The organism is Microbacterium sp. NPDC055599 (assembly GCF_053618975.1).
The window spans coordinates 154,322-263,713 of sequence record NZ_JBSHIM010000001.1 but is presented as its reverse complement, the minus strand read 5'-3'; the positions used below and the strand labels follow the sequence as shown (position 1 = coordinate 263,713).

Here is a 109,392-nt window from a genome sequence, read left to right as displayed (position 1 = left end):
GGTCGGCCGCCGCCACCAGTCGCCCCCGCGCGGTGCCGATGCCGACCGCCTGGGCCACGAGCTTCGTGGTCCACTTGTCCATGCCGATCGCGCCCGCCCGCAGCCCGGAGCCGACCACGCGCACCCCGGCGAGTGCGCACAGGGCCGCGAGCGCACCGTCCTCCCCGAGCACCCCGTGCACGGCGGGGAACACGACGTCGACCGTGGCCAGGAGCCCGAGCGCCTGCTGCAGCGACTCCGCCGCGCTGCCGGCCGTGGGCAGCGCGTCGGACCGCCACACGCCGTCGCGGCCGATGGTCGCGCACACCACCTCGTGGTCGCCGAGTCGCAGCGCTGCGGCGACCGCGGCCGCCGACGCCAGCGACACGTCGTGCTCGGAGTTCTGCCCCCCGCCGATCACCAGCACCCTGGTCGTCATGCGATCCCCCTCTCCACGCGCGGGCCGATGCCGGTGACGATGGTGTGCGGGATGGTGCCCGCCCACCTCGCCCAGTCCTGCACCGACGGCACCGCGCCGCCCTCCGGTCCGAACACGGTCGCGACGGCCCCGCGCGGCACCGCGGTCGCTCCCGTGTCGATCACGATCTGGTCCATCGACACCCGCCCGACGACGGGGTGCCTGCCGCCGTCGAGCTCCACGCCAGCACCGGGCGCGAGCTCGCGCGGGATGCCGTCGGCGTATCCGACGCCCACGACCGCGAGGTGGGTCGCCCGATCCGTCACGTGCGCGCCGCCGTACCCGACCGCGGTGCCCGCCGGCACGAACGCGCTGTGCACCACCGCGGCGGTGAACCGCGCCGCGCCGGTCAGCACGGTGGTGAGCGATGGATCGATGCCGACGAGCCCGGCCCCCACGCGCACCAGGTCGAAGTGCGTCGCCGGATCGGTCAGCGCGCCGGAGGTCGCGGCGAGGTGCACGAGCACCGGACCGAAGCCGGCGCGGAGCACCGCGTCGCGGCCGTGCCGCATCCGCAGCACCGCCGCGGCGTTGGCGGCCGGATCGGCCTCATCCGCGCGCGGCAGATGCCCCATCACCCCGACCACCTCGACGCGGCCGCGCGCCGCCCTGGCCAGCCGCAGCAGCTCCGGCCAGTCGGCGAGCGGGCAGCCCCCTCGCGCCATCCCGGTGTCGAGGTGCAGGTGCACCCGCACCGGGGCGACCGCGTCCGCGATCAGCGCCCGCAGCTCGTCGACGGAGCCCACCGCCACGTCGATCCGGTCGAGCGCGGCCGCGACCGCGTCGATCCCGCCCGGGTTCAGCCACGACAGGATCGGGACGGCCAGGCCGGCCGCTCGCAGCGCACGGCCCTCGGCGACGTCGGTCACCCCGAGCCACGTCGCACCCGCGGCGACGGCAGCCTCGGCGACCGCGACCGCCCCGTGCCCGTAGCCGTCGGCCTTGACCACGGCCATGATCTGCGCGGACGTCGACTGCCGCACGCGCGACACGTTCTGCGCCACGGCCTCCGGGAGCGTACACAACCGCGGGCGCGAGAGGCGGGACGGCGGCGTGGAACGGACACCGGAGGGGACGGAGACGGGCGCGGCATCGCGCCTGGGCCGGGCAGGCGCAGGGCGGACGGGCGCGGGATGGGCGAGCGCAGGAACGGCCGGCGCGACTGCGACAGACGCGGACGCGACAGACGCGGGCGCGACGGACGCGGGCGCGACAGACGCGGGCGCGACAGACGCGGACGCGACAGACGCGGATGCGACGGACGCGGGCGCGACAGACGCGGGCGCGGAAGCAGGGGCGACGGCGGAGTCGCGCAGGCCCCGGGCCGTCACCCGCGTCACGAGCGCATCCTCGGGTCTTCGGTGGGATCGGCATACATCTGCGGGCAGCCGTCCGCCGCAGCGTCGGGGCGCAGCTCGTAGTGCCAGGACTCGTTCGCATAGGTCTGGCACAGGCCGTAGCGCCAGCCGCGCTGCGCCAGCCAGTCGAGCGCGGGCAGTGGCCCCAGGTCGACCGCGTCACCGGACACGTGCGCGGAGGTCTGCGGCGTCGCGACCCAGCGGCGCGCCTCCGCCTCCGAGCCGTACTCGGCGATCGCGTCCTGCAGCATCCGCTCCTGCAGCTCGGCGGAACGCCAGCCGCTGTTCACGCGGAACCCGACGCCGTCGACCTCGGCATCGCTCGCGGCCCGCTGCAGGGCGGCGAGCAGGTCGGGGTCGAGGTTGCCGACGCTCGGCCGCTCCACGTCGAACACGGTCGGCTGGTCACCGTCGGCGATCGTGCCGTCCGCATCGCCGTGGTCGGTCCCCGCGCCGCCGGAAGACAGATCGGGGAACGGGGTCGGCGCCGGAGACGGGACGGTCCGTCCGGCGTCGGCGGAGGCGGCGGCCAGCGACTGCTGCACCGCGAGCGCGCCGAGGACGACGAGGGCCAGCGCCAGCAGCGCCGCACCGAGACGACGGCGACGCGACCGCGGTGGTCGGGGGTTCGTGCGGGTGTTCATGGTTCCAGTGAAGGAAGCGCGCGGTTGCGAGGGCGTATGCGCTTTTGCATACGTTCGCGATATACCGCGGTGCGTAGGATCACAGCCATGCGTGTGCTGATCGTCGAGGACGAGCCCTACCTCGCCGAGGCCGTCCGCGACGGGCTGCGCCTGGAGGCCATCGCGGCCGACATCGCGGGCGACGGCGACACCGCTCTGGAACTGTTGAGCATCAACTCGTACGACATCGCCGTGCTCGACCGCGACGTGCCCGGCCCCTCCGGCGACGACATCGCGCGGTGGATCGTCGCGTCCGGCAGCGGCATCCCGATCCTCATGCTCACCGCCGCCGACCGGCTCGACGACAAGGCCACCGGATTCGAGATCGGCGCGGACGACTACCTCACCAAGCCGTTCGAGCTGCGGGAGCTGGTGCTGCGCCTGCGGGCCCTCGACCGGCGCCGCCAGCGCTCCCGGCCGCCCGTGCTCGAGGTCGCTGGCCTCCGGCTCGACCCGTTCCGCCGCGAGGTGTACCGCGACGACCGGTACGTGGCCCTCACCCGCAAGCAGTTCGCGGTGCTCGAGGTGCTCGTCGACGCACAGGGCGGCGTGGTCAGCGCCGAGGAGCTGCTGGAGCGCGCGTGGGACGAGAACGCGGACCCGTTCACGAACGCCGTGCGCATCACGGTGTCGTCGCTGCGCAAGCGTCTGGGCGAGCCCGGCATCATCCGCACCGTTCCCGGCGTGGGGTACCGGATCGAGGCGGACGCTGATGCCTAGGCGCCGGGGGATGAGCGCCCGGCTGAAGCTGACCCTCAGCTACGCCGGGATCGTCGTGGTGTCCGGGGTGCTGCTGCTCGCGGCCGTCGCGCTGTACCTGCTGCGGTACATCCCCGACGTGCAGATCATCGCCGACATCCGCGTGCCCAACCGCTCCGACCTCATCCGCGCGTTCGTGCCGGTGGCGATCGCGGTCATGGTCGCCCTGCTCGCGATCGGGCTCGGCGGCGGCTGGCTGCTCGCCGGACGCATGCTGGCGCCCCTCGAACGCATCAGCGACGCCGCCCGCCTCGCCGCCCAGGGGTCGCTGTCGCATCGGGTGCGCCTGGAGGGGCCGCGCGACGAGTTCCGCGACCTCGCCGACGTGTTCGACGGCATGCTCGAGCAGCTCGAGGCGCACGTGGCCGAGCAGCAGCGGTTCGCGGCGAACGCCTCGCACGAACTGCGCACGCCCCTCGCGATCTCGCAGACGCTGCTCGAGGTCGCCCGCGACGACCCCGACCGCGACGCGGAGGAGCTGATCGCCCGCCTGCGCGAGGTGAACACGCGCGCGATCGCGCTGACCGAGGCGCTGCTGCTGCTCAGCCGTGCGGAGCAGCGCACGTTCCCGCGGCAGCTGGTCGACCTGTCGCTGCTGGCCGAGGAGGCGGTGGAGGCGCTGCTGCCCCTGGCCGACCGCCGCGGGGTCGCGGTCGAGGTGGGTGGGGCCGCCGCGCCGATGCTCGGGTCGTCCGCCCTGCTGCCCCAGCTCGTCACGAACCTGGTGCTCAACGCGATCGTGCACAACCTGCCCAGCGGCGGGGCGGTGGCCGTGCGCACGCACATGATGCCGCAGGCCGTCGCGCTCGTCGTGGAGAACACGGGCGAGCGCCTGTCGGAGCACCGGATCGCGACGCTGGTGGAGCCGTTCCAGCGCGGGTCCGAGCGTACTCGCGACGACCACGCCGGTGCGGGGCTCGGGCTGGCGATCGTGCAGCGCATCACCGAGACGCACGGCGGCACCCTGGTGCTGACGCCGCGCGCGGAGGGCGGCCTCGTCGTGACGGTGTGGTTCCCCCTCCCGTACCCGCGCTGACCGCCGGGCCGCGGCGATCTCGCTGCACCGCGTCTGCACGATAGTGTTTCGCCATGATGCCCGAAAAGCCGCGCGAACGCGGTGCTCTCTCCCGCCGCACGATCGTCCACGCGGCGTGGGTCGCACCGGTCATCGCGTTCTCTGCCGCTGCTCCCGCCGCAGCCGCCTCGCTCGGCACCCCGGAGCTGACGCTCAGCGCCTTCGCCCTCGACCCGAGCTACGCCTGGGGCACGGTCACCCTCTCCCGCCCCGGCACCGCCGATCTGACGCAGACGTTCGACTTCCAGGGCGACGGAGCCTCCGGCTGGGAGACGATCTACACGGGACAGTCGACGAACTCGTCCGGCTACTACGCCAGCACGCTCCCGCGGTCCGTGATCGGCGCGTACACGCAGCTCCGCGCGGTCGCCAGCGTCACCGGGTACGGCCCGGTCTCGAGCGCCCCCGTCGCCCTCTCCGACATCTGGGCCTGAGCCGTCCGGAGGGTCACCAGGGGCTGGGCTCGTAGTCCTTCAGGAAGACGCCGTGGATGTCCTCGCCCGCCTCGCCGCGCACGATCGGGTCGTACACGCGGGCGGCGCCGTCGACCAGGTCGAGCGGCGCGTGGAAGCCCTCTTCGGCCAGCCGGACCTTCGTGTAATGCGGACGCTCGTCGGTGATCCAGCCGGTGTCGACGGCGGTCATGAGGATGCCGTCCTTCTCGAGCATCTCCCCCGCGCTGGTGCGGGTGAGCATGTTCAGCGCGGCCTTCGCCATGTTCGTGTGCGGATGGCCCGGTCCCTTGTAGCGGCGGGAGAACTGCCCCTCCATCGCCGACACGTTCACCACGTACTTCCGGTGCGCGGATGACGCGGCCATCGAGGCGCGCAGACGGCTGATCAGCAGGAACGGCGCCGTCGTGTTGGCGAGCTGCACCTCCAGCATCTCGAGCGGATCGACCTGGTCGACCGACTGCACCCAGCTGTTGACGCGGTTCACGTCGGGCACGAGCCCGCCCGCGTCGATCGCCGTGCCGTCCGCGTGCTTCTCCAGCGACGACGAGCCGGGGGCCATCGCGAGCCGGGCGAGGTCTTCGGCCGTGAGCGCCTGCCCGCCCTGCTCCGCGACCGTGCCGCCGAGCGCCGCGACCGACAGCAGCGGGTGCGCATCCACCGATGCCTGCAGCGCCTGCGGATGCGGATCGGCGGTGTGGCCGAAGGTCTCCATCTCCGGCAGCGGCCCGTCGGGCAGGGGCTGCAGCTCCGCGTCGGCGAGCAGCGAGTACGCGCCCGGTGAGCGGCGCACGGTCTGCGCGGCGTTGTTGATGAGGATGTCGAGCGGGCCCTGAGCGGCGACCGAGTCGGCGAGCCCGATCACCTGGGCGGGGTCGCGCAGGTCGATGCCGACCACGCGCAGGCGGTGCAGCCAGTCGCTCGCGTCGGGCAGGGCCGAGAAGCGGCGCACGGCATCGCGCGGGAACCGGGTCGTGATGGTCGTGTGCGCCCCGTCGCGCAGCAGCCGCAGCGCGATATGCATGCCGATCTTGGCGCGACCGCCCGTGAGCAGGGCGCGCTTGCCGGTGAGGTCGGTGCGGGCGTTGCGCTTGCCGTGGCTGAAGCGCGCGCAGTCCGGGCACAGCTGGTGGTAGAACGCGTCGACCAGCGTGTACGGCTGCTTGCAGATGTAGCAGTTGCGCGGCTTGAGCAGCTCCCCCGCGATCGGGGCGTCGACCACGCTCGACGCGAGGTCGTTGCCGCGGGTCTCGTCGTCGATGCGGTCGGGAGCGCCCGTGGCGGTGCGGGCGACCACGGCCTTGTCGGCCTCGGCGATCGCATCGCGGATCTGCTTGCGGCGCACGCGCTTGACGTCTTTGAACATCGCGGCGGTCGCCTGGCGCACGGCGATGAAGTCGGGGTGCTCGTTGTCGATCGTGTGCAGCTCGCGGAGCACCCGCAGCGTCGTGGCGAGGTCGTCGGGGTCGATGCCGGGGCCCAGGTCGGGGGTGGCGTCGGGGGCATCGGTCATTGTGCCGATTTTACGCGAGTCGCCTGGGTGCCGACCCCGCGCCTCCGACGCCGTCCCGGCGCTCAGGCGATGCCGCCGCCGTCGACCACGAGGGCTGCGCCCGTGACGTAGGAGGAGTCGTCGCTCGCGAGCCACACCACGGCCTGCGCGACCTCCTCTGGCTCGCCCATGCGGCGCAGCGGGCGGTCGGCGGCCTCGGCCAGGAAGGAGTCCGCGTCCTGCGCGAGCTGGCGCGCCTCGTCCCGCAGCATGCCCGTGTTCACGTCGCCCGGGTTGACCGAGTTCACGCGGATGCCGGCGGGCCCGTGGTCGATCGCGAGCGCACGGGTCATGTTCACCACGGCGCCCTTGGACGCGCAGTACGACAGGGCGCGGCCGCCGCCCTTCAGACCCCAGCCCGAACCGGTGTTGACGATCGAGCCACCGCCCGCGGCCTCCATGATCGGCACGACGTGCTTGCACATGAGGAAGATGGCGCGCACGTTCACGCCGAACACAAGGTCCCACTCGTCGACCTCGATCTCGACCGCGGTCTGGCGGCGGATGATGCCGGCGTTGTTGAACACCACGTCGACCCCGCCGAACTCCTGCACGGCGGTCGCGACGACCCGCTCGATGTCGGGCTCGCGGGACACGTCGGCGGCGACCGCGACCGCCGTGCCACCGGCATCGCGGATCTCGGCGGCCACGGCCTCGGCCGCCTCGGCGTTCAGGTCGACCACGGCGACGGCGGCACCCTCCGCCGCGAGCGCGAGGCAGGTGGCACGGCCGATGCCGCCCGCGCCGCCGGTGACGATGGCCTTCTTGTTCTGGAGTCGCATGGGGGTCCTTTCGGGGGTCAGACGGGGGAGAGTTCGGGTGCGGTCACAGGGTAGAGACTGCTCGTGCCGACGCCGGTGACGACGCGGATGTGCCCGGCGAGCCGGGCGTCGAGCACGGGATCGCCCGTATCGACGAGCAGGGGCCGGCCGTGCAGGTCGACGAGCTTCTGCTCGGGCGCGACGACCAGCAGGGGGTCGTCGCCGAGCGCACGGAGCACGGCCGCGGAGAGCTGCTGGTTGCCTCGGCCGAGCAGGAACCCTTGTCCGCCGATCACGGTCACCACGGCCTGCGCGGCGCCGAGCGCGAGTTCGTCCCGCAGCTGCCGTTCGCTCGCGCCGCGGACGAGGAGCCGCCCGTCGAGCACGACGTCGACCCCGAGGGGCGTGCCGTCGAGGCCGAGCTGCCGCGCGATCTCGGCCGTGGTGCCGCCGGGGCCGAGCAGGTAGCGCACGCCGGGCTGCATCCGGGCGACCGCGCCGCGCGCTGCGGCCTCGACGGCGGCGGCCTCGGTCGCGGGGGTCGGGGCCTTGCGCGCCTGCGTGCGACCGGCGTGCACGGGCACCCGCACGAGTCCGTACAGCGTCGGCTCGACCCTGGCCCGGCGCATCGCGGCCTCGTCGATGTCGAGCACCTCGCGCTCCGCCGTCGGGAGCCCTCCGTGGTCGATCCAGTCGGCCGCGAGGGCTCCGGCCGCGCGCGGGCTCACCGCGAACACGGGCGAGTACATCTTCACGCCCGCGGGCACCCCGAGCACGGCCGGGGTGCCCGCGCGACTGCGGAGTTCGGTCGAGGTCCGGCCGGGAGCGGGAGCCACGGTCGCGCGACCGTCAGTTTTCTCCGGAGTTGTGAGCGCCGCAGCGAGGTCGAGCGCCGCGACCGCATCGCGCAATGTGCCGTCACCCCCGACGACGAGGATCAGCTCGACCCCGTCCGCCGCGAGGGCCGCGACCGCCCGGGACGTGTCGGCGGCCTCGGTCCGGACAGCCTCCGCGGGGGTGGAGAGCACGCGGGGCCGGAGCCCGGCGGCGCGCACCGCGTCGGCACCCAGGACTCCTGCGGCCGTGGCCACCTCGAGCCCCGGGTGCCGCGCGGCCAGGGTCGTCAACGCCGAGGCCGCGCGCTCCTGCACACGCGAGCGCGCTCCGCGCTCGACGGCGAGGCGCTGCACCTCCGGGCCGTCGGAGCCCGCGAGACCCGCGGGTCCGCCGACGCCGGCGACGGGGTTGACGACGAGACCGATCACGACGCGGCGGCCTCCGCGGCGAAGTACTTGCGGCGGTACGCGCGCCACGTGACGGCCCAGCGCTCCGGGTCGTCGAGGTCGTCGTGGTGCGTGTGGTGCACGGTCTGGTTGTGCGGGGCGGTGCGCACGACCTCGGGGTTCTCCCTGGCCTCGCGCGCGACCTCGGCCAGCGTCGCGGCGTACTCGTCGAGCTCGCTCATGGAGTACGACTCGGTGGGCTCGAGCGTGAACGGCTGCGGCACCACGTAGGGGTGGTGGCTCGTCCAGTAGTGCATGCCGAAGTCGGTCATGCGCACGCCGATCTCCTCCGACGACACACCGGTCTCCTGGTACAACTCCTCCCACGAGTACCGCACCTGCTCGATGCGGCGACGGCCGGTCGCGTACGGCGCCGAGGCCCCGGGGATCGCGAGCACCTTCGCCATCAGGTAGTTGTTGTTGAGCACCGCGGTCTCGGCGGCGGCGAGCAGCCCGTCCGCGCCGAGCGCCATGATCCACGAGTAGGCCTTCACGAGCGCGGGGATCACGCCGAAGAACGGCCCGACCGCGCCGATGGACCGCTCGCCCGCCTCGGCGACCGCGAACGTCCCGTCATCCTCGCGCACCACGCGGGGGCCCGGGAGGAACGGGGCGAGGGCCGCGCTCACGGCGTTGGCGCCCGAGCCGGGGCCGCCGCAGCCGTGCGGGGTGCCGAACGTCTTGTGCAGGTTGAAGTGGCACACGTCGAACCCGGCGTCGCGGGCCCGGGTGATGCCGAGGATGCCGTTCGCGTTCGCCTGGTCGTACGAGGCGAGGGCGCCCACGGCGTGCGCGGCGTCGACCCACTCGCGGATCGCGGGGTTGTAGATGCCCGTGTCCTCGGGGTTCGTGACCATGATGGCCGCCGTGCGCGGGGACAGCGCCGCCGTGAGCGCGTCGAGCGACGGGTAGCCGTCGGCGTCGGGATACACCGTGATGACCTCGTAGCCCGCGGCCTTCGCGGCTGCCGCGTTCGAGGGGTGGCTGAAGATCGTGGTGATGACCTCCCGGCGCTGCTCCGCCTCGCCGTTCGCCTCGTGGTAGGCGCGGATCATCGAGATGTTCGACCAGATCGCCGCGGAGCCGCCCTGCGTGTGCAGCGAGACCTCGTCCATGCCGGAGATCTCGGCGAGCATCCGCTCCAGCCGCCACACGATCTCCAGCACGCCCTGCGCGTCGGCCGGGTCCTGGTGCGGGTGCATCGCGGTCAGCTGCGGGGTGCCGGCGAGCTGGTCGTTGATCTTGGGCGCGTACTTCATGGTGCAGGTGCCCTGACCGATGTCGACGTTGAAGTCGGCGCCGAGGTTCTCCTGCGACAGGCGCAGGTAGTGCTTGAGCACGCGCATCTGCCCCATCTCGGGCAGCGCGGGAGCGGCGGGGCGGCGCAGGGCGGGCGGCAGGTCGGCGACCACGTCGCCCACGGCGCTGCGCACCTCGGGCTCCACGGCCGAGAGGAGCACGCCGCGCTCGCCCGGGGTGGAGAGCTCGAAGACGATCGGCTCGTCCCATCGGGCCTGCTGGAAGCGGCGGAGTGCCGGCTTGGGGGCGACGGGGAGGCTCATCGGTTCTGCTCCTCTGCGAGCTCGGGGGCGACGACCGCGGCGAGCGCGGACGCGAGACGGTCGATGTCGGACTGGGACGTGAGCTCGGTCACGCAGACGAGAAGGCGGTGCTCGTCCACGACCACGCCGGGCTCGATGCCCTGGGCGCGGAGGGCGGACACGACCTCGGCGGCCGGCACGGGCAGCGTGACGGTGAACTCACGCAGGTGCACGGCGTCGTCGTCGAGCGTGACCCCGGGCAGCGCGGCCAGAGACTGCTGCGCGTAGCGGGTGCGGGCGAGCAGCACCTCCCCCAGCTCGGCCATCCCGGCGGGTCCCATCAGCGACAGGTACACCCCGGCGGCGATGCCCCAGAGCGCGGCGGCCGTGCCGACCCACTCCTTCCCCTCCTCGCGGTGCGCGAACGAGGTGCGGTCGTAGGCGACGTCGCCGAACCCGTACTCTCCTGGCACGTCGGTGGTGGCGAGACCGAACAGGCGCGACGGCATCTCCATCACGAACCGGGGGTCGTCGTGCACCGCGATGAAGCCGCCGTGGGCTCCGCCGAACCACTGGTGCAGGCCGAGCGACTGGATGTCGCCCGTGACGATGTCGGCTCCGGCGAGCGCGGGCGGCGCGAGCACGCCGTAGCCGATGGGGTCGGTGCCCACCACGAGCACGGCGCCCGCAGCGTGCGCGGCGTCGGCGATCTCGCGGAGCGCGGCCTCGACCGCGCCCGTGGCGCTGGGCGTCTCGACCCAGACCGCGGCCACGTCGTCGCCGAGGGCCGCGCGGACGGCGGCCACGTCGGCGGTGCCGTTCACGGTGGGGAGGTGGTCGAGGGTCAGGTGCGCCCGGATGTAGTCGTGCACCTTCGAGGTCTTCGCGGGCAGCACGTCGCTGGCGACCAGCACGCGCGGGCGTCCCGTGAGGCGTCCGGCCATGGCGAGCCCGGTCGCGGTGGCCTGGTAGCCGTCGTAGGTCGGCACGTTCACGACGTCCATCTCCAGCAGCTCCGCCATGAGCGACTGGTACTGGAACAGCGCCTGGAAGCGGCCGTGGTCCTCGTACGGCTCTCCGGCGTAGGCGGTCAGGAACTCGCTGCGGCCGATCACCTCGTCCACGACCGCGGGCACGTAGTGGTTGTAGGTGCCCGCGCCGAGGAAGCTCAGGCGCTCCTGCGTGGAGCGGTTCTTCGCCAGGAGCCCCCGCACGTGCCGCGCGAGGTCCTGCTCGGCGACGAACGGCGCCGGCAGGTCGAGCGGGCGGCCGAGCCGCAGCGCCTCCGGCACGTCGGCGTAGAACTCGTCGACGGTCTCGGCGCCGACGGCCGCGAGCATCGCGGCGCGCGACTCGGGTGCGGTGTTGGGGATGTACGGATGCACGAACGGGGCGGTCATGCGTCCTCCTTCACGGGGATGGGGGTGGCGGTCGGGATGGTGTCGGCGCGGGGCGAGGCGAGCACGGCGACGCCGTAGCGGTCGAGGTCGAGCCGGTCGCTGTGCCGGGCGCCGGTGAGCAGGTCGACCCCGGGGCCGGGCAGCTCGACGGCGACGGGCGCGCGTCCGTGGTTGAGGTAGAAGGTGTAGTCGGTGGTGTCGTCCGCGCGGGTGACGACCTCCACGTCGAGGTCGACGTGGTCGCGCGCCGGAAGACCCGCGGTGCGCAGCACGTCACGGAACAGCGGCAGCATGCCGTCGTGGTCGATCATGGCGCTGACGTACCAGGCGGAGCCGCGTCCGACCGGGCGACGGGTCACGGCGGGGAGCCCCGCGAGCTCTCCGCTCGCGTACGTGCCCCGGACCTGCACGTCGTCGTCGGCCTCGATCCACTCGCTCCAGCTCGGGACGGTCAGGGTCTCGCCCGCGTAGGCGATCTGCTCCGTCTCACCGTCCGCGAGCGGCCACTGCTCGTCCACCTCGATGCCGAGCAGCGTCCGCAGTGGGCCGGGCGCACCGCCGTCGTGCACCTTCTCGGTCGCGTCGACTACCCCGGAGAAGGGCCCGACGACGAGGTGGCCGCCGCGCTCCACGAAGGCCGCGAGTGCGTCGGCGTGCTCCTGCTCCGCGATGTACAGGTTCGGCACCACGACCACGTCGTAGCGGTCGAACGGACCGGCGGCACGCACCGCGTCGACGGGCTGTCCGAGGGCGTACAGGGCCCGGTGCCAGGCGCGGGCCTGCTGCGCCCACTGCAGCCGCTGCGAGGGGAGCGACTCCGCGGCGCTCGATCCCCACCAGGAGTCCCAGTCGACGACGAGGCCGACGCGGGAGCGCACCCGGGTGCCGCGCACGGCCTCCAGCTTCTGCAGTTCGAGGCCGAGGGCCTTGGTCTCGCGGAAGCTGCGCGACCTCTCGCCGCGGTGGCCGAGCATCGAGGAGTGGAACTTCTCCTGGCCGTACTTGGCCTGCCGCCACTGGAAGAACATCACGGCGTCGGAGCCGTGGGCCACGGCCTGCAGGCTCTCCACGCGGATCTTGCCGGGGGCCTTGGGCACGTTCACGTCGCGCCAGCTGGTGGCGCTCGCCGACGACTCCAGCAGCAGCCACGGCTGCCCGTCCTTGAGCGCCCGCATGAGGCCGTAGTTGAGGGCCGCACCCACGTGCGAGGTGGGGTCGGCGGGGTCGGGGTAGGCGTCGTCGGTCACGACGTCTTCCACCGCGGCGAAGTCCCAGTAGTCGAGGTCGCGGAACATGCTCATGAAGTTCGTGGTCACGGCGATGTCGGGGGTGACCTCGCGCAGCACGTCGATCTCGATCTGGAACAGCTCCAGCAGCGCGTCGGAGGAGAACCGTTCGAAGTCGAGCAGCTTGGTGGGGTTCACCGGCCCCGGCGCGCGCTTGGGGGTCTCGATGTGCTCCCACGACGTGTAGCGCTGGCCCCACACGTTCACGCCCCACGCCTCGTTGAGGCCGTCGAGGTCTCCGTAGCGCTCCTGCAGCCAGCGCCGGAAGTGGCGGGCCGACTCGGGGCACCAGCACCGCGAGGTGTGGTCGCCGTATTCGTTGGAGATGTGCCACATCGCCAGGCCGGGGTGCTCGCCGTAGCGTTCGGCCATGGCACGGGCCATGCGGGCGACGTTCTCGCGCCAGATGGGCGACGAGGGGCAGTAGGTCTGGCGGGACCCGAACTCGAGGCGGTGTCCGTCGGCGTCCCACGGCGCCATCTCCGGGTGGGCACGCAGCAGCCACGAGGGCGGGGTGGCGGTCGCGGTGGCGAGGTCGATCGCGATGCCCGCGTCCCACAGCAGGTCGATGATGCGGTCGAGCCACGCCCAGTCGTACACGCCGGGCTCGGGCTCGAGCTGCGGCCAGCTGAAGATCGGGAGGCTCACCATGTTCACGCCCGCTTCGCGCATCAGGCGGATGTCCTCGTGCCAGGTCTCCTCCGACCACTGGTCGGGGTTGTAGTCGCCGCCGAACGCGAGCGCATCCAGGTGCACGCGGCGGAGCGGCTGGTCGGCGCGGGGTCCGGACACGGAGGCTCCTCTCTGAGTCACGGGCCGCCGTGTCGGCGCTCTGGCGCATTCCGACGTCCCGCTGTATTCTGTATACAACACACTAGGTCGCCGTCCGGCCGGGCGTCAACCCATAGGCTGACGGGCAGGCGGCAGAAGGGGAAGGTCATGGCGATCGAACGCAAGAACCTGCGCTCGCAGGTGCGCGAGGAGCTGCTGACCCGCATGCGCGCCGGACTCGTGCAGCCGGGCGAGGGCATCAACGAGGTGCAGCTCGCGACCGAGCTCGGAGTCAGCCGCACACCGCTGCGCGAAGCTCTCATCGCCCTCGAGTCCGAGGGGCAGATCGAGAGCGAGAACGGCAAGGGCTTCCGGTTCGTGCCGCTCAGCGCGTCGGAGTTCCGCGACCTCGCACCCGTCATGGCCGCCCTCGAGAGCCTCGCGCTCGAGCTGAGCCCGCCCGACGAGCTGCGGACGATCGGCGCCCGGCTCAAGGAGATGGCCGACGCCTTCGCCGACGAGCTCGTGGAGCACCAGCTCGTCATCACGAAGGACGACGAGTGGCACAGCCTGATGCTCTCGGCGTGCCCCAACACCCGGCTCCTCGCGGTGATCGACAGCGTGCGCAGCTCGTTCCACCGCTACGAGTCGCTGCTCGTGCCGGAGGACGTGAAGGTCGAGCGCGTCGCCGCCGAGCACGCCGAGATCGCCCGGCACCTCGCGGCGGGAGACGTGCCCGCCGCCGTCCAGGCCCTCAAGCTGAACTGGACGAACGGCATGCAGCGCATCCTCGACAACGCCACCAGCAGCTACTTCACCGCCTGACCCGGCCACGGCTCACCGCGACAGCGTCACGGCGAGGTCGATGAACAGCGCCGCCGACCAGCCGAACGCGGTCGTGGCCGTGCGTGCCTTCTGACCCGTGCGCGGGTGGAAGTACTCGTGCGGGCCGCCGCCGTGGATCACGAGCGCCACGGTCTGCTCCCGCAGCTGCCGTGCGCGCTCGGCGAAGCCGGACGCCTCCAGGCCTTCCGCCACGAGAGCGGCCGTGTTGACCCACACCGGGCCGCGCCACATCCGCTCCTCCGAGAAGTCGGGGTCGGACGCGGCGACCGTCGGCAGGCCCCACGGCAGCGCGAACCGCTCCGGGTCGTCCACCGCGGCACGCAGCGCACCGGCGATCTGCTCCGGCAGGGTTCCGGTGAGCAGCGGCATCAGGCCCACGACGGTGTCGCTCGTGAGCGTCTCGCCGCCGCCGAACGCGAGGAAGCGCTCGCGCTCGGGGTCCCACATGCGCAGCAGCAGCTCCTGCGTCGCCTCGGCGCGCTCGCGGAACCGGCTCACGTCGGCGCCGGGCTCGTATCGGGAGAGCAGGTCGGCGAGCTCGCGGTCCTGCCGCACGAGGTAGGCGCCCAGGTCGGGGGCGGCCGTGGGAAGCGGGCCGTCGAAGATCGGGCTGTCGTCGAGACCTGAGGAATAGGGGTGTCCGTACTCGGGCATGCCGTCGTGGTCGAGATCGCTGCCCGCGAACCACCAGTCCTGCGAGCGCACGACCGTGGCGAGCTGGCGCCGTGCCCAGTCCGGGGCGTCTTCCACCTCCAGCACCGCGCGCAGGGCCCATGCGGCGAGCGGCGGCTTGGTCAGCGGCACGGGCGCCGTGGGGTCGGCGATCTGCGAGCCCGCGCGGCGCAGGTTCGCCCGGTCGCTCTCTGGCAGGTCGTTGCTCGTGGCGAGCACGCCCTCCTCGTGCACGACGTCGGGGAGCTGTCCGTCGGGCTGCGGGAACCGGAACGCGATGTCGAGCTGCTCGCGCGCGAGCGCGGGGTCGCCGTGGCGGAGGCCGACGGCGATGAAGTACGCGTCCCACTGCCACAGCCCCACGTAGCCGATCTTCGACGGCACGATCGCTCTGGCGTCGCCGAGGGAGGGCAGCTCGACGATGTTCGCGCCGAGCACCCACCAGCAGAAGGCGGTCATCTCCTGCAGGTCGTCGCGCACGCGCGGGCACCGGGCGAACCAGTCGTCCCAGACGTGGACCGTGGCGGCGAGGGCGGCCCGGTGATCGCCGGACTCGACCGTGACCGAGCGGTCGGGAGCGACGCGGAGGCGCAGTCCCTCCCCGAGCGCGTGCTCCTCGCTCCGGCCGTCCGGGCGCGTGAGCCGCACGCGCAGGCCGGCATCGCCGCCGATGCTCAGCGTCGCCGGGTCGGCGAAGGTGAGCGTGGCACGCTCTGTCTCCGCATCCGCCCCCACCCCCGGTTCCTGAGCGGGCGCAGCGAGACGAGGGGCCCCGAACGCGATCCTCTCGGGTCGCACGTCGGCCACCGGCAGCACGGCGCCGTCCGCGTCGAGCACCTCCACGAGGTCGAGCACGCGGCACTCCGACAGCCGCCGCTCGTACTCCGAGGTGTGCACGCGCACGCCGTCGCCCTCGCCGAACACGAGCACCCGCGACCGGGGCAGCGTGAACGGCGCGGTGATCAGGTCGAGGTGCCGGCCGGCGAGCCCGGCGAGGTCGAGGTCGTCGGCCATCATCGCCCGCCCAGGCCCGACGCGGCCATGCTGTTGAGGATCTTCCGCTGCCCGATCACGAACACGATCAGCATCGGCACGGTCGCGATGGCCGAGGCCGCCATGACCAGCCCGTAGTTGATCGAGCCGAACTGCCCCTGGAACGAGGTGAGCAGCAGCGGCACCGTGAACAGGTCGGGGGTGTTGAGCAGCACGAGCGGGAACAGGAACGCGTTCCACACGCCGAGCGCCGTGATGATGCTGAGCGCGGCGAGCCCCGGCTTGAGGTTGGGCAGCACGATGCTCCAGAAGATGCGCCACCGGCCCGCGCCGTCGACCAGCGCCGCCTCCTCCAGCTCGCGCGGCAGGGCAAGCACGAACTGCCGCATCAGGAACACCGCGAACGGGTTCGCGATCATGCCGGGCACGATCAGCGCCAGGTGCGAGTCCACCCACCCGATCTGCGACATCAGCAGGTAGAAGGGGATGAGCGTGACCTGCGCGGGGATCATCTGTGTCGCCAGGAACACGATGAACAGCACCTTGCTGCCGCGGAAGCGGATGCGCGCGAACGCGTAGCCCGCCATCGATGCGGTCAGCAGCGTGCCCACCACGACCAGCACCGCGATGTAGGCGCTGTTCAGATACGCCTGCCCGAACGGCACCGCGTTCCAGGCGTCGGCGTAGTTCTCCACCGTCCACGGGTTCGGGAGGAACTCGAGCGGGTTCTTCAGCAGCTGCGGCAGCGTCTTGAACGACGTCAGCAGCATCCACACGAACGGGAACACCATCGAGATGCCGGCGATCGTGAGCACCACGTGGAGCGCGGTGGCTCCGAGGCGACGGCGGGCGCGGTCGGCGCCGGGCCCGCCGCGACCGCGGCGACGGTAGCCGGGGGCCGTGAGGGCGACGGTCGAGTCGGTCGCGGGGGCGGCCGGCTCGATGAGCGAGGGCGTCTGGAGGGTCATGCCGGGTCATCCTCGTAGTGGACGAACTTCTTCTGCGCGCCGAACTGGATCGCGGTGATGACGAGGGTCAGCACGAGCAGGATCACGCTCGCGGCGCTCGACGGACCGAACTCGAACCGCCCGAAGCCCAGATCGAAGATGTGGTAGACGATCGTGCGGGTGGCGTTGTCCGGGCCGCCGCCGGAGACGAGCACGTAGACCGTGTCGAACGTCTGCAGCGACGAGATGAAGGCGATCACCGACGAGAAGAACACGATCGGGGAGAGCAGCGGCAGGCGGATGCCGGTGAACAGTCGCCAGGCGCCGGCGCCGTCGATGCGGGCGGCCTCGATGACCGAGGGCGAGATGTTCTGGAGCCCGGCGAGGAAGATCACCACGTTCAAGCCCATCGACGACCAGATCGTGACGATGCAGACCGCGAGGAGCGCGAGCTTGGGGTCCTGCAGCCAGTCGGGCGGGGTGATGCCGAACACGTTGGCGATGGTGGTGGACAGCAGGCCGTCCGCGCGGAACATCTGCTGCCAGATCATGGCGACCGCGACCGTCGACGTCACGACGGGCGCGAAGAACAGGATGAGGTAGAGCGTGCGGGTCTTGAGCCGTTCGAGCGCGACCGCGACGATCACGGCGAGCGTGAGGCCGATCGGCACGGTGATGACCGCGATCAGCAGGGTGTTGAGGATGGCGCGGCCGAGGAGCGGGTCGGTGAGCTGCTCGGCGAAGTTCGCGAAGCCCACCCACTCCAGGTCGCTCAGCCCGTCCCACTCCGCGAAGGCCAGCACCAGGCTGGCCCCGAACGGCAGGATGACGAACAGGGCCATGCCGAGCAGCTGCGGGGCGACGAACACGTAGCCCCAGCGGCGGTCGCGGCGGCGCCACGCGGCCTCGGGGCGCAGGGGCGGGGCGGATGCCGCAGGCTCGGCCTGCGGCATCCGTCCGTTCTCGGTGAGAGTGGTCACCGGTCTACTTCTCCGACCGTTCCGCGACCACGTCGGCGATCGTGTCGAGCGTGGTCTGCGCGTCGACCTTGCCCTCGTAGAGCTTCTGGAACTCCTCCGCGATGGCGACGGGCAGCCCGGGGATGCGCGCCTCGGCGGGGTAGTCCTCGAAGCCGATGTCGCGCATGTCGAGGAAGGTCTGCGCGTGCGCGGGGTAGTCACCCTCCAGCACGACCTCGTCGGCGCCCTTGATGGACGGGACCGCGTTGCCGCCGCCCTCGAGGCGGAAGGTCTGTCCCTCTGCGGAGAGGAACTCGGTCCAGAACGTGAACGCGGCGTCCTTCACCTTGGTCTTGCCGTTGATCGCGAGGAACGACGTGGCGACGCCGGTCGGGGCTTCCGCTCCATCGGGGGTGGGCCAGCGCACGATGTCGTAGCTGTCCTGCTCGCCCGCCGCGCTCACGGTGCCGATCGTGTAGCGCCCCTGCACGAAGAACCCGGCCTTGTGCGTCACGAACACGCTGTCGGCACCGGCGCCGTCGGGGAGGGTGTCGGCGACCACGAAGGTGCCGTCCTGGAAGAGGTCGCCGAACTGCTGCATGGCCTCGACCGTGTCGGCGTCCTCGTTGGCGACGAACGTCCCCTTGTCGTCGTACGGGGCGTCCAGGCCCTGCGACGACAGCCAGCTCCAGTGGGTGGCCCAGTAGTTCCAGTACATGGTGCCGGTGAGGCCCGCGTCGTGCAGGGCCGCGTTCATCTCGAGGAACTTGTCGGTGGTCCACTCGCCGTTCTCGGCCAGGGTCGCGGGGTCTTCGGTGATGCCGGCCGCGGCGAGCGCCTGCTTGTCGTACCAGAACACGTCGGGGTTGGAGTCGTTGGGCGCCGCGTAGACCTCGTCGTCCTTCTCGGCCGCACCGAACAGGCCGGGGAAGAAGTCGTCGTAGGCGGTCTTGCTGTCCTTCGAGTCCATCAGCTCGCGCAGCGGCATGAGCCGGTTCGAGTCGACGAACTGCCCGATCATGTCGTCGCCCACGTAGAACACGTCGGGCGCGGTGTTGCTGGTCAGCTGGGCGAGCAGCTTGGAGTGGTAGTCGCCGTAGCCGGCCACGGGCTGCAGCTTGACGGTGATGTCGGGGTGGCGCTCCATGAAGTCCTTGTTGAACTCCTCGTAGCGGGTGAGCTCCTCCGGAGTGCCCCAGGTGGACCACACGACGGTGGCCTTGCCGTCGGCGTCGACGCTGCCGCCCCCGCCGCCACCGCTGCACGCGGCGAGTCCGAGTGCGAGCGCTCCGGCGGCGCCCAGGGCCAGATACCGTGTCGCAGCACGTGCCATCTCGCTACCTCTTTCATCGTTGAAGTTCGGGTCGGATCACCCCGCGGGGCTCTCCAGTATTCTGTATACAGAACGCAATCGTGTCAAGGGTGAGCCATCGCCGCACGACGAAGGGGCGGACCCCACCCGGATCCGCCCCTCCTGTCCCGTGGCGCTCAGTGCCCGGCGGCACCCACCACCACGAACTCGTTCGGGATCACGTCGAGCGTGGCCTCGGCCGCCACCTCGCCCGTGTGCAGGTCGACCGCGACGATGCGCTTCTTCGCCGGCTCGGTCACATAGGCGATGTCGCCCACCACCCGCAGGCCCGGGTGCGGGTCCTGCCACTCGGCCGGGCTCTCCCACGCGTCGATGACCGACCAGGAGTCCTGCACCGCACCGGACTCGTCGAGCACGGTGAGGCTGCCGTCGGCGCCCAGCACCACGATGTCGTCGTGGGCGCTGCGCCCCACACCGCGCCACGTGTACTCGGCCGGGGCATCGACCACCGAGAGGCTCGCGGCCGCGGTGTCGACCAGCACCAGCTGCGACAGGAAGTAGCCCTCCTGGTCGGGATCCGTCTTGTAATCGCCGACCGCGACGGCGCTGGTGTCGGTCACGTAGGCGTTGCCGGTGCGCCCGAACTCGTCCGGGGCGTCGAGCTTGGTGAAGGCGCCGTCCGCGAAGAGCAGCACACCGTCCTCGCAGCCGAACATCACGACCTCCCCCTTCAGCGCGCCCTCCCCGTGCACGCTGGGGCACCGCTCGTCGCGCGCGAGCTCGGTGCCGTCCGCCGCCAGGTGCCGCACGCCGCTGCGGGCCTCGGCCGTGCCGATCGAGGACAGGACGGTGCCGTCGGACAGCTCGATGGCCACCCCGTGGTGCGCCGCCTCCGACGTGATGGTGTCGAACTCCGGCAGGGTGCCCGTGCCGACCGCGTCGGTGTCGAACACGCGCACCTCTCCGGTGCCGTCGTCGAACAGCGCGGTGCGGCCGGCGTGCGGGGTCGCGTGTCCGGCGGCCACCGCCTCGAACACCTCCCCGGTGAACTCGACGGCTCCGGAGGCGAGACCGGTGTCGAGCACGTGGAAGCCGTCCTCGGCCGTGACGAACACATGGCCGTCGTGGTCGCCCGCGCCGTTCACGCGCAGGAATCCGTCGAGCTCGGCCTCGCCGACGGTCTCGAGGGTGTCGCCGTCGAGCACGACCACGCCACCGTCGTAGGTGAGGGCGACGTGGGTGTCCGCCTCGTGATGGTCGTGCTGCTCCGGCGCTGCACCGGTGGTGTTCTGGGACGCGGGGGAGGCTCCGGCGCATCCAGCGAGGGCCACGGCGGCGATCGCGCCGAGGGCGCCGAGCGCGAGGCGGCTGCGGGGTCGGGACATGGGTTCGTCTCTCTTTCTTCTCAGGGTGCGCGGATGCGCGGCGGCGCGGGGCGCCGAGGACTCTGGGTCAGCCGACCAGCTGGAGGAACACGGCCTCGAGGTCGCTGAAGGTACGGGTGATGCGCGCGTCACCGTGGTCGATCTCGTAGACCGTTCCCGCGGCGGGATCGGCGACGTAGACGCGTCGTGCGGACACCCGCAGCTCCACGCGGTCTCGCAACGCCGGGTCTGCGATGGTCGCCGCGAGCAGGGGCTCGGTGCGGGCCAGCACGGATCCGTCCGGCGCCAGCACGCGGAGCCGTCCCTCCGCGTCGACCGCGACCGTGCGACCGGCGTCGTCTCCGACGGCGACGGCGCGGATGAGCGGGACGTCGGAGGGGAGCAGCGTCCAGGTGCGCTGACGCACGTCGAGCAGCCACGCACCGTCGTCACCGGCGACACCGGCGAGGTCCGGCCGGTCGGCGCGACCGTCGAGCCGCGTCGCCGCGGGTGCTCCGGCCGGATACGGGATCGCCTCGCCGACGATCTCACCGCCCACCTGCCGGGTGAAGAGCACCGCCCCTTCCGCGCACGCGAAGACCGCGCCGACGCGGGTGAGGTCGGCGTCGGAGACCGCGCCGCACGGTATCTCGGCCGCGGCGGCAGGGGCGCCCTCGCCGTCGACGATCCGGATGGTGCCGGAGGCGGTGGGCACGAGGAGCCGGTCGGCGAACGGGAGGACCGGGCCTGCGTGCGCCAGGTCGAGCCGGGCGGTGCCGAGTCCGCCGGCGAGGTCGTCGTGCGGGAGCACGACGACCTCCGCGCCGCCGAAGCCGATCGCCGTGCTCTGACCGGCCCCGCTCACCCGCACCTCTCCGTGGCCGTCCAGCGAGCCGAGCTGCCGCGGCTCGCCCTGGAACGAGTGCGTGTGGTCGCCGTGCGGCACGGTCCAGCGCCCGGTATCCACCACGTCCACGGTCGCGTCGTCGCCCTCGGTGCGGGCGAGGAACACGAGGCGCCCATCGCCCGACACCGCGGCCCTCCCGGCCCCGGCGTCAGTGAGGACGACGCGCTCCTCGGTGTCGAGATCGAGGAGGGTGAGGGCGCCCCGCTCGTCCGCGACGGCGAGGGCGAGGGCGGGCGCAGCGACCTCCGCGGCGCCGCCCGAGTCGATGCCGTGCGCACCGGGATCCGCCGTCGCAGCGGGCGCGACCGGGGAGGCGCACCCGGCGGCGGCGAGGAGGACGAGGAGGGCGGAGGGGGCGAGGGCTGCCCGCCGGAGGAGTGCGAGGTTCATGACTCTGTCACCCTATTGAGAACGATTCTCAATCTCAAGTCAGGGAGTGAGGGAGCCGAACGGTGGCCTGTCCGGTGCGACGAGCGAGCGGACGAACGTCCGAGGCGGGGCGTAGGGTCGCACCATGAGCAGCGCAGAACCCCTCCCGCGGCACGGCGTCATCCCCTCCTACCTGCTCGCGCGCCTCGCCGAGTCCGGCCGCTTCCCCAGGGCGGCAGCCGCCGCCCGCCAGACCCTCACGGCCGGGCGTCCACCGTTCCGCGCCCGCATCGACCTCTCGATCGACGAGAACGGCGACCTCGTCGCCCAGCTGTCCGACGCGCCGAACCGCACGATCAGCGACGCCGGCAACACGCAGCAGCTGCCGGGCGCCGTGGTGCGCGGCGAAGACGACGCGCCGGTTGACGACCCCGCCGTGAACGAGGCCTTCGACGGCCTCGGCGCCACGTTCGAGATGCTGCTCGCCGCCTTCCAGCGCAACTCGCTCGACGACGCGGGGGCGCCGCTCGACGCGACCGTGCACTACGGCGTCGACTACGACAACGCGTTCTGGGACGGCGAGCGCATGGTGTTCGGCGACGGCGACGGCGAGGTGTTCCGCGGCTTCACCGGCTCGCTCACCGTGATCGGGCACGAGCTCGCACACGGGGTCGTGCAGCACACCGCGAACCTGGAGTACCAGGGCCAGCCCGGCGCCCTGAACGAATCGATCGCCGACGTCTTCGGCGCGCTCACCGAGCAGTACGCGCAGGGCCAGACCGCGGCGCAGGCGAGCTGGCTCATCGGCGCCGAGATCTTCACCGAGGCCGTGCAGGGCGCGGCGCTGCGGTCGATGATCGCCCCCGGCACGGCCTACGACGACGATGAGCTCGGCAAAGACCCGCAGCCCGACCACATGAGCGGCTTCGTCCGCACGACCGAGGACAACGGCGGCGTGCACATCAACTCGGGCATCCCCAACCGCGCGTTCGCCCTGTTCGCGCGCGACCTCGGCGGCAACGCCGGGGAGCGCGCGGGAACCGTCTGGTACCGGGCGCTCACGGGGGGGCTGTCGAGCACGGCCACGTTCACGGAGTTCGCCGACGCCACGGTGGCCGCGGCCGTCGCGGTCGACGAGGAGACGGCGGCCGCGGCTCGACGGGCGTGGAGCGCCGTGGGAGTCTATGAGCATGAGCGAGGACCCGGCACCTCCGAGTGACGCCCCCGTCGTGATCGCCGTCGTGCGATCGGGCGGCATCGCGGGCATCCGTCGCCAGTGGCGTGTGGAGGCGGAGCCGTCCGACGCGGACGAGTGGATCACGCTCATCGACCTCTGCCCGTGGGACCAGGACGCCGACGCGTCACCCGGGGCCGACCGCTTCATGTGGAGCATCCGCGCGCACACGCCCTCCGAGCGCCGGGAGCGCGAGCTGCCCGACTCCGCGCTCGAGGGCCCCTGGCGGACGCTCGTCGAGGCCGTGCGCGCCGCCTCGACCCGCGACCCCGCCTGAGCCCGGCCCGCGGGCAAGCGATCAATCCCGTGTGAATGCGACCGCGGGTCGTGCGGCCGGGGTCATGATGGACTCCATGGGACTCTTCCAGCAGCGACCCGAAGAAGAAGAGCAGCAGTGGGCTCTGCCGTCCGAGCCGCTCGAACGCTCCGACGCCGACCTCCTCGACACGGCCCCCGCGGTGGACCCCCTCACGCTCGGCCTCGGCGCCCCGGCCTCCGTGAGCTCGATCGTGTTCCCGGTCGCACCGCCCGCGCCCGAGGCGGCGACGATCGAGAATAGCGACCCCGAGGACTGACCGCGCTGCCCTCTCGCGCGGCCGCGTCGGCCCCCACCGATACGGTGGAAGGATGACCATCACCGCCGCCGCAGACGGCTCCGCCCTGGGCAACCCCGGCCCGAACGGCTGGGCCTGGTACATCGACGACGCCAACTGGGCGGCCGGTGGTTCCCCGCACGGCACCAACAACCAGGGCGAGCTGCGGGCCGTGCTCGAGCTCCTCCGCGCGACCGCCGGCACCGACGAGAAGCTGCTGATCGAGTGCGACAGCCGCTACGTGATCGACTCCGTGACGAAGTGGATGCCGGGGTGGAAGCGCCGCGGATGGCGCAAGTCCGACGGGGGCCCCGTGCTCAACCGCGACCTGCTGGAGGGCATCGACGAGGCGATCCGCGGACGGGACGTGGAGTTCTCGTGGGTCAAGGGCCACGCGGGACACCCCTTGAACGAGGCAGCGGACGAGCGCGCGAACGCGGCGGCGAAGGCGTACCAGCAGGGGCAGGAACCGCGCCGGGGCCCGGGCTTCACCCTCGCGACCGACGCCGGTGCCGCGGTCGCCGCCTCCGCCCCCGTCGCCGCGCACGCCGCGACCACCAGCTCTCCCGAGAGGACCGCCCCGGCCGCGAAGACCACCTCCGTCGCGACGGCGACCTCCGCTCCGGCCGCGGGTTCCGACCGCATCACCGGGGTGCCCACCGCGACCGGCCCCGCCGCCACCCCCGTCTCCGGGTCGTACGCGGAACCGCTGTGGGCGGAGCCCTCCGACCTGCTCGACGGCCTCGACCGCCCCGACGACGACCCGATCGAACTGCGGATCCCGCTGTCGTCCGATGAGCACGCGCGCCTCCGCGACCGCGCCGAGGCGCAGGGCGTCTCGCTCGAAGAGGCCCTGCGTCGGCTGATCTGAGCGCACGGCGCAGCCACCCGCGACGCGGCGAGCGCTCGGGTGGACTCCGTAGACTCGGCGGATGATGGTGGGGACGGTGACGCGGCGGTGAGGACCCGTACGGTCTTCGGCCTGCTCCGTCTGAGCGCAGCCGCCATCTGCCTCGTCGCCCTCATCCACCGCATGGCCTGGGGCCTGGCGTCGCACACCATCGCGAGCCAGAACTTCTTCGCCTACCTGACGAACCAGTCCAACCTCGCGTTCGTGGTGCTGCTGTCGATCGCGGGGGTGCTCGCCCTGCGGCGTGCGCGAGACCCGCGGTGGCTCACGGTGGCGCTGGCGCTCGTGCTGACGTGGACGATCACGGCCGGCCTGGTGTTCGCGATCCTGGTGTGGCAGGCGGGTGTGCGCGGCATCCGCATCGACGTGCCGTGGTCGGATCAGGTGCTGCACTTCTACCTGCCGGCGGTCACGGTCGCGGCCTGGGCGCTGGCTCCGGGGCATCGAGCCGTGCCGTGGCGTGTGGTTCCGATCACCCTCGTGTATCCGGTGCTGTGGGGTGTCGCGACGCTCATCCGGGGCCCGCTGATCGGCTGGTATCCGTACTACTTCCTCGACCCGCGGCAGGTGAGCGGTCCGCCCGAGTTCGTGATCTCGTGCGCGGTGGCCCTGGCATCGTTCAGCATCGTCGCGACCGCCCTGGTGCTGATCAGCCGGATGCCGTTGCCGCGGCGGTTGCGCACCGACGCGGATCCCGGGCCCGACGATCCCCCGGACGACGACCGCGGTAGCCCGGCCGGTGCGGTCGATGCGCGCGAGCGGGTCGGCGCGTCGGCTCAGACGTAGACGGTCAGCGACGCCAGCGCCGCGTCGAACGCGTCGTCGTCGCTGAGTTCCGCGAACTCCGCGGCGGCCGCACCGCCGACGATGCCCACCAGCACGTTCTCGCCCGTGACGGGGCGCAGATTGATCCAGGTGGGGATGACCGCGTCGGTGCCGACCGCGTGCCACACGGCCTCGTCGTTCTCCCAGAACGCCTCGTCCCACCGCAGCCACACGGTCTCGATGGACCCCATGCCGAGCGCCGAGATCGCGCCGCGGTTGGCGAAGGGCAACGGCGGGTCGAACTCGATGCTGCGGTCCTGCAGCACCCCGAGCGGCACCGTCACCACCACCCGGTCGAACGACAGGGCCTCCCCGGTGCCGAGGCGCACGCTCACCCCGGTGTCGTCGTAGGCCAGGCGGGCGACCGGGGAGTTCAGGCCGACCTGCACTCCGTCGAGCGCGTGCTCCACGAACGGCACGAGGCTGTCGCGGGTGGCGGCCGGGTCGCCCGTGGGCAGCGGCGGCGCGAACCAGCTGGAGAGCTCGCCGGCTGCGGCACCCGTGCGCGCGGCGAGGATGTCGAGCAGGGCGGCGGTCGAGGGATCCGCGGGGTCGATGCCCGCGGCGGTCAGCGCGTCGGTGACCGAGACGTCTTCCGGGGCGGCCTGGGCGGCGGCGATGGCCGTGGTGACGGGCACGGGATCGACGGGTTCGATGTCGCCGTCGGGGGTGCGCCACAGCGAGCCGGTGAGGTCGACGGTTCCCACGTCGCCGCTGCGCAGCCGGTCGAGCACCTCGGCGTCGTCCTCGCCGAACAGCCAGGCGCCGAGCTGCACCGGCACCGGCCAGGAGTCGTCGCTGCGGGTGAAGACGCGCCCGCCGACGCGGTCGCGCGCCTCGAACACGGTCACCTGCAGGCCCCGGTCGGCGAGGAGGGCGGCGGCGGTGGCTCCCGCGAGGCCCGCGCCGATCACGGCGACGCGCTCCCCCGATCCCGCGGCATCCATCAGCTCGTCGACCACGCGCTCACCCGAGGCGATGGCTCCGCGCACAGTGCCGGGGGCGTCTTCGTCGGTGGCCTCACCCGCGAAGAAGAGGCGGTCGTCGACCGGGCGGCCGAGGGCGGCGCGGGCGTCGGCGAGTACTCCGACGGGGGTGAAGCTGGCGGCTCCCAGGGCGAACGGGTCGGTGGTCCAGGTGCTGCGGATGCTGCCGGCAGGGGCCGGGACGCCGGGCGGCGGCTCGGGCTCACGCGTGCGGGTGGGCGTCGGCGTGGGCTTCGGCTCCGGCGTGCAGGAGGCGAGAAGCACCGAGACGGCACCGGCTCCGGCGCCGAGGAGCAGGGTGCGGCGCGTGATCCTCATCGTGCCGCCACTTTATCCCGCTCCACCCCGGTCCGCCGCCGCGCCTCCGCGACGGGCGGTCCACAACTCCCCGGAAACGGCGAGCAGGGACGCGGAATCGGCCGGATCCACGAGGGACCCGGCCGATTCCGAGGAGTCGTGGACGACGCGGCGGTCAGACCGCCAGCAGTTCGCGTTCCAGGCGGGCGAACGAGGCCTCCATGCCGTCGGCCATGCCGGTGGCGAGGATCATGTCGCGCGTCTCCTTGTCGGGGTACTCGATGAGCACCGTGACGAGCGTGGCGCCGTCCTCCTCGTAGAGGCTCAGGTCGTTGACGGTCTCGGTGGGCATGCCCCGCATGCGTTCGGTGGTGACGGCGCGGCGCGGGGCGTCGATCAGCAGCGCCTCGCCCTCGAACCCGAACGGCTCGCCCTCGGTGTCACCGACCGGCGCCCAGGAGTTGCGGTACGACTGGCCGACCTCGGTCGCTGCGATGCATTCGGTCATCTCCCACCCGTCCGGGCCGAGCATCCACTGGCGGATGAGGTCGGGCTCGAAGTGCGCGCGCCACACCAGCTCGCGCGGACCCTCGACGAGCCGGGTGATGCGCACGTGGGTGTCGTCGAGCAGCTCCACCCGGGTGCCCTTGCCCTGCGCGTAGTCGCGGAGGTCCTGCAGCACGGCGTCGAGCTGGCCCATCGCCATCTTGATGCCCTCGACCTGACCCATCTCGACGACCTGTTCGAGCGCGTCGACCGAGTCGAAGTGGCTCGTGGTGACCATGCGGGTGCCCTCGGGCGTGGAATCGAACGTGAAGCTCATGCGCTGCGCGGGGAAGCCGTCGAGGGGCTTTCCGTGCTCGTCGGCGAAGGAGTCGAGCACCTCGAAGCGGTGCGGTTCCTCGATGGCGAGGAACTCCCAGACGCCCGTCGACTTCTCGCCGCGAGGTCCGTTCATCGTGTAGACCGCGCGGCCGCCGACCGTGTGGTCCCACGCGGTGAAGGTGGCGGGCCAGCCGGGAGGACCCCAGAAGCGCTCGAGCTGGCGCGGATCGCTGTACGCGTTCCAGACCCGCTCAATGGGGGCGGCGAAGTCGGCCGTGACGGTCATCGTGAGGTCGTCGGCATCGGTGGTGACGTCGGTGACGGGCATGTCAGTCTCCTGGGTTCTCTCGTGCGTTGTCGGTGGTGTCGCTGTCGGGGCGACCGGCGGGCGTCTCGGCCAGCAGGTCGTCGAGCCGGGCGATGCGCGACCGCCACAGCTCTTCGTAACGGGCGAGGAGCGCCCTGGCGCGGGCGATCATCTCGGGGTTCGCGCGGACGAGCCGCTCGCGTCCCTCGGCGCGCTTGACGATGAGGTTCGCGGCCTCGAGCACGGCCACGTGCTTCTGGACAGCCGCGAACGACATCTCGTATTCGGCGGCGAGGGTCGAGACGGACTGCTCCCGCTCGATCGTCCGGCGCAGGATGTCGCGCCGGGTCGACGTCGCCAGTGCGTGGAACACACGGTCGACCTCCGCTTCGCTCAGTTCTGTTCGTGCAACCATTTGGTTGTACGTTATGCCTGGCGTGCGGGCGTGTCAAGAGGTACTTGATTGACTGGCTGGTCGCACCGTCTCGGCGGAGTTGTCGAAATGCGCGGGTGCCGTTCGTGGTGTCAGTATCCGGAGTCCTCGGGCTCCCCTCACCCCGGAAGGCGGCACCCGTGCATACTGATCCGATGATGGCGCTGCTGCTCCACGACACGGCAACGCACCAGGGGTCCGTCGCGTGGCAAAGGCGAGCGGCCCTCGCCGATCGCCGGATCGCCGTCCCGCCCGCGCCTCGCGGGAGCGGTGCACGACTCGCTCCGCTCCGGCGCGTCTTCGCGGCCCTGTCGACGCGGAGGGCGTCATGACACCGACCCCCTCCCGCGCGGGGGATGCCATCACGCGGACGCATCGGGAGGAATGGACCCGGATCGTCGCCGGACTGGCGCGCCGCTTCGGCGACCTCGATCTGGCCGAGGAGATGGCCGCGGAGGCGTTCGCGGCAGCCGTGGAGCACTGGCCGGCGCACGGCATCCCGCCGAACCCGGCCGGCTGGGTGACGACCACCGCGAACCGCCGTGCGATCGATCGGCTCCGTCGCGAGGCTCGTCGCGACGAGAAGCACCGGGAGGCGATGATGCTGCACGACACAGACCCGCCGGCATCCGCGGGCGTGGTGGAGGACGATCGACTGCGCCTGCTGTTCATCTGCTGCCACCCGACGCTGCCGCTGGAGGCCCGCGTCGCCCTAACACTGCGCATGGTGGGCGGCCTCAGCGTCGCGGAGATCGCCCACGCGTTCCTCGTGCAGGACACCACGATGGGCCAGCGCATCTCCCGGGCGAAGGCGAAGATCAAGGCCGCCCGGATCCCGTTCACGATCCCGCGCGCGGAGGACCTCCCCGCCCGCACCGACGCCGTCCTGACCGTGCTGTATCTCGTGTTCAACGAGGGGTATCTCGCATCCGGCCCGGACTCGCCCCCGCTCCGGCGAGACCTGACCGCCGAGGCGATCCGCCTCGCGAGACTCGCCCACGACCTCCTCCCCGACGACCCGGAGGTGACCGGGCTCCTCGCCCTGATGCTCCTCACCGAGGCGCGAGCCACCGCGCGCCTGTCCCCCGACGGCGAGCTGGTGCGGCTGGACGAACAGGACAGGACAGCGTGGGACCGGTCCGCCATCGCGGAGGGTCTGCAGCTCCTGCGCTCCCGCGCCGACGAGCGGGACGCCGGGCGTCCGGGACGGTATCTGCTGATGGCCGCGATCAACGCGGTGCACGTCACCGCCGCCGCCGCGCGGGACACCGATTGGGATCGGATCGTGTCGCTGTACACGCGGCTCGAGCAGATCGATCCGAGCCCCGTCATCACCCTCAACAAGGCGATCGCGGTCTCCGAGTTCGACTCCCCGCAGGTCGCCCTCGCGATGATCGAGCCGCTCGCCGAGACCCTCGACGGCCACCACGCCTTCCACGTCGCGCGTGCCGAGCTGCTGCGTGCGCTCGACCGACCGGCCGAGGCCCGCTCCGCCTACGACCGCGCGATCGCCCTCGGCGGCAACACCGCCGAGACCGCGCACCTCATCCGCCGCCGCACTCACCTCACAAGAAACGGAGACACCCCATGAGCAGCACCTACCTCGTCATCCACATGTCCGATTCCACCGGGACCCCGCTGGCCCGCGCGGAGGATCAGGAGATCCTCGAACGCTGGGCGACCGAGGGCGACGCGGCGGGGCGCCTCGGAGACGGCGGCCCTGTCGCCGGACCCGAACAGGCGAAATCCGTCGCGGTCCGCGACGGGAAGACGATCATCACCGACGGGCCGTTCCCGGAGTTCAAGGAGTGGTTCGCTGGTTACGACCTCGTCACCGCCGACTCGATCGACGAGGCCGCCGCCTTCATGGCGAAGCATCCCGTCGCGATCGCGGGCCGGATCTACATCCTGCCGCTGGTGAAGCTCCCCTGGGACGAGTCCTGACGTGCCCCGGTTCGCGGTCCTGATCTACGCCGGCGACTCCCGACACGCCCCCACGGCGACCCCGGAGGAGCTGCAGGAGTGCGACGAGCACTTCGACTCCCTGGTCGCGTCCGGCCGCATGCGGGCCGCGTACGCGCTGACCCCTCGGTCGATGGCGCGCACGCTGCGGGCGGACGGCCCGACCGACGGGCCCTACGGGTCGGGGGACGTCATCGCCGGGTTCTACATCCTGGATGCCGCCGACATCGACGAGGCCATCCATCTCGCTCGGAAGGACCCGTCGTTGCTGTCCGGCGGGGGCGTCGAGGTGCGTCCGGTGCACAGCGGCGGTCCCGTCACGCCCCCGGCGTGATCTCCGTTCACGGGGGTCCCCCTCCCTTCCCGAGCGACGCCAGGGCGACCGGGGCGAGGAGCGGGGCGATCACTCAGCCGCCGCGGGCCGCGCCGCGTGGCGCGCGGCGATCGTACGCGCGGCCTCCTCGACGACCCGTCGCTGCTCGGCGCCCGTGATCGACCAGGTGCCGTGCACGAGGCGCGGCCAGAAGACCTCGGAGGCGATCATCCCGAGGAACTGCGCCGAGGTGCGGTCCGGTTCGGGGATGTCCGCTGTGCCCGCCGCGTGCGATGCCCGAAGGAAGCGCCCCAGCGCCTCCAGCACGGGGAGCGTGCCGAAGTCGAACGTCCGCTCCCGCACCTCGGGGAACTTCGGCGACTCGGCGATGACGGTCCGCATCAGGTCGACCATCTGCGCACGGGTCACCAGTTCCGCGTAGGCGTGCCCGAGCGCCACGAGCCCCTCCTCGAAGTCGTCCGTCGACACCTCCACGGGGTCTGGGTCGCGCGCTCCTCCGGCCGCGAGCACCGCCGTCTCGAACAGCGCCGCCTTGGTCGGGAACTGCTTGAACAGCGTGGCGGTGGAGACCCCTGCTCGCTCGGCGACGCGAGCCAGCGACGTGCGGTCATATCCGGATTCGAGGAACAGCGGTGTCGCGGCGGCGAGGATCGCCTCCCGGTTCGTCGCCGCCAGCGCTCGGTGATAGGAGGAGTCGCCGCGAGTCATGCCTCCAGTATCCCATAGTGGTGAGCGCATTGACTTCCCTCTCCACTCCACGTACGGTTTGAGGCAAGTCACTCAACTCATCTCTTCGAAGGAGCACTCATGGCCACGGTGATCGTCCATGCCACCGTCACACTCGACGGATTCCTCGCCGATGCGGACGGCGGTGTCGACTGGATGTTCGGTCGACCATCCGCCCCCGAAGACGACACCGTCGTCGAGCGCGTCACGAGCCGCATCGGAGCCATCGTCGGCGGCGCGAACAGGACGCAGACGATCGACGACGGAGAGATCCCCTACGGCGGCATGCTCCGAGTGCCGGTCTTCCTCATGACGCACCACCCCCACGAGCCGATCGAGCGCGACGGCATCACCTACACGTTCGTCGTGGACGACATCGCCGAGGCCGTCGAGCGCGCCTCGCAGGCCGCCGGCGACGGGTGGGTGAGCCTGCTCGGCGGAAGCATCTCGCGCCAGTGCCTTCGCCTCGGGCTGGTCGACGAGCTCCATCTCGACGTGGCACCGGTACTGCTCGGCGACGGCATCTCCCTGTTCGCGGGCCTCGGGCAGCGCATCGAGCTGGAGAGGCTGGAGACGTCGGCGTTCGCGAGCGAGGCTCATCTGCGCTACCGCATCCTCCGCTGACTTCCATTCAGGTGAATCCACCTCCGATATTCCGGCGTAGGCTGGAGGGAAGGACGGACCGTCCGAGAAGATCTCCCGGCACCGCGCCCGCCCGGAAGAGGAGTCTCTCGTGGCTCAGTACGACGTCTCGAACCGCTCGGCGATCGTGACGGGAGCAGGCAGCGGCATCGGCCGCTCGGTCGCGCTGCTGCTGGCGCAGAACGGCGCGTCGGTGGTCGTGAACGACCTGAACGCGGAGCACGCGCAGGCCGTGGTCGACGAGATCCGCGCCGCGGGCGGCACCGCCGAGGCCTCGGTCGGCGACGCGACCGACCCCGCCTGGATCGCCTCGTCGGTCGAGCTCGCGAACTCCCTCGCGCCCCTGCGCATCGGCGTCAACAACGCCGGCATCGGCGGCGCCACCGCCCCGACGGCCGACTACGAGGAGGACGCGTGGGACAAGGTCATCGCGATCAACCTCAACGCCGTGTTCCGCAACATGAAGGCGCAGATCCCGTCGATCCTCGCGAACGGCGGCGGCTCGGTCGTGAACATCGCCTCGATCCTCGGCAGCGTCGGCTTCGCGGGATCGCCCGCCTACGTCACGGCCAAGCACGGCGTGGTCGGCATGACCAAGACGGCCGCACTGGAGTACTCGGCGCAGGGCGTGCGCGTGAACTCGGTCGGCCCCGGCTTCATCGACACCCCGCTGCTGGCGAACATGGGAGACGAAGCGAAGGAGTTCCTCGTGTCGAAGCACCCGATCGGTCGGCTCGGGCAGGCCGACGAGGTCGCGAACCTCGTGGTGTTCCTCGCGAGCGACGCCGCGAGCTTCATCACCGGCAGCTACCACCTGGTCGACGGCGGCTACACCGCCCTGTGACAGACGGAGCGGCATCCGGCGGCCGGGAACCCGAATCCCAGGCGGCCGGATGCCGCTCGATGGCGAGGCGGAGCCCCCGCTCCGTTCTCGCCGAGGCCATCACCGCACGTGGTCCGAGAGCCCTTCGAGAGGACCACGACGGCGGTGAGGCTGGCTTGCATCCTCCGTTTTCAGGCGGTCATCGCGTGCAGCTCACGCGACGCCAGCTCGAGCGACAGCTCGGAGTCGGTGAGGTCGAGGCCTCCGGTGGAGCTCGCGGCCTGCATCAGGCGCGCCAGGAGCGGTCGGTGCAGCTCGACCGTGGAGTCGAGGGCGAAGCGCACCGGGATGGACGCGTGCATCCACAGCGTCTCCGACTGTCCGTCTCCCGTGGGCACGGTGAGAGCGAACGGCTCGTTGCGGCGGAGCTTGGTGACGGTTGCGGCTCGGAGATGCGCGAGCACCTCGTCGTCGATCTCGATCGGAGCGGTGGCATTCGCGTACGTCAGGGTTCCCATGATCTCTCCTCGTGCAGAAAGCTGGACGAGGATAGTTTACTAGTTTAACTAGTTAAATCAAGTCGGGTCAGGGGAGGTCGCCGAGCTCGTCGGTCAGGCGCCGCAGGAACCGCGAGATCGCAGCCGCCTCCTGCTCGGTGAACTCGTCGGCGAGCGCCGCCACCCGCACCGACAGCTCGTCGCCCTGCGAATGGAGGTCGCGCAGGGAGGGACGCAGCACCTTGGACCGGGCATCCAGCGGATGCGGCGCGACCACGATCTGCCCGCGCTCCGACAGGCGGCGGATCACGCTCGTCACCGCCGCGGTGCTGATGCCGAGGAAGCCGGCGAGGTCGCGGGGGGTGAGGGGACGCTCGGCCGGCGCGGTGCCGATGAAGTGCATCGCGGCCCGGTCGGTGTCGTTGGGCTCGCGGCGGGCGGCGAGGCGGCGGTTGAGCTGGGCGTCGGCGCGACGGAAGTCGTCCACATCGCGCGCGAGCGACGACGTCGCCACATCCGTGCTGGTCTTCCCCATGCCGAGTACTCCTTCCCCGCAGCCCATGGTACCTCGACAGTCTGACAACGAGGCAGACTAGCGATTATTCCGCGCGATCGGGCACTTCCGGGATGCGATGATGGAGACATCGCCCCCGAAAGGATGCCATGCCCGAGCGATTCAGTCTCGAGGAGGCGTCGTACATCAGCTACGCCGATCTGCTCGAACGCCTGGAGGAGCGCTTCCCCTCCGTCACGCGACGCCGGATCGAGCAGATCATCGGCGCCGAGACCGACGCCATCACGGGTGGCCTCCTGCGCATCGTCCCGGCCGAGGTCGAGACGGGCGCGATGGAGATGCTCGAGCGGGAGGCCGGGTCGAGCGACGAGGGGGAGGTCGCGTGACCGACAGCAGAGGCGAGTTCCACGCCTCCGGATACTGGTACCCCGAGAGCGACACCGCCTCCACCGTCGACGTGCTGAACATGCTGCGCCGCTACCGCAGCGCCGAGACCGCCATGCGCGCCCGCACCCGCGCCTCGATGGGCATGAACGAGACCGACCTCGTGGCCCTGCGCTTCCTGCTCCGCGAACAGCAGGCCGGGCGCATCGTGCGACCGATCGACATCGCCCGGATGCTCGACATCTCCACGGCATCGACCACCACGCTGATCGACCGCCTGGAGCGCGGAGGTCACGCGCGCCGCGAGCCGCATCCGACCGACCGTCGCGCGGGCATCGTCGTCCCCACCGTCAGCAGCGATGAAGAGGTGCGCGCGACGCTCGGCGCCATGCACCGCCGGATGCTGAGCCTCGTCGATGAGCTGTCCGACGCCGAACGCGGCACCGTGATGCGCTTCCTGGTCGGCATGACGGCCGCGATCGAAGAGGCTGCGGAGGCCGACGGGGAGCATGGCGACGCCGAGGCCGCGAAGGAGATGGCCTAGAGCCCTTCCGCGATCTGCTTGATCGCGGCGAGGCGTCGGTCCCACTCGCGGCCGATCGCGTCCAGCGCGGTGGCGGTGGCCGACAGCTCGGCGCCGATCACGCGGAACCGCACCTCGCGGCCCACGCGCACCGGCTCGACCAGCCCGACTTCCTGCAGCACGCCGAGGTGCTTCGCGATGGCCTGCCGCGAGACGGGCAGCCGCCCGGCGAGGGCGGACGCGGAGGCGTCGCCCTCACCGAGCGCGGTCAGGATGCTCCACCGCGTCTCGTCGGCGAGGGCCGAGAGCACGGGCAGAAGGGTCGGCGCCGTCACGTGCGGTCCTCGACCAGTGCGACGAGCTTGTCGAGCTCGAGCTCCCAGCCGGTGCGGTGCGACTCCAGGTTCGCGCGCGGGTCGGACGTGCGGTCGAACCCGCTCTCCACGACCGTGAGCTGCGTGCCGCCGTCGACCTCGTCGAGCGTGAAGGTGAAGACGGTGGAGGTCGCCTCGTCGATCCGCTCGGGCAGGCTGCCGAGCGCGTCGTCGTTGTTCCACCGGTAGGTGATGCGGCGCGGGGCGTCGAACTCCTCCACGCGCAGCGGGATCACGTCGTAGTCGGGGAACGTCATCGTCCCGGTCGCGCCCACCCCGGAGCCCGCGAGCTCCGTGCGACCGAACCAGCGCGACACGTGCTCCGGCTCGGCCACCGCCTGCCAGACCTTGCCGATGGGGGCGTCGATGCGGATGGTCCGACGGACGGAGAAGGCTTCCTCGTCGACCACCGCTGCGTCACTGCGAGTCATGTCCACCATGATGGTTCCTTTCTCGGGTCGGCGTCGGAATGACGACGACTGCAACTCTAGCGTTGCACAGCGCTCTCTCTCTTGCAACCCTTGTATTGCAGATCAGTCGCGCGGTCGCCGCCCGTCGAGGAAGCCCGACAGCAGCACCGCGACCAGGGCCGCCGCCGGGGCGACGATCAGACCGGCCGCCAGGCTCTGCGTCTCCGCGAGATATCCCACGAACGGCGGCGACAGCAGGAAGCCCAGGCGCAGCAGCCATGACACGAGCGTCAGCCCCACCCCCGGACGCAGTCCCGGCAGCTCGTCGGCCGCGTGCATGGCGGCCGGGATGAGCGTGGCGATCCCGAACCCCACGGCGGCGAACCCCAGGATCGTGCCGGGAACGCTCGGGAAGGCGAGCGCGAGCGTCATCCCGACCGCCGCGATCAGGCCACCGACCGCCGCCACCGCGCGCTGCCCGAACCGATCGGTCAGGGGGTCGCCCAGCAGCCGCCCGATGAACTGCGCACCGACGAGGGCGATGAAGCCGAGCGGGGCGATCGCGGCGGCAGCCCCCAGCGAGTCGCCCAGGTACAGCGTGGCCCACGAGTTGCCCGCATCCTCCGCGACCGCACCCGCCATCGCGATGAGGGTCAGCGCCACGATCGCGACGATCGTCCGCGGCGGCACACCTCGGCGCACCTGCCCCGCCAGCTCGCCCGGCTCGGCCGCGGCCTCCTCCGCGTCGTCGTCGCGACCAGGGAGGCAGAAGCCCAGCGCCACGAGCGCGACCGCGGCGAACAGCGCCGTCGAGATCCCCAGGTGCACGGCGAGCGGCAGGTGCAGCGCGATCGCCCCGGCGGCCATGACCCCGCCCAGCACGGCACCGATCGACCAGATCGCGTGGAAGCCGTTGATGATCGAGCGGCCGTAGCGCTTCTGCACGCGGAGGCCGTGCGCGTTCTGGGCGACATCGGTGATCGCGTCGGAGGCTCCGCCCAGCAGCAGCGCCAGGGCGAACAGCACTCCCGACGGCGCGAGGGCGGCCGACAGCAGCCCGAGGCTCGTGAGCACCGTGCCGATCACGGCGACGCGGGCCGAGCCGAACCGCCGGATCAGGACGGCCGCGAGCAGCCCTGCCGCGATGGCTCCCGCGGGGAAGGCCGCGATCGCGACGCCGTAGCCGAGGTTGTCCAGGCCGAGGGCCGACTTGATCTCCGGGTAGCGCGGGAGGATGTTCGCGAACAGGGCGCCGTTGGTGAGGAACAGCGCCGAGACGGCGATCCTGGCGCGGCGCGTCTGCCGGTCGGGCCGCGTGCGTCGAATCGATTCGATAGAAGTCACGAGTACGACCGTACCCCGTCGGGCGCCCCCTCGGCGACTGCCCCCGATCGAGGCCGCGAGCGAGGCCGCGAGCCGGACGGCTATCCGCGCACCGCGACCGCCGCAAGCCCGTTCCGATCGTCCGCTCCCCCGCCTACGCTCGGACCATGAGCGAGCTCACCCAGCCCACCGGGCGCGAAGAGATGCTGCGCGCCGTCCCCCGCGCCGACGGTTCCGCTCCCCGCGCCCTCGTCCTCGGCGCCACCGGCTACATCGGCGGCCGCCTCACACCCCGCCTGCTCAACGCCGGCTACCGCGTGCGGGTGCTCGCCCGAGACGCCGCGCGCGCCGCGTCGTTCACCTGGGGGGACGACTGCGAGATCGTCGAGGGATCCGCCGACGACGCCGACGCCGTCGCCCGCGCGATGGACGACGTGGACGTCGTGTACTACCTGATCCACTCGATGTCCGCGGGCAAGGGCTTCGAGGAGAGCGACGAGCGGGCCGCGCACACGGTCGCCCGCGCCGCCGCCGCGGCGGGAGTGCGGCGCATCGTCTACCTCGGCGGACTGCACCCCGACGACGTGACGCTCTCCCCCCACCTGCGCTCCCGGGTGCGCGTCGGCGAGACCCTGCTCGACTCCGGCGTACCGACCCTCGTGCTCCAGGCCGGGGTCGTGATCGGCTCCGGCTCCGCATCCTTCGAGATGATCCGCCACCTCACCGACGTGCTGCCCTACATGCCCGCGCCGAAGTGGGTGCGCAACCGCATCCAGCCGATCTCCGTGCGCGACGTGCTGCACTACCTGCTCGGTGCCGCCCGCCTCGACCCCGATGTGAACCGCGCGGTCGACATCGGCGGCCCCGACGTGCTGCGCTACGGACAGATGATGAACGGCTACGCGGTCGAGGCGGGGCTCCGTCAGCGTGCGATCGCCGCGCTGCCCGTGCTCACGCCCGAGCTGGCCTCGCACTGGGTGAACCTCGTGACGCCGGTGCCGCGATCGATCGCCCGACCGCTCGTGGCATCCCTGCAGAACGAGTGCATCATGAAGGACCACGCGATCGACGAGCTGATCCCTCGGCCGGACGGCGGCCTCACCCCGTACCGCCGCGCCGTCGCGCTCGCCCTCGGCCGCGTCGACGCCGACGCCATCGAGACCAGCTGGCAGGATGCGGAGGTGTCCGGCGCGCCCAGCGACCCGCTGCCGAGCGACCCCGACTGGGCCGGACGCACCGTGTTCACCGACGCCCGCTCGGTGCGCACGCATGCCTCCGTCGCGGAGCTGTGGCGCGTGATCCTGGGCATCGGCGGCGAGAACGGCTGGTACTCCTCGCCGCTGCTGTGGGCCGTGCGTGGCTGGATGGACCGCGTGGTGGGCGGCGTCGGTCTGCGCCGCGGCCGCCGCAGCCGCACCGCCGCTCGGGTGGGCGATGCGATCGACTTCTGGCGCGTCGAGGCCGTGGAGCAGACCGACGCCGGGCACCTGCTGCGGCTGCGCGCCGAGATGAAGGTGCCGGGGGAGGCGTGGCTCGAGCTGCGGGCGGTGCCAGACGGCGCGGGTGCGCGGTATGAGCAGCGGGCGATCTTCTTCCCGCGCGGCCTCACCGGACGGCTGTACTGGCTGGCCGTGCTGCCGTTCCACGGCCTGATCTTCTCGGGCATGGCCGCCCGCATCACCGCCGCCGCAGAGACCCCGGCGGACGCAGAGACCCCGGCGGACGCGGAGACCCCGGCGGACGCGCCGCATCAGGCGTCCTGAGCCACGGCCGCCTTCACCCGCGCGGTCGCCTGAGCCGAGGGACCCGGGTGCCGTCGCGCGCCCGGGCCCTCCGCGGCGTCAGCGGACGGGCGGACCCTCGGCCCCGGGCTGCGCGGCCTCGTCGGGCTGATCCAGGGTCTCGTCCATCGCGGCGTCCACTGCGGCTTCGACGTCGGCCGGCGGGACGATATCGATCGCCTCGGTCGCCGCCTCGTACACCTCGGCGAGGGTGTCGTCGACCGTGTCCTCGTCGATCCACGCCAGGTCGTCCTCCGAGTGGTCGTACTCGACGGGCACGAGCGCGAAGTCGTCGCCGTACTCCTCCAGTCCGGCCATCACGCTGTGCCGCACGGCGGCGCGGGCGTAGCGGTCGCGCAGGATCATCGGGTCGCGCCGCAGATCCTTCATGAACGCGATCATCATGAACGCCATGATGATGGCGAACGGCAGGGCCGCGATGATCGTCGCGTTCTGCAGCGACTGCAGGCCGCTGCCCTCCGCGCCGCTCACGAGCAGCACCGCGGCGATCACGCCGACCAGCACACCCCAGACCACCGCGACCCAGCGCGACGGCTCTGGGCGCCCCTGCTGGGAGAGCGTGCCCATCACGAGCGAGGCGGAGTCGGCGCCGGTGATGAAGAAGATCGCGATGAGCAGGATGAGCACGATGCTCGTGACGAGGGGGAACGGCAGGTTCTCCAGCACGCCGAACAGCACCTCCTCGGGCGGGTCGACCACGAGCCCGGCGCCGTTCATCTGCTGCTGGATCGCGGTAGTGCCGAAGATCGCGAACCACACGAGCGAGATCGCCGACGGCACGACGATGACCACCGACACGAACTGGCGCAGCGTGCGCCCGCGCGAGATCTTCGCGATGAACATGCCGACGAAGGGCGACCACGAGATCCACCACGCCCAGTAGAAGATCGTCCAGCTCGACAGGAACGCCTCCGCGGCCTCACCCTGCGAGGCCGAGCGGCCGATCATGGTCGGCAGGTCGCCGAGGAACTGCACCGCGACCGACGGGATGACGTTCAGGATGAGCAGCGTCGGCCCGACGAAGAACACGAAGAACGCCAGCAGGATCGCGACGACCGCGTTGATGTTCGACAGCGCGCGGATGCCCTTCGAGACCCCGGAGACGGCCGACGCGATGAAGCACGCCGTCAGCACGGCGATGACGGCGATCAGGATGCCGTTGCCGAGCGGGCCGATGCCGCTCACCAGCTCGACGCCGTGGCCGATCTGGAGCGCACCGAGCCCGAGAGACGCGGCCGTGCCGAACAGCGTCACGATGATGGAGAAGATGTCGATCGTGCGGCCGACCGGGCCCGTGGTGCGGTGCTCGCCGAGCAGCGGCGCGAAGATCGACGAGATCAGCGGGGTGCGACCGCGGCGGTAGGCGCCGTAGGCGATGGCCCCGCCGACGAGCGCATAGAACGCCCAGGCCTGCGGGCCCCAGTGGTAGAGCACCTGCGTCTGCGCGGTGTGCATGGCCTCGAGCGTGTTCGCCTCGACCGTTCCGGGTGGCGGGTTCTCGAAGAACGTCAGCGGCTCCGCGGCGCCCCAGAACACCAGCCCGATGCCCATGCCGGCCGCAAAGAGCATCGAGATCCACGAGAACATCGAGAACTCGGGCTCCTCGTCGTCACGACCCAGCGGGATGCGCCCGTAGCGGCTGAAGCCGACGAACAGCATGAACACGAGGATGATCGTCGCGATCGTGGTGAAGAAGAAGCCGAAGTACTCCACGACCCACGCGAGCACGGTGCTGGTCGTGCCGGCGAGGTTGTCGCCCGCGAACACGCCCCACGCGATGAACCCGAGGGCGAACGCCGCCGCCACACCGAACACGAGCGGGTCGGTGCGGTAGGTGCGACCGGTCTCCTCGACCGAGACGCCCGGCACGAGCGCGGGGTGCACGCTGCGCGGCGGAACCGTGGTGATGTCGCGCACGATCTTGCGCGCGGCCTCTCCCGCGGTGCGGTGGGTGCCGGTGGGGGTCTGCGGACCGTCGGAGGGGGAATGCTTCTCGACCGGGTTGTCCATGAGAACCCATCCTCCCATGCGGGCCGCCTCGGCCCGGGCTGCCTCCGCCGGAGCCGCCGCGTTCTCCTGCGGCCGGGCGGGTCTAGCGGCCGCGGCGCCCCGCGAAGAGCGCCCCGAGCAGAGGCAGCACGGAGACGCACAGCAGCGTGATCCCGAGCGGGGGCACCGGGGCGACCAGCAGCGCGCCGCCCACGAGCATCGCGGCGAACAGCACCCCGGAGGCGATGCGGCGCGCGATGCCCTCCAGCCGATCGAGGCGCCGCTCCAGTCGCGAGGTGTCGAACGACACGGTGCCGTCGTCGATGCGGGTGATGATGCGGTCGATGCGCCCAGGGAGGCGCCACGTGGTCGCGGCGTTCTCCATCGCCTGCTGGGCCATGTCCTGCATCAGGTTGCCGGACTCGTCGCGCAGCAGCCGAGCGGCGTAGGGCTCCGCCGCGTCCCACACGTTGAACGCGGGGTCGAGGCCGCTGCACATGCCCGAGGTGAGCGACACCGCCCGGATCAGCAGCAGCAGGTCTTCCGGCAGCTGGAGCGGGAGGCGGCGCACCATGTCGCCGAACTCGTCTGCGAAGTCGGTGAACTCGCGCGGGTCGACGCGGCTCAGCTCCGCGAAGCCCATGCCGCCGAAGCGGGCGAACAGTGCCGTCAGGGCGCGCTCGAGCTCGGCGGTGTCGGCGGTGGGCAGCAGCACGCCGATCTCCTTCGCGGCGGCCACGAGTCCGCGACTGTCGCGCGCGGTGACCGCGATCAGGAGCATCCGCAGCCCCTCGCGGAGGTTGTCGGGGACCTCGGCCATCATGCCGAAGTCGATGAACGTCAGACGGAAGCCCCCGTCCGTGGGAACCGGGGTGACGAAGATGTTGCCGGGATGCGGGTCGGCGTGCACGAAGCGATGCGTGAACACCTGGTCGAACATGACCTCGGCGAACGCGTCGGCGACGGCCCGCGGTTCGATGCCGGCCGCCCGCAGCGCCTCGGTGTCGTTGATCTTGATGGCGGTCACGTCAGACAGCGTCAGCACGCGGCGGGTCGTGCGCTCCCACACGATCTCGGGCGCCGCGACCCGCGGGTCGTCGGCGAAGTTCTCGCGGAACCGCTCGGCGCTGCGGGCCTCGTGCAGGTAGTCGATCTCCTCCAGGCTCGTGACGGCGAACTCCTCCACGAGGGCGGGCGCGTCCACCCGGTCGGCGACGATCCGCACCCGCGTGAGCCAGCGGGCGACCCGGCGGAGGGCGGCGAGGTCGACCGCGACGATCTCGTCGATGCCGGGGCGTTGCACCTTGACCACGACCTCGTCGAGCCCGGTGTCCTCCGCGTCGAGGGCCGAGAGCCGCGCGCGATGCACCTGACCGAGCGAGGCCGCGGCGACCGGGGTGTCGTCGAACCAGGCGTAGGCGCGCTCCAGGGGGATGCCGAGCTCGGCCTCCGCGAGCGCCCGGATCTGCGGGGTGGGCACCGCGGGCACCTCGTCCTGCAGTCCCTCCAGCTCCTTCGTGATCTCGGGCGGGAGCACGTCGAGGCGCGACGACATGAACTGCCCGACCTTGATCATGAGTCCGCCGAGCTCGACCGCGAGGGTGTGGAAACGCCGGGCGAAGCGCTGCATCCGGCGCGGGCGGGTGCGCTCCGCGACTGAGCCGAGCCCGAAGCGCGGAAGCACCAGCTCGAACCACCAGATCTTCACGAACTCGCGGCTCGCGAACGACAGGATGCGGCGGTACCTGGCGCGATGGACGCCCTGGGCTACCGCTTCCGTCATCGCGTCATCCTTCCGCCGTTCCGCGCCGGATGCCGCACGACGCGGTCAGTCCTGGGCAAGGATCGTGTACAGCCTACGGCGGGCGTCGTCGAGCACCTCGATCGCCTGCTGCACCTGCTCCGCCGAACCGCTGCGACCAACCTGCGCGGCCGCGGCGGCCAGGTCGACGCCGGCCTTGGGCAGCGCGCTGTAGCGGGGGTCGCGTCCGCGGTCCTTGTCGGAGGTGGACACCCACGGCGCCGGGGTCTCGGTGGTCTCGTCGGCGACGGCACGACCGGCCTCGGTGAGCGCATAGGTCTTGCGGCCGTTCTGCTCCTCCGCCTCGATCAGCCCTTCGTCGGCGAGCAGCTGGAGCGTGGGGTACACGGAACCGGCGCTGGGCTTCCAGGTGCCGCCGCTGCGCTCGGCGATCTCGTTGATGATCTGGTAGCCGTGCATGGGGCGCTCGGCGAGGAGCGTGAGCACGGCGGTGCGGACGTCGCCGCGCGCCATGCGGGAGCCGCCGGACGGGCGCGAGTCGAACGACTTGCGGAGCTGGTCCATCGCCTCGAAGAGCGCGCCGGCCGGACCGTGGGGTCCGCCGAAGAGGTTGCCGAGGCCGGACGCGAAGTCACCGCCACCGCTGCCGCCGGTGTTCCCGGTTCCGCCGAACGGGTTGGAGGGGAATGCGTTGCTCATGATGACCTCCCAGTCGTGAACGATAGTTAACGATATATCGCTCACGCTGGGCGTGGGGTGGGAGTTTCGACCGGCGCGAGCAGGGCCGCGCCGGTCGCCGTCGCGTCCACCCCGAACTCGGCCGGAAGGACCCGGGCCCGCGCCGGGCCCGGCATCGCCACGGCCCGATAGGCCCGCGCCACCTCGTCCAGATACCGCTCACCGATGCCCGCGACACCCCCGCCCACCGCCACCACCTCGACGTCGAGCACCGCGTTGGCCGCGGCGAGAGCGCGCCCGAGGAACTGCGCCCCCTGCGCGATCACCTCCGCCGCCGTCCGGTCGCCCGCACGGGCCAGGGCATCCACCTCGCGCAACGGGAGCGGTGTCCCGGTGCGCTCCCGGTACGTCCGTTCGAGTCCGGGCCCCGACGCCACGGCCTCGACGTGCCCGGGCGCCCCGCAGCCGCAGCGCCTCCCGGCGAGCTCAGCCGGCAGCGCCAGCTCGGTGTGCCCGACCGATCCCGCGGTGCCGGTCGCCCCGGCGCGGAGCCCGTCCGGGAGCACCACGGCCCCGCCGATGCCCGTGCCCACCGCGACCATCAGCAGCCCGCCCGCTCCGCGACCCGCCCCCTGGGCGGCCTCCGCGACCGCCGCCGCGTGCACGTCGTTCACGACCGCGACCGCAACCCCCGTGGCGCGCTCGAGTGCCGAGCGCAGCGGGAACCCCGCCCACCCCCGGATCGCGTCCGTGGCCGAGGTGATGGATCCGTCGGGGGCGACCACGCCGGCCGTGCCGACACCGACCGCCGTCACGGGTTCGCCGTCGGCGACCGCGCGGACCGCCTCGACGACCGCCCGCACGATCGCGTCCCCGCCCTCGCGCGCCGGCGTCGCACAGCTGCGCACGGGCGTCACCCGGCGACGGCCGCCCGCGGGATCGGGCTCGAATCCGGCGACCGCGATCTTGGTGCCGCCGATGTCGACCCCGACGATCACACCCGCTCCCCGGCTTTCGGGGTCGCCGCGACGAACCGGCGCGTGAGCGCGATCGGGTCGGTGATCGCCCCGCCGACGACCACGGCGAAGGCCCCCGCGTCGAAGGCCGCGCGCACCTGCTCCGGTGTCTGGTAGCGGCCCTCCGCGATGGTCGGGATGCCGGCCGCGGCGAGCGCGGCGACGAGATCGAGGTCGGGTCCGTCCTGCCGCGGCGAGTGCGGCGTGTAGCCGGAGAGGGTGGTGCCGACCACGGCGGCACCCGCCTCCCACGCCCTCCTGCCCTCCTCCGCGGTGGAGACGTCGGCCATCACCGGGAGCCCGGTGGCCTGCGCGATCCGGCCGAGCAGGCCGAAGTCCGTGCCGAGCTGCTCGGTCGTGGCGTCCACCGCGATCACGTCGGCCCCCGCCGCGGCGAGGCCCTCCGCAAGCGCGACGTCGGGCGTGATCACGTTGCGCACGCCGTTCCACACCTTGTGCAGTCCGATCAGCGGCACCGCCGTCGCCGACCGCACCCGGCGGAGGTCCTCCGGTCCGTTCAACCGCAGCCCGCTGGCGCCGCCGAGCAGCGCCGACTCCGCGAGCGCACCGATCACGTGGGTGTCGCGGGCCGGGGTGCCCGCTGACGCCTGGACCGAGGCGACGAGGCTGTCACGGAGCAGTTCGAGGGTGTCGTGTGTCACTTGATCGCTCCTGCGCTGACGCCGCCGATGAAGAACTTCTGGCCGATGAGGAAGATCACCACGGCCGGCAGCGTGAACATCACGCATGCCGCCATGAGCGGTCCCCATGCCACGTCGTTCTCCCCGAAGAAGGCGTACAGACCGATCGACAGCGTGTACGTCGACTGGTCGTTGAGATAGATGAGGGGATTGAGGAAGTCGGTCCACGCCCACACGAACTGGAAGATCGCCGCGGTGACGATGGCCGGGCGGGCCAGGGGCAGCACGATCGTCGCGTAGGTGCGGAACTCGGAGGCGCCGTCGAGGCGCGCGGCCTCGATCAGCTCGTCGGGCACCGCGAGCAGGAACTGCCGGATCATGAAGATGAAGAACGGCGTGCCCAGGAAGGCCGGCACGATCAGCGGCAGATAGGTGTTCGTCGCCTCGAGCCCGTTCCACACCAGGAACAGCGGGATGAGGGTCACCTGGGGCGGCAGCATCATCGTGGCCAGCACGAGGATGAGCAGCGGGCGGGCGCCGCGCCACTTCACCTTCGCCAGCGCATAGGCCACCAGCGGGCACGAGATGACCGTGCCCAGGATGCTCATGCCCGACACGAACAGCGTGTTGCCGAGGTAACGCCACACGGGGATCTGCGCGAACGCCTCGGCGAAGTTGTCCATGGTCCACTCGGCCGGAAGCAGCGTGGGCGGCGAGGAGAACACGTCGCCCGGCGTCTTGAACGCGGTCGACAGCATCACCAGCAGCGGGAAGAGGAACAGCAGCGCGAGCAGCACCACCGACACCTGCTGCCGGACGCGGCGCAGCGTGCGGCGCGTGCGGCGGGGCCGACGGGCGGGGGTAGAGGTCTCAGCGTGTGCCATCGTGCACCCACTTCTTCGACGACGCGAGCACGATGAGGCTCACGATGAGCGTGACGATGAACAGCGTCCAGGCCATGGCCGAGGCGTAGCCCATCTTCAGGAACACGAACGCGTTCTGGTACAGGTACATCGCGTAGGAGAGCATCGACTGCCCGGGCCCGGAGCCGGCCTGATTGAGCCGCTCCTGCGACAGGATGTAGGGCTGCGTGAAGATCTGCAGGAAACCGATGATGCTCACGATCACCTGGAACAGGGTCACCGGAGACACCGTCGGCCAGGTGACGCTCGTGAACCGGCGCCAGACTCCCGCACCGTCGAGCTCGGCCGCCTCGTACAGCTCCTTCGGCACCTCCTGGAGGGCCGCGAGGTAGATGATCATGGTGCCGCCGACGGTCCACAGCGACATCATGATGATCGCGGGCTTGGTCCATTCCGGCTGCTGCAGCCACGCCGGCCCTTCGATGCCGAACCACGACAGGAAGTGGTTGATGAAGCCGTACTGGGCGTTGAGCAGCCAGCGCCACAGGTAGCCGCCGACCACCACGGGCACGATCGAGGGCAGGTACACCAGCGCGCGGTACAGCGGCTGGCCGCGGACGGGGGTGTTGAGCAGGTGGGCTCCGGCGAGCGCGATGCCGATCGCGAGCGGCACCCCGAACACGGTGAGCACGGCGGTGTTGGCGAGCGACTTCCAGAACACCCCGTCCGCGAACATCTGGGTGTAGTTGTCCAGGCCCACCCACTCGGGCGCCTGGAAGAGGTTGAAGTCGGTGAAGCTGTAGTACGCCGAGGCCACGATCGGGTAGGCGAACAGGAACAGGAAGCCGACGATGAACGGCGCGGCGAAGGCGAGACCGATCAGCGTCGTGCGGCGGCTGCGGCGCCGCCGGACGGGGGCGCCGGGCCCGGCGGGAGTCGTCTCCCGCCGGACCCGGGGTGTGGTGGCTGTGGTCACGGAGCGCCGCTCACTTCGAGGAGTAGGAGGACATCCGCTCCTCGACGGTCGCGATCGCCTCCTCCGGGGTGGCCGTCAGCCGCACGACCTCGTCGAACGCGGTGGCCAGGTCGGTCGCGTACTCCGCGCTGTACGGGCGGCTCGCGAGGGACTTGGCGTTCGGCGAGGAGGCCGCCTCGGCCCAGACGCCGAAGTCCTGCAGCTCGTCGAAGGCCGCGCTGCCGGCGAGGGAGGAGCGGCCGGGGAGGTTGCCCAGCGCGACGGCGAACTTCTCCATCGGCTCGTCGCTGACGAGGTAGGCGAGGAACGTCGCCGCCTCTTCTTTGTGCTTCGAGTTGGCGGGGATGAACAGGGTGCTCGCGGTCACCTGCGTGCTGTTCTCCAGCTCGGGGGTGGCGGCGGGGATGGCGGTGACGCCCCATTCGAAGTCGGGGGCGATCTTGGCCGCGCTGGCCGAACGCCATTCGCCGTCGATGATCATGGCGACCTGGCCGCTGAAGAACGGGTCCTGCGCCGAGAGGTACTCGCCCTGACCGGAGACGAACGTGGCCATGGCGTCGGCGCCCACCGGCTCGATCACGTTGTCCTGGTACCACTGCAGCGCTTCGAGGTTGCCGTCCTCCGCCGGGGTCGGGCCGTCCTCTCCGTCCCAGCTGCCGCCGAACGCGTAGCCGAGAGTGGTGAGCGTGGTGCTGTCGTTGGCGGAGCCGAGGCCGAGCTGGGTGATCTTGCCCGAGGCGTCCTTCTTGGTGAGCTTGGGGATGGCGGCGGCGAGCTCGTCCATGGTGGTGGGCGGGGTCACGCCCGCCTCCGCGAGCAGCTGGGGGTTGTAGAGCAGCTGGAAGCTGTGGATGGCGATGGGCAGCGAGTAGATCTTGCCGTCGTAGGTCATCTGCTCCATCGCGCTGGGCACGAAGTCGTCGACGTCGATGTCCTCCGCGGCGATCGCGTCGTCGAGCGGGGCGAGGATGCCCTTCGAGGCCCAGGCGCCGACGGTGTTCCCGAAGTTGTCGGAGATGTCGAACGAGCCGTTGGACGACGACATCGAGGTCAGCTGCTTCTGAGTGTCGGGGCTGGAGACGCCCTTGACGACGATGTCGTCCTGGCTGGCGTTGAAGTCGGCGATGATCGCCTCCAGGGCCTTGGCCTCCTCCCCTCCCCACAGGTACGAGAACGTGATCTCGGTGGGGCCGTCGGCGTCGCTGCCGCCTCCCGCGCATCCGCTGAGGGCCACGACCGTCGCTGTGGTCAGTCCGGCGGCGACCAGGGCGCGCCGGCGCATGTGCTGCTTCATGTGCATGGGGAGTTCTCCGCTCATCGTTGACCTTGCAAAAGGATTGGAATAGACCAATTCGGAACCGCTGAGAACAGACATTGACACACCTGGGGGCGGTCGTCAAGATTGGGTTAGTCCAAATGAGGGGGAAGCCATGACGATCGAGGGTGTGACGAAGCACGAGCGGGTGCGCCGGCATCTCGAGGAGGTCATCCAGCAGGGCCTGGCCCCGCACGAGAAGCTGCCGACCGAACGCGATCTCGCCGAGTCGCTCGAGGTCAACCGGCAGACGGTGCGCCGGGCACTCGACGAGCTGGAGCGCGACGGGCTGGTCTACCGGCTTCAGGGCGCCGGCACCTTCGTCAGCGCCTCGCGCATCAGCAAGGCCTTCGAGCTCACGTCGTTCTCCGAGGACATGCTCGCCCGCAACATGCGGCCAGGATCGCTGTCGGTCGACGTGTCCACCGCCGCGGCGGGGCAGACCACCGGCTACGCCTTGAACCTCAGCCCGCAGTCGCCGGTGGTGCGGATCCGCCGCGTGCGCACGGCCGACGACATCCCCATCTGCCTGGAGGTGTGCTCGATCGCGGCCGACGCCGTGCCGGGGCTGGAGGAGGGCATCGTGGGCGACTCGCTCTACGAGGATCTGCGCACCCGGTTCGGCATCTCGGCCGTGCGTGCCGACCAGGAGATCCACGCGGTCGTGCTCGACGAGGAGCAGGCCGCGGCCCTGCAGACACCCCCGTTCTCGCCCGCGTTCCTCGTCAAGCGCACCACCTACGACGCCCGCAGCCGGCCGCTGGAGTACGCCGAGTCGGTGTACCGGGGCGACCGCTACTCCTACCTCCTCTCGATCTCCCGCCCCTGAGCGTTCGCGCTCCCGACCGGCAATCCCTTCACCGACGAAAGGCTCCTCGTGTCCGACCCGACCCTCCGCCCGCGCATCGCCCTGCTCCCCCTCGACGACCGGCCGGTGAACGTGAAGCTGCCCGGCGACGTCGCCGCGGTCGCGGGCGTGACGCTCGACGTGCCGCCCGCCGAGATCCTCCCCGCATACCGGACGGCGGGCGACGCGGACGCGCTCGGCGCCTGGCTGCGGGAGCGCGCGGCCGACCCGGCGACCGTGCACCTCGTGGTGTCGGTCGACATGCTGCTCTACGGCGGACTCATCGCGAGCCGGACGAGCCACGACACGACGCGTGACGTGCTGGCGCGTCTCGACGTGCTGCGCGAGGTGCGGCGGATGCGCCCCGAGCTGCCGATCTCGGCCGTCTCCCTGGTCACGCGCGCCAGCAACTCGTACTCCGCGGCCGAGGAGCCGGAGTACTGGACGGCGCACGGCAAGGAGATCCACGCCCTCGGGGGCGACGCCCACCGGCTGCTCGGCGAGACCGACGTGCTGCCGCTGGAGGAGCTGACACCCGTGCCGGCCGATGTCGTGTCGGACTACGCGACGCGGCGCCTGCGCAACCACATCGTCAACCTCTCGACCCTCGGGCTGGTCGAGGACGAGACGCTCGACTTCCTCGCCATCACCGCCGACGACACCGCGCCGTTCGCGGCGGGAAGCGCCGAGCAGGTGTGGCTGCGGCACTGGATGCGGATGCTGCCGTCGGGCCGTCGCGTGCTCATGTACCCGGGCGCCGACGAGGTGGGGGCAGCGCTCGTCGCCCGAGCTCTCGCGGGGAACGCCGGGGTGACGGTGTCGTTCGCGGTGGCGTGCGCCGACGCCGCGGGGATGGAGCGGATCCCGCCGTACGAGAACATGTCGCTGGCGGCCTCGGCGAGCCGGCAGATCCGCGCGGCCGGTGCCGTCGAGGTGGCGGCGGACGCCGACGTGACCCTGGTGCTGCACGCCCCCGACCCCGATCGGCACGACATGTTCCGCGGGCGGCCCGAGGTGGTCGACACCGCGGCCGTCGCCGGCACCGTCGCCCTGGTGCGGGAGCGGCTGGAGGCGGGCGAGCGGGTCGCGCTGGCCGACGTGCGGTATCCGAACGGGGCGGACGAGGCGCTGGTGCGCGCGCTCGCCGACGCCGACCTGCTCGGGCGGCTGGAGGCGTTCGGCGGCTGGAACACGGCGGGGAACACGCTCGGCAGTGTGGTCGCGGTCGCGGCCGCCGCAGTGGTCGGCCGGGCCACGGGGTCGTTCGACGAGCGGGCGGCGCGGATCGCCCTGCTGACCCGGCTGCTGGACGACTTCGCGTATCAGGCCGTCGTGCGCACGGACTCCGGGCCGTCGCTGTTCCCCGACATCTACCCGATGGCGGACGACGCGCGGGTGGCCGAGGCGTCGCGGGTGATCCATGCGGAGCTGACGGCGCTGCTGGAGTCGATGCTCCCCGCCGACGGCGTGCGCATCGACGAGCTGACGCTGCCGTGGCGGCGGTCGTTCGAGATCGGCCTCGTGCTGCGGTAGCTCCGGGCGGCCGGCGTTCGCGCTTGCCTCATCGAACGATTAACGATAGATTCCTGTTGTTTCTCGACGAGAGGTGTCGCATGGCCAAGGGAACGACGATTGCGCTGCAGGTGGTGATCGCCCTCGCGCTGCTCGGGTCGCTGGTGGTGCAGACGGTGATCGCGCCGCTCGTGTACGCCGACCTGGAGGGGGAGGCGACGTGGGCGCGCATCACGCTGGTCGCGATCCTGGTGCTGGGCGTCGCGACGATGCAGGTGTTCGGGGTGTGCGTGTGGATCCTGCTCCGGAAGGTGCGGCGGGGATCCCTCTTCTCGACATCCTCGTTCCGCTTCGTCGACACGATCATCGGGGCGATCCTGGCGGCGGCGGTGCTCGCGTGGGTGCTCGGGGCCCTGCTCGCCCCGGGCGAGATGGCACCCGGCGTCGTCGCGCTGATCGGCGGTGCGGGAGTGGTGCTCGCCGGGATGGCCCTGCTCGTCGTGGTGATGAAGGCGCTGCTGCGGCAGGCGATCGACCGCGACGCGGAGGCGCGGGCCCTGCGGTCCGAGCTCGACGACGAGGTGATCTGATGCCGGTGGTCGTCGACATCGACGTGATGATGGCGCGCCGGAAGATCGCTGTCGGCGAGCTGGCGGAGCGCATCGGGATCACCCCCACCAACCTCGCCGTGCTGAAGAACGGCCGCGCGAAGGCGGTGCGGTTCACGACGCTCGATGCGCTGTGCGCGGCGCTGGACTGCCAGCCGGGCGACCTGCTGCGGTGGGTGCCGGACGACGGGGTGCCCGCGGACTAGTCCTGCAGTACGGAGTCGAGCAGTCCGGGGAAGCGGGCGTCGAGGTCGTCGCGGCGGAGGGTGAGGATGCGGCGCCGCCCGTTGGGCTCGTTGCGGATGACACCGGCCTCGCGCAGCACCTTCATGAAATGCGACTTGGTGGACTTCGGCAGGTTCGGGTCGGTCGCGTGGCAGGAGGCCATGTCGAGGGGACCGTCGGCGAGCTGGCGCGCGATGGCCAGTCGCTCGGGGTCGCTGAGCGCGAAGAGCACCTCGGTCAGCTGGATCTCGGAGCGCTCCGGGTGGGGCAGGTCGCCAGGCATGGTTCGAGAATAGTTGAACAATGGCACGAGGGCGAGTACGCTCCGAGAGTTCGATGATTCTCGAACTGTCAAGGAGCCGCGCATGACCACCACCGAGCCCATCGTCACCGCCCCGCCCGCCGCGCCCCGGCACCCCCGCCCGACCGCGACGCGCACCCGGCTCGGGTTCGTGCTCGTCGTGGTCGCGCAGATCCTGATGATGGCGGGAGCGAGCGCACCCTCGCCGTTCTACCCCGTGCTCGCGCACGACATCGGGTTCGCGCCGGTCGTGATCAGCGCGGTGTTCGCGGTGTACGCGGTCGCACTGCTCCTGACGCTCCTCACCGCCGGGTCGCTGTCGGACCACGTGGGGCGGCGACCGGTCGCGGTCGTGGGGTTCCTGCTGCTCGCGGGGAGCATGTTCCTGTTCTGGCACGCCGACGCCGTGTGGGTGCTGTTCGTGGCGCGGATCCTCCAGGGCGTCGCGAGCGGGGCACTGATCTCGGCGCTGTCGGCGACGGTGCTCGACTTCGCCCCCGGGGGTCGAGCGAAGACGGCCGCGCTGTGGAACGCGCTGAGCCCCGGCATCGGACTCGCGCTCGGCGCGCTCGTGTCGGCGGTCATGCTCGACCTCACCCGGGAGGCGCTGCTCGACGTGTTCGCCCCGCTCACCACGGTGTACGTGCTGCTCGCAGCGCTGTTCCTCGTCGTTCCGGAGACAGCTCCGCGGCGGCCGGGCGCGTGGGCGTCGCTGAGCTTCCGCCTGTCGATCCCCGCCGCGATCCGGGGCGACTTCTGGCGTGGAGCCCCGGCCGTCGTGGCGGGGTGGGCCACGGGCGGGCTGTTCCTGTCGCTCGGCGCGAACATCGTGGCGCGTGAGCTCGGCGGCGTCGCGCACCTGTGGCAGGGCCTCGGCGTGGTGCTGCTCGCCGGGGTCGGGGCGGTCACGGCGTTCGCGATGCGCGGGCGCTCGGCGCACACGAGCGTGCTGTTCGGCACCGCGGCGCTCGGCCTCGGCACGCTGCTGTCGCTCCTCGCGCTCGGGGTCGGCTCCCTCCCCTTCTACCTGGGCGCGGCCGCGGTCACGGGCATGGGCTTCGGCACGGCGTTCTCCGGTGTGGTCGCGTCGCTCGCACCGCGCATTCCCCCGACCGAACGCGCCGACACCTTCGCGGTGCTGTACGTGCTCGCCTATCTCGCGTTCGGCGTGCCCGCCGTGGTCGCCGGGTCACTCGTCGGCGTGGTCGGGCTGGAGGCGGTGTGCGTCGGGTACGGGGTGGTGGTGATCGGGCTCGCCGCGGTGGCGTTCACCCTCCGGGCGCGAGCGGGGCGGTAGCTCCGGGGGTCAGGGGGTCGTCATCGGGGTGGTCGACACGTCGATGATCCCGAGCGGGAAGGGGCTCACGACGGACCAGGACCCCGAGGTGAACTGCTCGAGATCGATCGACTGGAACCACACCTGCGACACCACGACGGCGATCACGACGAGCACGCCGGCTCCGTACATCGCGCGCTCCAGCGTCCGCAGTGCCGCACGCTCGTCAGCAGCCTTCGTCACGCGACCGAGCGCGATCAGGAAGATCGCTGCGAGGGCGACGTAGACCAGCACGTTGGACTGAAGCGCCATTGAGACGCAGACAGGCGCCTGGTCCACCGACCGACCCTCGGAATCGACGAAGCCGCCGCTGCCGTCGTAACCGCCCGGGCAGTAGCTCTTGCTGCCCGTCATGAACGCGGAGTAGACGACGCCCGCGACCACCATCCAGATCAGAGTTCGTCGAATGCCCGCGATCACCACGGCGCCCGGGAGTGCAGAGGCGGCGGTCTCGATGTGCTGCGACGGTGGCGGCGTGAGCGACACGGGGTCTCCTTCGCGGTCGGTCCCCTTCATCATGGCGGAGGTGCCGGCGGAGAGGAAGGGTGCAGGTGCGCACGCAGCGGCCCCGCGCGCGCCCGGAGGCGACGCGCGGGGCCGACTGCCGCACCTCAGCGGCGGCGCCACACCGCGACGGTTCCCGCGCCGATCACGGCGAGCGCGGCGGCGCCGAGGAAGAGCCAGGAGAAGCCGCCCGTCATCGCCTCGGCGGCAGGGACACCGGCGGCATCGAGCGCCGAGGTGCGCAGTCCCGCGATCGTTCCGAGGACCGCGAGCCCGACCGCTCCTCCGATCTGCTGGCTGGTGTTGATGAGTCCGCCCGCGAGTCCCGCCTCTCCCCCGTCGACCCCGTCGACCGCGAGCTGGGTCGTGGCGACGAACGCGCCCCCGAGTCCGATGCCGATCAGCAGCGTCGGGCCGAGCAGGTGGACGAGGAAGACCGCGTCAGACGGAGCGAGCGCGAGCCACACGAGCCCACCGGCGAGCACGAGGAGCGAGGCGGCCAGCACGCGTCGAGCGCCGGCACGACCGATCAGCGCCGGGACGACGCCCGCCACGACGACCAGGGCACCGGCGAGCGGCAGCTGGGTGAGGCCGGTCGCGAGCGCGTCGTACCCGAGCACGGCCTGCATGAACACGGAGAGCGCGAAGAACAGCGCGACCATGGCGGCGCCGCCGAGCAGCATCACGACGTTGCCGAGGGCGAGGTCGCGGTTGCGGAACACCGCCAGCGGGAGGAGCGGCTCCGGCGCGCGACGCTCGATCAGGAGGAACACGGCGCCGAGCACGAGCGCGACGGCGAAGAGCCCGAGGGGCAGCGGGTGGACGAAGCCGAGCTGCTCGACCGCGCTGAACGCCCCCACGAGGGCGACGAGCGCCGCGGTCACGCTGATCGCACCGGCCGCGTCGAGGCGACCGGAGGCGCGGACCGTGTCGCGGGTGATGAGGAGCGGGACGGCGATGAGCACGACCGCCCCGACCGGGACGTTCACGAAGAACACCGACTGCCACCCGAGGGTCGCGGTGAGCACGCCGCCGAGGAGTACGCCGGCCGCGGAGCCGATGCCCGCGACGGCACCCCAGACGCCGAGCGCTCTGGTGCGTTCGGCGTCGTCGGGGAAGAGGTGCGTGAGCAGGGCGAGGGCCGCGGGGGCGAGCAGCGCGGCGGATGCCCCCTGGAGTGCGCGCGCGGCGAGGAGCATCTCGGGCACGATCGAGAGCCCCGCGAGGGCCGAGGCGACGACGAACCCCGCGGTGCCGAGCAGGAACACGCGGCGGTGGCCGTAGCGGTCGGCGAGCCGCCCGCCGAGGAGCAGGAGGCCGCCGAAGGCGAGCACGTAGGCGGTGATGACCCATGCGAGCGCGGCCGTGTCCATGCCGAGCTGCTGCCCGAGCACCGGAAGGGCGATGTTGACGATGGAGGCGTCGAGCACCACGAGGAACTGCGCGAGCGCGAGCACGCTCAGGGCGAGCCAGCGACGGCTTCTGCGCGGAGGAGCCGCAGCGGGGGCGGGTGGGGTGAGGGCGGTCATGGTTCTCTCTTCTCTGTCGTGGCGGTCGGTGTGGATTCAGGGAGAGTGATTACTCACTCACTCTCGCAGGCACACGAAGGGGTGCGACCGCGGGGGGTTCATTCGGGGTGGGTGATGCCCGCGGTCAGGAGGGCGACCCAGTCCTCGGGCCGTCCGTCGAGCTGCGTGGTGACGATGAGGTGGCAGAGCTGCCCGTAGGCGATGAAGCGCTGCACGTCCTCGTCGCTGCCGCCGGAGCGGGACTGGACGTACGTGGTGATGCGCCCCAGCCCCGCGCGCAGCGCTTCACCGATCACCTCGATGTCGGCCACGGACTGCGCGTGCACCTGGAGCATGAGCAACGTGCGGTCGGAGATGAGGCGCGCGTAGGCATCGCCCATCGCCTCGAGCACGGTCGCGGGCTTCTGGTCCTCCGCGGCGTCGGCACCCTCCTCGAGGGCGACCAGGATCGCGTCGAAGCACGCGTCGAGCGCGGCGACGAAGAGCGCCTCCTTGCCGGAGTACAGCTTGAACACGTAGGCCGGGGAGATCTTCGCCTCGCCCGCGACATCGGCCACGGTCGTGCCGTGGAAGCCCCGGCGCGCGAACGCACGCAGAGCCGCAGCAGCCACGAGCGGACGGCGGGCGTCGGCCGTGGAGAGGACGGAGCTTCGGGTGGCGGGCATGAGAGTGACTGTACACTCACTCTTGTGGGCGGGGCAAGAGGTGTGGTGATTGTGGGGGCTGAAGCGGCAGGGCGATGGGACTTCCGGGTCGGTGTGTCCGCATAGGCTGGATCGTCTGCCTCTTCCTCTGAGGCACCTTCCCCCTGGAGCCCCCATTGTCTGCAACGACGGCCATCGACCGCGCCCGCTATCGCGACCACCCGTCGGTGCTCACGGCGCTGAAGAACCCGCGGATGCTGACGCGCGAGGTGCTCGCCGGGCTCGTCGTGGGGCTCGCGCTGATCCCGGAGGCGATCGCGTTCTCGGTGATCGCGGGGGTGGACCCGAAGGTGGGACTGTTCTCGTCGTTCATCATGGCCGTGTCGATCGCGTTCCTCGGCGGGCGCCCGGCGATGGTGACCGCGGCGACCGGGGCCGTGGCGCTCGTGATCGCGCCGGTCGCGCCGACGTACGGGCTGGACTACTTCATCGCGACGGTCATCCTCGCCGGGATCTTCCAGGTCGTGCTCGGAGTGCTTGGGGTCGCGAAGCTCATGCGATTCATCCCCCGCAGCGTGATGGTCGGGTTCGTGAACGCGCTGGCGATCTTCGTGTTCAGCTCGCAGTTCCCCCAGCTGATCGACGTGCCATGGCTCGTGTATCCGCTCGTGGCGCTCGGGATCGTCGTGATGCTGGTCATGCCGAAGCTCACGAAGGTCGTGCCTGCACCTCTCGTGTCGGTGATCATCGTCACCGGGGTGGTGCTCGCGTTCGGCATCACGGTGCCCACGGTCGGCGATCAGGGCGAACTGCCGCGCAGCCTGCCGGAGCTCTTCATCCCGAACGTGCCGCTCACGTGGGAGACGTTCACGATCATCGCGCCGTTCGCCCTCGGGGTGGCGCTGGTCGGACTGATGGAGTCGCTGCTCACCGCGAAGCTCGTCGACGAGATCACCGACACCCACTCGAACAAGACGCGCGAGTCGTGGGCGCAGGGCGTCGCGAACGTGCTGTCGGGGATCTTCGGCGGCATGGGCGGCTGCGCCGTGATCGGGCAGACCATGATCAACGTGAAGGCCTCGGGCGCCAGGACCCGCATCTCCACGTTCTGCGCCGGGGTGTTCCTGTTCCTGCTGGTGGTGGTGTTCGGCGACTTCGTCGGGACCATTCCGATGGCGGCACTCGTGGCCGTGATGGTGATGGTGGCGATCGGCGCGTTCGACTGGCACTCGATCAAGCCGTCGACGCTGAAGCGGATGCCGAAGAGCGAGACGTTCGTGATGCTCGCGACCGTTCTGTTGGTCTTGGTGACGCACAACCTCGCGGTCGGGGTTGTGGGTGGCGTGCTGGTCGCGTCGGTGCTGTTCGTCCGGCGGGTGGCGCACTTCGTATCGGTGACGCGTTCGGTTGCGGGCGACGTGGTGACGTATGTCGTGGATGGGGAGCTGTTCTTCGCGTCGAGCAACGACTTGACGACGCTGTTCTCCTACACGGACGACCCATCCCGCGTTGTTGTTGATCTGTCGGGATCGCACGTGTGGGATGCGTCGACCGTCGCCGCGTTGGACGCGATCGAGACGAAGTACGCCGCGTTGGGGAAGACGGTGGAGATCGTCGGGATGAACGACTCGAGCGGGACGATGCACGGGCGGCTGACGGGCAGGTTCGAGTAGAGGCCCCGCTCAATACCGGGAGGTAGGCGGGGCACTCGCATCGCGTTGCTCCTTCGCATCATGTACGGCCAGGTCGCCTCCGGCGCTGTACAACGGGAGCCGATAGCCCTGCCGTTGATACGTCAGAATCAACTGCTCTTCCCGCGCGCACGACTCCCCGAAATATCGGTACTGTTCGGAATGAAATCCGAGCGTAAGGACGGCAATGATGCCCGAGACAACACCGCAAGGCTGGTACCCCGATCCCCACCAGCCCGAGCAGCAGCGCTGGTGGAACGGCACGGAGTGGACGACGCATACTGCCCCACTCAACCTCGCCCCTGCTGCGGCATCTCCCACCGCACCAGGCGAAACGAAGTCGTCGGGTCTCAAGATCGTCATCATCACGGCGGCCGTCGTCTTGGCTGTGGCGCTGCTCACGCGGAGTCTCGGTGTGATCTTGATGCTCGCAGGAGTCGTTCTGTTCTTCGTGGCGGTTTACGCAATCGCACGAGGGTCAGCCAGGTTCTTCCGTGTTCGCTCCCGCGGGGCCGGCTGGGCCGCGCTGGGCATCGCTTTCGTGCTGATGTTCGTCGGCACGGGAGCCAACGCCGCCCTCGGAGGCCCTGGATCCAATTCGACGAACGCAGATTCGACAAGCTCGGCTGCTAAGCCACTCGCCTCGTCCGCAACGGACGAGCCCACGCCCTCGGCGGTGCCCACAACCTTCGAAGAGGTCGATGTGTCAACCGTGATCCCGTTCGATCGCGCGACGGTCAATGACCCGCAGATCGATGTCGGCCAGACGGTCGTCACAACGGCAGGAGTTGCGGGAACGAAAGTCACCACTTTTCGCGTGAAGTACATCGACGGTGCAGAGGTCTCGCGCGAAGTCGTGAGCGAGACCATCACCGTGGCTCCCGTTTCGGAGATCACCTCGATCGGTACCCGTCAACCGGCACCTGCACCCGTGCCCCTGGTGCAGCCGGCCGCAGAGTGCCACTCCAGCTACGCAGGCGTGTGCGTGCCGATCGCCTCAGACGTGGACTGCGACGGCGGGGGCGGAAACGGTCCCGCCTATGTCCGGGGACCGCTGCAGGTTGTCGGACCCGATGTGTACGAACTCGACCGCGACGGCGATGGGATCGCCTGCGACTGAGTCGGCGTTGAGGAGGCTCGGCCCTTCGCTGCTCGCGCCGTCCCTCACGGCCGCCAGTTCGGGACGACTCATCGGTGATCATGGCGCGGAGGCGGCGAACCGCTCGTTCGCGCCCAGTCGCCCGAGTCCCTAACTGCTAGCGTCGCTCCCATGCCGAGCCAGGAGACCCTTGCCGCCCTTCGCGCCTTCGTCGCCGAGCGAGATTGGGATCAGTTCCACTCTCCGGAGAACCTGGCGAAGAGCATCTCGATCGAAGCGGGCGAGCTTCTCGAGTGCTTCCAGTGGTCTGCGGACTTCGACCGGGAGCAGGTGGAGGCCGAACTGGCAGACGTCATCACGTACTGCATCCACCTTGCGAACAAGCTTGGTGCCGACCTTGATGACATCGTCATGAAGAAGCTGGAGTCGACGAAGGCGAAGTACCCCGTGGAACTCGCGAAAGGGCGCATGACGAAGTACACCCAGCTGTCCGAGGCGCCCGAGTGACAGAGTTCAGCATCCAGCGGCTCCCATTTCAACGCGACGCCGTCGATGCGTGGGCCCGTGACGACACCCGGCACACCAATTGGCCTGTCGTCTATGTGATCGAGGGGAGCACTCAGCGCACGTCGCCCGGGCTCTATGTCGGAGAAACGGTGAACGCCGCGAGCCGGATGCGTCAGCACCTCGCGGGATCAAAGCGGCACGAGGCTCTCGAGTCGATCCGGGTCGTCGTTGACCACACCTTCAACAAATCCGTGTGCCTCGACCTCGAGTCGCACCTTATTCGGTGGTTCTCCGGTGACGGCCGATATCGCATCCTCAACGGCAACGACGGCCTCACGGACGCGCAATACTACGATCGCGACCTCTACCGTGAGTCCTTCCGGGACGTGTTCGAGGCTCTCCGCGCCGAGGGGCTTTTCTCCCGAACCATCCCGCAGATCGAGAACTCCGATCTCTTCAAGCTGTCGCCCTTTAAGGCCCTCACGGACGACCAGGGCGTCGCGATCATGGACATTCTCGAGGGCCTACTCGACGATCTTCACGATCCCTCCGCCCGGTCGACGCTCGTCGTTCAGGGCAACCCGGGAACGGGCAAGACGATCATCGCGATCTTCCTCATGAAGCTGCTCGCCGACATCCGCGACTACCAGGATCACGACGGCGTCGAGCCGGACTCGATGTTCTCCGAGTTCTTTGTTCCGGAAAATCGTGAGCTACTCAAGAGCCTTCGCATGGCTCTTGTGATTCCTCAGCAGTCGCTCAGGGAGTCCGTGAAGAAGGTGTTCAAGAAGACGCCGAAGCTCAACGCGGGAATGGTGATGTCACCGTTCCAACTGGGCGAATCGGATGACGAGTTCGACCTCGTACTCGTCGACGAGACTCATCGGTTGGGCCAGCGCGCGAACCAAGCATCGGGCGTGCAGAACAAGAAGTTCCGAGACATCAATGCGGCTCTGTTCGGCGAAGACGACCCCACTTACACACAGCTCGACTGGATCAAAGCTCGAAGCAGACATCAACTCCTGCTGGTGGATGGCGAGCAAAGCGTGCGGCCACATGATCTCGCGCCATCTGCACTCGATGCCGAGGTGAGAGCGGCGAAGGACGCGCACCGCTTTTTCCGTCTGACCACCCAGATGCGCGTACGGGCGGGAGTCGATTACGTCGAGTTCATCCGCGCGCTGCTGCGGGAGGAAGCGCCAGTGCTCCCCGACCTCGGCGAGTATGAACTCCACCTCTTCGATGACCTCGGCGAGATGCGCGAAGCGATCCGATATAAGGACGCCGAAGTCGGTCTTTCGCGACTCGTCGCAGGCTACGCGTGGGACTGGGTGTCCAAGAAGAACCCCGACGAGTTCGACATAGAGCTCGACGGCGAGCGCCTGCGGTGGAACGGAACAGATAAGGACTGGATCAATTCACCGGGAGCGCTCGAGGAGGTCGGGTCGATCCACACCGTCCAGGGATACGACCTCAACTACGCGGGCGTCATCATCGGGCCGGACCTCCGCGTAGACGCCACAACCGGCCGGATCGTTGCGGACCGCGAGAGTTATCGCGACAAGAAAGGCAAGGAGAACACCGGCCATCTCAAGAACTCGTTCGGCGACGACGACCTGCTGACCTTCATCCGCAACATCTATGGGGTGCTGCTCACGCGGGGGATGCGCGGGACGTACGTATATGTGTGTGACCCCGCGCTTCGCAAGCGCCTCGCCGCTGCATTCAGGAGCTAGCCCCGAACCGCTCCCCCGAGCTCACCTGCTGCGCCACCCGCCGTAGCGCCAACAGCAGCGGCTCCACCAGCACCGACCCCAACACCACGTACTGCACCGCCGCCTCCGCGGACTCCCCCGGGACCCCTGCGATCTCGGCATCCGCGATGCGTCGCGCGGACCGCAGGTATTCGCGCATCACGGCCTTCGGCACGACGAAGCCCGCGCGCTCCAGGCCGTCCAACGCCCGGGCGACCGCGTGCAGCACTGCCTCGTCGCACATCCCCGGCTTCCACCCGAGCCCCTCGACCAGGGCTTCAGCATCCGCCAGATCCACGGACTCCTCCACTGGCGGGGTGATCGCGGCGTGCGCGGTCCCCAGTAGCTCGTGCGGATTCGCGGGCGGGTCGTCCAGCGCGCCGAGCACCCGGCGCGTCTCGGCGATGCTCACGCCGGCGTCGAGCAGCGCCCGGATCACCCGCAGCCGCTCCACGTGCTTCTCGCCGTACGCGGCCTGGGTCGGCGACGTCCGCTCGCCCTCGGGGAGCAGCCCCTCGCGCAGGTAGTACTTGATCGTCGGCACGGTCACGCCGGTCTGCGCCGACAGTTCGGAAATCCTCATGGCCACCTCTTGACATAGATAGTAGCGCTATCCAGTATGGATAGTGACGCTATCCATACGAAGGAGACACCATGTCCCAGGTCGTCACGGGCCGCATGACCCACCACCACGACGGCGAGCTCGTCGTGTTCCACATCGGCATGCAGATCAACCGCTGGTGGCGGCCCGACCTGTGGCTGCCCGCGTTCGTCGCGATGCCGCGGATGCTCCGCGAGCTCAGCACGGACCCCGACTCCGGGCTGCTCGGCTACCAGCTGCTCCTCGGCTCGGGCGGCCCCTACGTCGTGCAGTTCTGGTCGTCGGTCGAGAAGCTCTACGCCTACGCCTCGAACCCGAACCAGGAGCACCGCCCCGCCTGGACTGCCTTCAACCGCGCCGCCCGCAAGGCCCCCGGCGCGGTGGGCGTGTGGCACGAGACGTTCCTCGTCGACACCGCCGAGAGCGTCTACGTCTCCACCAAGCGCATGGGACTCGCCGCCGCCACGCAGCACGTCGAAGTGCCCCGCCGCCACGACCGCGCCCAGGCGCGCTTCACCGACGGACGGACGGAGGCGACGAAGCCGCTAGCCTCACCACATGCCCCGTGACCTGGTCTGCTTCCAGGTCGCCGATGGCGACTTCTGACCACATCCTTCCCTGCATATCACCGCGCCGGCACCGTTCGGGGTAGCGTGCCACTGGTCCCCTCGGCAGACAGGCGCTCCACCCGGCGCCGCCCCCGGCCGCGGACGACCCCGCGCGTGCACCCGCGTGCGGCACAGGACCTCGCGCAGCACCCTGCGCGAGCCCGACCGGAAGGCGATGATGCCCGACACCTCGAAGACCCCGTCCCGCTCGGTCTGGCGGCGCAAGCCCGTCAGCGACATGACGGAGGAGGCCGCGCGCAGCGGCCTGCACAAGTCGCTCGGCCTGTGGCAGCTCACGGCGATCGGCGTCGGCGGCATCATCGGCGTCGGGATCTTCTCGCTCGCCGGACTCGTCGCACACGGCGACGCCGCCAACCCGGGTGTGGGACCGGCCGTGCTCATCTCGTTCCTCATCGCCGGGCTCGCCTCCGCGGCCGCCGCCCTGTCGTACGCCGAGTTCGCCGGCATGATCCCCCGCGCCGGCTCCGCCTACAGCTACGGGTACGTCGCGCTCGGCGAAGTCGTCGGCTGGTTCATCGGCTGGGACCTCCTGCTCGAATACGTCGCCATCGTCGCGGTGGTCGCCATCGGCATCGCCGGCTACCTCGACGCGTTCCTCTCCGGGTTCGGCATCCACCTGCCGCTCTCCGTCACCGAGACCGCCGACGTGCCGGGCGGCGCCATCAACGTGCCCGCGATCGTGATCTGCCTGCTCGTGACGTTCCTCCTCAGCCGCGGCACCCAGACGTTCGGACGCTTCGAGCTCGTCGCCGTCGCCATCAAGATCGCGCTGATCCTCGGCATCGTCGGCCTCGGCATCTTCTACATCAACACCGAGAACTACGACCCCTTCATGCCCAGCGGCTTCGGCCCCGTCTTCACCGGCGCCGCCACCGTGTTCTTCGCTGTGTTCGGCTACGACGCCATGAGCACCGCCGCCGAAGAGGCCAAGGACGGCCGCAAGCACATGCCGAAGGCCATCATCCTGTCGCTCATCATCGCGATGCTGCTGTACGTCGCCGCGACCCTCGTGCTCACCGGCATGCAGAACTACACCGAGATCGACCCCAAGGCCGGCTTCGCCTCCGCGTTCACCGGCGTGGGCCTGCCCGTCGTCGCCGCCATCATCTCCGTGTTCGCGGTGCTGTCGATCCTCACCGTCATGCTCACCTTCCTCCTCGGCGCGACCCGCGTCTGGTTCTCGATGAGCCGCGACGGACTCCTCCCCGGCTGGTTCAGCAAGGTCGACCGCCGGGGCGTGCCGCAGCGCGTCACCTGGATCGCCGGCATCGCCTCCGCCTTCTTCGCCGGCGTCTTCCCCATCCGCGCAGTCGCCGACCTGACGAACATCGGCATCCTCGCCGCGTTCGTCGTGGTGTGCGTCGCGGTGATCGTGTTCCGCTACACGAAGCCCGACGCCCCGCGCACCTTCCGCCTGCCCTTCATGCCGGTGGTCCCGATCATCGGCGTCGGCTTCTCCCTGTTCCTCATCTCCCAGCTGCACTGGGAGACCTGGCTGCGCTTCGCCGTCTGGCTCGTGATCGGCCTGATCATCTACTTCCTCTACGGCCGCCGCCACTCCCTCATGAACCCCGACAGCCCCCGGCACCGCGCGGAGAAGAAGTCGTGAGCGGGAGCCCGACCCGCGGAACCGCCCGGGAGCGGGGAACGGTCGTCGCGCTGGTGCTGCTCGGCACGGCGCTTCCGACGGTCGCGACCCTCCCGCTGTTCCACGACGTCGCGTGGGTCCTCTGGCTCGCTGCTCTGATACTTCTCGGAGTCGCGTTGGCTGTGGTGGGAAAGGTGCTCCGCAGACGCGGCTAGCCAGAAGCGATCACTCGTTCGTCTCCGAACCGCGGCCGCTATTCCGTCCCGGACGCGGATCCCATCCTGATCGCCGAGTTCACGTACAACCCCGCCACGAGAACCAGCACGACACCTCCCACGAAGACGAGTGGCGGATTCGGGAACTGCCCCGCAGCGATCGACGCGCACGCTCCCTGCGCGAAGAAGAACAGAGCAAGCGCGATGCTCATGCGGCGGGCGTACGTCATCCTCCACCACGGTCTCCTGGCGTCCGACTCTGCCGGCCCGCGAAATGTTCGCGCCGACACGATCGCCGCGGAAACGAGCGCCACGACGGCCCAGATGACGCCGAGCTCGAAGCTGACGACGCTCAGAGGGACAAGGACAAGCGGAATTCCGATCACGACAACGAGGACATATCCGACCTGCCCCGAGGGCTCCTTGATGCGCATTGCTGTCTCCCTTCCCCCGACCGCGGTGAAGGGCGTGCTCGCGAAATCTGACGCGACGCATCCCCGCACAGCCCCCGCGATCGATTCGTCATGAACGCTGGCACAGGGGTCGATGCGGAGTCCAGAAAAGTGCACACCCTCCGGCCGTTGTATATCGGTGGTGGTGGCTCAGCCCTGGGCAATCCCGCGGAGGAGCAGGAGCACCGTCTCCTCCACGCGCTCGGCGCTCAGGGGCCGACCGATCAGTGCGGCGTACGAGGCCATCGCGATGAACTGATCCGCGATCGCGGCGGCGTCCACGTCCTCCCGCACAACACCGGCCGCACGACCGCGCGCGATGCGGTCGCCGACCCACTGGCGGATCGGCGCCGCGAGCTTCTCGTTCAACACCAGCCCGAGCTCGGGGTCGGCCGCGGTCACCTCGATCAGCGCCCGCGCGAGCGCCACCCCCTGCGGCCGGGCGAGCCCCGCGGACACCGCCGTGAACCAGGCCCGCAGATCCGCGTCGAGGTCGTCGGTCATCGGTACCGTCACGTCCGCGCCTGGCAGGGTGCCCTCGAGCAGCGCCTCGCCGAGGATCGCGGCCTTCGTCTTCCACCACCGGTAGATGGTCTGCTTCGACACCCCGGCCGCCTCCGCAAGACCCTCGATCGTCACGGCCTCGTAGCCGTCCTCGGCGAGCGCGCGACGCATCGCGTCCAGCACGGACTGGCGGGCTTTCTCGCTGCGAGGTCGGGGCACCCATCGAGCGTACAGAGGCGTACACTGGAACATAAGTAGACGCACCGTTGCGAAACCCGAGCAAGGAGAAAGAGCATGGCCCTCACCGCACACTCCACCATCGGCGACTGGATGAACGACCCGACCGGCGGCCCGCTCATCCGGGGACTCTTCGAGCAGACGGGCGCCGACCCCGGGCTTCTCACCCCCGTGCTCGGCCTGCCCCTGCAGCAGCTCGTCGCCATGAGCCAGGGCCAGCTCCCGCAGTCGGTCGTCGACGACCTGGTGCGCGCCGCCAACAACGGCGAGATCCCCGAAGACGACGCCTCCGAGGGCTGGACCGAGAAGGTCACCGCCGGCCGCTTCGCCGGCAAGACCGTGATCGTCACGGGCGCCGCCTCCGGCATCGGCAAGGCCACCGCCTCCCGCATCGCCCGCGAGGGCGGCCGCGTGATCGCGAGCGACATCGCCGCCGAGAAGCTCGGCGCCCTCACGGCCGAGCTCCCGGAGGCCGACATCGTCACGGTCGCGGGCGACCTCACGAAGCAGGAGGCCATCGACGCCGTCCTCGCCGCCGCGGGCGACCGCATCGACGGCCTCGCCAACGTCGCCGGCATCAACGACGACTTCTCCCCCGCGGGCGAGACCCCCGACGCCGTCTGGGACCGCGTCATCGCGATCAACCTCACCGCCCCGTTCAAGCTCATGCGCGCGGTCATCCCCGTGATGGAGAAGGCCGGACACGGCGCGATCCTCAACGTCTCGAGCGAGGCCGGCCTCCGCGGCAACGCCTCGGGCAACGCCTACACGGCCAGCAAGCACGGCATCATCGGCGTCACCAAGTCGGCCGCCTTCATGTACGGACCGAAGGGCATCCGCGTGAACTCCGTCGCCCCCGGCGGTGTCGCCACCGGCATCCCGATGCCCCCGCACATGTCGGAGTACGGTTCCGGGCGCCTCGCCCCGTTCCAGCAGGCCATCCCCACCGTCGCGACCGCCGAGCACCTGGCCGCGTCGATCACGTTCCTGCTGTCGGACGACGCCGTGAACATCAACGGCGCCATCCTCGCCTCGGACGGCGGCTGGTCCGTCCAGTAACGCGACTGCGTGAGACCGACGCCCCCGCCGACCCGAACGGCGGGGGCGTTACTCGTGTGCGGGCGCGGGTCTGATGCGGCAGGTGAGAGCGGCCTGCGCCCGGGGCGAGGTGCACTGTCGTTACGATGCCCGGATGACGTACCTCGACCTGTGTGAGCGCTTCATCGAGCGGGAGTTCCCGGCGGCGGAGATCGCGGTGATCGGCGGCAGCACGGCCCGCGGCGACCGGACGGCCTCCAGCGACATCGACCTCCTCGTGATCGGCGACGCGCTGTTTCCGAACGGCGGGACGAGCCTGGCCGCGACCTACCGCTTCGAGGGAGAGATCTTCGAGGTGTTCGCGTACACGCACGACGGCTACCGGGAATGGGCGCGCGGCGGGATCGATCAGCACCGGCCCGTCATCGTCCACATGCTCGTCGAAGGCGAAGAGGTGCGCGGCGGCCAGGCCCTCACCGCCCTCCGCGAGGAGTGGGGCGCGCGACTCGCAGACGGCCCGACCATGGACGAGCATGAGCTCGCGCTGCGGCGCTACATGATCACCGACCTGCTCGACGATCTGCGCGACGCCACCGACGACCTGGAGCGGAACGTCATCGCCTGGACGCTGTTCTCCCGGGTCGCGGAGCTCGTGCTGCTCACCGAACGGCACTGGATCGGAACGGGCAAGTACCTCCCGCGGCGGCTCCGCGACCTGGACCCCGCCCGCGCGGAGCGCCTCGCCGCACCCCTGCTCCACGGCGACCTCACCGCGTTCGCGGCACGCGCGGACGAGGAGCTCGCCCGTGCCGGGGGTCGCGTGCAGGACGGCTTCATGCGCTGACGGCTACACCACCCCCACAAGCTCGTCCCGCACCCAGGACCGCAGGGTCGTGGGGGTCGTGGTCACGAGCGAGCGCGGTTGCTCCGGGGTGAAGTCGTCGCGCAGCCCGGTGGACATGCCCAACACGGCCTCCGCCATAGCCTCCGGCATGCCCGCAGCCTGCAGGCCCTGACGCAGGTCGTCGTCGGCGATGCGCTCCACCGTGACCTCGCGGCCGAGCTCGTGCGTGAGGATGCCGGCGACCTGCGCCCAGCTCAGATCCTCCGGCCCGTGCACCGCCTGCACCCGCCGCCCGCTCCACTCGCGGTTGAGCAGGGTGAGCGCGGCGACCTCGGCGATGTCGCGCGGCGCCACCCACGGCATCGTCGAATCGAGCGGCAGCACCGTCGACAGCCGCCCGGCCCGCAGCGACTCCGCGTCGAGCAGCAGGTTGCTGAAGAAGTAGCCGCAGCGCAGATGGGTCACAGCGATGCCCAGAGCGTCGAGCGCCACCTCGGTCGCGGCGAGCCCGTCGATCTCGCCCGCGCCGTGACGCTTCTCGGCACCGACGCTGCTCTGGAACACCACCCGCCCGATGCCGTTCCGCGCGACCGCGCCCACCAGGGCGTCCGTCGCCCGCGCGTAGTCGGCGAGCGGATCCTCCGACATCACCGACGGATCCACCCAGTACAGGGCGTCCACGCCCCGGGTCGCGGCGCTCACCTCCTCGGCGTTCTGCGAGTCGGCGCGGGCGATCTCGACGTGCGGCCGCAGCTCCGCCGCGATGCGATCGGGGGTGCGCGTGAGGAGGAGCGGACGGACGCCGGCGCGCACCAGCATCCGCGTCAGGTGCCGGCCGACATGGCCGTTCGGGGTCGTGACAGCGATGCGCATGAGGGATCCTCTCGTTCGATGTCCGCCCACGTTAGAACCAGATACGGCCTGATCCTGGCCGTATCTCGCGGGATCATGGAGGCGTGGACACTCCGTCGAACCGCACGCTCCGTCTCCTGTCCCTCCTGCAGACCGGCGGCGAGTGGAGCGTGCCCGAGCTCGCCGCACGCCTGGAGGTGAGTGCCCGGACCGTCCGCCGCGATGCGCAACGCCTCCGCGACCTCGGCTACGACGTGCACTCCCGACCCGGACCCGGCGCCGCCTACCGCCTGCGCCCCGGCACCCGCATCCCTCCGCTGCTGCTCGACGCGGACGAGGTCACCACGATCATCACGGCTCTGCTCGTGCTCGAGACCGGAGACCCCGCCGACCCCGCGCCCGCGGTCGCCCGCGCCAAACTCGAACAGACCCTGCCGCCCGCGCTGCGCCGCCGAGCCGCCGCCACCGCCCTGTCGACGCAGATCCTCCAGCCGGAGACGGCCGCCGTGGACTGGGCACTCGTCGGCACCCTCGCCGACGCGGTCGCCCAGGGCTCGCGCCTCACCTTCGACTACACCGACCAGCACGGCACCGCCTCCGCGCGGACCATCGAGCCGCACCGCCACGTGCGGCGGACGTCGCGGTGGTACGTCGTGGCATTCGACCTCGATCGCGACGACTGGCGGCTGTTCCGCCTCGACCGGATGCGGCACGCGCGGATCCTTCCGGGCACGCACACCCCGCGTGACTTCCCCTTCGCGTCGGTGGAGGCGTGGCTCACGAGCGACTTCGGGCGGACGGACGCGGCGGCGCCGGGATCCGCAGGAGTGATGTGAGTTGTGGTGAGCCGCGGTGCGCGGGCTGCGGGTGCGGGGTGCGGGCTACGGGGTGAGACGGAGGAGACTCGCGCGCAGACGCGCACGCCGCCCGGGTCCGCGGAGCGCACCCGCATCGGTCCGCAAGGCCCTGTCCCCCCTCCCGAGCCGCCCGTACACTCCCGGGCATGCTGAAGATCGTGTCGATCGTGATACGCGTGAACGACCTCCCGGCCCAGGCCGCGTTCTGGAAGGCCGCCCTCGACTATGTGGAGCGCGACCCCGCCGAGGACGACTGGCTCGTGCTGAAACCGCGCGATGCCGAGACGCCGTGCATCGCGCTCGACGCCCACCACTCCGAGCGGGTGCTGCCGCCGCGCATCCATCTCGACATCTACGCCGAAGACCAGGCCGCCGAGGTCCGGCGACTGGCCGGGCTCGGGGCGCGCGAGGTGCGCTGGGACGGCCGGCCCGACGACGCGGACTACATCATCATGGAAGACCCCGAGGGCAACCGCTTCTGCATCGTCGACCGCCCGGAGTGGCGCGGCTGGGAGGCCTGAGCCGGCCCGGATGCGGGCCGTGCGGGGTGGGAAACGCACCGGAAGCCGCCCGGGGAGGAGCGGTTTCGACCCCGCACGCCACCGGGCCCGGGGTCACACCCCGGCGCCGCGGGCGCGAGCCGCCCGGACGAGGGCGGCGTTGCCGGGGGCATCGGTGCCGTCGGGAAGCAGCAGCACGTCCTCCAGGCCGATCCGCGTGTCGAGCCCGAGCTCCACGGCGAGGTCGAGCGCGGGCCAGGCCGACCGCTCCTCCCCGTGCAGCAGGATCGGCAGGTCGGGCTCCTCCTTGGCCACGTGCGCGACCAGGCCCTCCGCGTGCGCACGCACCACCTCGGCCGCCTCGTCGGGCAGCTCGACGAGCACCCGCACACAGTCCCCGCGCACCGGCGAGTGCCGCCACACCTCCAGGCCCGCCGCGTCCCAGATCCCCGCCTCCACGCCGATCCCGCGACGCCGCAGCAGGGCGGCCACCTCATCGGCCCCCGCCTCGTGCCAGTTCACCGAGGCGTAGTCGGGCAGCTCGGTCCACGACTCGATCGCGGCGAGCCGTCGCGACACGTCGGGCTCCGCCCATGCACCGGTCGTCACGCCCACGGGCACACCGGGGCATGCCGCGCGGACGGCCCCGAGCCACCGCTGCACGTCCCGCGAGTCGAGCGAATCCCGGCCCGACGCATCCTTCGGGTGCACGTGCACCTCCGCCGCACCGGCCTCGAGCGCCGCCGCGGCGTCTTGCGCGACCACCGTCTCGTCGGCGCTCAGCCACGGATGCGACGCCACCTCGCGCGCGCCGTTCGCGCACACCTGCAGCAGCATCGGTGCGGTCACCACATCAGGTCGCGCGGGTGCGCCTCGTTCGGAGCGACATCCTCGGACGGCCCTTCCTCGGTGCGCACGAAGTGCTGCACCTGACGCGCGACCGCCGCCCCGCGACCGACCTTCACCGCCTCGTCCATCGACTCGAAGCTGCTCCCGAGCGTGTGCGACTCGCCCTGGATGCGGTTGAACCAGATCCCATTGCGCGAGAAGGTCTCGATGTCACCTGCGGCCATGCCCCTGCCTTTCGTCGTCCCTCCTTTCTACGTGGGGCAACCGACAGCGAAGAGGGCCTTGACACCGTGTTTCCGCCCACGGCGCCGGCCGCATCTGCGCACAACTCCTCCGATCCACGGCGGACCTCGCGCACCCTGACCGCCGCCGCGCGGCTTCGCTGATAACGTTCCCTTCAGATCGCGGACACCACGGCTCGGAGGCAGGAATGAGCGAGAGGGCGCACCGGCCGACCGTGAAGGAGGTCGCCCAGCGCGCGGGCGTCAGCCCCATGACGGTGTCACGCACGCTGTCCGGCGGCGTGAACGTGAAGCCCGAGGTGCAGCAGCGGGTGCTCGCCGCGGTCGCCGAGCTCGGGTATCACCGCAACGAGAACGCCCGCAGCATCCGCCCTGGTCACAGCAGCGGACTCATCGGCGTCGCGATCACCAACATCGCCAACCCGTACTACAGCACCTTCGCACTCGGCGTGGAGGAGGAGGCCGCCCTCACCGGCCGCCGCATCCTGCTCGGCAACACCTCGGAGGACGCCGCCCGCGAGGCCGAGCTCGTCGGCGACTTCCTCGGGCGTCGCGTCGACGGACTCATCGTGGTGCCCGCGAGCACCACCTCCACGCACCTCGCGCACTCGCAGAACCAGGGCGTGCCGGTGGTGCTGGCCTCGCGCCGCATCGACGGGCTCGCGGCCGACAGCGTGGTGCTCGCCGACGAAGACGGCGCGTTCCGCGGCACGACGGCCCTGATCGACGGCGGTCACACCCGCATCGGTTATCTCGGCAACGCCCTGTCGATCTTCACCGGCGAGCGCCGCCATGCCGGGTTCGTGCGGGCGATGGAGACGCGCGGCCTCCGGGTCGACCCGCACCTGGTCGCCACGAACCAGCAGACCGTCGAGCAGGCGCGCGATGCCACCCGCGCGCTGCTGCGGGCCAAGAACCCGCCGACGGCGATCTTCTGCGCCAACAACCGCAACGCGATCGGCGCGCTCAAGGAGATCAGCACGCAGCTCGCCACGGGGCTTCGTGCTCCGGCCGACTTCCCCGAGCTGCTGAGCTTCGACGACTTCGAGCTCGCCGAGCTGTCGCCCGTGCCCATCAGCGTGATCGACCACGACCCGCGAGAGCTCGGTCGCACGGCCGCCCGCCTGCTGCTCGACCGTCTCGACGGCGGCGATCGCGAGGCGCCCGCCCGCGAGGTCGAGCTGCCGGTGTCGCTCCGCGGCGTGCGCTGAACCACCCCTGCCGCGGATGGTTGACACCCTCCGCCCTCATTGATAACGTTACCAATCATCGACGAGGAGGCCGGATGGAGCTGTGCATCGATTTCGGGGGAACCGAGATCAAGCTGGCCGTCATCGACGGCGACCGCGTCCTCGCGTCGAACCGGCTCCCCGTGCGCGGCACCGCCGCCGACCTCGCCGACGCGGCCCTCGACGCCCGCCGTCTCCTGAGCGAACTCGGTGCCGAGGCCGACGCCGTGGGCATCGCCGTCCCCGGCGTGGTCGACCCCGCGACCGGGCGCATGCGGCACGCGAACGCCAAGTACGACTTCCTCCGCGACTTCGACCTCGGCACCTGGGCCCGCGCGGAGTTCGGGCTGCCCGCCGTGGTGGAGAACGACGCCCGCGCGGCGCTGATCGGCGAGACCTCCGCGGGCAGCGCCCTCGGCGAGCGCGACGCCGTGCTGGTCACACTGGGCACGGGCATCGGCACGGCCGCGCTCCTCGACGGGGTCGCGCTCCGCGGCCGCACGGGTCACGCGGGCATCCTCGGCGGACACCTCACGGTCGACCTCGACGGCCCCACCTGCCCGTGCGGCAACATCGGCTGCGGTGAAGCGCTCGCCAGCACCCGCGCCCTGCCGGCGGGCGTGAGCATGACCGAGGTCTTCACGACCGACGCGCACCCCGAGCTCCGCGACCGCTTCCTGCACGTGTGGGGCGCGGTCGTCACGAGCCTCGTGCATTCCTACGACCCGGCCGTGGTGATCCTCTCCGGGGGCATCCTCCGCGCGGGCGCCGCGATCAGCACGCCCGTCGACGAGTACCTGCGCGCACACCTGTGGCCGTCGCTCACGCCCCCGCGCCTCGTCGTCCCACCCGAGCCGGAGCTCTCGGTCGCCCGCGGCCTCAGCGTCCTCGCCCGCGCCGCCGCGGCGTCCGCCACCGCCGCCCCACCCGCACCCTCGAACCCCTCGTCGCGCCCGGCCCCATCGGGGACCCCGGAGCCGACGACCGCACCCCGCACCGCACCACCGCAGGAGGACCAGTGACCGCGCCGATCAGCGACATGCACGAAGGGCACACCACCCGGGGTCGCTACGACACCCAGCCGACCGTGGCGCTGCCGCCGGGCGAGCGCATCCTGCGCGGCGCCGAGGCGTGGGCCGCCGCCGCCGAGCTCGCCGAGGCCCGCGCCCGCGTGACCGGCACGGCGCCCGTGCTGCTGGTGGACACCTACCCCGGCGTCGACGTGCCCGCGCTCGCCGCCCAGGTGGAGGCCGCCCTTCCCGCCTGGACCCTCACCGACGTGGAGACCGCGGCGCGTCCGGTCGCCGAGGTCGAGCGGCTGATCGCCCCGAACCTCACCGACGACCGGGTCTTCGGCGTCATGAGCCACTTCACCCTGGACGACTTCTACGACGCCGAGCGCCTCGACGCCCTCGCGGCCGCGATCACCGGAACCCCGACGGTCGTGGTCGGCTGGGGCGCGGCGCTGCTCGAGGACCGTCTGGCCGGAGCCTCCGCGACCGTGCTGGTCGACATGGCCCGCTGGGAGATCCAGCTGCGGCAGCGCCAGGGGGCCACGAACTGGCGCGCCGACAACCCCGGCGAGGACAACCTGCGCAAGTACAAGCGCGGTTTCTTCGTGGAGTGGCGGGTGGCCGACCGCCACAAGCGCACGCTGTTCGACACGCTCGACTTCGTGCTCGACGGCAACGCGATCGCCCCGGCCGAACCGCACCCCGACTCCCCCGACGCGGGCATGATCACGGGCACCGCCTTCCGGCAGGCCCTGAAGGATGCGGCGCACCGCCCGTTCCGCGTCGTGCCGTTCTTCGACCCCGGCGTGTGGGGCGGGCAGTGGATGAAGAACCTCATCGGGCTCGACCCCTCGAAGGACAACTACGCGTGGTGCTTCGACTGCGTGCCCGAGGAGAACTCGCTGCTGCTGGAGGGCGACGGCGGCGTGATCGAGCTGCCCGCGCTCGACCTGGTGTTCAGCCGCCCGGTCGATCTGCTCGGCGCCAAGACGTTCGCGCGCTTCGGGGCCGAGTTCCCCATCCGCTTCGACTTCCTCGACACGATGGACGGCGGCAACCTCAGCCTGCAGGTGCATCCGCTGACGGACTACATCCAGAACACGTTCGGCATGCACTACACGCAGGACGAGAGCTACTACATGCTCGACGTCGGCGACGACGCGGTCGTGTACCTGGGCACCAAGGAGGGCATCGACCCCGCCGAGATGCTGCAGGATCTGGCGACCGCGCAGGACGGCGAGCACCCGTTCCCCGCCGAGAAGTACGTCAACTCGTTCCCCGCCCGCAAGCACGACCACTTCCTGATCCCCGCGGGCACCGTGCACGCATCGGGATCGAATTCGATGGTGCTGGAGATCTCGGCGACGCCGTTCATCTTCACGTTCAAGCTGTGGGACTGGGGCCGCGTGGGCCTCGACGGCATCCCCCGCCCCGTGCACCTCGACCACGGCGCCCGCAACATCCAGTGGGACCGCGACACCACCTGGGTGATGGAGAACCTGGTCGACCGCGTCGAGACCGTGCACACCGATGACGAGGTCACCGAGGAGCGCACGGGACTGCACGAGCTGGAGTTCATCGAGGTGCGCCGGCACTGGTTCGCGCAGGGCGCCGATCACGACACCGAGGGCACGGTCAACGTGCTCAACCTGGTGGAGGGCGACGAGGTGCGGGTGGTCAGCCCGACCGCATCGTTCGAGCCCTTCGTGATCCACTACGCCGAGACCTTCATCGTGCCGGCCGCGGTGGGCGCGTACCGGATCGAGCGCACCGAGAACTCGCGGAGCCCGCGCTTCGCGACCGTCAAGGCCTCCGTGCGCGGCACGCGCACGGGTGACAACTGAACACCGACACCCGACACGAACATCGACACCCGACACACAGCACGAGACATCACCGCGAGGATCCCACCCGGGAATCCCTTGCACCGCCGTCATCACCTCGGTATCGTGAGACCAGATTTCTGGTAACGATACCAACACGAACAAGGGAGTTCTGAATGATTTCGCGACGCACGATCGCCGCCGCCGCGGCCGGTCTCCTCCTCGGCACCCTGGCTCTCGCCGGCTGCTCCGGCGACTCCGGAGGCGGAGGCGCCGAGGGCGGAGAGGTCACCGGCACGCTCAACTTCTACACCGACAAGGCGGCGTGGAAGCCCGACTTCGAGTCGCTCAACGAGGTCAGCGGCGACGCCGTCGACATCACCCTCAAGACCACCGGCTACTCCGACGCCAACCAGTACGACGCCTTCATCAAGCAGTCGTTCCGCACCGACAAGTCGCCCGGCCTGTTCACGTGGCACACCGGCGACTCGCTCAAGCAGCTGGTCGACGAGGGCCTGGTGGCCGAGACCACCGACATCTGGAGCAAGGCCGTCGACGAGGGCTGGGTGAGCGAAGACCTGCGCGACAGCTACACGTTCGACGGCAAGCAGTACTGCGTGCCCATGAACATCGCCTACTGGATCATGTTCTACAACAAGGCCGCCTTCGCCGACAACGGCATCGAGGTGCCCACCACGTGGGACGAGCTGAACACCGCCGCCGAGACCCTGAAGGACGCCGGGGTCACCCCGTACTACCAGACCAGCGTGCTGTTCACCTTCCAGTGGTTCCAGCACCTCGTCGCCTCCACCGACCCCGACCTGTACGCCGGGCTCACCACGGGCGACGTGAAGTACACCGACCCCGAGATCGTCGACGTCATGAACGTGTGGCTCGAGGAGCAGGAGAACGGCTGGTTCAGCGACGCGGGCAGCACCACCGACCCCGCGGTCGGGCTCAAGCAGGGCGACTACGCCATGATCAACTTCGGCACGTTCTTCGCCGGCAACCTCGAAGGCGCCGGCATGACCACCGACGACTACGGCATGTTCGCGATCCCCGCGGTGAACGGCGACCTCGACACCACCCCGGTGGCCGTCGAGTCCGGCCCGATCTGCACGGCCGAGAACTCGAAGCAGCGCGACCTCGGACTCGCCTACGCCGAGTGGTGGATGTCGCCCGAGGCGCAGACCGCGTGGAACGACGCCCACGGCGACGTGGCGTTCAACCCGAAGGCCGAGGTCGCCGACCCCGCCCTGGCCGAGCTCGGCGAGCAGATCGCCGGCGACGACTACTCCCTCTACGACCGGTTCTTCGAGGCCATGCCCACCGAGATCGTGACCACCGCGATCGAGCAGTTCGGCGCCTTCAACGCCAACCCGGGCGACCCGATGCCGTTCCTGGAGAAGATCCAGGCGACGGCTGACAAGTACTGGGCAGAGCAGGAGTAAGCGAGCGGATGGCGCATCAGAAGACGCCGTACCAGTGGTCCGCCCGGGGCTTCGTCGCCCCGGGCGTGATCCTGGTGGCGGTCCTGCTCTACCTCCCGCTGCTGTGGACGGTGTTCCTCAGCTTCACGTCGTACAACGGCCTCGGCAGCCCCGACTGGATCGGGCTCGACAACTACGTCGAGATGTTCACCGACGCCGACTTCGTGGGCTCCGCGATGAACACCGTGCTCTGGGTGATCGGCACCCTGATCATCCCGGTCGGCATCGGCCTGGCGATCGCGCTGCTCACCTGGAACCTCGGCGGGGGCATCTGGCTGCGCCTCCCGTTCCTCATCCCCTACGCCCTCTCCGGCATCGGCGTCGGCGTGGTGTGGTCGTTCATCCTCTCCTCGGGCGGCGCGCTCGACCAGGCCCTCGCGGCGTTCGGGATCACCGACCCGCCCCGGTGGCTGCTCGACGCCCCGCTCAACACCGTCGTGATGATCATCGCCTCGTCGTGGCAGGGCGTCGGCGTGAACGCGCTGCTGTTCACGATCGGGCTCCAGGCCATCCCGAAGGAGCCCCTGGAGGCCGCGCGCATCGACGGCGCCGGCGGCGTCCGGCTCTTCACGAGCATCCTGTGGCCCATGCTGCGCCCGCTCACCGCCGTGGTCGTCGGGCTCTCGATCGTCGCGAGCCTCAAGACCTTCGACATCGTGTGGGGCATGACCAAGGGCGGACCCGGCACCGTCTCCGAGACCCTCGCGCTGACGATGTACAAGGAGACGTTCGTGAACAGCGACTACGGCCTCGGCTCCGCGATCGCGGTGTTCCTGACCGTGATCACCCTCGTCGCGTCGGTGCTGTACCTGCGCCAGCAGCTCTCCCCGAAGAAGGAGATGTGATGTCGAAGATCATCCGCACCGCCGTGCTCGTCGTCCTCGGGATCGTGTGGCTGCTGCCCGCGTACCTGCTGGTCGTGAATGCCATGAAGGACCCGACCACCTTCACGTCGAAGGAGTCGTGGATCCCCACCGACTTCCACCTGTTCGAGAACTTCGGCCAAGCGCTCGAGCTCTCCGGCATCGGCGACAGCATCGTCAGCACCCTCATCTACTCGATCGTGTCGCCCACCATCGCCGTGCTCGTGGGGGCGGCGGCCGGCTTCGCGATCGTGGCCCTGCGCCTCAAGCGCGGCTTCCTGTGGTTCGTCGTGATCTTCGGCGGCACGGTGTTCCCGCTGCAGATGGTGCTGCTGCCCCTGTTCGACGCCTACTCCCGCACCGGGCTCTTCGACACCCGGCTCGGCATGATCATGATCTACACCGTGATCTCGGTGCCGTTCTCGGCGTTCGTGATGCGCAACTTCTTCACCGGCGTCGCGCACAACGTGTTCGAGGCCGCGGTGCTCGACGGCGCCACCACCTGGCGCATCTTCACCCGGATGTACCTGCCGATGGCGTCGAGCGCGCTGGTCGCGATCTTCATCCTGCAGGCCACGTTCGTGTGGAACGACCTGCTGCTCGGCCTCACGCTCAGCCAGTCCGACGACATCCGCCCCATCATCACCACGCTGTCGGGCATGCAGAGCACCTACGGCGGCGCGCAGATGTCGGTCGTGCTCGCCGCGGCCGTGCTGGTGTCGCTGCCCACCGTCATCCTGTTCCTCTGCACCCAGCGGTTCTTCGCCAAGGGCCTCGCGCTCGGCCAGTACTGATCCCCCTCCGCCTCGAAAGGCATCATGAATCCCCTCATCCCCACCGTCGAGGATCTGGTCGCCGATGCGGTCACGCATCACTACGACGACATGATCGCGCCCACGGGCCTGACGAACATGCTCGGCACGGTGCGCGTCGATCACGACCTCACCGCACTCAGCGCCGTGCAGTTCCCGCCCGTGTCGCAGGGGCTCACGCAGACCGCGGTGCTGTTCGTCGACGGCCGGCTGTTCGCGTCGTACGGCGTCGCCGTCACGCACGAGTGGCGGCCCGACCGGGTGGTGCGGCGGGCGACCGTGGGCGAGCTCGAGATCGAGACGACGACCGTGTGCGTGCCGGGGCGGACGGCGGTGGCGATCGACATCGCGGTGCGCAACACCGGAGCGACCGACCGCGAGGTGCGCATCGGGCTCTCGGCCGCGGCACGCGTGACCCGCTCCGCCGACGCCTGGCTCGACGCCGAGTCGCCCTCCGAGCGCGACACCGCCACGGTCGACGGCGAGTGCCTCGTCTTCGCCTCCGCCGATGCCGCGGCGTGGAGCGTGCAGGGCCTCACCGGAGGATCCGCGGCGCTGAGCGGCGTGGCCGAGCTGCCCGACGCGTTCGACACGGGCATCGGCGGCAACGGTCGCGGCGGCGAGCTGTCGGCCGTGCTCACCGTGCCGGCGGGCGCCGTCTCCCGCACGGCCTACGTGCAGGCGCTCGGCCTCTCGCGCGACGACGCCGCCCGCACGTACGCGCTCGTGTCGGCCGACGTGCCCGCGGCCCTGACCGCCGCGCAGGAGTTCTGGAACCGGCAGATGCGGGCCGCGTTCGACTCCGCCGACACCGAGTTCTCGGGCGCCCTGCCGCTGCTCGACACCGCGTCCGAGCCGCTGCGGCGCCTGTACTGGTGGGCGGTGCTCGGGGTGATCTGGTTCCGCCGCGACTTCGCCGGCAACGTGCTCGGGCGGTCGTACGACACGCTGATGCCGAACTACTGGGGCACCACCACGTTCATCTGGGACTACAGCCTCAGCTCCGTCAGCCACGCCCTGCTCGACCCCGACGAGATGCGGGCGCAGGTGCGGCACTGGATCTCCCTCGACATCCACTCGCACTTCGGCACCTCCTCGCTCACGGGCGGCCCCGTCGGCCGCTGGTACTCGGTGAACGACTACGCCATGACCCGGCTCGTGCACGACTACGTGCGGTTCACCGGCGACGTGGCCTTCCTCGACGAGATCGTGGGGGATCAGACGGTCGCCCGGTCGGTGCGGGAGTGGGCGACGAACTGGAAGGAGTTACGTCGCGACACCGCGCTGGCCGACTACGGCGAGATCGACAACCTGCTGGAGTGCGTCAGCTCCTACACGCACGAGGTCGCGAGCCTCAACGCCGCGAACGTGTGGAGCATGCGCACGGCCGCCGACCTCGCCGCACTGCAGGGAGACGAGACCGCCGCGGCCGAGCTGCGCGCCGACGCCGAGGCGCTGCTGCCCGCGGTGATCGAGCGGTACCTCCCCGGGACCGGTATCTTCGCCGCCGGGCAACCCGACGGCACGCTGCTGCCGGTTCGCCACTGCTACGACTTCAGCATCGTCGGCACCACCATCGCCGACGACCTCGCCCCGGGCGTGCGCGACGACATGGTCGCGTTCTTCCAGCGGGAGCTGCAGACCGACAACTGGATGCGGGCGCTCTCGCCCTGGGACCCCGACGCCAGCTACAGCCCGCGCCCCGACCACCAGTGGAACGGCGCCTACCCCGCCTGGCCCGCCGACGCCGGGCGCGCGCTCGCAGCCCTCGGAGCACCCGAGGTGCTGACGGCCTGGGTCGAGGGGCTCTCCCGCACCGCGAACCAGGGCCCGATGGGCCAGGCGCACTTCGTGGACGAGGCGGTGCCCGGCATCAACGGCGGCGCCCGCAAGGCCCCACCCCAGCTGCCGTACATCATCGACTGGGCGTGCTCGTCGTCTGGCGCCTGGATCGAGCTCGTGGTCGAGGCGCTGTTCGGGGTGTCGGTCGCCGCGGACGGCACGGTGCGGGCCGCCGGCTGCGTGGCCGCCCTCGACCCGCACGCCGTGCTGCGCGGCCTGCGCGTCGGCGAGCGCGCGTACGACATCGACGCGGCCGGAGGGATCACCCGCACCCCTGGCCGATGACGCCCTTCCTCTCGCTCCGCTCTCTCGAAAGCCCGCGCAACCGACGAGACGACAGGCCCCCAGACGCACCACCCCCGCACCACCCGAACACGAAGGAGTGATCGATATGAGAAGACGCACGATCGCGGCAGGTCTCGCCGCCGCAGCCCTCGGCGCCGGAGCGCTGTTCGCCGCACCCGCGACGGCCGCGGTGCCCGCCGGCGGAGGACACGGCAGCGGCCCCGGCCAGTGCTCCCTGGTCGACAAGACGCTCACCGCCACCGCGAGCGTGAACCAGGGCCTCACCGACACGTTCACCACCTACGGCAACACGGGAGGCGAATGGACCGGCGGCGACAGCACCTACTCGCTGCCGCTCGGCAGGGGGAAGACCGGATGGTTCTTCTCCGACACGTTCCTCGGCACCGTGAACCCCGACGGCTCGCGGCCCACCGACTCCCCCTTCGTGAACAACTCCGTGGTGGTGCAGGACCGCCGGGGGAACCTGACCACGATCACCGGCGGCACCCCCGACGACCCGGCCGGCATCATCCCGCCCGAGCCCGACGGCAAGTGGTACTGGATCGGCGACCCGACCCCCGGCCGCGACGGGACCGTGCAGGTGCCGCTGCTGCAGTTCGCGCGCACCGGCACCGGCCAGTGGGACTTCGCGTGGACCGCGAACCGGCTGGCCACGCTCGACGGGCAGACGCTGCAGCTCGAGTCGATCGACGACCTCCCCTCCGCGACGGGCATCAACTGGGGCTCGTGGACGCTGGAGGAGCGCGGCACGACGTACGTCTACGGCATCGCCGACCCGGGTGGAGTGCGCTCCGCCTACGTCGCCCGCGTGCAGGACCGCGACGGCCTCACGGGCACCTGGACCTACTGGAACGGCACCGGATGGTCGGCCGCCGAGACCGACGCGGTGCCCGTGGTGCCGTACGTCGCGAACGAGTTTAGCGTCGCGCCCTACCGCGACGGCTACCTGCTCGTGACGCAGGACACCTCGGAGCTGTTCAGCACCCGCATCGTCGCGCGCACCTCGTGCTCGCCGATCGGCCCGTTCACCGACCCGGTCGAGCTGTACCGCACGCCCGAGACCGGAGCGCTGGGCAGCTACGGCGACCCCGACGTGTTCACCTACAACGCGCACGAGCACCCGAACCTGCGCCAGGGCAACCGCATCCTGGTGTCGTACAACGTGAACACATTCGACAACGTGGGCGACGTGTACGACGACGCCTCGATCTACCGCCCGCGGTTCATCGACGTGCAGCTCAAGGTCACCGGATGACCGACGACCGCACGGCGCTCCGGGGGCTCCTGGCCTCCGGGGCGCCGGTCACCTGGGTGTGCACGGGCGACTCGATCACGCACGGCCTCATCCACACCCGCGGCGCCAGGAACTACGTCGAGCACCTGCACGAGCTGATCCGGGGCGACCGCGGGCGCGTGCAGGACACCGTGATCAACACGGCCATCACCGGCTGGCGCGCCGACCTGATCCTCGACGACTTCGAGCGCCGCGTGGCCCACTGGCGGCCCGACGTGGTGACGCTCATGATCGGCACGAACGACTGCACCACGCAGTGGCTCGACCCCGTGATCGAGGTGTCCGCGTTCGCACGGTCGATCGCGGAGTTCGTACGACGCGTGCGCGACCTCGGCGCCGTGCCGGTGCTGCAGACCCCGCCCGCGGTCGACCTGCTCCATGCGCCCGACCGCGCCCGCATCGGTGACTTCGCGCAGGCGATCCGCGACGTCGCAGAAACCGAGGGCGTGATCCTGGTCGACCAGCACGCCGCCTTCACCGCGTTCTCCGCGGGCACCGGTCCGGGCAACGAGGACATGCCGTGGGGGCTGCTCGACGACGCGTTCCACCCGAGCGCCGCCGGGCACGCCCTGCTCGCGCTCGGCCTCGCCGACGCCCTGGGCCTGTCCGACGCGGATGCCGCCGCGGGCACGGGCTCCCCGGTGCTCGCGGACCTCTCCGCCCGCGTGGCCGTGGCCCGCCACCCGCAGTGGCCCCCGGTCTGACGCGCGACGGTCATCCCGGCTCCGCCTCACGCTGTCGCGGGCAGCCTCGATCAGGCGGGCGGGCGGAGGCGTCCCGAGGCCGCGGCGGCCACGATCGCCACGGTCGCGACGGCCATGCCCGCGACGGCGACGGCGGAGGCGCCCCCGGCGTCGAGCGCGAGACCGCCGATGAGCGACCCGGTCGCGATGCCCGCATTCACCGCGGACGCCGGCAGCGACGCCGCCAGGGGAGCACCGCGACCCGACAGTGCCACGACCCGATGCTGGATCGACGGCGCCGTGCCCATGCCGAACAGTCCGATGCCCAGCACCGCGAGGCCGACGATCCACGGGTGACCGCCGCCGATGAGGAGCAGCGCCAGCGACCCGAGCACACCCACGGCTCCGATGACGAGCATGCGGGCGGCGTTCTGGTCGGCGAAGCGCCCGCCCAGCGCGGAGCCGAGCGTCGTCGAGACGCCGTACAGCAGCAGGTAGACGGTGACGAGCGGGCCACTCACCCCGGTGACCTCGGCGAGGAACGGCACGAGGTAGGTGATCGCGGCGAGCATGGCCGCGAAGGTCAGGAAGCTCACGCTCAGCACCGCGAGCACGCGCGGGGCGAACGCCGCCCGTGCCTGTCCGAGCGCTCGGCCGCTCTCCGCGGCCGGAACGGAGGGCAGGACGGCGATCAGGAGCACCAGCACGACCGCCGCCGCGGCGGCGACCGCCGCGAACGAGCCGCGCCATCCGACCGTCTGGCCCAGGAGTGTGCCGAGCGGCAGCCCCAGTGCGCTGGCGGTCGCGAACCCCGAGATCACGACCGCCATCGCCCGCCCCGACCGCTCCGGGGGAACGATCGCCGTCGCGGTGACCATGCCCGCCGCGATGAACAGCCCCTGCACGGCTCCGACGACCACTCGGACGCCCAGGAACAGCGCGTAGTCGGCGAACAGCGCGGGGAGCAGGGTGGCCAGCAGGAACACCGTCGCCGACACGATCAGCACGGCGCGGCGATCGAACCGGGTCGTGAGGAAGGCGAGCAGCGGTCCTCCGACGGCGAGGCCGAGGGCGTTGGCGGTGACGAGAGCGCCGGTCGCCGACAGCGAGACGGCGAGATCCTCGGCGATCAGGTCGATCATTCCCACGACGAGCATCTCGGCGCAGCCCATCACGAAGGCTCCGGCGAACAGCACGGTGAGGACGACGGCGGGACGCACGCGGGTGCGGATCTGCGCGGTGGTGGTCATGGGTCTCCCTGGATCGAAATGCAAGGCCAGAGTTGCACATCGATCCAGGGAGCGCAACTGTGCAGTTGCAGATTGCCTCAGCGGGCGACGTCGAGCACCCAGGTGACGCCGAAGCGGTCGGTCAGCATGCCGAAGCCGGGCGACCACGGCGAGGCGGCCAGCGGCTCGATCACCGTCGCCCCCTCCGCCAGTGCCACCCAGTAGCCCTCGAGCTCGGGGAGGGTGTCCGCCCGCAGCGACTGGAAGAACGCGCGGTCGGTGAGGGTCGCGCCGTTCTCCCGCCGCGTCGAGCCCGCCGTGGTCGCCGGGTCGTCCAGCCCGGGGATGTCGTACGCCATGAGCCGGATCCCGTGGTCGCCGTCGAGCTGGCCGAACACGATCCGGTCCGGACCGGGCGCGTCCGCGGGCATGCCCACCTCGGCGTAGGTCGCGGCGTGCACGGTGCCACCGAACACCGAGCGGTAGAAGTCGAGCGCCTTCCGGGCCGTGCCGCGGAAGTTCAGGTGCGTGGTGGTGGTGAGGGACATGGGCTTCTCCTGGTTCTGCGGGCTGCCGTTCAGCGCCGCCGTGAGTCCACGATCACAGGGGTAGCGGTCGGGTTCTGTCCTCTCCCTCCCGCACAATGAAGTCATGACCGGAAGCTCCTCCCGCATGCTCGCGCTGCTGTCGCTGCTGCAGGCGACGCGCGACTGGCCGGGCCAGGAACTCGCCGACCGCCTCGGCGTCACACCCCGCACCGTCCGCCGCGACGTCGACCGGCTGCGCAACCTCGGCTACCGCATCGGGTCGAGCAAGGGCCCGTATGGCGGCTACCGCCTCGAAGCCGGGTCCGAGCTGCCGCCGCTGCTGTTCGACGACGACCAGGCGGTCGCGATCGCGGTGGCACTGCAGGGCGCGAGCGCGAGCGGCGTCGATGTGACCGAGGCGGCAGAGCGCGCCCTCGCGACGGTGCGGCAGGTGATGCCCTCGCGGCTCCGGCACCGGATCGACGGCATCCGCTTCACCGGCGCGGCGGCCGAGGTGCGGGTGGACCCGGGGGTGCTGGAGGCGGCGAGCGCGGCGGTGCGCGACCGGCGGGTGCTGCGCTTCGACTACGGCGCGGCGGCGGACCGCCCCCCTCGGCGCACGGAACCCCATGCCGTCGTGGCGCGCGAGGGCCGGTGGTACCTGATGGCGTGGGACCTGGAGGCGGCGGACTGGCGCACCTACCGGCTCGACCGGATGCGACCGCGGGTGCCGAGCGGGCCGTCGTTCACGCCGCGACCGCTTCCCGCGGAGGATGCCGCGACCCACCTGGCGGCGCGGGCGAAGGGCTCAACCACGGAGGACCGCTGGCCGTGCGTCGGCGAGGTCGTGATCGAGCTTCCGGCGCGGGAGGTGGTGCCGTGGGTGGGCGACGGCGAGGTCGAGGAGCGGCCGGACGGGCGCTGCCGCGTGACAGTGGGTTCGTGGTCGTGGGTGGGCGTGCTCGCCGCGGTCGCCCGGTTCGATGCGCCCTTCACGGTGGTCGGACCGGAACCCCTGCGCGAGGCGGCGGAGACGCTCGCGGCCCGGTTCGCCACGGCCGCGGACCCGCCCTCCTGATCCAGGCGTTCTCGCGAGTTCTCCCCCTTCTCTGTCGGTGCCCCGTGGCAGGACGGAATCGCCGTCGATCATGAGCTTCCCTGGTGTCATGACAAACTTTGCCATCGGCACTAGCGTGGGGGTATGGCCACGATGAACATCTCTCTTCCGGACGCACTGAAGGACTTCGTCGAGACGCAGGTGGCCGCGCGCGGATACAGCAACAGCAGTGAATTCATGCGTGAACTGATCCGCCATGAGCAGGCCCGCGAGCAGTTGCGATCCCTGGTCGTCGACGGGATGACATCCGGACCGGGCTCCGAGGTGGACCACGCATACTTCGATCGCCTTCGAGCCCGCGTCCACACAGACGCCGCCGACGCGTGATCGCGGGGCGGGTTGTCACCACCAGGCGGGCCGATGAGGACATCGACGACGCAGTCACGTACTACCTCGGCGAAGCAGGGCCTCTCGTCGCGACCGCGTTCATCGACGACCTCGAGCAGACGATGAGCCGGCTGGCTGCGCATCGCGCGCTCGGATCGACGCGCTTCGAGCTGGTGACCGAGATTCCCGACATTCGCGTCTTCCCTCTTCGAAGCCATCCTTATCTCGTCGTGTACACGGACGATCCGGATTCCGTGCGAGTCCATCGCGTGCTCCACACGAAGAGAGACATCGCTTCCGTCCTCACCGCCCGCATCTGACGCCCAACCCTCGCGGGAGAGCCGCCTCACCCGCGCCGGTAGACTGAAGACGCCCCGCCGGCCCCTTCCCTTGGAGTGCGCGTGACCACCCCCTCTGCACCTTCCCCCCAGCACGTCCCCGACTCGGTCGAGAACGCGATCGCGACGCCCGAGAAGGAGCAGCCGTACGGCGCGCTCGGGCTCAAGGACGACGAGTACGCGCGCATCAAGGAGATCCTCGGCCGCCGCCCCACCTCGGGCGAGCTGGCGATGTACTCGGTGATGTGGTCGGAGCACTGCTCCTACAAGTCGAGCAAGAACTACCTGCGCCGCTTCGGCCAGAAGGTCTCCGACGAGATGAAGGAACGCCTCATGGTCGGCATGGGGCAGAACGCGGGCGTCATCGACGTCGGCGAGGGCTGGGCCGTCACCTTCAAGGCGGAGTCGCACAACCACCCGAGCTTCATCGAGCCGTTCCAGGGTGCGGCCACCGGCGTCGGCGGCATCGTGCGCGACATCATCTCGATGGGCGCCCGCCCGGTCGCGGTCATGGACGCGCTGCGCTTCGGCGCGATCGACCACCCCGACACCGCCCGCGTGGTGCACGGCGTCACGAGCGGCATCAGCTTCTACGGCAACTGCCTCGGCCTGCCGAACATCGGCGGCGAGACCGTCTTCGACTCGGTGTACCAGGCGAACCCGCTCGTGAACGCGCTCGCGGTCGGCGTGCTGCGCCACGAAGACCTCAAGCTCGCCAACGCGACCGGCGTGGGCAACAAGGTCGTGCTGTTCGGCGCCCGCACGGGTGGCGACGGCATCGGCGGGGCGAGCATCCTCGCCTCCGACTCGTTCGACTCCACCGGCCCCACCAAGCGCCCCGCGGTGCAGGTGGGCGACCCGTTCGCCGAGAAGGTGCTCATCGAGTGCTGCCTGGAGCTGTACCGCGGCGAGCTGGTCGAGGCGATCCAGGACCTCGGCGCCGCCGGCATCTCCTGCGCGACCAGCGAGCTCGCGGCCAACGGCAACAGCGGCATGCACGTCTCGCTCGACAACGTGCTGCTGCGCGACCCCACGCTCACGGCCGAGGAGATCCTCATGTCGGAGTCGCAGGAGCGCATGATGGCGATCGTCGCGCCCGAGAAGCTCGAAGCGTTCATGAAGGTCGTCGACAAGTGGGAGGTCGAGACCTCCGTGCTGGGCGAGGTCACCGGCGACGGGCGTCTCATCATCGACTGGCAGGGCGAGCGCATCGTCGACGTCGACCCGTCCACGGTCGCCGTCGACGGCCCCGTGTACGACCGCCCGGTCGCGTACCCCACCTGGATCGACGCCCTGCAGGCCGACGCCGCCGAGAACCTGCCGCGCGCCAACGACCCGGAGACGCTGCGCGAGCAGTTCCTGTCGCTCGTCGCGAGCCCGAACCTCGCCGACACCCGCTGGATCACCAACCAGTACGACTACTACGTGCTCGGCAACACCGCTCTGAGCTTCCCCGACGACGCGGGCATGATCCGGGTCGACGAGGAGTCGGGCCTCGGGTTCTCCATCGCGACCGACGCCAACGGCCGCTACTGCCAGCTCGACCCGTACGCGGGGGCGCAGCTCGCGCTCGCGGAGGCCTACCGCAACGTGGCCGTGACGGGCGCCACGCCCACCGCGATCACCGACTGCCTCAACTTCGGCTCCCCCGAGAACCCCGAGGTCATGTGGCAGTTCGGGCAGACGGTCGACGGCCTGGCCGACGGCTGCTACGAGCTGGGCACCCCCGTCACCGGCGGCAACGTCTCGTTCTACAACCAGACCGGCGACGTGCCGATCCACCCGACCCCGCTCGTCGGCGTGCTCGGCATCATCGACGACGTGTCCCGCCGCATCCCGTCGGGGTGGCAGGACGAGGGGCAGAACATCTACCTGCTCGGCACCACGCAGACCGAGCTGTCGGGCTCCGCGTGGGCCGAGGTCGTGCACCAGCACCTCGGCGGTCGCCCGCCGAAGGTCGACCTCGCGGGGGAGAAGCGCCTCGCGGGCCTGCTCGCTGCGGCCCGCGACGAGTGGCTGATCTCGTCCGCGCACGACCTGTCCGAGGGCGGTCTGGCGCAGGCGCTCGCGGAGGGCGTGATGCGCTTCGGCGTCGGCGCCCGCGTGTGGCTCACCGAGATCATGGACCGCGACGGGGTGGACGCCGCGACCGCGCTGTTCTCCGAGTCGACCGGTCGCGTGATCGTGACCGTGCCCCGCGAGGACGACGTGAAGTTCCGCGGGCTGTGCGAGGGCCGCGGCTACCCGGTGATGCGCATCGGCGTGACCGACAGCGAGCCGCAGCTCGAGGTGCAGGACGTGTTCACCGTGTCGGCCGCCGAGCTGCGCGAGCGCTCGCAGGCCACGCTGCCGTCGTACTTCGGCCCGACCGTGACGGAGCCGGTGGACGCATGAGCGACAACCTCAGCGAGGACTACGGCGACCTCGGCGAGAAGCGCAACCGGCGCATCCGCATCGTGGCGTGGACGGTCATCGTGGCGCTGATCCTCGGTGGCGGCGGCGCGACCGTGCTCACGATCCTCCTCGGCTGACCCGGGCGGCTCACTGGCGCTCGCTCACGAACCACGCCGGCGACAAGGCGACCGGCGTCAGCGGAAGAGGAAGCGGGTCAGGGCGACGACCGAGCCCGGATCGTGGGCTTCGCGGCCGAGCGCCTCGACGATGATCGCCCCGAGGATCGCGCGACCCAGTTGCTCGACCGGGGCGTCGGCGGCGAGCTGCCCATCCCGGATGCCGCCGCGCAGCCGCTCGACGAGGTACTTCTCCACGCCGAGGCTCTCGCCCAGGTGCGCGCCGACCGAGGCGTCTTCGGTGGCGGCGGCGACGAGGGAGCGCAGCAGCACCCCGCCCTGCGGCTCCTCCAGGATCGCGAGGACGCTGCGCAGCCACGTCTCGACGTCGGCGGAGAGGTCTCCCGTGTCGGGCACGACGAAGTCCACCGGGACCAGGAGCCCTTCGGCCAGGCACTCGCCGATGAGAGCCCCCCGCGATGGCCACCAGCGGTAGATGGTCTGCTTGCCGACCCCGGCCTCTTTCGCGATGCCCTCGATCGTGAGCCGGTCGTAGCCCTGGTTGTGGAAGAGCCGAGCCGTGGCGGCGAGGATCGCCTCGCGGGCCGCGGTGCTGCGCACAGGGCCGCTGCGATGCACGTTCACCATGCGTTCAGGATAGCCACAGAACCCTAGACGAGACGTGCCGTATGATCTTTTCGTCTGAAGGAGATCACGTGGCCTCACTGCTGTTCCGTCTGGGTTCTTTCGCTGCGCGCAGGGCGTGGACGGTGATCGTCTCGTGGGTCGTGATCCTCGGCATCGGCGTCGGCGCCTTCCTCACCCTCGGCGGCACGCTGAGCAACAGCTTCGACATCCCCGGCACCGCGTCGGGCGCGGTCACCGACCAGCTCGCGAAGAAGCTGCCCGACACCGCGGGCGGCACCGGCACGGTCGTGTACCGCACCGACGACGGCGAGCCCTTCACCGACGAGCAGAAGCAGGCGATCTCCGACCTCGCCGCGAGCGCGGAAGACCTCGACGGCGTCGCCTCGGTGGTCGACCCGTTCGACGCCCAGCAGCAGCAGGCCGACCAGGCGCAGCAGCTCACCGACGGGCAGGCGCAGCTCGACAGCGGACGCACGCAGCTCGACGCCGGACAGGCGCAGCTCGACGCGGGTCGCACCCAGCTCCAGGGCGGACTCGATCAGCTCACCGCGGCGCGGGCACAGGCCGAAGCCGCCGGAGCGCCCGCGGAGCAGACCGCCGCCCTCGACGCGCAGCTCGCCGCCCTCAACGCGCAGCTCGCACAGCTGGAGGCGCAGCAGGCGACGATCGACGCGAACCGCACCGAGCTCGACGCGAACGCGGAGCAGGTCGAACTCGGCTCCCGCCTGCTCGACCTGACGGACGGCATCGGCGTCGTCTCGGAAGACGGCTCCACCGCGATCGTCAACGTGTCGTTCACCGACCCGCGCCTGGAGCTGTCCGAAGAGGTCAAGCAGGCCACCATCGCGCACTTCCAGGACGAGAAGATCGACGGGGTCACGGTCGACTTCGGCACCGACATCGCGCAGGGCGTGCCCGAGATCTTCGGCGTGGGCGAGGCCATCGGGCTCGCGTTCGCCGCGGTCGTGCTCATCGTGATGCTCGGCTCGCTGATCGGCGCCGCGCTGCCCATCGTCACGGCGGTCGTGGGAGTCGGGGTCGGCGTCACCGCCTCGCTCGCCTTCTCCGGCGTTGTCGACATGGCCTCGGTCACTCCCGTGCTCGGTGTGATGCTGGGTCTCGCGGTCGGCATCGACTACTCGCTCTTCATCGTCAACAGGCACCGCAAGCAGCTGCTCGCCGGGTCGCCCGTGCGCGAGTCGATCGGGCTCGCCACCGGCACCTCGGGCACGGCGGTCGTGTTCGCCGGTACGACCGTGATCGTCGCGCTGCTCGCGCTCAACGTCACCGGAGTGCCGTTCCTCGGGCTCATGGGCACGGTCGGCGCGGTGTGCGTCGCGGTCGCGGTACTCGTGGCCATCACGCTCGCCCCCGCGATCCTCGGCCTCGTCGGCACGCGACTGCTGAGCCGCAAGGCCCGCGCGACGATCGGGCAGGAGCACGCGGCGGGCAAGCCCGTGCGCCGCATGTCGACCCTGCGCGCCGTGGTCACCGCGGTCGTCAGCATCGTCGCGCTGCTCATCATCGCGATCCCGTCGATGTCGATGCGCCTGGGGCTGCCGGACGGGTCGAGCGAACCGTCCGACTCCACCAGCTACCGCGCGTTCCAGGCGGTCGAGGAGCAGTTCGGCGAGGGCGCGAACGGTCCCCTCCTGGTGACCGCGACGCTGGACGACGCCGTGAGCGACGACGACCTGCTCGCCACCCAGGTGACGGTGGCGGAGAAGATCGCGGAGCAGGACGACGTGGCCGCCGTGGCACCCATCGCCACCTCCGACGACAACACGCTCCTCGCCTTCCAGGTGCTGCCGGAGGAGGGGCCGAACAGCGCCTCGACCGAGAAGCTCGTGCAGGACCTGCGTGCGCTGCCCGCGATCGACGGCGACATCACGCTCGGCGTCGCCGGTCAGGCCGCCATCAACATCGATATCTCCGAGGCCCTGGCGGCGGTGCTGCCGCTGTACCTCGTGGTGGTGGTCGGGCTGTCGCTGCTCATCATGATCGTGGTGTTCCGCTCGCTGCTCGTGCCGCTGATCGCGACCGGCGGCTTCGTGCTGTCGCTGTTCGCGACGTACGGCCTGATCGTCGCAGTGTTCCAGTGGGGCTGGGGTGCCGACCTGATCGGCCTGCACAGCACCGGGCCGATCCTGAGCTTCCTGCCCGTGATCCTCGTCGGCATCCTGTTCGGGCTCGCGATGGACTACCAGCTGTTCCTCGCCTCGGGCATGCGCGAGGCGTACGTGCACGGCGCCTCCGCACGAGACGCCGTCGCCCAGGGCTTCCGCGCCGGTCGCTCGGTCGTGATCGCCGCGGCGCTCATCATGGTGTCGGTGTTCGGCGGGTTCATCTTCTCCGAGTCGACCATCATCCGCTCGATCGGGTTCGGGCTCGCGTTCGGCGTGCTGCTCGACGCCTTCGTGGTGCGGATGCTGCTGATGCCCGCGCTCATGCATCTGCTCGGCCGTTCGGCGTGGTGGCTGCCGCGGTGGCTCGACCGTCTCATCCCGAACGTCGACATGGAGGGCGCGGCCCTGGAGCGCGACCACCCCGCCGTGCACACCGACTCCATCCCCGCGGTGCAGCCCCCGCGCACCCGGGCGGAGCGCCGCGCGCACGAGTGAGCCACGCGGCAGGCGCGCGCCGGTGTCGGAAGGCGCGCCTAGAGTGGGCGGATGAGTGAGGATCCGCGCGTGCTTCTGGAACGACTGCGCGCCGAGGCGGACGGGCGGGTGCGCGCGACCGCGGCCACGCTCGACGAGCTCATGCACGACCGCGAGGGCTCGAACGACGACGACGAGCACGACCCCGAGGGTGTGACGCTGTCGTCGGAGTGGTCACGGCTCACCGGGCTGGCCGAGGCTGCGGCGGTGGAGCTGCAGCAGGTGGACGACGCGCTGGCCCGTCTCGATGCGGGCACCTACGGCGTCTGCGCGAACTGCGGGAAACCCATCCCCGCCGGGCGGCTGGAGGTGCGACCGTTCGCCGAGTACTGCGTCGCGTGCGCGGAGAAGCTCGGCCGCTGACACCACGTCACGGCACGGCGTAGCATCGCGGCATGCCCATCCACCTGGAGAACGTCGGGATCGCCGTGCGCGACCTGGAAGCCACGATCGCCTTCTTCACCGACCTCGGGCTGGAGGTGGTCGGGCGCGACGAGGTGAGCGGCGAGTGGGCGTCGACCGCGGTGGGGCTCGACGGCAACCACGCGAGGATCGCCGTGCTGCAGACGCCCGACGGCCAGGGGCAGCTCGAACTGTTCGAGTATCTCCACCCCGCCGCGATCGAGACCGAACCCACACTGCCGAACGAGATCGGCATGCACCGCGTCGCCTTCTCCGTGGACGACATCGACGCGTCGCTGGCCATCGCCGCCCGGCACGGCTGCCACCCGCTGCGCGGCGTCGCCACCTACCGGGACGTGTACAAGCTGACGTATCTGCGCGGCCCGAGCGGCATCATCGTGATGCTCGCGCAAGACCTCACGAGGAGCTGAGATCGGCCGCGTGGTCACCGGTGCGGGCGTTCGATATCTGGCGCCCGAGGAGTCGCGCGGAGGAACGCCTCCCACCTCCGCGGCGCCGGAGCATCAGAGCGCGCGCGTGATCTGCTCCAGCACCGCGATGGGCTCGCGCAGCTGGGCGACCGGGACCGGGGTCTCGCCGGTGAGCAGCATCCGCACGAACGCGTCGACCCCGGGCCGTACGTAGTCGGGGCCGACCTCGATGTCGCGCTCGACCGTGCCGCCCGTACCGACCGCCGTCACGTGGAACGGCACGGCCGCGTCGCCCACGGGCCGCACGAAGTCCAGCACCACCGGCACGCCGCCGACGCGGTAGCGCGCGACGACACGGCCGTCGGCCCGCTCGACCTCCACGCCCTCCGCCGCGCCGGGCAGCAGGTGCTGGGCGACGTCGGCGTGGTGGATGCCGTAGAAGAAGAGACCGCCGTGCGGGCTGTCGGCGTCGGCCGGGCCCGAGACGGTGAGCGACTGGAGCGCGCCGACCCCGGCCACGGCGTCGGCGATCGCCGCGGTGTCGTCGAGCCAGCGGAGCGCCGAGGAGGAGGTGACGGTCGTGCCGCCACGCTCGGCCGCGGCGAGGATCGCGTCGGCGTCGTCGAGCGTCGTGGCCAGCGGCTTGTCGACCCAGACGGGAGTGCCGGCCTCGAGGAACGGCACGGCGAGCGCGCGGTGGAGCGCCCCGTCACGGCTGGTCACGATGAGCGCGTCGACCGCGCCGTTGAGCTCAGTCACCTCGGGGGCGATGCGGGTGATGGCTCCGAGCTCGGCGAGCTCCCTGGTGCGCTCCACCTCGCCCGCGACGAGGGCCGAGACCCGCACCGGGAGGTCGGCTGCCTCCTCCCCGTTGAGGTGGCGGACGATCTCGGTGGCATGACTGTTCTCGATGCCGACGATCGCGACGTTCTTCGTCTCCATGCTGTCCTCCTCCACGGCGACCGGCGGAGGACGACGATGCCGCGCCCCCGCCCGGCCGGCTCTGCGCCCACCCTAGCCGCGGTCTGCCTCGCGGCGCGGGTCCACCACCGCGGACGCTGCCGATCCGAGCCGACGGACGGCCGCCGGCGCCCGGCCCCTGCGCAGTAGGCTGAACCCATCATGGACGAGTTCATCCAGGGCTTCTGGACCTTCGCGGGGCACTACTGGTGGCTCGTCTTCCCGCTCATGGGCATGGCCGGAGGCGTGGCGAAGGCGTGGGAGCGCAGCTCGAAGCGCCGTCACGAACGCCGCCTGGAGACGCTGCGCATGAAGGCGCAGCTGAAGACCGCCGAGATCGAGGCCCGCGCCCTGGGCCGCGAGGCGCAGCGCCGCGGCCCGTCGGTGGTCGACACCACGGCCCCCGTGTCGACCGACGACCTGCTGACGCGGCTGTTCGCCGAGCACGACGAGATCACGGCCCGCTGGCTCGACTACGAGCTCGACGTGGCGAAGCTGATCGCCTTCCCCGCGATGAGCGACGGACGGCAACCGCTCACCGCCGCGTTCCTGCGCGCCAAGAAGACCGCCGACGCGCTGCGCCCCGCCTCGGCCGGCGCGACGCTGTCGGAGCACCAGATCGCGGAGTACCTGCAGGCCGTTGGCGACTACGCGGTGGCGTTCGAGATCGCCGAGAAGGATGCCCGCCGGCTGCGCGACTCCACCTTCACGGAGGCGGAGCGCAAGCGCCTCGACCGCGCGCAGCAGCTGCTGAAGGTCGCGGTCGACGAGTCGGCGACGCAGGCCGAGCGCAACGTGGCCTACAAGCGCGTGCGCGAAGAGCTCGACGGCCTGATCCTGCTGTCGGACGAGGCCGTGACGGTGCTGGAGAAGCAGGTCGCCCGCGAGCTCCCCGCCACTCCCGCCGCCCCCGCCGCGACGCCCGAGGCCCAGGCCGAGCCGGAGCCCGAGCGCATCCCGGTCGCCGACCCCCTGCACCGCACCCCGCCGCAGCCGCCGCGCGACCTCGCCTGACCTCGCACACCCCCGACGGCCTCTGGCCGCGGCACGGCGCACTCAGCGAAAGGAGCCGTGCCGCGGACACAGGCCGCCGGGGTCGCGTCAGCTCAGGTGCACGCGCTCGGTCCGCTGCCGCTGCTGCCCGAGCCCCTCGATCTCGATCGTCATCTCATCGCCGTCCTGCAGATAGGGGAAGCGTCCGGAGAGCGCGACGCCCTGCGGGGTACCGGTGTTGATCACGTCGCCCGGCTCCAGCACCAGGTAGTGACTGAGCTCGTGCACCAGTTGCAGCACCGGGAAGATCATGTCGGCCGTGGAGGAGTCCTGCCGCGGCTCGCCGTTCACGAAGGAGCGGAGGCGCAGCGCCTGCGGGTCGACCTCGTCGGCGGGCACGAGCGCGGGGCCGAGGGGGTTGAACGTCTCGGAGCACTTCCCCTTCGACCACTGCCCGCCCGAGACGTCGAGCTGGTACGCCCGCTCCGACACGTCGTTGGAGATGGTGTACCCGGCGATCACGTCGCGGGCGGCCTCGGGCGACGGGAGGTAGCGGGCGGTCCTGCCGATCACCACCGCGAGCTCCACCTCCCAGTCGACCTTCTCCGCACCGGGCGGCAGCAGCACCACGTCGTTCGGGCCGACCACGGTGTTGGGGTGCTTGAAGAAGAGCACCGGGTGCACGGGCGGCTCTGCGCCGGACTCGGCCGCGTGCGCGGCGTAGTTCTGGCCGATGCACAGGACCGCGGTCGGGCGGGCGACGGGAGCGCCGAGGCGGAGGCCGTCGACGTGGGCGACGGGCAGCTCGTCGCGGCGCAGGGCCTCGCGGGTGCGGGCGATGCCGTCGGCGGCGAGGAACGCCCCGTCGATCTCGGCCGTGAGGGGCGCGAGGTCGCGGATCACCCCGGCGTCGTCGCGGACGTAGGGGCGTTCGTGGCCGGCGGGGCCGAGGCGCAGGAGTTCCATGTCGGGCTTTCGGGTCAGCGGGCGGCGGCGAACGACGGGTTGACGATCGGCACGGACTCGCCCGCGAACGACCGGATGATGTTCTGGGCCGCGTGCACCGGCAGGTCGGCGAGGGCCTCGGGGGAGTACCAGGCGGCGTGCGGGGTGAGCAGCACCTGTTCGAGGTCGCGGAGCGGGGAGTCGGCGGCGAGCGGTTCCCCCGCGAAGACGTCGAGCGCGGCGCCGCCGAGGTGTGCGTCGCGGAGGGAGGCGGCGAGCGCGTCCTCGTCGATGAGCGGTCCGCGGCAGGTGTTCACGATCACGGCGCCCTGCTTCATGGTGGCGAGGGCGGCCGCGTCGATCAGGTGCCGGGTGGCGTCGGTGAGGGGCACGTGGAGGGTGAGGATGTCGGCGCGGGCGATGGCGTCGGGGATCTCGACGGGCTCGCAGCCCGCCTCGCGCACGGCGTCGGCGGGGGCGTACGGGTCGGCGACGAGCACACGGAAGCCGAGGCCGCGGAGTCCGCGCGCGACGAGCGAGCCGATACGGCCGAAGCCCAGCACGGACACGGTGGTGGTGGAGGGGCGCACGGCGAGCGGTCGGGCGTCCACGGCCTTCCAGGTGCCGGCGCGCACGGCGCGGTCGTAGGCGGGGAGTCCGCGGGCCTGCGTCATGATCATGGCCACGGTGTGCGCGGCGACCTCTTCGATGCAGTAGCTGGGGGTGTTGGCGACGGCGATGCCCCGGGCGGTGGCGGCGTCGACGTCGATCATGTCGTACCCGATGCCGACGCGGCTGATGAGGCGCAGGTTGGGCATCCGGTCCATGAGGTCGCCGTCGATGCGTGCCCACTGCACCACGAGTCCCTCGGCCTCGGCGGCGAGCGCGGCGATGTCGTCGGGGCTGCCGGAGGCGGCGCGATCGGCGCGCAGGCCCGCGCCGCGGAGGGTGTCTTCGATGACGGTCCCCGGGAGGTCGCAGTCGGTGACGAGGATGAACGGCGCAGTCATGGGAGCGATGCTATAGCATCTAGCAAAGCGGTGTACAGCGGCTGACAGCGATCGGTTCTTGCTATAGCGTTTAGGCATGACTGTTCGCCGCGCACTCATCACCGGCGCGAGTTCCGGCATCGGAACCGCCGCCGCCCTCGAACTCGCCCGCGAGGGCGCCGCCCTCTGGATCACCTACACCGGGCGCGAGGCCGAGGCCGAGCGCGTCGCCGAGGAGTGCCGGGCGGCCGGTGCCGCCGAGGTGCTGGTGTCACGGCTCGACCTGCGCAACCCCGAATCGATCGACGCGCTCACCGACCGCATCACCGTCACCTGGGGCGAGCTGCACGTGCTCATCAACAACGGCGGAGTCTGCCCCTACACGCCCTACCCCGACATCGACATCGAGGAGTGGGACTTCGTCCTCGAGACCAACGCCCGCGGCACCTTCCTGCTCACCCGGGCGGCACTCCCCCTGCTGCGCGCCGCCGAGGGCGACCGGTCGGTGGTCAACATCGCCTCGATCGCCGGACAGGTCGGCGCCCTGCAGACCGGCATCCACTACGCCGCCAGCAAGGGGGCGCTGCTCGCCATCACCCGCAGCTTCGCGCGACACCTGGCCTCCGAGGGCATCCGCGTCAACGCCGTCACCCCCGGCCCTGTCGCCAGCGCCATCACCGACCAGCTCCAGGGCGAGGGGCGCGCGAAGCTCGAAGCCGGCATCCCCCTCGGCGCGTTCGGCCAGCCCGAGGACGTCGCCTGGATCATCGCGTCGCTCGCCTCGGAGCGCGCCCGCTTCATCACCGGAGCCACCTACGACGTCAACGGAGGAGTTCGCATTGACTGACCGCACCGCCCTCGACCGTTCCGCGCACGACACCGTGCAGGCACAGCTCGACGCGTTCAACGCCCACGACCTCGACGCGTTCGTCGCCACCTACGCCGACGACGCCGTCATCACCGGTGTCGCGCCCGAACCCATCGTCGGCGCCGAAGCCATCCGCGCGTTCTACGAACCCCGGCTGCAGAACCCCGAGCTCTCGTGCGTCATCGAGTCGAGCGTGCTCTTCGGCGCGCGGTGGGTCGTGGCGCAGGAGCAGGTGATCAACGCGGGTGTCGCGACCGAGACCATCGCTACCTTCGACGTGGTGGACGGCCGCATCGCGCGGGCGTCGATGCTCAAGGCCTGAGGCGCGGAGGCGGGGTCACCTGCGGCGGTACACGTCCGCACGGTGGGCGATGCGGCCGGCGGACGGCCGCACGGTGCGCAGGAGATCTCGCGTCATGAAGGAGCGGAGCTCCGGAGACCTCCTTCATCGCGTGAGATCTCCTTCGTTTCGAGGAGGGCGTGCGGGCCACCGGCCTCTGTCAGTCCCAGTGCGGAGCGGGCGGGCGGTACGCATCACGGCGGTGCCGGGCGCGCACGACCACGATCGTCTCTCGCGCGCCGAGGAAGAACAACACTCGGTAGTCCCCACGGCGTGCAGAGCGCAGGCCCTCGAACTCGTCGACGAGCGGCTTGCTCATGCGTTCCGGATTCTCGGGCAGGGTGAAGACAGCGAACTCGACGATGGCCTGTGCGATCTTCTGCGGCAACCGATCGAGGTCGCGCCAGGCGGAGTCAGCGAAAGCGGTGGTCCAGGTCACCGGGGCCGAACCCCGTAGCGCTCCATCGTCTCCTCCGCGCTGCGCAGCTCGCCGGCCTCACCCTGTCGCCGCGCATCGTCGACATCCTGTCGCGTGCCCGGCTCCGACAGCCAATGCAGCGTCTCGTACAGAGACTCCAGGGCGTCCTTACTCATCAACACTGCCGCGCCCCGGCCGTGGCGAGTGATCTCGATCGTCTCGTGCTCGCGCTCGACCTGGTCCACCAGGCGCGAGAGGTGGTCCTTGGCCTCGCTCAGCGGTACAGTCTGCATGCCCTCAGTGTAGCCCGACTTCTAGCCAGAAGGTGGGGTGAAGTCTGGCCTTAACCATGGCAGCCCTCGGCCGAGGCCGTCACTCGTGCTCGGGGAGGATCGGCGTGGACCAGCCGGGGTCGCGTCCGAGCTGTGCGGCGCGGGAGACGGAGGCCGCACCGTAGCGGTCGCGCAGGGTGTCGAGCACCGAGTCGAGTCGCGCCTCGTCACCCCAGTCGATCGGGAGCTCCGGCTGCACGCGGTCGGCGCGGTCGAGCTGCGACAGGGAGAGGCCGAGCAGCGTGATGCCGCGGTCGGCGACCTCGGACTGCGCGGCGGCGAGCAGGGTGCGCGCCACCGTGAGGAGGATCGCGGTGCGGTCGGTCGGCGCGCCGAGCGTGCGGGAGCGGGTGGCCCTCGTGAAGTCGCCGAAGCGCAGTCGCAGCACCACCGTGCGGCACACGCGGTCGCCGTCGCGCAGCCGCCGGGCGAGCCGGTCGACGATCTGCGTGAGGATGAGGTCGAGCTCCTCCGCCGACCGCGGCCGCGAGCCGAGCGCGCGCTGCGAGCCGATCGACCCGCGCCGCCGTGTGGTGTCGACCGGGCGCGGATCCCGCAGTCGCGCAAGCGCGTGCACGTGCGCGCCGGTGGCCTTGCCGAGCATGCGCTCCGCCGTCGCCGCCTCCAGCTCCGCGAGCTGGCCGACCGTGCGCACGCCGTAGCGGTGCAGCTTCTCGGCCGTCACCGCGCCCACACCCCACAGCCGCTCGACCGGCAGCGGCAGGAGGAACTGCTCCTCGCGCTCGGGCTCCACGACCAGCAGACCGTCGGGTTTGCTCACGGCGCTGGCGACCTTCGCGAGGAACTTGGTGCGCGCGACCCCGACCGAGATCGCGAGCCCGACCTCGCGTCGCACACGCTCCCGCAGGCGCACGGCGATCTCCTCCGGCGTTCCCGCGATGCGCCGCAGCCCGCCGACCTCCAGGAACGCCTCGTCGATCGACAGCCCCTCGACCAGCGGCGTCGTGTCGCGGAAGATCGCGAAGACGTCTGTGCTCGCGGCGGAGTACGCCTCCATGCGCGGCGGCACCACGACGGCGTCGGGGCACAGCTCCCGCGCCTGGCGACCGCCCATCGCGGTGCGGACGCCGCGGGCCTTCGCCTCGTAGCTCGCCGCCAGCACGACCCCGCCGCCCACGATCACCGGTCGACCGCGCAGCTCGGGGGCGTCGCGCTGCTCGACCGACGCGTAGAAGGCGTCGAGGTCGGCGTGCAGCACGGTGGCTTCCCCACGCATCCGTTCTCCCGTCGACGAGCGGATCGTCGCACGGACCCCGGACATCGGTGCGGGCGCGTCGTTACGATCGCTCGGAAACCCCACCGGCGACGAGACGAACGGCGCTCAGACACCACGCCGGCGACGAGACGAACGGCGCTCAGGAATCGGCGGTGTCAGGCGTCGAAGCGGGCGCGCAGGGCGGGGTCGACGGTGATGTCGCCGAAGGACGCGCTCCAGGCGCCGTCGACCGCGATGGACTGACCGGAGAGGTACGGGGCCTCATCGGAGAGCAGGAATGCGGTGACGGCGGCGACCTCCTCCGCGCGGGCGATGCGTCCCATCGGCGGGCCCTCCGCGAGCGCGCGCTCCTCCGCAGCGGGGTCGGCCGCTCGGGCGATCTGCGCCTCCAGGTGAGGGGTGCGCACGCCGCCCGGCGCCACGGTGTTCGCGCGTATGCCGAGACCGCCATATGTCACCGCGACACTGCGCGTGAGCGCATCGATGCCGCCCTTCGTGAACTCGTAGGCGGCGTGATCCACGAAGCTCGCCCGCCCGTGGATCGAGCCGATGTTCACGATCGCCCCCGGCACGCCCTGGTCCACGAACGCCGACACCGCGGTCGAGCAGCCCCACAGATAGCCGAAGCCGTTGATGCCGATGATCTCCCGCACCGCGGTCTCATCCAGCTCGTGCAGGGGAGTGCGCCGGGTGATGCCTGCGTTGTTCACCCACCCGGCCAGCGGTGCGCGCGCCCGGGCCGCGGTCGCCGCGCGCGCGTGCGCCTCCCGGTCGGACGCATCGCCGAGCACGACCTCCGCCAGCACGCCCGCCTCGACCGTGCCGGAGCCCGGGGAACGTTCGAGCCCCACCACGATCCAGCCGTCGGCGGTGAGGCGCTCGGCGACCGCGCGGCCGATGCCCTTGCCGCTGCCGGTGACCACGACACTGCGCGGGGAGTCGGTCATGTCAGTCCCTCTCGAATCGGAACACGGCGGGGTCGAGCCCGAACCCGAGGCCCGGGGCATCGCTCGGTATCACGGCGCCGTCGAACCGCGGGCCGCCCGTCACGAACGAGGGCGCGGGGTCGTACGGGTTCACGCCGCGCGCGAAGGTCTCGACCTGGATGCCGAGGTGGGCCGTCACCTCGGGGTAGACGTGGCCCGACACGGGCACGCCCCGCTCGGCCGCCCACGCGATCAGCTCCCGTGCGGGGGTGACTCCGCCGATCGCGACCACGTCGAGGCGCAGCGCATCGACCTCGCCGACCTCCACCAGCGCCTTCAGCACCGCGGGGTCGGTCACCTCGTCGCCCACCGCGACCGGCAGCCCCGACTCGCGGCGGATCCGCGCGACACCGGCCGCGTCCTCCGGCAGCAGGGGATCCTCGAGCCACGTCAGGCGCGGGTCGCCCCACTGCGCGATCTCGGCGAGGGCCGTGCCGGCGTCGGGCCAGCCGAAGCCCACGTCGACCACCAGCCCGGTCGTGTCGGGCAGTTCTGCGTTCAGCAGCGCCAGCAGCTCGCGCATGTATGCCGGATCGGGAATGCGGGAGATCTTCACCTGCGACCACCCGTCCGCCTGGGCCAGCACCTCGTCCGCGACCTCCCGCGGCGTGCGCTGCGGCGATGGGTACGCGGCCACGAGCATCGCGTCGCGGGGAGCGTCGCCCGTGCCGAGCAGGCGCCACAGCGGCACCCCGGCCCGCCGCGCGGCGATGTCCCACAGCGCGATGTCGACGAGCCCGATGGCCCGGCGCACGAGCCCGACCCGTCCGACGATCGCGCTCCCCCGCAGCATCCGCTCCCACGTGCTCGCCGGGTCGTCCGCGTCGGTGCCGACCGCGTGCGAAGCGACGAGCCGCTCCACGATCTCGGCCATCGGCGCCTCGCGCGACAGGCAGTACGCGACGCCGGTGGTGCCGTCACCCGCGGTCGCCCGCACCGCGGTGTACTCGCGGCGCGTGACCGTCATGGCCCCGAGCTGCAGGGGCGCGGGCAGCGGCAGCACCACCGTGGCGGTGTCGACGCGGGCGATCGCGCTCATTCGGGCTTCTTCGCGAGGGGCACGCCGTAGTCCACCATGAACCCGCCGTCGACGTACAGCGTCTGGCCGTTCATGTAGCGCGACTGGTCGGAGACGAGGAAGCTGACCGCCGCGGCGATCTCGCTCGCGTCGGCCAGGCGCTTCGCGGGGATGCGCGACAGGATCGTGTCGAGGCTCAGCGTGCCCTGCTCGACCCCCTGCCGGAAGACGCCCGTGTCGACGTAGCCCGGGGCGACCGCGTTCACGCGCACGCCCCGCGCCGCCCACTCGGCCCCGGCGGTGGAGGTGAGCCCGATCACGGCGGCCTTGGTCGTGGCGTAGGGCGCCCGGCCCGCGGAACCGCGTGAGGAGATGGACGAGATGTTGACGATGCGCCCCTCGCCGCGGTCGAGCATGCGGCGCCCGGCGGCCTGGAGGGCGGAGAACACCCCGTGCAGATTCACGTCGACCACGGCCGACCACTCGTCCCACGTGAGGTCTTCGATGCCGCGGTGCCGCTGGATGCCCGCGTTGTTCACGAGAACCTCGATGGGCCCGAGCTCGGCCTCGATCTCGCCGAACACCCGGTCGACCGCGGCGTGATCGGTCACGTCGAGCTCACGCCACAGGATGCCGGCGGGGTTGTCGCCCGCGGTGAGGCCGGGCACGCGGTCGGTCGCCACCACGCGGTACCCGTCGGCGGAGAGCCGCTGTCCGATCTCCCAGCCGATGCCGGCGGAGCCTCCGGTGACGATGGCGACGGGGCGCTGCGCGGTCATGTCTCTCCTCTACGACGGGGATTTGCTATAGCAAGTGTAGCGGCCGCGGGCGGACGCGAGTCAATGCACACCGTGGCCGTGCAGCGCGAGCATTGCTAAGCTGGAGGAGCAGACCCCCTCCGCACCTGTGGATCCAGGGGGTCTCGCTGTGTCCGAGGTCAGATCTCCCGGGGAGAGCGCCGGGGGTCGCGCTCGGCAAGGAAATCGCCGTACCACTCCCAGGCGAACTCATTCCCCGGGTGCCGGTCGACAGCGGCGTACGCGCTCCAGGCGACGAGATCGGCCATCTGCTCGAGCTGCGAGTGCCTGGAATCCAGATGGATCGCGTCCTCCAGCACTCGACGCTGGTCGAGCTTGAGTCCACGGTGCGCAGTCCGATAGCTCGAGTCCGACCCGTCGCCGTCCATGAAGACGATGCCCAGCGCATCGCGCTCGTGAAGTTCCTGCTCGAACCGATGGACGAGCGCGGCATAGGTGTCGCTGCGAGTCCGTGCGAGCGCCCGAGGGTCTGCTGATCGGAACACTGCTCCGACCGACAGTCCTTCCGTGAAGCGCAGCGTCTCCAAGCACTCTCGAGCGACGTCGCGACCGAAGTCCTTCCAGTACTCGACCTCGCCGTGTCGATGCCGTTCGGGAAAGCGCCGAGAGATCCGTCCTCGACCGTTGACGTATTCCGTGGTGTGCAGCTCCTGTATGACGGGAACGCCCAACTCCCGCCAGAGACGTTTGCGCATCTCCAACCAGGTCCGCAGTACGCTCGACCACCGGTCGGGTGCGAACTCCACCCAGCCGTACACCACCAGTCCCGTCTGAGGGTGGCCCGAGTCGTCGACGTAGATCATCCGCTCGAGCGCTGCCATGCTCCATTCTCGCCATGGGGCGGCGGCGCAGATCGCGCGGGTCAGGCGCGACACCGGCATTCCGCGTCGCTCCCCCGCCGGTGGAGGTAGGGACGCGTGCAGGTCAGTCGTCGAGCAGGCTCGCGACGAGGGTCACCGCGTGCGCCTCCAGCAGCTCCAGGGCCCCGGCGGCCAGGGGGGTCTGCCAGGCCTGGTAGGCGCCGCGGTCGTAGGCCTCGCGCGTCGGGAGGTAGACGAAGCCCGGGCCGTTCGTCAGGTTCATCACCACGATGGGCGTCGCGGGGAACCGTTCCCGCAGCGTCGTCTGCAACCGGGAGTACGCCTCGCCGGGATGCCCCACGATCACCGCGTCGCCCCAGCGCCACGCCCACACCGGGTGCTGCACGGTGGGCCCGTCGATGTAGCCGTCGCGCAGGTTCCGCGCCCGGCCCAGACGCTCGTCGCGCGAGCGGGGGTCGATGTCCTTCCACTCCTCCGCCAGCTGGTCGAGCGTCGGCAGGTCGCGCAGGGGGAGCTCGACGGCCGCCACGACCCCGCGCGCCCCGTCTCCGCCGTCGACCGGCCGCCCCGTCCAGATCGCGAGCGGCGCGCCCGACTCGACCACACCGTCCAGCGTCAGCTCCTCGCCCGGCAGCGGCAGGGCGTCGAGCGCGGCGAGGACCGCGTGTCCGAGCGAGCGTCCGTGCCGGTCGGCCACGCGCACGTCTCCCGTGTACTGCTCGCGCGGGGCCAGCTCGCCCGATGCCCCCTGCACGAACAGGCACGGCTCACCGGTCGCGGCCTCGACGATCTCGCGCATCGCCCCGACGTAGTCCGGCGACACCTCGCGGCTCTGCCAGGCGAGCGTGGTCGGGTGGCAGGCGTAGTTCACCAGGGTCGCCCGCACCCGGCCCTCGACGCTGATGCGACCGATGGTCACGGTGTCATCGGCGGTGCCCTGCGGGTTGTAGCCCACGAGCGCCCGTCCGTCGAGGTCGAGCTCCCGTTCCGCGGCGAGGGTGCAGGTGCCCGTGGTCCACTCGATCAGTCCGGGGCGGGCGCCGTCGAGCGCTTCCCGTCCGGCCGCGACCCCGGCGGCGGACAGCGCCTCCAGGTAGCCGGGGATGAGCTCGCCCCCGGGCAGGTGCGCGTCGGCGGCGCACAGCACCGCGCCGGCGTGCGTGTGCGACAGCGACAGCATGAGCTGGTCGGCCTCCAGGCCGAGACCGTCGAGGATCGCGCCGCGCACCCCCTGCTCGTCGGCGACCCGGCGCCACCAGGTGCCGTCGACCGCGAGCAGCACGCGCGGGCGCTCGTCGGCCCCGATCACCGCGAGCGCGGTCAGCTCGAACGGGCGATGCGCCCCCTCGGAGCGCTCCCAGTCGGCGGGACCCCAGTTCTTGGCGCGGATGCCCACCGGGGGCGTGATGTCGCGCCGGGCCACACCGATGCGGGCGCGCGTGCGCGGAACGCGGATGCGGTCGCCGAGGCGCGTGGCAGCTGCCGTGTCGTTCACTCCAGGTCCTCCCTGTCGTCCATCATGGCCGTCGCTCACACGCTCAGCACGTCGGCGATCAGCACCCGGTCCCCGGCCTCGGGCACCGTCGTCTCGACCCCGCGCTCCACGGAGTCGCTGTAGAGCAGCGTGGACGGCTCTGCGAACCCGTCGGCCAGCCGCAACCGTCCCCCGACGAACTGGGAGCCGGTGATGCGCGCATGGTTCACGCCCGCGCCGATGTCGGCGTGCGCCGCACCGTTCGCGACCGTCGAGGTCACGCCGCTCAGACGCCAGGTGACGACGCCGTCGCCGGCCGCCCGCGACAGCAGGGCGACGTCGGCCCGCTCGGTGCCGAGCTCCACGCCCTCCACGGCGATGAGCTGGTCGCGCACGGCGGTCGCCGACAGCAGCACGTCGCGCACCGTACCGCCGCGGATCGTGACCCGCGACGCGCCGAGCTCGAACGGCGCGCCGGAGGCCGGGCCGCTCAGCCGGCAGTCGACGAACTCGACCGGTCCCGAACCGCGGGCCTTGGTCCCGTCGATGCCGCCGATGGTGCAGCGCACGAAGCTGACCGGGACCGTGACGGGCGTCTGCACGAGCACCTGGTCCTTCGGCAGCGCGAACGTGGAGTCCTCGATCGTCGTCGGCCGCGACGACCGCGCCGACCGCTGCCCGATCGCCAGCAGCCCGGCGGTGCAGCCGCGCACCTGGGCCCCGTCGGCGTTGATCGTCATGGTCGCCTGCGGGTCGAACGTGGAGCGGCCGATCACCCGCACGTTCTCGAGCGTCAGGTCGCTGATCTTCGTGCCCGCGACGAACCATGAGCACACGTGGTCGCGCACCGTGATGCGCTTGGCGGCCGTGCCCCACTGCGCCCCGGAGTTGGCGATGTCCATCAGCCCGGAGTTGCCGATGAAGGTGAGGTCATGCTCGTACTGGCCATGCGTCGTGAACGGGTTGCCGCCCTGGTCGTCGCCGTCGCCGTGACAGTTCTCGACGATGCAGTACGCGCTCGCGGTGAGGTCGTTCAGGTGTCGCGCGTTCGACGACGTGCAGTCGGCGACCCGCCCGTAGAGGCTGTAGATCTGCTGCGTGAGGTACCCCGCGCCGCCGTAGAACACGGTGGGCGGGTTCTCGACCGAGCAGCGCTCGGTGGTGAAGTGGGTGTTCCACCGCCGCATGATCACGGGCCACCAGGTGCGGCTGGCGTGCACGTCGGCGACGTCGCAGTGGACGGCGTACTCGAAGGCGATCGGGTGCGACCCTGTGCGCTCGCGCGGATCGGGGAAGGACCCGTCGGTGGGTCCGTCGAACGGTCCGGCGCCGAGGAACCGCATGTTCGCGATGCGCACCCCGACGACCGGCTCCATCCGGCGCCAGGTGAGCCGGCGACCGGTGTCGAGCGGCCACCCGTTGAGGTAGTCGACGCGGATGTGCGTGGCGTCGAGCTGCTGCGTCACCTGCACGAACCGCTGCAGCTCGCGCTCATCCCGCCCGCCACCGGCAACCTCGTCGCACTGCACCGCCCACCAGGTGTCGACGGCGAACGGGGTGGCGTCGGGCACCGCGACCGCGTCGGTCAGCTCCGCCCACGGCTCGGTCAGCCGGTGCTCGACGACCACGTCTGCCGCCACCCCGGTGAAGAACATGACCGCGCCGAACGGGTTGTCGGCGGTGTTCGGCTCGATCCCCTCCGTGGTGACCAGGTGCCCGCCGAAGTCGATCTCGATGTGCGAGCGGGTGAAGACGTGCCGCCGCTGGAACAGCAGGTCGGTCTGGGCCTCGATGCGCCGGACGGCGGGGTCGTTCACCAGCGCGTCGAGCGCGTCGTCGGCCGCCGTCTCAGGTCCGGTGATGCCGAAGACCCGGAAGTCGACCGTGCCGTCGTGGAGCAGCACCCACTTCGTGTGGCGCTTGCCGGCGACGACCGTGCCGCCGTTGACCGCGGTGTCGGCCTCACCGGCCCCCACGTACACGAGCAGGCCGGCGTCGCCGGGCGCGTGATACCCGGCGACGATCGCCAGCTCGCCCTCACGCGCCCGCAGCCCGGCCAGGTCGGCGACGGTCTCCGCCCTCGTGACGTCTTTCGAGCCCGCCGCGACGGGGGCCGCCTGCGCGGACGACGCGCCGACGACGGACCCGGCCGCACCGAGCGCGACGGCGCCGAGCCCGGTCATCAGGGCGCGACGCCCCGTCGAGCGCACACCCTGTTCGGTGCCGGTGGTGGTGTCGGACATGACGACTCCTTCGTTATCGACGGCGGGTCGGAACGTGGTGTCCCGTCGGTGTCATCCGCGCGCTCCCGCGGCGGTGGGCGCCGGAACGACCGCGGTGACCGCCCCCTGCGCCTGCCAGAGCGCCGCGGCCTCGGCCCGCCGGCGCCGCTCGAGCACCGGATCGGCCACCGGGATCGCGGCCATGAGGCTGCGCGTGTACTCGTGCTGCGGGTTCGCGAACAGGGCGTCGCGCGCGCCGACCTCCACGATCCGCCCGTGCTGCATCACGGCCACGGTCGACGACATGTACCGGATCACGGCGAGGTCGTGGCTGATGAAGAGGTACGTCAGGCCGAGCTCGGTCTGCAGGTCGCGCAACAGGTTCAGCACCTGCGCCTGGATCGACACGTCGAGCGCCGACACCGACTCGTCCAGCACCAGGAACTCCGGCTCCAGCACGAGCGACCGCGCGATCGACACCCGCTGGCACTGGCCGCCCGACATCGAGCGCGGGAGCCGGTGCGCGAACTCCTCGTCCAGCCGCACCCGGTGCATCGCCTCGCGCACCTTCTCGGCCCTGGTCGCCCGGGTGCCGATGCCGTGGGCGAGCAGCGGCGCCTCGATGATCTGCGCCACGGTCTGCCGGCGGTTGAGCGCCGAGAACGGGTCCTGGAACACCATCTGCATGCGGCGGCGCAGCCTGCGCAGCTCCTCGCCGCGCAGGTCATGCGGACGCTGCCCGTCGAACACCACCGCACCGCCGTCGATGCCGCCGAGCGCGAGCACCGCCTTCGACACGGTCGACTTGCCCGACCCCGACTCGCCGACGAGCCCCACGGTCTCACCCCGGCGGATCTGGAACGACACGTCGTCGACCGCGGTCACGCGGCGTCCGGAGCCCAGCGTGAACACCTTCGTCACGCCCTGCACGTCGACCAGCACGTCGCCCGACTCCCTGGCCCGGTCGACCGCGCTGATCGTGTCGGCGGCGCCCTTCGTCTCGCCGAAGGGCCCCTCGCTCACGGACCGGGGGTGGGATGGCCCCGCACCGTGCGGTTCCGGGGTGGGCGGTGCGAGGTGAAGGGCGTCCACGGTCGGGATGGGCTGGTGCACGTCCACCGTGAGGTCGACCACGGCCCCCAGCAGCGCCTGCGTGTACGGGTGCTCGGGCGCGGCGTAGATCCGGTCGACGGGGCCCTCCTCGACCACGCGCCCGTGCCGCATCACGTGGATCCGCTCGCAGAAGCCGGCCGCGACGCCGAGGTCGTGCGTGATGAGCACGACCGCGGTGCCGTGGTCCTCCGCGAGACGGTCGAGCAGGTCGATGATGCGCGACTGCGTGGTCACGTCGAGGGCGGTGGTGGGCTCGTCGGCGATCAGCACCGCGGGCCGCGACGACATGGCCATCGCGATCATGACGCGCTGGCGCATGCCGCCGGAGAACTCGTGCGGGTACTGGCTCAGGCGCTCCTCGGGCAGCGGCACGCCGACCTCGGTCAGCAGCTCGACGGCCCTGGCCCGCGCGGCCTGCCGCGACACCCGCTCGTGCAGCCGGATCGCCTCGACGAGCTGGTGCCCGATGGTGCGCACGGGGTTCAGCGACGACATCGGGTCCTGGTAGACCATCGCGATCTCGCCGCCGCGCACCTTCGTCATCTCGCGCGTGCGGAGAGTCAGCAGCTCACGGTCGCGCAGCCGGATGCTGCCGCCGAGCTTCGCGCCGTCGTTGAGGCGCATGATCGACAGCGCGGTGAGCGACTTGCCGGAGCCGGACTCGCCGACCAGGCCGATCCGCTCGCCGGGGCGCACCGCGAAGCTGATGCCCTTCACGGGCGTCACGTCGCCGTAGGAGACGGTGAGGTCCTGCACCCGCAGGACGGGAGCGGCGTCGGTCATCGGCCCTTCCCCTTCCGGTCGCCGCCGAACTGGTCGGCGAGCACGTTGAGCAGCCAGATGGTCACGAAGATGAACAGCGCGGGGAACAGCACGTACCCGATCGACTGGTACATCTTCTGGTAGCCCTGCTGCACGAGGGTGCCCCAGGTGGCCTCGGGCGGCGCGATGCCGAGCCCGACGAAGCTCATCGACGCCTCCAGCAGGATCGCGTTCGCGGCGTTGATGGCGGCCTGCACCACGATCGGTCCTTTGGCGTTGGGCAGCACCTCCGCGAACAGCAGGCGGCTGCGCTTCGAGCCGAAGGCCACGGCCGCGGTGAAGTAGTCCTCCTGCAGCTCGCTCAGCACCGACGACCGCACCAGCCGCGCGGTCGTGGGGGTGAGCAGGATGCCGATGATGACGGCGAGCTTCACGGGGTCGGCGCCGAACGCCGAGATGAACACCAGCGCGAACAGGATCTGCGGGATCGCCATCACGGTGTCGGCCAGGCGCATGAGCAGCTCGTCCACCCAGCCGCGGGCGAACGCGGCGGCCATGCCCCACGCGATGCCGAGCACCATCGCCACGAGCGTGGCACCGGCGGCGATGAACACGGTGAGCTGTCCGCCGTACAGCACGCGGCTGAACAGGTCGCGGCCGAGCTCGTCGGTGCCGAACAGGTGCACGGCCGAGGGCGCGGCGAAGCGGTCGGGCGACTGGGCCGCGGGGTCGAACGGCGCGATGACGGGCGCGAGCACGCAGGCCAGCACGATCAGGGCGAGCAGCGCGAGGGGGATCCACGAGGCGACGGCGAGCCGGCGGCGAGGACGGGTCGAGCGCAGGGCGAGGGTGAGGGTGTCAGCCACGGCTGCTCCTTGCACGAAGACGCGGGTCGAGCACGCCGTAGAGCAGGTCGACGATCAGCGTCGTGAGGATGAACATGGCGGAGATCAGCAGCACCACCGACTGCAGCACCGCGTAGTCGCGCTTGAACACGGCGTCGATCGCCAGCGAGCCGAGCCCGGGAACACCGAACACGTACTCCACGATCACGACCCCGCCGAGCGTGTACCCGACGATGAGGCCGAGCATGGTGAGCCCCGGGATCAGGGCGTTGCGCAGCGCGTGCCCGAGCACCACCCCGCTCGCCGACTGCCCCTTGCCGCGGGCGGTGCGGATGTAGGGGGCGTCGAGCACCTCGACCATCGACGCCCGCAGGAACCGCATCAGCAGCGGCGCGGCGGCGAAGGCGAGGGTGAGGGCGGGCAGGATCATGCGCACGAGGTTGTCGGCCGGGTCGTCCGCGAACGGCGTGTAGCCGCGGGCGGGCAGCCACTTCAGCTGCACGGCGAACACCACGATCAGCACGATGCCGATGAGGAACTGCGGCAGCGCCATGCCCGCGGTGGAGATGGCCGTGAGCACGCGGTCGACCACGCCGAGCGGGCGCAGCGAGGCGATCACGGCGGCCGGGGTAGCGATGAGCACGGCCAGCAGGATGCCGATCAGCGTGAGCTCGAGCGTGGCGGGCAGGCGCTGCCCGATGAGCTCGGTCACCGAGAACTGGTTGAAGTACGACTGCCCGAAGTCGCCCGTGACGACGCCGCCGATCCAGCGCAGGTACTGCTCGATGACCGGGGCGTCGAGCCCGGCCTCCTCGCGCAGACGCTGGAGCATCTCGGCGTCCACGCCCGGCGTCGAGCCGAGACGGGTGATCACGGGGTCGCCCGGCAGCAGCCGGAGCACCACGAACACGAGGAGCGAGGTGGGGGGGGGGATGGCGGGGCTGGGTGGGCCCCCCCCCAAAAAAGAAAAGAGCAAACCCCCCCCCCCCCCCCCCTCTCTCCCCGCTCCCCCCCCCCCTCTCTTCTCCCCC

Annotated in this window: 113 protein-coding genes (1 of these 113 running past the window's edge); 53 read left to right on the top strand and 60 right to left on the bottom strand. The window is 71.2% G+C overall.

The genetic code is table 11. From position 1 onward, the window contains the following. The 3 genes from ACWGQ1_RS01305 to ACWGQ1_RS01295 all read right to left on the bottom strand — a co-directional run. Positions 1-418, bottom strand: partial view of a D-alanine--D-alanine ligase gene (locus ACWGQ1_RS01305; RefSeq protein WP_452312209.1) — the 5' portion only. It extends 533 nt beyond the left edge of the window; only the first 418 of its 951 coding nucleotides appear in the window; its start codon is at positions 416-418; its stop codon lies off the left edge, out of view. Further along, the gene (gene alr, locus ACWGQ1_RS01300) at positions 415-1,461 is read right to left on the bottom strand and encodes an alanine racemase (protein WP_247638188.1); all 1,047 of its coding nucleotides are present in this window, start codon (positions 1,459-1,461) and stop codon (positions 415-417) included. The genes ACWGQ1_RS01305 and alr overlap by 4 nt, the downstream gene beginning before the upstream one ends. Before the next feature lie 332 nt (positions 1,462-1,793). Next, entirely contained in the window at positions 1,794-2,459 is a 666-nt protein-coding gene (locus tag ACWGQ1_RS01295; protein ID WP_136045217.1) for a M15 family metallopeptidase, read from the bottom strand. A gap of 87 nt (positions 2,460-2,546) precedes the next feature. Here ACWGQ1_RS01295 and ACWGQ1_RS01290 point away from each other — a divergent pair, with 87 nt between their 5' ends. Genes ACWGQ1_RS01290 through ACWGQ1_RS01280 form a run of 3 tightly spaced genes read left to right on the top strand, consistent with a single transcriptional unit; the run spans position 2,547 to position 4,766 of the window. Then, a complete protein-coding gene (locus ACWGQ1_RS01290; protein WP_136033943.1) occupies positions 2,547-3,218 on the top strand; it encodes a response regulator transcription factor in 672 nt (223 codons plus the stop codon). A 10-nt stretch (positions 3,219-3,228) separates the two neighbouring features. Continuing rightward, positions 3,229-4,293 (top strand): sensor histidine kinase, encoded by a 1,065-nt coding sequence (locus tag ACWGQ1_RS01285; protein ID WP_136033940.1) that lies wholly within the window; start codon positions 3,229-3,231, stop codon positions 4,291-4,293. 53 nt (positions 4,294-4,346) lie between these two features. Next, the gene (locus ACWGQ1_RS01280; RefSeq protein ID WP_452312208.1) at positions 4,347-4,766 is read left to right on the top strand and encodes a hypothetical protein; all 420 of its coding nucleotides are present in this window, start codon (positions 4,347-4,349) and stop codon (positions 4,764-4,766) included. A 13-nt stretch (positions 4,767-4,779) separates the two neighbouring features. On the opposite strand, the gene ACWGQ1_RS01275 is transcribed toward ACWGQ1_RS01280, so the two are convergent. From ACWGQ1_RS01275 to ACWGQ1_RS01250, 6 genes are all read right to left on the bottom strand, one after another. Further along, complete coding sequence (locus ACWGQ1_RS01275; protein WP_136033936.1) at positions 4,780-6,297, bottom strand: SDR family NAD(P)-dependent oxidoreductase; 1,518 nt, start codon at positions 6,295-6,297, stop codon at positions 4,780-4,782. A gap of 62 nt (positions 6,298-6,359) precedes the next feature. Next, positions 6,360-7,118: an SDR family NAD(P)-dependent oxidoreductase gene (locus ACWGQ1_RS01270; protein ID WP_136033934.1), complete on the bottom strand. Its 759-nt coding sequence runs from the start codon at positions 7,116-7,118 to the stop codon at positions 6,360-6,362. Between the two features lie 17 nt (positions 7,119-7,135). Further along, positions 7,136-8,362, bottom strand: a complete 1,227-nt coding sequence (locus ACWGQ1_RS01265; RefSeq protein ID WP_378803233.1) for an ATP-NAD kinase family protein — start codon at positions 8,360-8,362, stop codon at positions 7,136-7,138. Then, on the bottom strand, positions 8,359-9,942 hold the full coding sequence (gcvPB, locus tag ACWGQ1_RS01260) for an aminomethyl-transferring glycine dehydrogenase subunit GcvPB (RefSeq protein ID WP_452312207.1): 1,584 nt from the start codon (positions 9,940-9,942) through the stop codon (positions 8,359-8,361). Before gcvPB ends, ACWGQ1_RS01265 begins: the two co-directional genes overlap by 4 nt. Further along, entirely contained in the window at positions 9,939-11,321 is a 1,383-nt protein-coding gene (gene gcvPA / locus ACWGQ1_RS01255) for an aminomethyl-transferring glycine dehydrogenase subunit GcvPA (RefSeq protein WP_452312206.1), read from the bottom strand. Before gcvPA ends, gcvPB begins: the two co-directional genes overlap by 4 nt. Further along, complete coding sequence (locus tag ACWGQ1_RS01250) at positions 11,318-13,399, bottom strand: beta-galactosidase (RefSeq protein ID WP_452312205.1); 2,082 nt, start codon at positions 13,397-13,399, stop codon at positions 11,318-11,320. Before ACWGQ1_RS01250 ends, gcvPA begins: the two co-directional genes overlap by 4 nt. Before the next feature lie 147 nt (positions 13,400-13,546). Between ACWGQ1_RS01250 and ACWGQ1_RS01245 the strand changes: the two genes are divergently transcribed. Continuing rightward, positions 13,547-14,203: a GntR family transcriptional regulator gene (locus tag ACWGQ1_RS01245; RefSeq protein ID WP_136036827.1), complete on the top strand. Its 657-nt coding sequence runs from the start codon at positions 13,547-13,549 to the stop codon at positions 14,201-14,203. Between the two features lie 12 nt (positions 14,204-14,215). On the opposite strand, the gene ACWGQ1_RS01240 is transcribed toward ACWGQ1_RS01245, so the two are convergent. The 6 genes from ACWGQ1_RS01240 to ACWGQ1_RS01215 all read right to left on the bottom strand — a co-directional run bounded on the left by ACWGQ1_RS01240 (position 14,216) and on the right by ACWGQ1_RS01215 (position 21,768). Then, positions 14,216-15,913: an amylo-alpha-1,6-glucosidase gene (locus tag ACWGQ1_RS01240; RefSeq protein ID WP_136044750.1), complete on the bottom strand. Its 1,698-nt coding sequence runs from the start codon at positions 15,911-15,913 to the stop codon at positions 14,216-14,218. Beyond that, on the bottom strand, positions 15,910-16,857 hold the full coding sequence (locus ACWGQ1_RS01235; RefSeq protein WP_136036829.1) for a carbohydrate ABC transporter permease: 948 nt from the start codon (positions 16,855-16,857) through the stop codon (positions 15,910-15,912). The genes ACWGQ1_RS01240 and ACWGQ1_RS01235 overlap by 4 nt, the downstream gene beginning before the upstream one ends. Then, positions 16,854-17,816 (bottom strand): carbohydrate ABC transporter permease, encoded by a 963-nt coding sequence (locus tag ACWGQ1_RS01230; RefSeq protein ID WP_136036830.1) that lies wholly within the window; start codon positions 17,814-17,816, stop codon positions 16,854-16,856. Before ACWGQ1_RS01230 ends, ACWGQ1_RS01235 begins: the two co-directional genes overlap by 4 nt. Before the next feature lie 4 nt (positions 17,817-17,820). Continuing rightward, positions 17,821-19,128 (bottom strand): ABC transporter substrate-binding protein, encoded by a 1,308-nt coding sequence (locus tag ACWGQ1_RS01225; RefSeq protein WP_136032976.1) that lies wholly within the window; start codon positions 19,126-19,128, stop codon positions 17,821-17,823. Between the two features lie 155 nt (positions 19,129-19,283). Beyond that, positions 19,284-20,492: a hypothetical protein gene (locus tag ACWGQ1_RS01220; RefSeq protein WP_452312204.1), complete on the bottom strand. Its 1,209-nt coding sequence runs from the start codon at positions 20,490-20,492 to the stop codon at positions 19,284-19,286. A 67-nt stretch (positions 20,493-20,559) separates the two neighbouring features. After that, positions 20,560-21,768, bottom strand: coding sequence for a hypothetical protein (locus ACWGQ1_RS01215; RefSeq protein ID WP_452312203.1), 1,209 nt, complete (start codon positions 21,766-21,768; stop codon positions 20,560-20,562). A gap of 124 nt (positions 21,769-21,892) precedes the next feature. On the opposite strand from ACWGQ1_RS01215, the gene ACWGQ1_RS01210 reads away from it, so the two are divergent. The 5 genes from ACWGQ1_RS01210 to ACWGQ1_RS01190 all read left to right on the top strand — a co-directional run bounded on the left by ACWGQ1_RS01210 (position 21,893) and on the right by ACWGQ1_RS01190 (position 25,270). After that, positions 21,893-22,966 carry a M4 family metallopeptidase gene (locus tag ACWGQ1_RS01210; protein WP_452312202.1) on the top strand — a complete coding sequence of 358 codons (1,074 nt, stop codon included), beginning with the start codon at positions 21,893-21,895 and terminating at the stop codon, positions 22,964-22,966. Then, positions 22,938-23,258: a protealysin inhibitor emfourin gene (locus tag ACWGQ1_RS01205; RefSeq protein WP_452312201.1), complete on the top strand. Its 321-nt coding sequence runs from the start codon at positions 22,938-22,940 to the stop codon at positions 23,256-23,258. The genes ACWGQ1_RS01210 and ACWGQ1_RS01205 overlap by 29 nt, the downstream gene beginning before the upstream one ends. A gap of 76 nt (positions 23,259-23,334) precedes the next feature. Further along, on the top strand, positions 23,335-23,556 hold the full coding sequence (locus ACWGQ1_RS01200; protein WP_136032966.1) for a hypothetical protein: 222 nt from the start codon (positions 23,335-23,337) through the stop codon (positions 23,554-23,556). Positions 23,557-23,608: 52 nt separating this feature from the next. Then, entirely contained in the window at positions 23,609-24,445 is an 837-nt protein-coding gene (locus ACWGQ1_RS01195) for an RNase H family protein (RefSeq protein WP_452312200.1), read from the top strand. An 87-nt stretch (positions 24,446-24,532) separates the two neighbouring features. Beyond that, the gene (locus ACWGQ1_RS01190) at positions 24,533-25,270 is read left to right on the top strand and encodes a Pr6Pr family membrane protein (protein WP_240744618.1); all 738 of its coding nucleotides are present in this window, start codon (positions 24,533-24,535) and stop codon (positions 25,268-25,270) included. On the opposite strand, the gene ACWGQ1_RS01185 is transcribed toward ACWGQ1_RS01190, so the two are convergent. From ACWGQ1_RS01185 to ACWGQ1_RS01175, 3 genes are all read right to left on the bottom strand, one after another. After that, positions 25,261-26,613, bottom strand: a complete 1,353-nt coding sequence (locus tag ACWGQ1_RS01185; RefSeq protein WP_452312199.1) for an FAD-dependent oxidoreductase — start codon at positions 26,611-26,613, stop codon at positions 25,261-25,263. The genes ACWGQ1_RS01190 and ACWGQ1_RS01185 overlap by 10 nt on opposite strands. 154 nt (positions 26,614-26,767) lie before the next feature. After that, positions 26,768-27,745: an SRPBCC family protein gene (locus ACWGQ1_RS01180; RefSeq protein WP_247982630.1), complete on the bottom strand. Its 978-nt coding sequence runs from the start codon at positions 27,743-27,745 to the stop codon at positions 26,768-26,770. Position 27,746: 1 nt separating this feature from the next. Next, on the bottom strand, positions 27,747-28,139 hold the full coding sequence (locus ACWGQ1_RS01175) for an ArsR/SmtB family transcription factor (RefSeq protein ID WP_206251981.1): 393 nt from the start codon (positions 28,137-28,139) through the stop codon (positions 27,747-27,749). Positions 28,140-28,485: 346 nt separating this feature from the next. On the opposite strand from ACWGQ1_RS01175, the gene ACWGQ1_RS01170 reads away from it, so the two are divergent. The 3 genes from ACWGQ1_RS01170 to ACWGQ1_RS01160 are packed head-to-tail and all read left to right on the top strand — an operon-like array spanning position 28,486 to position 30,453. Continuing rightward, positions 28,486-29,748 (top strand): DUF6596 domain-containing protein, encoded by a 1,263-nt coding sequence (locus tag ACWGQ1_RS01170; RefSeq protein ID WP_452312198.1) that lies wholly within the window; start codon positions 28,486-28,488, stop codon positions 29,746-29,748. Next, positions 29,745-30,101 carry a YciI family protein gene (locus ACWGQ1_RS01165; protein WP_136036844.1) on the top strand — a complete coding sequence of 119 codons (357 nt, stop codon included), beginning with the start codon at positions 29,745-29,747 and terminating at the stop codon, positions 30,099-30,101. The genes ACWGQ1_RS01170 and ACWGQ1_RS01165 overlap by 4 nt, the downstream gene beginning before the upstream one ends. A gap of 1 nt (position 30,102) precedes the next feature. Next, positions 30,103-30,453 (top strand): YciI family protein, encoded by a 351-nt coding sequence (locus ACWGQ1_RS01160; protein ID WP_452312197.1) that lies wholly within the window; start codon positions 30,103-30,105, stop codon positions 30,451-30,453. Positions 30,454-30,522: 69 nt separating this feature from the next. Here ACWGQ1_RS01160 and ACWGQ1_RS01155 read toward each other — a convergent pair whose 3' ends face one another. Further along, positions 30,523-31,161 carry a TetR/AcrR family transcriptional regulator C-terminal domain-containing protein gene (locus ACWGQ1_RS01155; RefSeq protein WP_452312196.1) on the bottom strand — a complete coding sequence of 213 codons (639 nt, stop codon included), beginning with the start codon at positions 31,159-31,161 and terminating at the stop codon, positions 30,523-30,525. Between the two features lie 99 nt (positions 31,162-31,260). Here ACWGQ1_RS01155 and ACWGQ1_RS01150 point away from each other — a divergent pair, with 99 nt between their 5' ends. Together ACWGQ1_RS01150 and ACWGQ1_RS01145 are read left to right on the top strand one after the other, a co-directional pair. After that, complete coding sequence (locus ACWGQ1_RS01150; RefSeq protein ID WP_452312195.1) at positions 31,261-31,803, top strand: dihydrofolate reductase family protein; 543 nt, start codon at positions 31,261-31,263, stop codon at positions 31,801-31,803. A gap of 109 nt (positions 31,804-31,912) precedes the next feature. Further along, complete coding sequence (locus tag ACWGQ1_RS01145; protein WP_206251995.1) at positions 31,913-32,665, top strand: SDR family NAD(P)-dependent oxidoreductase; 753 nt, start codon at positions 31,913-31,915, stop codon at positions 32,663-32,665. A gap of 170 nt (positions 32,666-32,835) precedes the next feature. Here ACWGQ1_RS01145 and ACWGQ1_RS01140 read toward each other — a convergent pair whose 3' ends face one another. Both ACWGQ1_RS01140 and ACWGQ1_RS01135 read right to left on the bottom strand, forming a co-directional pair. After that, on the bottom strand, positions 32,836-33,162 hold the full coding sequence (locus tag ACWGQ1_RS01140) for a DUF7882 family protein (protein ID WP_136032939.1): 327 nt from the start codon (positions 33,160-33,162) through the stop codon (positions 32,836-32,838). A gap of 67 nt (positions 33,163-33,229) precedes the next feature. Next, positions 33,230-33,676: a MarR family winged helix-turn-helix transcriptional regulator gene (locus tag ACWGQ1_RS01135; RefSeq protein ID WP_136032937.1), complete on the bottom strand. Its 447-nt coding sequence runs from the start codon at positions 33,674-33,676 to the stop codon at positions 33,230-33,232. A 128-nt stretch (positions 33,677-33,804) separates the two neighbouring features. Here ACWGQ1_RS01135 and ACWGQ1_RS01130 point away from each other — a divergent pair, with 128 nt between their 5' ends. Both ACWGQ1_RS01130 and ACWGQ1_RS01125 read left to right on the top strand, forming a co-directional pair. Then, positions 33,805-34,041, top strand: coding sequence for a hypothetical protein (locus ACWGQ1_RS01130; RefSeq protein WP_136032935.1), 237 nt, complete (start codon positions 33,805-33,807; stop codon positions 34,039-34,041). Continuing rightward, positions 34,038-34,583, top strand: a complete 546-nt coding sequence (locus ACWGQ1_RS01125) for a MarR family transcriptional regulator (protein ID WP_452312194.1) — start codon at positions 34,038-34,040, stop codon at positions 34,581-34,583. Before ACWGQ1_RS01130 ends, ACWGQ1_RS01125 begins: the two co-directional genes overlap by 4 nt. Here the strand turns inward: ACWGQ1_RS01125 and ACWGQ1_RS01120 are convergent. From ACWGQ1_RS01120 to ACWGQ1_RS01110, 3 genes are all read right to left on the bottom strand, one after another. Next, positions 34,580-34,897: an ArsR/SmtB family transcription factor gene (locus ACWGQ1_RS01120; protein ID WP_168442859.1), complete on the bottom strand. Its 318-nt coding sequence runs from the start codon at positions 34,895-34,897 to the stop codon at positions 34,580-34,582. The two genes, ACWGQ1_RS01125 and ACWGQ1_RS01120, sit on opposite strands and share 4 nt — an antisense overlap. Further along, positions 34,894-35,367 (bottom strand): SRPBCC domain-containing protein, encoded by a 474-nt coding sequence (locus ACWGQ1_RS01115; protein WP_240744617.1) that lies wholly within the window; start codon positions 35,365-35,367, stop codon positions 34,894-34,896. The genes ACWGQ1_RS01120 and ACWGQ1_RS01115 overlap by 4 nt, the downstream gene beginning before the upstream one ends. Positions 35,368-35,469: 102 nt before the next feature. Continuing rightward, positions 35,470-36,681, bottom strand: coding sequence for an MFS transporter (locus ACWGQ1_RS01110; RefSeq protein WP_247982849.1), 1,212 nt, complete (start codon positions 36,679-36,681; stop codon positions 35,470-35,472). Between the two features lie 155 nt (positions 36,682-36,836). Here ACWGQ1_RS01110 and ACWGQ1_RS01105 point away from each other — a divergent pair, with 155 nt between their 5' ends. Continuing rightward, positions 36,837-38,432, top strand: a complete 1,596-nt coding sequence (locus ACWGQ1_RS01105) for a DUF2867 domain-containing protein (protein ID WP_452312193.1) — start codon at positions 36,837-36,839, stop codon at positions 38,430-38,432. Between the two features lie 78 nt (positions 38,433-38,510). On the opposite strand, the gene ACWGQ1_RS01100 is transcribed toward ACWGQ1_RS01105, so the two are convergent. From ACWGQ1_RS01100 to ACWGQ1_RS01065, 8 genes are all read right to left on the bottom strand, one after another. After that, a complete protein-coding gene (locus tag ACWGQ1_RS01100; protein ID WP_240744665.1) occupies positions 38,511-40,481 on the bottom strand; it encodes a BCCT family transporter in 1,971 nt (656 codons plus the stop codon). 82 nt (positions 40,482-40,563) lie between these two features. Beyond that, a complete protein-coding gene (locus tag ACWGQ1_RS01095; RefSeq protein WP_136034432.1) occupies positions 40,564-42,243 on the bottom strand; it encodes an ABC1 kinase family protein in 1,680 nt (559 codons plus the stop codon). 45 nt (positions 42,244-42,288) lie between these two features. Continuing rightward, positions 42,289-42,921: a helix-turn-helix transcriptional regulator gene (locus tag ACWGQ1_RS01090; protein WP_452312192.1), complete on the bottom strand. Its 633-nt coding sequence runs from the start codon at positions 42,919-42,921 to the stop codon at positions 42,289-42,291. A gap of 41 nt (positions 42,922-42,962) precedes the next feature. Continuing rightward, positions 42,963-43,898: an ROK family protein gene (locus ACWGQ1_RS01085; RefSeq protein ID WP_452312191.1), complete on the bottom strand. Its 936-nt coding sequence runs from the start codon at positions 43,896-43,898 to the stop codon at positions 42,963-42,965. Continuing rightward, a complete protein-coding gene (locus ACWGQ1_RS01080) occupies positions 43,895-44,578 on the bottom strand; it encodes an N-acetylmannosamine-6-phosphate 2-epimerase (RefSeq protein WP_205814397.1) in 684 nt (227 codons plus the stop codon). The genes ACWGQ1_RS01085 and ACWGQ1_RS01080 overlap by 4 nt, the downstream gene beginning before the upstream one ends. Further along, positions 44,575-45,441, bottom strand: coding sequence for an ABC transporter permease subunit (locus ACWGQ1_RS01075; RefSeq protein WP_452312190.1), 867 nt, complete (start codon positions 45,439-45,441; stop codon positions 44,575-44,577). The genes ACWGQ1_RS01080 and ACWGQ1_RS01075 overlap by 4 nt, the downstream gene beginning before the upstream one ends. After that, positions 45,428-46,396 carry a carbohydrate ABC transporter permease gene (locus tag ACWGQ1_RS01070; RefSeq protein ID WP_247638162.1) on the bottom strand — a complete coding sequence of 323 codons (969 nt, stop codon included), beginning with the start codon at positions 46,394-46,396 and terminating at the stop codon, positions 45,428-45,430. Before ACWGQ1_RS01070 ends, ACWGQ1_RS01075 begins: the two co-directional genes overlap by 14 nt. Positions 46,397-46,406: 10 nt before the next feature. After that, on the bottom strand, positions 46,407-47,714 hold the full coding sequence (locus ACWGQ1_RS01065) for an ABC transporter substrate-binding protein (RefSeq protein WP_168443142.1): 1,308 nt from the start codon (positions 47,712-47,714) through the stop codon (positions 46,407-46,409). Between the two features lie 112 nt (positions 47,715-47,826). On the opposite strand from ACWGQ1_RS01065, the gene ACWGQ1_RS01060 reads away from it, so the two are divergent. The 4 genes from ACWGQ1_RS01060 to ACWGQ1_RS01045 all read left to right on the top strand — a co-directional run bounded on the left by ACWGQ1_RS01060 (position 47,827) and on the right by ACWGQ1_RS01045 (position 50,884). Next, complete coding sequence (locus ACWGQ1_RS01060; protein ID WP_136034445.1) at positions 47,827-48,540, top strand: GntR family transcriptional regulator; 714 nt, start codon at positions 47,827-47,829, stop codon at positions 48,538-48,540. Positions 48,541-48,588: 48 nt separating this feature from the next. After that, positions 48,589-50,091, top strand: a complete 1,503-nt coding sequence (locus ACWGQ1_RS01055) for a DUF4127 family protein (protein ID WP_452312189.1) — start codon at positions 48,589-48,591, stop codon at positions 50,089-50,091. 80 nt (positions 50,092-50,171) lie between these two features. Beyond that, positions 50,172-50,660 carry a DUF2975 domain-containing protein gene (locus ACWGQ1_RS01050; protein ID WP_452312188.1) on the top strand — a complete coding sequence of 163 codons (489 nt, stop codon included), beginning with the start codon at positions 50,172-50,174 and terminating at the stop codon, positions 50,658-50,660. Further along, positions 50,660-50,884: a helix-turn-helix domain-containing protein gene (locus ACWGQ1_RS01045; protein WP_452312187.1), complete on the top strand. Its 225-nt coding sequence runs from the start codon at positions 50,660-50,662 to the stop codon at positions 50,882-50,884. Before ACWGQ1_RS01050 ends, ACWGQ1_RS01045 begins: the two co-directional genes overlap by 1 nt. Here the strand turns inward: ACWGQ1_RS01045 and ACWGQ1_RS01040 are convergent. After that, positions 50,881-51,186 (bottom strand): ArsR/SmtB family transcription factor, encoded by a 306-nt coding sequence (locus tag ACWGQ1_RS01040; RefSeq protein ID WP_452312186.1) that lies wholly within the window; start codon positions 51,184-51,186, stop codon positions 50,881-50,883. The genes ACWGQ1_RS01045 and ACWGQ1_RS01040 overlap by 4 nt on opposite strands. Positions 51,187-51,268: 82 nt before the next feature. Between ACWGQ1_RS01040 and ACWGQ1_RS01035 the strand changes: the two genes are divergently transcribed. Beyond that, on the top strand, positions 51,269-52,501 hold the full coding sequence (locus tag ACWGQ1_RS01035; RefSeq protein ID WP_452312185.1) for an MFS transporter: 1,233 nt from the start codon (positions 51,269-51,271) through the stop codon (positions 52,499-52,501). A gap of 9 nt (positions 52,502-52,510) precedes the next feature. On the opposite strand, the gene ACWGQ1_RS01030 is transcribed toward ACWGQ1_RS01035, so the two are convergent. From ACWGQ1_RS01030 to ACWGQ1_RS01020, 3 genes are all read right to left on the bottom strand, one after another. Then, complete coding sequence (locus ACWGQ1_RS01030; RefSeq protein ID WP_247638157.1) at positions 52,511-53,026, bottom strand: hypothetical protein; 516 nt, start codon at positions 53,024-53,026, stop codon at positions 52,511-52,513. Positions 53,027-53,151: 125 nt separating this feature from the next. Continuing rightward, positions 53,152-54,573, bottom strand: coding sequence for an MFS transporter (locus ACWGQ1_RS01025; RefSeq protein WP_452312184.1), 1,422 nt, complete (start codon positions 54,571-54,573; stop codon positions 53,152-53,154). A gap of 98 nt (positions 54,574-54,671) precedes the next feature. Beyond that, entirely contained in the window at positions 54,672-55,238 is a 567-nt protein-coding gene (locus ACWGQ1_RS01020) for a TetR family transcriptional regulator (protein ID WP_452312183.1), read from the bottom strand. A 155-nt stretch (positions 55,239-55,393) separates the two neighbouring features. On the opposite strand from ACWGQ1_RS01020, the gene ACWGQ1_RS01015 reads away from it, so the two are divergent. The 4 genes from ACWGQ1_RS01015 to ACWGQ1_RS01000 all read left to right on the top strand — a co-directional run bounded on the left by ACWGQ1_RS01015 (position 55,394) and on the right by ACWGQ1_RS01000 (position 60,250). Beyond that, positions 55,394-56,890, top strand: coding sequence for a SulP family inorganic anion transporter (locus tag ACWGQ1_RS01015; protein ID WP_452312182.1), 1,497 nt, complete (start codon positions 55,394-55,396; stop codon positions 56,888-56,890). A gap of 205 nt (positions 56,891-57,095) precedes the next feature. Next, positions 57,096-58,028 carry a G5 domain-containing protein gene (locus tag ACWGQ1_RS01010; protein ID WP_452312181.1) on the top strand — a complete coding sequence of 311 codons (933 nt, stop codon included), beginning with the start codon at positions 57,096-57,098 and terminating at the stop codon, positions 58,026-58,028. 150 nt (positions 58,029-58,178) lie between these two features. Then, positions 58,179-58,514 (top strand): nucleotide pyrophosphohydrolase, encoded by a 336-nt coding sequence (locus ACWGQ1_RS01005; protein WP_378822339.1) that lies wholly within the window; start codon positions 58,179-58,181, stop codon positions 58,512-58,514. After that, the gene (locus ACWGQ1_RS01000) at positions 58,511-60,250 is read left to right on the top strand and encodes a DNA/RNA helicase domain-containing protein (protein WP_452312180.1); all 1,740 of its coding nucleotides are present in this window, start codon (positions 58,511-58,513) and stop codon (positions 60,248-60,250) included. The genes ACWGQ1_RS01005 and ACWGQ1_RS01000 overlap by 4 nt, the downstream gene beginning before the upstream one ends. Here ACWGQ1_RS01000 and ACWGQ1_RS00995 read toward each other — a convergent pair. Further along, a complete protein-coding gene (locus ACWGQ1_RS00995) occupies positions 60,240-60,851 on the bottom strand; it encodes a MerR family transcriptional regulator (RefSeq protein WP_452312179.1) in 612 nt (203 codons plus the stop codon). The genes ACWGQ1_RS01000 and ACWGQ1_RS00995 overlap by 11 nt on opposite strands. A gap of 71 nt (positions 60,852-60,922) precedes the next feature. Here ACWGQ1_RS00995 and ACWGQ1_RS00990 point away from each other — a divergent pair, with 71 nt between their 5' ends. The 3 genes from ACWGQ1_RS00990 (at position 60,923) to ACWGQ1_RS00980 (ending at position 63,301) form a co-directional block, all read left to right on the top strand. Next, positions 60,923-61,438: a DUF4188 domain-containing protein gene (locus tag ACWGQ1_RS00990; protein ID WP_378803199.1), complete on the top strand. Its 516-nt coding sequence runs from the start codon at positions 60,923-60,925 to the stop codon at positions 61,436-61,438. A 217-nt stretch (positions 61,439-61,655) separates the two neighbouring features. After that, complete coding sequence (locus ACWGQ1_RS00985; RefSeq protein WP_136037223.1) at positions 61,656-63,107, top strand: APC family permease; 1,452 nt, start codon at positions 61,656-61,658, stop codon at positions 63,105-63,107. Further along, positions 63,104-63,301, top strand: a complete 198-nt coding sequence (locus ACWGQ1_RS00980; RefSeq protein ID WP_136034472.1) for a hypothetical protein — start codon at positions 63,104-63,106, stop codon at positions 63,299-63,301. Before ACWGQ1_RS00985 ends, ACWGQ1_RS00980 begins: the two co-directional genes overlap by 4 nt. 38 nt (positions 63,302-63,339) lie before the next feature. Here ACWGQ1_RS00980 and ACWGQ1_RS00975 read toward each other — a convergent pair whose 3' ends face one another. Then, on the bottom strand, positions 63,340-63,735 hold the full coding sequence (locus ACWGQ1_RS00975; protein WP_136037216.1) for a hypothetical protein: 396 nt from the start codon (positions 63,733-63,735) through the stop codon (positions 63,340-63,342). 168 nt (positions 63,736-63,903) lie between these two features. Then, a complete protein-coding gene (locus ACWGQ1_RS00970; RefSeq protein ID WP_240745435.1) occupies positions 63,904-64,476 on the bottom strand; it encodes a TetR/AcrR family transcriptional regulator in 573 nt (190 codons plus the stop codon). Between the two features lie 75 nt (positions 64,477-64,551). On the opposite strand from ACWGQ1_RS00970, the gene ACWGQ1_RS00965 reads away from it, so the two are divergent. Together ACWGQ1_RS00965 and ACWGQ1_RS00960 are read left to right on the top strand one after the other, a co-directional pair. Next, the gene (locus tag ACWGQ1_RS00965; RefSeq protein ID WP_136037217.1) at positions 64,552-65,553 is read left to right on the top strand and encodes an SDR family NAD(P)-dependent oxidoreductase; all 1,002 of its coding nucleotides are present in this window, start codon (positions 64,552-64,554) and stop codon (positions 65,551-65,553) included. 133 nt (positions 65,554-65,686) lie between these two features. After that, positions 65,687-66,376 carry a nucleotidyltransferase domain-containing protein gene (locus ACWGQ1_RS00960; protein WP_168443172.1) on the top strand — a complete coding sequence of 230 codons (690 nt, stop codon included), beginning with the start codon at positions 65,687-65,689 and terminating at the stop codon, positions 66,374-66,376. A 3-nt stretch (positions 66,377-66,379) separates the two neighbouring features. Here ACWGQ1_RS00960 and ACWGQ1_RS00955 read toward each other — a convergent pair whose 3' ends face one another. Next, positions 66,380-67,249 carry an NmrA family NAD(P)-binding protein gene (locus ACWGQ1_RS00955; protein WP_136037219.1) on the bottom strand — a complete coding sequence of 290 codons (870 nt, stop codon included), beginning with the start codon at positions 67,247-67,249 and terminating at the stop codon, positions 66,380-66,382. Between the two features lie 83 nt (positions 67,250-67,332). Between ACWGQ1_RS00955 and ACWGQ1_RS00950 the strand changes: the two genes are divergently transcribed. Then, positions 67,333-68,064 (top strand): helix-turn-helix transcriptional regulator, encoded by a 732-nt coding sequence (locus ACWGQ1_RS00950; RefSeq protein ID WP_136034482.1) that lies wholly within the window; start codon positions 67,333-67,335, stop codon positions 68,062-68,064. Between the two features lie 167 nt (positions 68,065-68,231). Continuing rightward, positions 68,232-68,606: a VOC family protein gene (locus ACWGQ1_RS00945; protein WP_136037220.1), complete on the top strand. Its 375-nt coding sequence runs from the start codon at positions 68,232-68,234 to the stop codon at positions 68,604-68,606. Between the two features lie 93 nt (positions 68,607-68,699). Here ACWGQ1_RS00945 and ACWGQ1_RS00940 read toward each other — a convergent pair whose 3' ends face one another. After that, on the bottom strand, positions 68,700-69,434 hold the full coding sequence (locus ACWGQ1_RS00940; RefSeq protein WP_240745436.1) for a 3-keto-5-aminohexanoate cleavage protein: 735 nt from the start codon (positions 69,432-69,434) through the stop codon (positions 68,700-68,702). Beyond that, complete coding sequence (locus ACWGQ1_RS00935) at positions 69,431-69,658, bottom strand: hypothetical protein (protein ID WP_136034486.1); 228 nt, start codon at positions 69,656-69,658, stop codon at positions 69,431-69,433. Before ACWGQ1_RS00935 ends, ACWGQ1_RS00940 begins: the two co-directional genes overlap by 4 nt. A gap of 206 nt (positions 69,659-69,864) precedes the next feature. Here ACWGQ1_RS00935 and ACWGQ1_RS00930 point away from each other — a divergent pair, with 206 nt between their 5' ends. From ACWGQ1_RS00930 to ACWGQ1_RS00890, 9 genes are all read left to right on the top strand, one after another. Continuing rightward, on the top strand, positions 69,865-70,887 hold the full coding sequence (locus ACWGQ1_RS00930; RefSeq protein ID WP_136037221.1) for a LacI family DNA-binding transcriptional regulator: 1,023 nt from the start codon (positions 69,865-69,867) through the stop codon (positions 70,885-70,887). 74 nt (positions 70,888-70,961) lie between these two features. Next, complete coding sequence (locus tag ACWGQ1_RS00925) at positions 70,962-71,927, top strand: ROK family protein (RefSeq protein ID WP_378822327.1); 966 nt, start codon at positions 70,962-70,964, stop codon at positions 71,925-71,927. Next, on the top strand, positions 71,924-73,762 hold the full coding sequence (locus ACWGQ1_RS00920; protein ID WP_136035855.1) for a class I mannose-6-phosphate isomerase: 1,839 nt from the start codon (positions 71,924-71,926) through the stop codon (positions 73,760-73,762). The genes ACWGQ1_RS00925 and ACWGQ1_RS00920 overlap by 4 nt, the downstream gene beginning before the upstream one ends. Before the next feature lie 155 nt (positions 73,763-73,917). Then, positions 73,918-75,192: an ABC transporter substrate-binding protein gene (locus tag ACWGQ1_RS00915; protein ID WP_136031438.1), complete on the top strand. Its 1,275-nt coding sequence runs from the start codon at positions 73,918-73,920 to the stop codon at positions 75,190-75,192. Between the two features lie 8 nt (positions 75,193-75,200). Then, positions 75,201-76,076 (top strand): carbohydrate ABC transporter permease, encoded by an 876-nt coding sequence (locus ACWGQ1_RS00910; RefSeq protein ID WP_136031436.1) that lies wholly within the window; start codon positions 75,201-75,203, stop codon positions 76,074-76,076. Beyond that, entirely contained in the window at positions 76,076-76,888 is an 813-nt protein-coding gene (locus tag ACWGQ1_RS00905) for a carbohydrate ABC transporter permease (RefSeq protein WP_136031434.1), read from the top strand. The genes ACWGQ1_RS00910 and ACWGQ1_RS00905 overlap by 1 nt, the downstream gene beginning before the upstream one ends. 24 nt (positions 76,889-76,912) lie before the next feature. Continuing rightward, a complete protein-coding gene (locus ACWGQ1_RS00900) occupies positions 76,913-79,033 on the top strand; it encodes a hypothetical protein (protein ID WP_452312178.1) in 2,121 nt (706 codons plus the stop codon). Between the two features lie 106 nt (positions 79,034-79,139). Further along, positions 79,140-80,309 carry a DUF4185 domain-containing protein gene (locus tag ACWGQ1_RS00895; protein WP_168443076.1) on the top strand — a complete coding sequence of 390 codons (1,170 nt, stop codon included), beginning with the start codon at positions 79,140-79,142 and terminating at the stop codon, positions 80,307-80,309. Continuing rightward, on the top strand, positions 80,306-81,052 hold the full coding sequence (locus ACWGQ1_RS00890) for an SGNH/GDSL hydrolase family protein (RefSeq protein ID WP_136035859.1): 747 nt from the start codon (positions 80,306-80,308) through the stop codon (positions 81,050-81,052). The genes ACWGQ1_RS00895 and ACWGQ1_RS00890 overlap by 4 nt, the downstream gene beginning before the upstream one ends. A gap of 50 nt (positions 81,053-81,102) precedes the next feature. Here the strand turns inward: ACWGQ1_RS00890 and ACWGQ1_RS00885 are convergent, their stop codons facing one another. Further along, a complete protein-coding gene (locus tag ACWGQ1_RS00885) occupies positions 81,103-82,281 on the bottom strand; it encodes an MFS transporter (RefSeq protein ID WP_452312177.1) in 1,179 nt (392 codons plus the stop codon). 77 nt (positions 82,282-82,358) lie between these two features. Next, complete coding sequence (locus ACWGQ1_RS00880) at positions 82,359-82,808, bottom strand: VOC family protein (protein WP_452312176.1); 450 nt, start codon at positions 82,806-82,808, stop codon at positions 82,359-82,361. A gap of 103 nt (positions 82,809-82,911) precedes the next feature. On the opposite strand from ACWGQ1_RS00880, the gene ACWGQ1_RS00875 reads away from it, so the two are divergent. The 5 genes from ACWGQ1_RS00875 to ACWGQ1_RS00855 all read left to right on the top strand — a co-directional run bounded on the left by ACWGQ1_RS00875 (position 82,912) and on the right by ACWGQ1_RS00855 (position 87,100). After that, positions 82,912-83,865 carry a WYL domain-containing protein gene (locus ACWGQ1_RS00875; protein WP_452312175.1) on the top strand — a complete coding sequence of 318 codons (954 nt, stop codon included), beginning with the start codon at positions 82,912-82,914 and terminating at the stop codon, positions 83,863-83,865. Positions 83,866-83,988: 123 nt separating this feature from the next. Beyond that, positions 83,989-84,231, top strand: a complete 243-nt coding sequence (locus ACWGQ1_RS00870) for a ribbon-helix-helix protein, CopG family (protein ID WP_452312174.1) — start codon at positions 83,989-83,991, stop codon at positions 84,229-84,231. Further along, complete coding sequence (locus ACWGQ1_RS00865) at positions 84,228-84,551, top strand: type II toxin-antitoxin system RelE/ParE family toxin (protein ID WP_452312173.1); 324 nt, start codon at positions 84,228-84,230, stop codon at positions 84,549-84,551. The genes ACWGQ1_RS00870 and ACWGQ1_RS00865 overlap by 4 nt, the downstream gene beginning before the upstream one ends. Positions 84,552-84,632: 81 nt before the next feature. After that, positions 84,633-86,963, top strand: coding sequence for a phosphoribosylformylglycinamidine synthase subunit PurL (purL, locus tag ACWGQ1_RS00860; RefSeq protein WP_452312172.1), 2,331 nt, complete (start codon positions 84,633-84,635; stop codon positions 86,961-86,963). Further along, on the top strand, positions 86,960-87,100 hold the full coding sequence (locus ACWGQ1_RS00855) for a hypothetical protein (RefSeq protein WP_168387183.1): 141 nt from the start codon (positions 86,960-86,962) through the stop codon (positions 87,098-87,100). Before purL ends, ACWGQ1_RS00855 begins: the two co-directional genes overlap by 4 nt. A gap of 57 nt (positions 87,101-87,157) precedes the next feature. Here the strand turns inward: ACWGQ1_RS00855 and ACWGQ1_RS00850 are convergent, their stop codons facing one another. Beyond that, positions 87,158-87,727: a TetR/AcrR family transcriptional regulator gene (locus ACWGQ1_RS00850; RefSeq protein WP_136044764.1), complete on the bottom strand. Its 570-nt coding sequence runs from the start codon at positions 87,725-87,727 to the stop codon at positions 87,158-87,160. A gap of 68 nt (positions 87,728-87,795) precedes the next feature. Between ACWGQ1_RS00850 and ACWGQ1_RS00845 the strand changes: the two genes are divergently transcribed. From ACWGQ1_RS00845 to ACWGQ1_RS00835, 3 genes are read left to right on the top strand one after another with little or no spacing between them, the layout of a single operon-like run. Then, complete coding sequence (locus tag ACWGQ1_RS00845; RefSeq protein ID WP_452312171.1) at positions 87,796-90,348, top strand: MMPL family transporter; 2,553 nt, start codon at positions 87,796-87,798, stop codon at positions 90,346-90,348. Positions 90,349-90,399: 51 nt separating this feature from the next. Next, complete coding sequence (locus tag ACWGQ1_RS00840; RefSeq protein ID WP_452312170.1) at positions 90,400-90,750, top strand: TraR/DksA C4-type zinc finger protein; 351 nt, start codon at positions 90,400-90,402, stop codon at positions 90,748-90,750. Between the two features lie 32 nt (positions 90,751-90,782). Next, on the top strand, positions 90,783-91,220 hold the full coding sequence (locus ACWGQ1_RS00835) for a VOC family protein (protein ID WP_206252034.1): 438 nt from the start codon (positions 90,783-90,785) through the stop codon (positions 91,218-91,220). A gap of 93 nt (positions 91,221-91,313) precedes the next feature. Here ACWGQ1_RS00835 and ACWGQ1_RS00830 read toward each other — a convergent pair whose 3' ends face one another. Then, positions 91,314-92,162 carry a Gfo/Idh/MocA family oxidoreductase gene (locus ACWGQ1_RS00830; RefSeq protein WP_452312169.1) on the bottom strand — a complete coding sequence of 283 codons (849 nt, stop codon included), beginning with the start codon at positions 92,160-92,162 and terminating at the stop codon, positions 91,314-91,316. A 180-nt stretch (positions 92,163-92,342) separates the two neighbouring features. Between ACWGQ1_RS00830 and ACWGQ1_RS00825 the strand changes: the two genes are divergently transcribed. After that, the gene (locus tag ACWGQ1_RS00825; RefSeq protein ID WP_452312168.1) at positions 92,343-93,194 is read left to right on the top strand and encodes a hypothetical protein; all 852 of its coding nucleotides are present in this window, start codon (positions 92,343-92,345) and stop codon (positions 93,192-93,194) included. Between the two features lie 87 nt (positions 93,195-93,281). Here ACWGQ1_RS00825 and ACWGQ1_RS00820 read toward each other — a convergent pair whose 3' ends face one another. Continuing rightward, positions 93,282-94,139 (bottom strand): fumarylacetoacetate hydrolase family protein, encoded by an 858-nt coding sequence (locus tag ACWGQ1_RS00820; RefSeq protein ID WP_452312167.1) that lies wholly within the window; start codon positions 94,137-94,139, stop codon positions 93,282-93,284. A 14-nt stretch (positions 94,140-94,153) separates the two neighbouring features. Further along, a complete protein-coding gene (locus ACWGQ1_RS00815; protein WP_452312166.1) occupies positions 94,154-95,128 on the bottom strand; it encodes an NAD(P)-dependent oxidoreductase in 975 nt (324 codons plus the stop codon). A gap of 76 nt (positions 95,129-95,204) precedes the next feature. Between ACWGQ1_RS00815 and ACWGQ1_RS00810 the strand changes: the two genes are divergently transcribed. Both ACWGQ1_RS00810 and ACWGQ1_RS00805 read left to right on the top strand, forming a co-directional pair. Then, the gene (locus ACWGQ1_RS00810; RefSeq protein WP_452312165.1) at positions 95,205-95,954 is read left to right on the top strand and encodes an SDR family oxidoreductase; all 750 of its coding nucleotides are present in this window, start codon (positions 95,205-95,207) and stop codon (positions 95,952-95,954) included. Then, entirely contained in the window at positions 95,947-96,297 is a 351-nt protein-coding gene (locus tag ACWGQ1_RS00805) for a nuclear transport factor 2 family protein (RefSeq protein ID WP_136030040.1), read from the top strand. The genes ACWGQ1_RS00810 and ACWGQ1_RS00805 overlap by 8 nt, the downstream gene beginning before the upstream one ends. A 178-nt stretch (positions 96,298-96,475) precedes the next feature. Here the strand turns inward: ACWGQ1_RS00805 and ACWGQ1_RS00800 are convergent, their stop codons facing one another. The 12 genes from ACWGQ1_RS00800 to ACWGQ1_RS00745 form a co-directional block, all read right to left on the bottom strand. Further along, entirely contained in the window at positions 96,476-96,754 is a 279-nt protein-coding gene (locus ACWGQ1_RS00800; protein ID WP_206252039.1) for a type II toxin-antitoxin system RelE family toxin, read from the bottom strand. Then, the gene (locus ACWGQ1_RS00795) at positions 96,751-97,026 is read right to left on the bottom strand and encodes a type II toxin-antitoxin system Phd/YefM family antitoxin (protein ID WP_452312164.1); all 276 of its coding nucleotides are present in this window, start codon (positions 97,024-97,026) and stop codon (positions 96,751-96,753) included. Before ACWGQ1_RS00795 ends, ACWGQ1_RS00800 begins: the two co-directional genes overlap by 4 nt. Positions 97,027-97,105: 79 nt before the next feature. Then, positions 97,106-98,302, bottom strand: a complete 1,197-nt coding sequence (gene dinB, locus ACWGQ1_RS00790) for a DNA polymerase IV (protein WP_452312163.1) — start codon at positions 98,300-98,302, stop codon at positions 97,106-97,108. 155 nt (positions 98,303-98,457) lie between these two features. Next, a complete protein-coding gene (locus ACWGQ1_RS00785) occupies positions 98,458-99,249 on the bottom strand; it encodes an SDR family oxidoreductase (RefSeq protein ID WP_452312162.1) in 792 nt (263 codons plus the stop codon). A gap of 1 nt (position 99,250) precedes the next feature. Continuing rightward, positions 99,251-100,327, bottom strand: a complete 1,077-nt coding sequence (locus ACWGQ1_RS00780; protein WP_452312161.1) for an enolase C-terminal domain-like protein — start codon at positions 100,325-100,327, stop codon at positions 99,251-99,253. Continuing rightward, a complete protein-coding gene (locus tag ACWGQ1_RS00775; RefSeq protein WP_136035568.1) occupies positions 100,324-101,085 on the bottom strand; it encodes an SDR family NAD(P)-dependent oxidoreductase in 762 nt (253 codons plus the stop codon). The genes ACWGQ1_RS00780 and ACWGQ1_RS00775 overlap by 4 nt, the downstream gene beginning before the upstream one ends. 158 nt (positions 101,086-101,243) lie before the next feature. Continuing rightward, positions 101,244-101,945 (bottom strand): DUF3800 domain-containing protein, encoded by a 702-nt coding sequence (locus ACWGQ1_RS00770; RefSeq protein WP_452312160.1) that lies wholly within the window; start codon positions 101,943-101,945, stop codon positions 101,244-101,246. 103 nt (positions 101,946-102,048) lie between these two features. After that, entirely contained in the window at positions 102,049-103,440 is a 1,392-nt protein-coding gene (locus tag ACWGQ1_RS00765; protein WP_452312159.1) for a hypothetical protein, read from the bottom strand. Between the two features lie 35 nt (positions 103,441-103,475). Further along, positions 103,476-105,662 carry a DUF4148 domain-containing protein gene (locus ACWGQ1_RS00760; RefSeq protein ID WP_452312158.1) on the bottom strand — a complete coding sequence of 729 codons (2,187 nt, stop codon included), beginning with the start codon at positions 105,660-105,662 and terminating at the stop codon, positions 103,476-103,478. A 51-nt stretch (positions 105,663-105,713) separates the two neighbouring features. Then, a complete protein-coding gene (locus ACWGQ1_RS00755; RefSeq protein ID WP_452312157.1) occupies positions 105,714-107,537 on the bottom strand; it encodes a dipeptide ABC transporter ATP-binding protein in 1,824 nt (607 codons plus the stop codon). Then, positions 107,534-108,382, bottom strand: coding sequence for an ABC transporter permease (locus tag ACWGQ1_RS00750; protein ID WP_205814303.1), 849 nt, complete (start codon positions 108,380-108,382; stop codon positions 107,534-107,536). The genes ACWGQ1_RS00755 and ACWGQ1_RS00750 overlap by 4 nt, the downstream gene beginning before the upstream one ends. After that, on the bottom strand, positions 108,375-109,271 hold the full coding sequence (locus ACWGQ1_RS00745; RefSeq protein ID WP_452312156.1) for an ABC transporter permease subunit: 897 nt from the start codon (positions 109,269-109,271) through the stop codon (positions 108,375-108,377). The genes ACWGQ1_RS00750 and ACWGQ1_RS00745 overlap by 8 nt, the downstream gene beginning before the upstream one ends. Positions 109,272-109,392 lie beyond the last annotated feature (121 nt).

What these genes read in the sequence shown, in the direction of transcription:
- ACWGQ1_RS01295 (WP_136045217.1), bottom strand. Translation starts at nt 2,459, where the DNA reads ATGAACACCCGCACGAACCCCCGACCACCGCGGTCGCGTCGCCGTCGT.
- ACWGQ1_RS01290 (WP_136033943.1), top strand. Translation starts at nt 2,547, where the DNA reads ATGCGTGTGCTGATCGTCGAGGACGAGCCCTACCTCGCCGAGGCCGTC.
- ACWGQ1_RS01285 (WP_136033940.1), top strand. Translation starts at nt 3,229, where the DNA reads ATGAGCGCCCGGCTGAAGCTGACCCTCAGCTACGCCGGGATCGTCGTG.
- ACWGQ1_RS01280 (WP_452312208.1), top strand. Translation starts at nt 4,347, where the DNA reads ATGATGCCCGAAAAGCCGCGCGAACGCGGTGCTCTCTCCCGCCGCACG.
- ACWGQ1_RS01275 (WP_136033936.1), bottom strand. Translation starts at nt 6,297, where the DNA reads ATGACCGATGCCCCCGACGCCACCCCCGACCTGGGCCCCGGCATCGAC.
- ACWGQ1_RS01270 (WP_136033934.1), bottom strand. Translation starts at nt 7,118, where the DNA reads ATGCGACTCCAGAACAAGAAGGCCATCGTCACCGGCGGCGCGGGCGGC.
- gcvPB (WP_452312207.1), bottom strand. Translation starts at nt 9,942, where the DNA reads ATGAGCCTCCCCGTCGCCCCCAAGCCGGCACTCCGCCGCTTCCAGCAG.
- gcvPA (WP_452312206.1), bottom strand. Translation starts at nt 11,321, where the DNA reads ATGACCGCCCCGTTCGTGCATCCGTACATCCCCAACACCGCACCCGAG.
- ACWGQ1_RS01245 (WP_136036827.1), top strand. Translation starts at nt 13,547, where the DNA reads ATGGCGATCGAACGCAAGAACCTGCGCTCGCAGGTGCGCGAGGAGCTG.
- ACWGQ1_RS01240 (WP_136044750.1), bottom strand. Translation starts at nt 15,913, where the DNA reads ATGATGGCCGACGACCTCGACCTCGCCGGGCTCGCCGGCCGGCACCTC.
- ACWGQ1_RS01235 (WP_136036829.1), bottom strand. Translation starts at nt 16,857, where the DNA reads ATGACCCTCCAGACGCCCTCGCTCATCGAGCCGGCCGCCCCCGCGACC.
- ACWGQ1_RS01225 (WP_136032976.1), bottom strand. Translation starts at nt 19,128, where the DNA reads ATGGCACGTGCTGCGACACGGTATCTGGCCCTGGGCGCCGCCGGAGCG.
- ACWGQ1_RS01220 (WP_452312204.1), bottom strand. Translation starts at nt 20,492, where the DNA reads ATGTCCCGACCCCGCAGCCGCCTCGCGCTCGGCGCCCTCGGCGCGATC.
- ACWGQ1_RS01215 (WP_452312203.1), bottom strand. Translation starts at nt 21,768, where the DNA reads ATGAACCTCGCACTCCTCCGGCGGGCAGCCCTCGCCCCCTCCGCCCTC.
- ACWGQ1_RS01210 (WP_452312202.1), top strand. Translation starts at nt 21,893, where the DNA reads ATGAGCAGCGCAGAACCCCTCCCGCGGCACGGCGTCATCCCCTCCTAC.
- ACWGQ1_RS01205 (WP_452312201.1), top strand. Translation starts at nt 22,938, where the DNA reads ATGAGCGAGGACCCGGCACCTCCGAGTGACGCCCCCGTCGTGATCGCC.
- ACWGQ1_RS01200 (WP_136032966.1), top strand. Translation starts at nt 23,335, where the DNA reads ATGGGACTCTTCCAGCAGCGACCCGAAGAAGAAGAGCAGCAGTGGGCT.
- ACWGQ1_RS01195 (WP_452312200.1), top strand. Translation starts at nt 23,609, where the DNA reads ATGACCATCACCGCCGCCGCAGACGGCTCCGCCCTGGGCAACCCCGGC.
- ACWGQ1_RS01185 (WP_452312199.1), bottom strand. Translation starts at nt 26,613, where the DNA reads ATGAGGATCACGCGCCGCACCCTGCTCCTCGGCGCCGGAGCCGGTGCC.
- ACWGQ1_RS01180 (WP_247982630.1), bottom strand. Translation starts at nt 27,745, where the DNA reads ATGCCCGTCACCGACGTCACCACCGATGCCGACGACCTCACGATGACC.
- ACWGQ1_RS01175 (WP_206251981.1), bottom strand. Translation starts at nt 28,139, where the DNA reads ATGGTTGCACGAACAGAACTGAGCGAAGCGGAGGTCGACCGTGTGTTC.
- ACWGQ1_RS01170 (WP_452312198.1), top strand. Translation starts at nt 28,486, where the DNA reads ATGACACCGACCCCCTCCCGCGCGGGGGATGCCATCACGCGGACGCAT.
- ACWGQ1_RS01165 (WP_136036844.1), top strand. Translation starts at nt 29,745, where the DNA reads ATGAGCAGCACCTACCTCGTCATCCACATGTCCGATTCCACCGGGACC.
- ACWGQ1_RS01155 (WP_452312196.1), bottom strand. Translation starts at nt 31,161, where the DNA reads ATGACTCGCGGCGACTCCTCCTATCACCGAGCGCTGGCGGCGACGAAC.
- ACWGQ1_RS01150 (WP_452312195.1), top strand. Translation starts at nt 31,261, where the DNA reads ATGGCCACGGTGATCGTCCATGCCACCGTCACACTCGACGGATTCCTC.
- ACWGQ1_RS01140 (WP_136032939.1), bottom strand. Translation starts at nt 33,162, where the DNA reads ATGGGAACCCTGACGTACGCGAATGCCACCGCTCCGATCGAGATCGAC.
- ACWGQ1_RS01135 (WP_136032937.1), bottom strand. Translation starts at nt 33,676, where the DNA reads ATGGGGAAGACCAGCACGGATGTGGCGACGTCGTCGCTCGCGCGCGAT.
- ACWGQ1_RS01130 (WP_136032935.1), top strand. Translation starts at nt 33,805, where the DNA reads ATGCCCGAGCGATTCAGTCTCGAGGAGGCGTCGTACATCAGCTACGCC.
- ACWGQ1_RS01115 (WP_240744617.1), bottom strand. Translation starts at nt 35,367, where the DNA reads ATGACTCGCAGTGACGCAGCGGTGGTCGACGAGGAAGCCTTCTCCGTC.
- ACWGQ1_RS01105 (WP_452312193.1), top strand. Translation starts at nt 36,837, where the DNA reads ATGAGCGAGCTCACCCAGCCCACCGGGCGCGAAGAGATGCTGCGCGCC.
- ACWGQ1_RS01100 (WP_240744665.1), bottom strand. Translation starts at nt 40,481, where the DNA reads ATGGACAACCCGGTCGAGAAGCATTCCCCCTCCGACGGTCCGCAGACC.
- ACWGQ1_RS01095 (WP_136034432.1), bottom strand. Translation starts at nt 42,243, where the DNA reads ATGACGGAAGCGGTAGCCCAGGGCGTCCATCGCGCCAGGTACCGCCGC.
- ACWGQ1_RS01090 (WP_452312192.1), bottom strand. Translation starts at nt 42,921, where the DNA reads ATGAGCAACGCATTCCCCTCCAACCCGTTCGGCGGAACCGGGAACACC.
- ACWGQ1_RS01075 (WP_452312190.1), bottom strand. Translation starts at nt 45,441, where the DNA reads ATGGCACACGCTGAGACCTCTACCCCCGCCCGTCGGCCCCGCCGCACG.
- ACWGQ1_RS01065 (WP_168443142.1), bottom strand. Translation starts at nt 47,714, where the DNA reads ATGAGCGGAGAACTCCCCATGCACATGAAGCAGCACATGCGCCGGCGC.
- ACWGQ1_RS01060 (WP_136034445.1), top strand. Translation starts at nt 47,827, where the DNA reads ATGACGATCGAGGGTGTGACGAAGCACGAGCGGGTGCGCCGGCATCTC.
- ACWGQ1_RS01050 (WP_452312188.1), top strand. Translation starts at nt 50,172, where the DNA reads ATGGCCAAGGGAACGACGATTGCGCTGCAGGTGGTGATCGCCCTCGCG.
- ACWGQ1_RS01045 (WP_452312187.1), top strand. Translation starts at nt 50,660, where the DNA reads ATGCCGGTGGTCGTCGACATCGACGTGATGATGGCGCGCCGGAAGATC.
- ACWGQ1_RS01040 (WP_452312186.1), bottom strand. Translation starts at nt 51,186, where the DNA reads ATGCCTGGCGACCTGCCCCACCCGGAGCGCTCCGAGATCCAGCTGACC.
- ACWGQ1_RS01035 (WP_452312185.1), top strand. Translation starts at nt 51,269, where the DNA reads ATGACCACCACCGAGCCCATCGTCACCGCCCCGCCCGCCGCGCCCCGG.
- ACWGQ1_RS01025 (WP_452312184.1), bottom strand. Translation starts at nt 54,573, where the DNA reads ATGACCGCCCTCACCCCACCCGCCCCCGCTGCGGCTCCTCCGCGCAGA.
- ACWGQ1_RS01020 (WP_452312183.1), bottom strand. Translation starts at nt 55,238, where the DNA reads ATGCCCGCCACCCGAAGCTCCGTCCTCTCCACGGCCGACGCCCGCCGT.
- ACWGQ1_RS01010 (WP_452312181.1), top strand. Translation starts at nt 57,096, where the DNA reads ATGATGCCCGAGACAACACCGCAAGGCTGGTACCCCGATCCCCACCAG.
- ACWGQ1_RS01005 (WP_378822339.1), top strand. Translation starts at nt 58,179, where the DNA reads ATGCCGAGCCAGGAGACCCTTGCCGCCCTTCGCGCCTTCGTCGCCGAG.
- ACWGQ1_RS00995 (WP_452312179.1), bottom strand. Translation starts at nt 60,851, where the DNA reads ATGAGGATTTCCGAACTGTCGGCGCAGACCGGCGTGACCGTGCCGACG.
- ACWGQ1_RS00990 (WP_378803199.1), top strand. Translation starts at nt 60,923, where the DNA reads ATGTCCCAGGTCGTCACGGGCCGCATGACCCACCACCACGACGGCGAG.
- ACWGQ1_RS00985 (WP_136037223.1), top strand. Translation starts at nt 61,656, where the DNA reads ATGCCCGACACCTCGAAGACCCCGTCCCGCTCGGTCTGGCGGCGCAAG.
- ACWGQ1_RS00975 (WP_136037216.1), bottom strand. Translation starts at nt 63,735, where the DNA reads ATGCGCATCAAGGAGCCCTCGGGGCAGGTCGGATATGTCCTCGTTGTC.
- ACWGQ1_RS00965 (WP_136037217.1), top strand. Translation starts at nt 64,552, where the DNA reads ATGGCCCTCACCGCACACTCCACCATCGGCGACTGGATGAACGACCCG.
- ACWGQ1_RS00960 (WP_168443172.1), top strand. Translation starts at nt 65,687, where the DNA reads ATGACGTACCTCGACCTGTGTGAGCGCTTCATCGAGCGGGAGTTCCCG.
- ACWGQ1_RS00955 (WP_136037219.1), bottom strand. Translation starts at nt 67,249, where the DNA reads ATGCGCATCGCTGTCACGACCCCGAACGGCCATGTCGGCCGGCACCTG.
- ACWGQ1_RS00945 (WP_136037220.1), top strand. Translation starts at nt 68,232, where the DNA reads ATGCTGAAGATCGTGTCGATCGTGATACGCGTGAACGACCTCCCGGCC.
- ACWGQ1_RS00935 (WP_136034486.1), bottom strand. Translation starts at nt 69,658, where the DNA reads ATGGCCGCAGGTGACATCGAGACCTTCTCGCGCAATGGGATCTGGTTC.
- ACWGQ1_RS00930 (WP_136037221.1), top strand. Translation starts at nt 69,865, where the DNA reads ATGAGCGAGAGGGCGCACCGGCCGACCGTGAAGGAGGTCGCCCAGCGC.
- ACWGQ1_RS00925 (WP_378822327.1), top strand. Translation starts at nt 70,962, where the DNA reads ATGGAGCTGTGCATCGATTTCGGGGGAACCGAGATCAAGCTGGCCGTC.
- ACWGQ1_RS00915 (WP_136031438.1), top strand. Translation starts at nt 73,918, where the DNA reads ATGATTTCGCGACGCACGATCGCCGCCGCCGCGGCCGGTCTCCTCCTC.
- ACWGQ1_RS00910 (WP_136031436.1), top strand. Translation starts at nt 75,201, where the DNA reads ATGGCGCATCAGAAGACGCCGTACCAGTGGTCCGCCCGGGGCTTCGTC.
- ACWGQ1_RS00905 (WP_136031434.1), top strand. Translation starts at nt 76,076, where the DNA reads ATGTCGAAGATCATCCGCACCGCCGTGCTCGTCGTCCTCGGGATCGTG.
- ACWGQ1_RS00900 (WP_452312178.1), top strand. Translation starts at nt 76,913, where the DNA reads ATGAATCCCCTCATCCCCACCGTCGAGGATCTGGTCGCCGATGCGGTC.
- ACWGQ1_RS00895 (WP_168443076.1), top strand. Translation starts at nt 79,140, where the DNA reads ATGAGAAGACGCACGATCGCGGCAGGTCTCGCCGCCGCAGCCCTCGGC.
- ACWGQ1_RS00890 (WP_136035859.1), top strand. Translation starts at nt 80,306, where the DNA reads ATGACCGACGACCGCACGGCGCTCCGGGGGCTCCTGGCCTCCGGGGCG.
- ACWGQ1_RS00885 (WP_452312177.1), bottom strand. Translation starts at nt 82,281, where the DNA reads ATGACCACCACCGCGCAGATCCGCACCCGCGTGCGTCCCGCCGTCGTC.
- ACWGQ1_RS00880 (WP_452312176.1), bottom strand. Translation starts at nt 82,808, where the DNA reads ATGTCCCTCACCACCACCACGCACCTGAACTTCCGCGGCACGGCCCGG.
- ACWGQ1_RS00875 (WP_452312175.1), top strand. Translation starts at nt 82,912, where the DNA reads ATGACCGGAAGCTCCTCCCGCATGCTCGCGCTGCTGTCGCTGCTGCAG.
- ACWGQ1_RS00870 (WP_452312174.1), top strand. Translation starts at nt 83,989, where the DNA reads ATGGCCACGATGAACATCTCTCTTCCGGACGCACTGAAGGACTTCGTC.
- ACWGQ1_RS00855 (WP_168387183.1), top strand. Translation starts at nt 86,960, where the DNA reads ATGAGCGACAACCTCAGCGAGGACTACGGCGACCTCGGCGAGAAGCGC.
- ACWGQ1_RS00850 (WP_136044764.1), bottom strand. Translation starts at nt 87,727, where the DNA reads ATGGTGAACGTGCATCGCAGCGGCCCTGTGCGCAGCACCGCGGCCCGC.
- ACWGQ1_RS00840 (WP_452312170.1), top strand. Translation starts at nt 90,400, where the DNA reads ATGAGTGAGGATCCGCGCGTGCTTCTGGAACGACTGCGCGCCGAGGCG.
- ACWGQ1_RS00835 (WP_206252034.1), top strand. Translation starts at nt 90,783, where the DNA reads ATGCCCATCCACCTGGAGAACGTCGGGATCGCCGTGCGCGACCTGGAA.
- ACWGQ1_RS00830 (WP_452312169.1), bottom strand. Translation starts at nt 92,162, where the DNA reads ATGGAGACGAAGAACGTCGCGATCGTCGGCATCGAGAACAGTCATGCC.
- ACWGQ1_RS00825 (WP_452312168.1), top strand. Translation starts at nt 92,343, where the DNA reads ATGGACGAGTTCATCCAGGGCTTCTGGACCTTCGCGGGGCACTACTGG.
- ACWGQ1_RS00820 (WP_452312167.1), bottom strand. Translation starts at nt 94,139, where the DNA reads ATGGAACTCCTGCGCCTCGGCCCCGCCGGCCACGAACGCCCCTACGTC.
- ACWGQ1_RS00815 (WP_452312166.1), bottom strand. Translation starts at nt 95,128, where the DNA reads ATGACTGCGCCGTTCATCCTCGTCACCGACTGCGACCTCCCGGGGACC.
- ACWGQ1_RS00810 (WP_452312165.1), top strand. Translation starts at nt 95,205, where the DNA reads ATGACTGTTCGCCGCGCACTCATCACCGGCGCGAGTTCCGGCATCGGA.
- ACWGQ1_RS00795 (WP_452312164.1), bottom strand. Translation starts at nt 97,026, where the DNA reads ATGCAGACTGTACCGCTGAGCGAGGCCAAGGACCACCTCTCGCGCCTG.
- dinB (WP_452312163.1), bottom strand. Translation starts at nt 98,302, where the DNA reads ATGCGTGGGGAAGCCACCGTGCTGCACGCCGACCTCGACGCCTTCTAC.
- ACWGQ1_RS00785 (WP_452312162.1), bottom strand. Translation starts at nt 99,249, where the DNA reads ATGACCGACTCCCCGCGCAGTGTCGTGGTCACCGGCAGCGGCAAGGGC.
- ACWGQ1_RS00780 (WP_452312161.1), bottom strand. Translation starts at nt 100,327, where the DNA reads ATGAGCGCGATCGCCCGCGTCGACACCGCCACGGTGGTGCTGCCGCTG.
- ACWGQ1_RS00775 (WP_136035568.1), bottom strand. Translation starts at nt 101,085, where the DNA reads ATGACCGCGCAGCGCCCCGTCGCCATCGTCACCGGAGGCTCCGCCGGC.
- ACWGQ1_RS00770 (WP_452312160.1), bottom strand. Translation starts at nt 101,945, where the DNA reads ATGGCAGCGCTCGAGCGGATGATCTACGTCGACGACTCGGGCCACCCT.
- ACWGQ1_RS00760 (WP_452312158.1), bottom strand. Translation starts at nt 105,662, where the DNA reads ATGTCCGACACCACCACCGGCACCGAACAGGGTGTGCGCTCGACGGGG.
- ACWGQ1_RS00755 (WP_452312157.1), bottom strand. Translation starts at nt 107,537, where the DNA reads ATGACCGACGCCGCTCCCGTCCTGCGGGTGCAGGACCTCACCGTCTCC.